This is a genomic window from Mesorhizobium sp. M4B.F.Ca.ET.214.01.1.1, from assembly GCF_004791545.1.
In the GTDB taxonomy this organism is placed as follows: domain Bacteria; phylum Pseudomonadota; class Alphaproteobacteria; order Rhizobiales; family Rhizobiaceae; genus Mesorhizobium; species Mesorhizobium abyssinicae.
The window spans coordinates 1-113,510 of sequence record NZ_SRUX01000011.1 but is presented as its reverse complement, the minus strand read 5'-3'; the positions used below and the strand labels follow the sequence as shown (position 1 = coordinate 113,510).

99 protein-coding genes, 4 tRNA genes and 2 pseudogenes (1 of these 105 running past the window's edge) are annotated in these 113,510 nt (G+C 65.0%); 54 read left to right on the top strand and 51 right to left on the bottom strand.

Features of this window, described 5'->3' with window-relative positions; all coding sequences use genetic code 11:
• Both xth and EN857_RS21735 read left to right on the top strand, forming a co-directional pair.
• A protein-coding gene (xth, locus tag EN857_RS21740; RefSeq protein ID WP_127283791.1) for an exodeoxyribonuclease III crosses the window boundary here: on the top strand, nucleotides 1-97 show its final stretch. 698 nt of this gene lie to the left of the window's left edge; 97 of the gene's 795 nt are visible here — the last part of the coding sequence; its start codon lies off the left edge, out of view; the stop codon is at nucleotides 95-97.
• 79 nt (nucleotides 98-176) lie between these two features.
• Nucleotides 177-470, top strand: coding sequence for a hypothetical protein (locus EN857_RS21735; protein WP_127283792.1), 294 nt, complete (start codon nucleotides 177-179; stop codon nucleotides 468-470).
• Between the two features lie 31 nt (nucleotides 471-501).
• Here EN857_RS21735 and EN857_RS21730 read toward each other — a convergent pair whose 3' ends face one another.
• The 4 genes from EN857_RS21730 to EN857_RS21715 all read right to left on the bottom strand — a co-directional run bounded on the left by EN857_RS21730 (nucleotide 502) and on the right by EN857_RS21715 (nucleotide 7,761).
• Nucleotides 502-1,338 carry a tetratricopeptide repeat protein gene (locus tag EN857_RS21730; protein ID WP_127283793.1) on the bottom strand — a complete coding sequence of 279 codons (837 nt, stop codon included), beginning with the start codon at nucleotides 1,336-1,338 and terminating at the stop codon, nucleotides 502-504.
• Nucleotides 1,325-3,049, bottom strand: coding sequence for a dihydroxy-acid dehydratase (gene ilvD, locus EN857_RS21725; RefSeq protein ID WP_128346570.1), 1,725 nt, complete (start codon nucleotides 3,047-3,049; stop codon nucleotides 1,325-1,327). Before ilvD ends, EN857_RS21730 begins: the two co-directional genes overlap by 14 nt.
• Nucleotides 3,050-3,351: 302 nt before the next feature.
• The gene (locus tag EN857_RS21720) at nucleotides 3,352-4,617 is read right to left on the bottom strand and encodes an OmpP1/FadL family transporter (protein ID WP_127283795.1); all 1,266 of its coding nucleotides are present in this window, start codon (nucleotides 4,615-4,617) and stop codon (nucleotides 3,352-3,354) included.
• A 360-nt stretch (nucleotides 4,618-4,977) separates the two neighbouring features.
• The gene (locus EN857_RS21715; RefSeq protein WP_128346569.1) at nucleotides 4,978-7,761 is read right to left on the bottom strand and encodes a valine--tRNA ligase; all 2,784 of its coding nucleotides are present in this window, start codon (nucleotides 7,759-7,761) and stop codon (nucleotides 4,978-4,980) included.
• A gap of 312 nt (nucleotides 7,762-8,073) precedes the next feature.
• Between EN857_RS21715 and EN857_RS21710 the strand changes: the two genes are divergently transcribed.
• Nucleotides 8,074-8,706: a VOC family protein gene (locus EN857_RS21710; RefSeq protein WP_135858375.1), complete on the top strand. Its 633-nt coding sequence runs from the start codon at nucleotides 8,074-8,076 to the stop codon at nucleotides 8,704-8,706.
• Between the two features lie 60 nt (nucleotides 8,707-8,766).
• Here the strand turns inward: EN857_RS21710 and EN857_RS21705 are convergent, their stop codons facing one another.
• From EN857_RS21705 to EN857_RS21685, 5 genes are all read right to left on the bottom strand, one after another.
• On the bottom strand, nucleotides 8,767-9,600 hold the full coding sequence (locus EN857_RS21705; protein WP_135858373.1) for a PopZ family protein: 834 nt from the start codon (nucleotides 9,598-9,600) through the stop codon (nucleotides 8,767-8,769).
• 269 nt (nucleotides 9,601-9,869) lie between these two features.
• Entirely contained in the window at nucleotides 9,870-11,258 is a 1,389-nt protein-coding gene (locus EN857_RS21700; RefSeq protein WP_127283802.1) for a TolC family outer membrane protein, read from the bottom strand.
• A gap of 183 nt (nucleotides 11,259-11,441) precedes the next feature.
• Nucleotides 11,442-12,116, bottom strand: a complete 675-nt coding sequence (locus tag EN857_RS21695; RefSeq protein ID WP_127392898.1) for a protein-L-isoaspartate O-methyltransferase — start codon at nucleotides 12,114-12,116, stop codon at nucleotides 11,442-11,444.
• A gap of 95 nt (nucleotides 12,117-12,211) precedes the next feature.
• Nucleotides 12,212-12,285, bottom strand: a tRNA-Cys gene (locus EN857_RS21690).
• Nucleotides 12,286-12,552: 267 nt separating this feature from the next.
• Nucleotides 12,553-12,810 carry a hypothetical protein gene (locus tag EN857_RS21685; protein ID WP_127311795.1) on the bottom strand — a complete coding sequence of 86 codons (258 nt, stop codon included), beginning with the start codon at nucleotides 12,808-12,810 and terminating at the stop codon, nucleotides 12,553-12,555.
• 217 nt (nucleotides 12,811-13,027) lie between these two features.
• Between EN857_RS21685 and EN857_RS21680 the strand changes: the two genes are divergently transcribed.
• From EN857_RS21680 to EN857_RS21665, 4 genes are all read left to right on the top strand, one after another.
• Nucleotides 13,028-13,102: transfer RNA gene (locus EN857_RS21680), tRNA-Asn, on the top strand.
• A 1,084-nt stretch (nucleotides 13,103-14,186) separates the two neighbouring features.
• Entirely contained in the window at nucleotides 14,187-14,345 is a 159-nt protein-coding gene (locus tag EN857_RS34840) for a hypothetical protein (protein WP_187331286.1), read from the top strand.
• Between the two features lie 152 nt (nucleotides 14,346-14,497).
• Nucleotides 14,498-14,677, top strand: a complete 180-nt coding sequence (locus EN857_RS21670; protein WP_127285361.1) for a hypothetical protein — start codon at nucleotides 14,498-14,500, stop codon at nucleotides 14,675-14,677.
• A gap of 180 nt (nucleotides 14,678-14,857) precedes the next feature.
• Nucleotides 14,858-15,289, top strand: a complete 432-nt coding sequence (locus EN857_RS21665; protein ID WP_135858371.1) for a cupin domain-containing protein — start codon at nucleotides 14,858-14,860, stop codon at nucleotides 15,287-15,289.
• A 6-nt stretch (nucleotides 15,290-15,295) separates the two neighbouring features.
• Here EN857_RS21665 and EN857_RS21660 read toward each other — a convergent pair whose 3' ends face one another.
• A complete protein-coding gene (locus tag EN857_RS21660) occupies nucleotides 15,296-15,751 on the bottom strand; it encodes a carboxymuconolactone decarboxylase family protein (protein WP_127285359.1) in 456 nt (151 codons plus the stop codon).
• 303 nt (nucleotides 15,752-16,054) lie between these two features.
• Between EN857_RS21660 and EN857_RS21655 the strand changes: the two genes are divergently transcribed.
• The 3 genes from EN857_RS21655 (at nucleotide 16,055) to EN857_RS21645 (ending at nucleotide 17,889) form a co-directional block, all read left to right on the top strand.
• Nucleotides 16,055-16,813 carry a copper homeostasis protein CutC gene (locus EN857_RS21655; protein WP_128346102.1) on the top strand — a complete coding sequence of 253 codons (759 nt, stop codon included), beginning with the start codon at nucleotides 16,055-16,057 and terminating at the stop codon, nucleotides 16,811-16,813.
• A gap of 16 nt (nucleotides 16,814-16,829) precedes the next feature.
• Nucleotides 16,830-17,324, top strand: coding sequence for a GNAT family N-acetyltransferase (locus EN857_RS21650; RefSeq protein ID WP_127392902.1), 495 nt, complete (start codon nucleotides 16,830-16,832; stop codon nucleotides 17,322-17,324).
• Between the two features lie 76 nt (nucleotides 17,325-17,400).
• Nucleotides 17,401-17,889: an SRPBCC family protein gene (locus EN857_RS21645; protein WP_128346103.1), complete on the top strand. Its 489-nt coding sequence runs from the start codon at nucleotides 17,401-17,403 to the stop codon at nucleotides 17,887-17,889.
• A 63-nt stretch (nucleotides 17,890-17,952) separates the two neighbouring features.
• Here the strand turns inward: EN857_RS21645 and EN857_RS21640 are convergent, their stop codons facing one another.
• From EN857_RS21640 to EN857_RS21630, 3 genes are all read right to left on the bottom strand, one after another.
• A complete protein-coding gene (locus EN857_RS21640; protein WP_127393493.1) occupies nucleotides 17,953-18,747 on the bottom strand; it encodes a xanthine dehydrogenase family protein subunit M in 795 nt (264 codons plus the stop codon).
• Nucleotides 18,748-18,761: 14 nt separating this feature from the next.
• The gene (locus tag EN857_RS21635; protein ID WP_127393492.1) at nucleotides 18,762-21,113 is read right to left on the bottom strand and encodes a xanthine dehydrogenase family protein molybdopterin-binding subunit; all 2,352 of its coding nucleotides are present in this window, start codon (nucleotides 21,111-21,113) and stop codon (nucleotides 18,762-18,764) included.
• A 101-nt stretch (nucleotides 21,114-21,214) separates the two neighbouring features.
• Complete coding sequence (locus EN857_RS21630) at nucleotides 21,215-21,715, bottom strand: (2Fe-2S)-binding protein (RefSeq protein WP_127285950.1); 501 nt, start codon at nucleotides 21,713-21,715, stop codon at nucleotides 21,215-21,217.
• 216 nt (nucleotides 21,716-21,931) lie between these two features.
• Here EN857_RS21630 and EN857_RS21625 point away from each other — a divergent pair, with 216 nt between their 5' ends.
• Both EN857_RS21625 and EN857_RS21620 read left to right on the top strand, forming a co-directional pair.
• Complete coding sequence (locus tag EN857_RS21625; RefSeq protein WP_245493292.1) at nucleotides 21,932-23,167, top strand: FIST signal transduction protein; 1,236 nt, start codon at nucleotides 21,932-21,934, stop codon at nucleotides 23,165-23,167.
• A gap of 12 nt (nucleotides 23,168-23,179) precedes the next feature.
• A complete protein-coding gene (locus EN857_RS21620; protein ID WP_135858369.1) occupies nucleotides 23,180-24,523 on the top strand; it encodes a hybrid sensor histidine kinase/response regulator in 1,344 nt (447 codons plus the stop codon).
• A 3-nt stretch (nucleotides 24,524-24,526) separates the two neighbouring features.
• Here the strand turns inward: EN857_RS21620 and EN857_RS21615 are convergent, their stop codons facing one another.
• Complete coding sequence (locus tag EN857_RS21615; RefSeq protein ID WP_127393290.1) at nucleotides 24,527-25,210, bottom strand: response regulator transcription factor; 684 nt, start codon at nucleotides 25,208-25,210, stop codon at nucleotides 24,527-24,529.
• A 12-nt stretch (nucleotides 25,211-25,222) separates the two neighbouring features.
• Nucleotides 25,223-25,468, bottom strand: coding sequence for a hypothetical protein (locus tag EN857_RS21610; RefSeq protein WP_127393291.1), 246 nt, complete (start codon nucleotides 25,466-25,468; stop codon nucleotides 25,223-25,225).
• Nucleotides 25,469-25,537: 69 nt separating this feature from the next.
• Between EN857_RS21610 and EN857_RS21605 the strand changes: the two genes are divergently transcribed.
• From EN857_RS21605 to EN857_RS21595, 3 genes are read left to right on the top strand one after another with little or no spacing between them, the layout of a single operon-like run.
• Entirely contained in the window at nucleotides 25,538-26,236 is a 699-nt protein-coding gene (locus EN857_RS21605; RefSeq protein ID WP_127393292.1) for a fumarylacetoacetate hydrolase family protein, read from the top strand.
• Between the two features lie 4 nt (nucleotides 26,237-26,240).
• Nucleotides 26,241-26,891 carry a maleylacetoacetate isomerase gene (gene maiA, locus EN857_RS21600; protein WP_127393293.1) on the top strand — a complete coding sequence of 217 codons (651 nt, stop codon included), beginning with the start codon at nucleotides 26,241-26,243 and terminating at the stop codon, nucleotides 26,889-26,891.
• A gap of 35 nt (nucleotides 26,892-26,926) precedes the next feature.
• Complete coding sequence (locus tag EN857_RS21595; RefSeq protein WP_127393294.1) at nucleotides 26,927-27,967, top strand: zinc-dependent alcohol dehydrogenase family protein; 1,041 nt, start codon at nucleotides 26,927-26,929, stop codon at nucleotides 27,965-27,967.
• A 15-nt stretch (nucleotides 27,968-27,982) separates the two neighbouring features.
• On the opposite strand, the gene EN857_RS21590 is transcribed toward EN857_RS21595, so the two are convergent.
• Complete coding sequence (locus EN857_RS21590) at nucleotides 27,983-28,876, bottom strand: DMT family transporter (RefSeq protein ID WP_127285941.1); 894 nt, start codon at nucleotides 28,874-28,876, stop codon at nucleotides 27,983-27,985.
• A gap of 106 nt (nucleotides 28,877-28,982) precedes the next feature.
• Here EN857_RS21590 and EN857_RS21585 point away from each other — a divergent pair, with 106 nt between their 5' ends.
• Nucleotides 28,983-30,401 carry a PLP-dependent aminotransferase family protein gene (locus EN857_RS21585; protein ID WP_135858367.1) on the top strand — a complete coding sequence of 473 codons (1,419 nt, stop codon included), beginning with the start codon at nucleotides 28,983-28,985 and terminating at the stop codon, nucleotides 30,399-30,401.
• A gap of 6 nt (nucleotides 30,402-30,407) precedes the next feature.
• Here EN857_RS21585 and EN857_RS21580 read toward each other — a convergent pair whose 3' ends face one another.
• A complete protein-coding gene (locus EN857_RS21580) occupies nucleotides 30,408-31,301 on the bottom strand; it encodes a LysR family transcriptional regulator (protein WP_127394344.1) in 894 nt (297 codons plus the stop codon).
• A 114-nt stretch (nucleotides 31,302-31,415) separates the two neighbouring features.
• Here EN857_RS21580 and EN857_RS21575 point away from each other — a divergent pair, with 114 nt between their 5' ends.
• Nucleotides 31,416-32,870, top strand: coding sequence for an MFS transporter (locus EN857_RS21575; RefSeq protein ID WP_128346105.1), 1,455 nt, complete (start codon nucleotides 31,416-31,418; stop codon nucleotides 32,868-32,870).
• A gap of 138 nt (nucleotides 32,871-33,008) precedes the next feature.
• Here the strand turns inward: EN857_RS21575 and EN857_RS21570 are convergent, their stop codons facing one another.
• Both EN857_RS21570 and EN857_RS21560 read right to left on the bottom strand, forming a co-directional pair.
• Nucleotides 33,009-33,506, bottom strand: a complete 498-nt coding sequence (locus EN857_RS21570) for a MaoC family dehydratase (protein WP_127285957.1) — start codon at nucleotides 33,504-33,506, stop codon at nucleotides 33,009-33,011.
• A 34-nt stretch (nucleotides 33,507-33,540) separates the two neighbouring features.
• Nucleotides 33,541-34,707 carry a DUF445 family protein gene (locus tag EN857_RS21560; protein WP_245511280.1) on the bottom strand — a complete coding sequence of 389 codons (1,167 nt, stop codon included), beginning with the start codon at nucleotides 34,705-34,707 and terminating at the stop codon, nucleotides 33,541-33,543.
• A 201-nt stretch (nucleotides 34,708-34,908) separates the two neighbouring features.
• On the opposite strand from EN857_RS21560, the gene rirA reads away from it, so the two are divergent.
• Nucleotides 34,909-35,370: an iron-responsive transcriptional regulator RirA gene (gene rirA, locus EN857_RS21555; RefSeq protein WP_135858365.1), complete on the top strand. Its 462-nt coding sequence runs from the start codon at nucleotides 34,909-34,911 to the stop codon at nucleotides 35,368-35,370.
• 13 nt (nucleotides 35,371-35,383) lie between these two features.
• On the opposite strand, the gene EN857_RS21550 is transcribed toward rirA, so the two are convergent.
• The 5 genes from EN857_RS21550 to hemP are packed head-to-tail and all read right to left on the bottom strand — an operon-like array spanning nucleotide 35,384 to nucleotide 39,496.
• Nucleotides 35,384-36,172, bottom strand: coding sequence for a heme ABC transporter ATP-binding protein (locus tag EN857_RS21550; protein WP_127311405.1), 789 nt, complete (start codon nucleotides 36,170-36,172; stop codon nucleotides 35,384-35,386).
• Between the two features lie 7 nt (nucleotides 36,173-36,179).
• On the bottom strand, nucleotides 36,180-37,280 hold the full coding sequence (locus EN857_RS21545) for an iron ABC transporter permease (protein WP_135858363.1): 1,101 nt from the start codon (nucleotides 37,278-37,280) through the stop codon (nucleotides 36,180-36,182).
• 2 nt (nucleotides 37,281-37,282) lie between these two features.
• Nucleotides 37,283-38,179: a hemin ABC transporter substrate-binding protein gene (locus EN857_RS21540; protein ID WP_127285963.1), complete on the bottom strand. Its 897-nt coding sequence runs from the start codon at nucleotides 38,177-38,179 to the stop codon at nucleotides 37,283-37,285.
• A gap of 12 nt (nucleotides 38,180-38,191) precedes the next feature.
• Complete coding sequence (locus tag EN857_RS21535) at nucleotides 38,192-39,253, bottom strand: hemin-degrading factor (protein WP_127285964.1); 1,062 nt, start codon at nucleotides 39,251-39,253, stop codon at nucleotides 38,192-38,194.
• 36 nt (nucleotides 39,254-39,289) lie between these two features.
• On the bottom strand, nucleotides 39,290-39,496 hold the full coding sequence (gene hemP / locus EN857_RS21530; RefSeq protein WP_127285965.1) for a hemin uptake protein HemP: 207 nt from the start codon (nucleotides 39,494-39,496) through the stop codon (nucleotides 39,290-39,292).
• A 281-nt stretch (nucleotides 39,497-39,777) separates the two neighbouring features.
• On the opposite strand from hemP, the gene EN857_RS21525 reads away from it, so the two are divergent.
• The 4 genes from EN857_RS21525 (at nucleotide 39,778) to EN857_RS21510 (ending at nucleotide 43,825) form a co-directional block, all read left to right on the top strand.
• The gene (locus EN857_RS21525) at nucleotides 39,778-41,916 is read left to right on the top strand and encodes a TonB-dependent hemoglobin/transferrin/lactoferrin family receptor (protein WP_245493485.1); all 2,139 of its coding nucleotides are present in this window, start codon (nucleotides 39,778-39,780) and stop codon (nucleotides 41,914-41,916) included.
• A 5-nt stretch (nucleotides 41,917-41,921) separates the two neighbouring features.
• Nucleotides 41,922-42,362, top strand: coding sequence for a hypothetical protein (locus tag EN857_RS21520; RefSeq protein ID WP_127285681.1), 441 nt, complete (start codon nucleotides 41,922-41,924; stop codon nucleotides 42,360-42,362).
• A gap of 102 nt (nucleotides 42,363-42,464) precedes the next feature.
• Nucleotides 42,465-43,466: an energy transducer TonB gene (locus EN857_RS21515; RefSeq protein ID WP_245509017.1), complete on the top strand. Its 1,002-nt coding sequence runs from the start codon at nucleotides 42,465-42,467 to the stop codon at nucleotides 43,464-43,466.
• Nucleotides 43,467-43,510: 44 nt separating this feature from the next.
• A complete protein-coding gene (locus EN857_RS21510; protein ID WP_127285680.1) occupies nucleotides 43,511-43,825 on the top strand; it encodes an antibiotic biosynthesis monooxygenase in 315 nt (104 codons plus the stop codon).
• Between the two features lie 175 nt (nucleotides 43,826-44,000).
• On the opposite strand, the gene putA is transcribed toward EN857_RS21510, so the two are convergent.
• Complete coding sequence (gene putA / locus EN857_RS21505) at nucleotides 44,001-47,612, bottom strand: bifunctional proline dehydrogenase/L-glutamate gamma-semialdehyde dehydrogenase PutA (RefSeq protein WP_127391900.1); 3,612 nt, start codon at nucleotides 47,610-47,612, stop codon at nucleotides 44,001-44,003.
• 163 nt (nucleotides 47,613-47,775) lie between these two features.
• Here putA and EN857_RS21500 point away from each other — a divergent pair, with 163 nt between their 5' ends.
• Nucleotides 47,776-48,228, top strand: a complete 453-nt coding sequence (locus tag EN857_RS21500; RefSeq protein WP_127285682.1) for an Lrp/AsnC ligand binding domain-containing protein — start codon at nucleotides 47,776-47,778, stop codon at nucleotides 48,226-48,228.
• Nucleotide 48,229: 1 nt separating this feature from the next.
• Here EN857_RS21500 and EN857_RS21495 read toward each other — a convergent pair whose 3' ends face one another.
• A complete protein-coding gene (locus EN857_RS21495; RefSeq protein ID WP_127391901.1) occupies nucleotides 48,230-49,438 on the bottom strand; it encodes a cytochrome c peroxidase in 1,209 nt (402 codons plus the stop codon).
• Between the two features lie 7 nt (nucleotides 49,439-49,445).
• A complete protein-coding gene (locus EN857_RS21490; RefSeq protein ID WP_127391902.1) occupies nucleotides 49,446-49,889 on the bottom strand; it encodes a FixH family protein in 444 nt (147 codons plus the stop codon).
• A 208-nt stretch (nucleotides 49,890-50,097) separates the two neighbouring features.
• Here EN857_RS21490 and EN857_RS21485 point away from each other — a divergent pair, with 208 nt between their 5' ends.
• Nucleotides 50,098-51,018, top strand: a complete 921-nt coding sequence (locus tag EN857_RS21485; RefSeq protein ID WP_127391903.1) for a sugar kinase — start codon at nucleotides 50,098-50,100, stop codon at nucleotides 51,016-51,018.
• Between the two features lie 162 nt (nucleotides 51,019-51,180).
• On the opposite strand, the gene EN857_RS21480 is transcribed toward EN857_RS21485, so the two are convergent.
• From EN857_RS21480 to EN857_RS21470, 3 genes are all read right to left on the bottom strand, one after another.
• Nucleotides 51,181-52,209: an aldose epimerase family protein gene (locus EN857_RS21480; RefSeq protein ID WP_127391904.1), complete on the bottom strand. Its 1,029-nt coding sequence runs from the start codon at nucleotides 52,207-52,209 to the stop codon at nucleotides 51,181-51,183.
• Between the two features lie 98 nt (nucleotides 52,210-52,307).
• A complete protein-coding gene (locus EN857_RS21475) occupies nucleotides 52,308-53,765 on the bottom strand; it encodes an NAD-dependent succinate-semialdehyde dehydrogenase (protein ID WP_126088724.1) in 1,458 nt (485 codons plus the stop codon).
• 175 nt (nucleotides 53,766-53,940) lie between these two features.
• A complete protein-coding gene (locus EN857_RS21470) occupies nucleotides 53,941-54,891 on the bottom strand; it encodes an AEC family transporter (RefSeq protein ID WP_135858358.1) in 951 nt (316 codons plus the stop codon).
• Between the two features lie 144 nt (nucleotides 54,892-55,035).
• Between EN857_RS21470 and EN857_RS21465 the strand changes: the two genes are divergently transcribed.
• The 10 genes from EN857_RS21465 (at nucleotide 55,036) to EN857_RS21420 (ending at nucleotide 65,635) form a co-directional block, all read left to right on the top strand.
• Nucleotides 55,036-58,047: a caspase family protein gene (locus EN857_RS21465; RefSeq protein WP_135858355.1), complete on the top strand. Its 3,012-nt coding sequence runs from the start codon at nucleotides 55,036-55,038 to the stop codon at nucleotides 58,045-58,047.
• An 84-nt stretch (nucleotides 58,048-58,131) separates the two neighbouring features.
• A complete protein-coding gene (locus tag EN857_RS21460; protein WP_127311155.1) occupies nucleotides 58,132-58,680 on the top strand; it encodes a histidine phosphatase family protein in 549 nt (182 codons plus the stop codon).
• Nucleotides 58,681-58,909: 229 nt separating this feature from the next.
• Nucleotides 58,910-58,983: transfer RNA gene (locus EN857_RS21455), tRNA-OTHER, on the top strand.
• Between the two features lie 2 nt (nucleotides 58,984-58,985).
• A tRNA-Arg gene (locus EN857_RS21450) sits at nucleotides 58,986-59,061 on the top strand.
• A 353-nt stretch (nucleotides 59,062-59,414) separates the two neighbouring features.
• The gene (locus EN857_RS21445; RefSeq protein ID WP_189340610.1) at nucleotides 59,415-60,557 is read left to right on the top strand and encodes a slipin family protein; all 1,143 of its coding nucleotides are present in this window, start codon (nucleotides 59,415-59,417) and stop codon (nucleotides 60,555-60,557) included.
• Between the two features lie 177 nt (nucleotides 60,558-60,734).
• The gene (locus EN857_RS21440; RefSeq protein ID WP_126054139.1) at nucleotides 60,735-61,016 is read left to right on the top strand and encodes an acyl carrier protein; all 282 of its coding nucleotides are present in this window, start codon (nucleotides 60,735-60,737) and stop codon (nucleotides 61,014-61,016) included.
• Nucleotides 61,017-61,070: 54 nt separating this feature from the next.
• Nucleotides 61,071-62,261 carry a beta-ketoacyl-ACP synthase gene (locus tag EN857_RS21435; RefSeq protein ID WP_135858353.1) on the top strand — a complete coding sequence of 397 codons (1,191 nt, stop codon included), beginning with the start codon at nucleotides 61,071-61,073 and terminating at the stop codon, nucleotides 62,259-62,261.
• Between the two features lie 20 nt (nucleotides 62,262-62,281).
• On the top strand, nucleotides 62,282-63,553 hold the full coding sequence (locus EN857_RS21430) for a beta-ketoacyl-ACP synthase (RefSeq protein ID WP_127393278.1): 1,272 nt from the start codon (nucleotides 62,282-62,284) through the stop codon (nucleotides 63,551-63,553).
• Between the two features lie 38 nt (nucleotides 63,554-63,591).
• Nucleotides 63,592-64,617, top strand: coding sequence for a zinc-binding dehydrogenase (locus tag EN857_RS21425; protein WP_127285699.1), 1,026 nt, complete (start codon nucleotides 63,592-63,594; stop codon nucleotides 64,615-64,617).
• A 4-nt stretch (nucleotides 64,618-64,621) separates the two neighbouring features.
• Complete coding sequence (locus EN857_RS21420) at nucleotides 64,622-65,635, top strand: lipid A biosynthesis lauroyl acyltransferase (RefSeq protein ID WP_127311765.1); 1,014 nt, start codon at nucleotides 64,622-64,624, stop codon at nucleotides 65,633-65,635.
• Between the two features lie 227 nt (nucleotides 65,636-65,862).
• Here the strand turns inward: EN857_RS21420 and EN857_RS21415 are convergent, their stop codons facing one another.
• From EN857_RS21415 to EN857_RS21405, 3 genes are all read right to left on the bottom strand, one after another.
• Nucleotides 65,863-66,723, bottom strand: coding sequence for a hypothetical protein (locus tag EN857_RS21415; protein WP_135898833.1), 861 nt, complete (start codon nucleotides 66,721-66,723; stop codon nucleotides 65,863-65,865).
• Between the two features lie 342 nt (nucleotides 66,724-67,065).
• Nucleotides 67,066-67,911: a hypothetical protein gene (locus EN857_RS21410; protein ID WP_128346155.1), complete on the bottom strand. Its 846-nt coding sequence runs from the start codon at nucleotides 67,909-67,911 to the stop codon at nucleotides 67,066-67,068.
• Between the two features lie 158 nt (nucleotides 67,912-68,069).
• Entirely contained in the window at nucleotides 68,070-68,501 is a 432-nt protein-coding gene (locus EN857_RS21405) for a L,D-transpeptidase (protein WP_127285696.1), read from the bottom strand.
• A gap of 222 nt (nucleotides 68,502-68,723) precedes the next feature.
• Here EN857_RS21405 and EN857_RS21400 point away from each other — a divergent pair, with 222 nt between their 5' ends.
• From EN857_RS21400 to EN857_RS21380, 5 genes are all read left to right on the top strand, one after another.
• The gene (locus EN857_RS21400) at nucleotides 68,724-70,004 is read left to right on the top strand and encodes an acetylornithine deacetylase/succinyl-diaminopimelate desuccinylase family protein (protein WP_135858347.1); all 1,281 of its coding nucleotides are present in this window, start codon (nucleotides 68,724-68,726) and stop codon (nucleotides 70,002-70,004) included.
• Between the two features lie 151 nt (nucleotides 70,005-70,155).
• Nucleotides 70,156-71,637 carry an ABC transporter substrate-binding protein gene (locus EN857_RS21395; RefSeq protein ID WP_128346156.1) on the top strand — a complete coding sequence of 494 codons (1,482 nt, stop codon included), beginning with the start codon at nucleotides 70,156-70,158 and terminating at the stop codon, nucleotides 71,635-71,637.
• Nucleotides 71,638-71,710: 73 nt separating this feature from the next.
• On the top strand, nucleotides 71,711-72,658 hold the full coding sequence (locus tag EN857_RS21390) for an ABC transporter permease (RefSeq protein WP_127391680.1): 948 nt from the start codon (nucleotides 71,711-71,713) through the stop codon (nucleotides 72,656-72,658).
• The gene (locus EN857_RS21385; RefSeq protein ID WP_127391679.1) at nucleotides 72,655-73,524 is read left to right on the top strand and encodes an ABC transporter permease; all 870 of its coding nucleotides are present in this window, start codon (nucleotides 72,655-72,657) and stop codon (nucleotides 73,522-73,524) included. Before EN857_RS21390 ends, EN857_RS21385 begins: the two co-directional genes overlap by 4 nt.
• Nucleotides 73,521-75,143 (top strand): dipeptide ABC transporter ATP-binding protein, encoded by a 1,623-nt coding sequence (locus tag EN857_RS21380; protein WP_127391678.1) that lies wholly within the window; start codon nucleotides 73,521-73,523, stop codon nucleotides 75,141-75,143. Before EN857_RS21385 ends, EN857_RS21380 begins: the two co-directional genes overlap by 4 nt.
• A 32-nt stretch (nucleotides 75,144-75,175) precedes the next feature.
• On the opposite strand, the gene EN857_RS21375 is transcribed toward EN857_RS21380, so the two are convergent.
• Nucleotides 75,176-75,607 (bottom strand): TerB family tellurite resistance protein, encoded by a 432-nt coding sequence (locus EN857_RS21375; protein ID WP_127287368.1) that lies wholly within the window; start codon nucleotides 75,605-75,607, stop codon nucleotides 75,176-75,178.
• 114 nt (nucleotides 75,608-75,721) lie between these two features.
• Between EN857_RS21375 and EN857_RS21370 the strand changes: the two genes are divergently transcribed.
• The 4 genes from EN857_RS21370 to EN857_RS21355 all read left to right on the top strand — a co-directional run bounded on the left by EN857_RS21370 (nucleotide 75,722) and on the right by EN857_RS21355 (nucleotide 78,171).
• The gene (locus tag EN857_RS21370) at nucleotides 75,722-76,507 is read left to right on the top strand and encodes a TSUP family transporter (RefSeq protein ID WP_127391677.1); all 786 of its coding nucleotides are present in this window, start codon (nucleotides 75,722-75,724) and stop codon (nucleotides 76,505-76,507) included.
• 51 nt (nucleotides 76,508-76,558) lie between these two features.
• The gene (locus EN857_RS21365; protein WP_126054125.1) at nucleotides 76,559-76,729 is read left to right on the top strand and encodes a hypothetical protein; all 171 of its coding nucleotides are present in this window, start codon (nucleotides 76,559-76,561) and stop codon (nucleotides 76,727-76,729) included.
• 103 nt (nucleotides 76,730-76,832) lie between these two features.
• Nucleotides 76,833-77,657 carry an AraC family transcriptional regulator gene (locus tag EN857_RS21360; protein WP_127391676.1) on the top strand — a complete coding sequence of 275 codons (825 nt, stop codon included), beginning with the start codon at nucleotides 76,833-76,835 and terminating at the stop codon, nucleotides 77,655-77,657.
• Between the two features lie 91 nt (nucleotides 77,658-77,748).
• Nucleotides 77,749-78,171, top strand: coding sequence for a VOC family protein (locus tag EN857_RS21355; RefSeq protein WP_127391675.1), 423 nt, complete (start codon nucleotides 77,749-77,751; stop codon nucleotides 78,169-78,171).
• On the opposite strand, the gene EN857_RS21350 is transcribed toward EN857_RS21355, so the two are convergent.
• Nucleotides 78,168-79,661 (bottom strand): cobyric acid synthase, encoded by a 1,494-nt coding sequence (locus tag EN857_RS21350; protein WP_128346158.1) that lies wholly within the window; start codon nucleotides 79,659-79,661, stop codon nucleotides 78,168-78,170. The genes EN857_RS21355 and EN857_RS21350 overlap by 4 nt on opposite strands.
• On the bottom strand, nucleotides 79,661-80,275 hold the full coding sequence (locus tag EN857_RS21345) for a dimethylsulfonioproprionate lyase family protein (RefSeq protein WP_127391673.1): 615 nt from the start codon (nucleotides 80,273-80,275) through the stop codon (nucleotides 79,661-79,663). Before EN857_RS21345 ends, EN857_RS21350 begins: the two co-directional genes overlap by 1 nt.
• Nucleotides 80,276-80,413: 138 nt before the next feature.
• Here EN857_RS21345 and EN857_RS21340 point away from each other — a divergent pair, with 138 nt between their 5' ends.
• The 3 genes from EN857_RS21340 to mmsB are packed head-to-tail and all read left to right on the top strand — an operon-like array spanning nucleotide 80,414 to nucleotide 82,936.
• Nucleotides 80,414-81,580, top strand: coding sequence for an isobutyryl-CoA dehydrogenase (locus tag EN857_RS21340; RefSeq protein WP_127310007.1), 1,167 nt, complete (start codon nucleotides 80,414-80,416; stop codon nucleotides 81,578-81,580).
• Between the two features lie 42 nt (nucleotides 81,581-81,622).
• A complete protein-coding gene (locus tag EN857_RS21335; protein ID WP_128346159.1) occupies nucleotides 81,623-81,991 on the top strand; it encodes a four helix bundle protein in 369 nt (122 codons plus the stop codon).
• A 60-nt stretch (nucleotides 81,992-82,051) separates the two neighbouring features.
• Nucleotides 82,052-82,936 (top strand): 3-hydroxyisobutyrate dehydrogenase, encoded by an 885-nt coding sequence (gene mmsB, locus EN857_RS21330; protein WP_127391671.1) that lies wholly within the window; start codon nucleotides 82,052-82,054, stop codon nucleotides 82,934-82,936.
• 333 nt (nucleotides 82,937-83,269) lie between these two features.
• Here mmsB and EN857_RS21325 read toward each other — a convergent pair whose 3' ends face one another.
• The 7 genes and pseudogenes from EN857_RS21325 to EN857_RS21295 all read right to left on the bottom strand — a co-directional run bounded on the left by EN857_RS21325 (nucleotide 83,270) and on the right by EN857_RS21295 (nucleotide 94,118).
• Nucleotides 83,270-85,708, bottom strand: coding sequence for an FAD-dependent oxidoreductase (locus EN857_RS21325; RefSeq protein ID WP_127391670.1), 2,439 nt, complete (start codon nucleotides 85,706-85,708; stop codon nucleotides 83,270-83,272).
• A 191-nt stretch (nucleotides 85,709-85,899) separates the two neighbouring features.
• On the bottom strand, nucleotides 85,900-87,279 hold the full coding sequence (locus tag EN857_RS21320; protein ID WP_127391669.1) for an aspartate aminotransferase family protein: 1,380 nt from the start codon (nucleotides 87,277-87,279) through the stop codon (nucleotides 85,900-85,902).
• A 51-nt stretch (nucleotides 87,280-87,330) separates the two neighbouring features.
• Nucleotides 87,331-87,453 (bottom strand): capsid protein, encoded by a 123-nt coding sequence (locus EN857_RS21315; RefSeq protein WP_127391668.1) that lies wholly within the window; start codon nucleotides 87,451-87,453, stop codon nucleotides 87,331-87,333.
• A gap of 32 nt (nucleotides 87,454-87,485) precedes the next feature.
• Nucleotides 87,486-89,555 carry a prolyl oligopeptidase family serine peptidase gene (locus tag EN857_RS21310; RefSeq protein ID WP_128346160.1) on the bottom strand — a complete coding sequence of 690 codons (2,070 nt, stop codon included), beginning with the start codon at nucleotides 89,553-89,555 and terminating at the stop codon, nucleotides 87,486-87,488.
• Between the two features lie 106 nt (nucleotides 89,556-89,661).
• Nucleotides 89,662-90,822, bottom strand: coding sequence for an MFS transporter (locus EN857_RS21305; protein ID WP_127393373.1), 1,161 nt, complete (start codon nucleotides 90,820-90,822; stop codon nucleotides 89,662-89,664).
• An 89-nt stretch (nucleotides 90,823-90,911) separates the two neighbouring features.
• Nucleotides 90,912-92,080 (bottom strand): annotated as a pseudogene (locus EN857_RS21300) (MFS transporter).
• 130 nt (nucleotides 92,081-92,210) lie between these two features.
• Nucleotides 92,211-94,118, bottom strand: a complete 1,908-nt coding sequence (locus EN857_RS21295) for a phospholipase D-like domain-containing protein (protein WP_127393372.1) — start codon at nucleotides 94,116-94,118, stop codon at nucleotides 92,211-92,213.
• A gap of 204 nt (nucleotides 94,119-94,322) precedes the next feature.
• Here EN857_RS21295 and EN857_RS21290 point away from each other — a divergent pair, with 204 nt between their 5' ends.
• The 5 genes from EN857_RS21290 (at nucleotide 94,323) to EN857_RS21265 (ending at nucleotide 102,291) form a co-directional block, all read left to right on the top strand.
• Nucleotides 94,323-95,900 carry a trimethylamine methyltransferase family protein gene (locus tag EN857_RS21290; RefSeq protein WP_128346961.1) on the top strand — a complete coding sequence of 526 codons (1,578 nt, stop codon included), beginning with the start codon at nucleotides 94,323-94,325 and terminating at the stop codon, nucleotides 95,898-95,900.
• 361 nt (nucleotides 95,901-96,261) lie between these two features.
• Nucleotides 96,262-96,747 (top strand): DUF559 domain-containing protein, encoded by a 486-nt coding sequence (locus EN857_RS21280; protein ID WP_127392220.1) that lies wholly within the window; start codon nucleotides 96,262-96,264, stop codon nucleotides 96,745-96,747.
• Entirely contained in the window at nucleotides 96,744-99,314 is a 2,571-nt protein-coding gene (locus EN857_RS21275) for an FAD-dependent oxidoreductase (protein ID WP_127311051.1), read from the top strand. Before EN857_RS21280 ends, EN857_RS21275 begins: the two co-directional genes overlap by 4 nt.
• 14 nt (nucleotides 99,315-99,328) lie before the next feature.
• Complete coding sequence (locus tag EN857_RS21270) at nucleotides 99,329-100,918, top strand: glycosyltransferase family 39 protein (protein ID WP_127392221.1); 1,590 nt, start codon at nucleotides 99,329-99,331, stop codon at nucleotides 100,916-100,918.
• 20 nt (nucleotides 100,919-100,938) lie between these two features.
• Entirely contained in the window at nucleotides 100,939-102,291 is a 1,353-nt protein-coding gene (locus tag EN857_RS21265; protein WP_127392222.1) for a Xaa-Pro peptidase family protein, read from the top strand.
• A gap of 1 nt (nucleotide 102,292) precedes the next feature.
• Here the strand turns inward: EN857_RS21265 and EN857_RS21260 are convergent, their stop codons facing one another.
• Together EN857_RS21260 and EN857_RS21255 are read right to left on the bottom strand one after the other, a co-directional pair.
• Nucleotides 102,293-103,093, bottom strand: a complete 801-nt coding sequence (locus EN857_RS21260) for a PhnD/SsuA/transferrin family substrate-binding protein (RefSeq protein WP_127392223.1) — start codon at nucleotides 103,091-103,093, stop codon at nucleotides 102,293-102,295.
• A 90-nt stretch (nucleotides 103,094-103,183) separates the two neighbouring features.
• On the bottom strand, nucleotides 103,184-104,194 hold the full coding sequence (locus EN857_RS21255) for a fatty acid desaturase (RefSeq protein WP_189379712.1): 1,011 nt from the start codon (nucleotides 104,192-104,194) through the stop codon (nucleotides 103,184-103,186).
• 227 nt (nucleotides 104,195-104,421) lie between these two features.
• On the opposite strand from EN857_RS21255, the gene EN857_RS21250 reads away from it, so the two are divergent.
• Both EN857_RS21250 and bmt read left to right on the top strand, forming a co-directional pair.
• Entirely contained in the window at nucleotides 104,422-105,264 is an 843-nt protein-coding gene (locus EN857_RS21250; RefSeq protein ID WP_127392224.1) for a helix-turn-helix transcriptional regulator, read from the top strand.
• 89 nt (nucleotides 105,265-105,353) lie between these two features.
• Nucleotides 105,354-106,370, top strand: coding sequence for a betaine--homocysteine S-methyltransferase (bmt, locus tag EN857_RS21245; RefSeq protein ID WP_127392225.1), 1,017 nt, complete (start codon nucleotides 105,354-105,356; stop codon nucleotides 106,368-106,370).
• Nucleotides 106,371-106,394: 24 nt separating this feature from the next.
• On the opposite strand, the gene EN857_RS21240 is transcribed toward bmt, so the two are convergent.
• The 6 genes from EN857_RS21240 to EN857_RS21215 form a co-directional block, all read right to left on the bottom strand.
• The gene (locus EN857_RS21240; RefSeq protein WP_245493432.1) at nucleotides 106,395-106,580 is read right to left on the bottom strand and encodes a hypothetical protein; all 186 of its coding nucleotides are present in this window, start codon (nucleotides 106,578-106,580) and stop codon (nucleotides 106,395-106,397) included.
• A 453-nt stretch (nucleotides 106,581-107,033) separates the two neighbouring features.
• The gene (locus EN857_RS21235) at nucleotides 107,034-109,187 is read right to left on the bottom strand and encodes a VWA domain-containing protein (protein WP_127392227.1); all 2,154 of its coding nucleotides are present in this window, start codon (nucleotides 109,185-109,187) and stop codon (nucleotides 107,034-107,036) included.
• 2 nt (nucleotides 109,188-109,189) lie between these two features.
• A complete protein-coding gene (locus EN857_RS21230) occupies nucleotides 109,190-109,747 on the bottom strand; it encodes an RNA polymerase sigma factor (RefSeq protein ID WP_128346821.1) in 558 nt (185 codons plus the stop codon).
• A gap of 182 nt (nucleotides 109,748-109,929) precedes the next feature.
• Entirely contained in the window at nucleotides 109,930-110,661 is a 732-nt protein-coding gene (locus EN857_RS21225) for a dienelactone hydrolase family protein (protein ID WP_127394225.1), read from the bottom strand.
• Between the two features lie 104 nt (nucleotides 110,662-110,765).
• Complete coding sequence (locus tag EN857_RS21220; RefSeq protein WP_127394224.1) at nucleotides 110,766-111,455, bottom strand: 4Fe-4S dicluster domain-containing protein; 690 nt, start codon at nucleotides 111,453-111,455, stop codon at nucleotides 110,766-110,768.
• 89 nt (nucleotides 111,456-111,544) lie between these two features.
• Nucleotides 111,545-113,119 carry a trimethylamine methyltransferase family protein gene (locus tag EN857_RS21215; RefSeq protein ID WP_128346820.1) on the bottom strand — a complete coding sequence of 525 codons (1,575 nt, stop codon included), beginning with the start codon at nucleotides 113,117-113,119 and terminating at the stop codon, nucleotides 111,545-111,547.
• Between the two features lie 274 nt (nucleotides 113,120-113,393).
• Here EN857_RS21215 and EN857_RS35830 point away from each other — a divergent pair.
• Nucleotides 113,394-113,510 (top strand): annotated as a pseudogene (locus EN857_RS35830) (cobalamin-binding protein); the annotation flags it as partial.

Below are 113,510 nucleotides of genomic sequence, written 5' to 3'. Positions count from 1 at the left end.
TTTTTCCTCGGCCTCGGTCGAAAAGCATGTCCGCGCCTGGGAGAAGCCATCCGACCATGTGCCGGTGGCGATCGAGCTGGCGCTGCAGCCCGCCTGAGGGCTACTCACGCAAATCTCCGCAAAACCCTGATATCGCCACAAATTGCGCGTTTGATGCGACTTGCTGCGGGGGTTCGATGGCGATCCGGTTTGTTCTTTGCTCGGCTGGCCTTGTGTTGGCGTTGATCGCGCCGGCACCGGTGCTTGCCGCCCAGGCATGCCTTGCCAACGGCAAATCGTTCAAGATTGGTGAGACCGCCTGCCTGACGATTGCCGGCGAAAGCCACCTCGCCCGCTGCGACATGGTGCTCAACAACACCTCGTGGACCAAGATCCATGACGACTGCCCGGGCACGACCCCGCCGGTCATGACCACGCCGATCTCGACGCCCGCGCCAAGCATGGTGCCGACGGAACCGACCGAGAACTGATTTACCTGGAGTGACTTGGCAGCGGCGCGGCTTACTGGTCGCCGCCGCCCTTCGTCAGGATGTCGTCGGCGAGCGAGATGGCCGTGCGGCGGTCGGCTTCGCCGGCGGCGGCGAAGGCCTCTTCCTGCATGCTGCGGATCCACGGCTGGTCGGCCGGTGCGGCACGTTCGAGTGCGGCCGTCATCATCGCCAGGCCGCGCACCACCTTGCCGCTCTGGAACAGGAGGTTGCCGAGCGTCGCCTGCGCGCCGGCATGGCCCTTCTCGGCCGCCAGTTGGAGCCAGCGCCCGGCCTGCTTGACGCTTGCCTTGACGCCGCCCTCGCCTTTCAGGAACATCTGCCCGATTTCGAACTGGGCGTTCGGATTGCGGTAGTTGGCGGCGGCGCGCATGTAGTATTCCTGCGCGGCCACCTCGTTCTCGGTGACCGGGCTGCCGGGTATGCCCTTGCGCAGATAGTCGCCGAGCGCCACCAGCGCGTCGGAGACATAGCTCTCCTCGGGCGATCCGGGCTCGACATCCTGGTCGACGATCTCCGAGAAGAACTTGAAGGCCGCGTAGTCGTCGCGCGCCACGCCGTCGCCTTCGGCATACATGCGCGCAAGCTTCCAGGTGGCGCCGATCTGGCCGTTCTCGGCGGCATATTTGTAGGCCTCGACCGCCTGGTCCTTGTGGCCGTTCTTGTAGGCGGAAAAGCCGAACTGGAACACCGCCCACGGGCTGGACTGCGGCTTCACGCCGGTCTTGTCGTCGAACACCTTGTCGTCGAAGGCCACGGCCTGGCCCACGGCGCCGAAGGTCGCGCCAAAAGTGGCGAACACGACCAGTGCCGAAAAGACAGACGACCTCAACACCTCAGATATCCGCATAGCAATGTGTTTCTTCCGCACCGCCCGGATGGGTCACCGCGCCGTCGCGGGCCGATCCGACCGTCTGCGCATATTTCCAGATCGCGCCCGACTGATAGTCGGTCTTGCGCGCCTTCCACGTCTTCTTCCTCGCCGCCAGTTCGGCGTCGGACAGCGCCACCTCGATCGTGCCGTTGACCGCATCGATCGAGATCACGTCACCGTCCCTGATGAGCCCGATCGGGCCGCCTACAGCCGCCTCCGGCCCGACATGGCCGATGCAGAAGCCGCGCGTCGCGCCCGAGAACCGTCCGTCGGTGATCAGCGCCACCTTGCCGCCCATGCCCTGGCCGTAGAGAGCCGCCGTCGTCGACAGCATTTCCCGCATGCCCGGACCGCCGCGCGGACCCTCGTAGCGGATGACGAGAACCTCGCCTTCCTTGTAATTGCGCTGCGTGACCGCTTCGAAGCACTCCTCTTCCGAATCGAAGCAACGCGCCGGACCCGAGAATTTCAGTTCCGACATGCCCGCGACCTTCACGATCGCGCCTTCGGGGGCAAGGTTGCCCTTCAAACCCACCACACCGCCTGTCTTGGTGATTGGCCGGTTGGCGGGACGGACCACATCCTGGCTGTCATTCCAGGCAACATGCTGCATGTTTTCGGCCAAAGTACGGCCGGTCACCGTCATGCAATCGCCGTGCAGATAGCCATGGTCGAGCAGCGTCTTCATCAGCAGCGGAATGCCGCCGGCCTCGAACATGTCCTTGGCGACATATTTGCCGCCGGGCTTGAGATCGGCGATGTAAGGCGTCTTCTCGAAGATCGCGGCGACGTCGAAGAGGTCGAACTTGATCCCGGCCTCATGCGCGATCGCCGGCAGGTGCAGCGCGGCATTGGTCGAGCCGCCGGTGGCGGACACCACGGTCGCGGCGTTCTCCAGCGACTTCAGCGTGACGATGTCGCGCGGCCGGATGTTCTTCGCGATCAGCTCCATGACCTTTTCGCCGGAGGCGTAGTTGAAGCGGTCGCGCATCTCGTATGGTGCCGGCGCGCCGCAGGAATAGGGCAGCGCCAGGCCGATCGCCTCGGCGACGGTGGCCATCGTATTGGCGGTGAACTGGGCACCGCAGGAGCCGGCCGACGGACAGGCGGCCTGCTCGATCTCGAGCAGTTCGGCGTCGCTGATCGTGCCGACCGAATGCTGGCCGACCGCCTCGAACACATCCTGCACGGTGATCTGCCGGCCGCGATAGCTGCCGGGAAGGATCGAGCCGCCATAGATGAAGATCGACGGGACGTTGAGGCGCACCATGGCCATCATCATGCCGGGCAGCGACTTGTCGCAACCGGCAAGACCGACCAGTGCGTCGTAGCAATGGCCACGCATGGTCAGCTCGACCGAATCGGCGATCACCTCGCGCGACACCAGCGACGATTTCATGCCCTGGTGGCCCATGGCGATGCCGTCGGTGACGGTGATGGTGCAGAACTCGCGCGGCGTGCCGTTGGCGGCGGCGACGCCTTTCTTGACCACCTGCGCCTGACGCATCAGCGAGATGTTGCAAGGTGCCGCCTCGTTCCAGCAGCTGGCGACGCCGACCAGCGGCTGCGCGATCTCGGCCGCAGACAATCCCATGGCGTAGAGGTACGAGCGATGCGGCGCGCGCGCCGGACCCACGGTCACGTAGCGGCTGGGCAGCTTGGCCTTGGAGATAGCTCTGGCGTCCATACTCGTCCTTGCCGCGGGCGGTGCGGCCTGCCCCATCGCCGAGCCTTTTGGCGCGTGTCCCGAGACCATTTCGAGGTGCGCCGGGTTTATGGCGGGAAATGGGCAATCCCCCTGGCCGGAACTGTAGCGCTGGGGTTGTTCATAAAGTGTTGCTAAAACGTCACAATTGTGAGGGGCGCGGGATGTGCGGCTTATCTGCAACGCGGCGAGATTGGTGCGGCTACGGCGACACCCGCACGCCTGACGGCACCAACAAAAAAGGCCGGGCAATGCCCGGCCTTTTTGTGTTCAGTCTGAATGGCTTACCACTTCACCTTAAACGAGGTGGAGAGGGCGGAAACAAGGTCGTTGCCGAAGTCGGCGGTATAGTCGGTGCCGTAGGTGACGCCGTCGCTGCCGACGACCGGATGTATCGACCCGCTGGTGAGCACACCCAACGCGCCACCGAAACGGAGCTCGATGTTCTGGGTCGGCGTGTACGCCACGCCGCCGCTGATGGTCCAGGTGTCGGTCTGGGCGCTGAGGCCGGTGGTGGTACCACGATCCCAGGTAAGAACTGCCGCACCGCTCCACTGATCGTTGAACTTGTGGCCGATACCGCCGGAGACCGTCCATCCGTCCCTGTAGAGCAGATCCAATGACGTCGCGCGAACCACGCTGGTGGTGGTGCAGGCAAACGCGCCCTTCGTCGCAGTCGGGCAGAACGGGATGCTCTGCAATTGGCTCCAGTTCATCCACTTGACGGAGCCGAAGGCGAGCCATCCTGGCGCGATACCAGACTGCAGCTTCAGTTCCACCGAGTCCGGCACTTCAGAGGAGCCATAGACATTGGTTACGGTACCCAGCAGCGGATTTGTCGGATCGATGATGCTGGAAACCTGGGTCAGGTCGAGCGTTCCGGCGAGATTATCGAGCTTCACCGCCGAATTGTAGACCAGGCTGGCGCGCAGAGCGATTTCCGGAATCTCATAGGCAACACCGGCACGCCATCCCCAGCCATCTCCCTCGAGATCGAGGCGTCCTACGCCCGTGCCCAAGAATGCCGGGAGAGGAGCAACCAACTGCTCCTTGAAGCCCGAAACATCCTCGTGAAATACGCCGCCAAGAACCCGAAACTGACCTTTTCCAAGGTCCATCTTGTACGAGCAGGTTGCGCCCAGCGCTTCGCTCTTTACCTTGGTTATGATATTGCCGTTCGCACCGGCCCAATTGGCGCCGGGATTGCTGAACGCTCCGATCGGTTGGCCGTAGTCGCCGAGGCAATCGACAGGGCCCATGCCGATCTTAATGCCGGCGCTTGGCACCCAATAGCTTTCGGTATCGCGGGCGGAGTTGGGCGCGCCCAACAAATTAAGCGGACCATTTGTCGGGTCGATGTCCACCACATTCTTCAGGTCTCGTTGCGGCATCACATAGGTGGCGGAAGCCTCGCCGGTGACCTGCGCTGGATCGAACAGCAGGTCGATGTCGTAACCGCCGCGTTCCAGGCCGCCGGCATGCGCGGAACCGATCGCGGCCAGCGAAAAGCACCCCGCCCCCAGCAGTGCTTTCAAACGCAAATTGATCATGGATGTCCTCCCCGAAATACTAGTGGATCAAGCTAGAACCAATTCGGGTTAACGGCGCAACAATGAATTCGGAAGGCGTACATGTACACCTTGGCCGGCCGCCTTTGGGGCCTATCGGCGCATGCCGCCGCCTAGCTGAAAAATGGCTTTGCCGGGGCAACTCGGCGGAAAAAATCTGTGAAACCTGTCACAAAAAGCTCAAAAACAAGGTCTTTCGGGGCCATTTGGCCCCATTGTTACATTATGGCAACAATGGGGCTAAAACTTTCCGTTTACGTCAAAATTAACCCAACGGCATGGCCGTTTTCGAGGCAATTGACCTACCGGAAACCTGCCTCCAAGTAGAGGCGAATCTTGACTTCAGCCGGCGTCGCGGACCCGCGTCAACGCCACCGAAAGCTTCTCCTGCGCCTCGCGGTATTCGGCCAGTTTTTCGCGTTCGGCCTCGACCACTTCTTCCGGCGCATTGGCGACGAATTTCTCGTTCGACAGCTTCTTGTGCAGGCGGGCGATCTCCTCGGTCACCTTGGCCAGTTCCTTCTGCAGCCGCGCCGCTTCCGCCGCGAGGTCGATCAGGCTGCCGAGCGGCAGGCACACCGTCGCCTCGTTGAGCACCATCTGCGCCGAGCCCTTCGGCGGCGCGTCGACCAGCGCGATGTCGCCGACGCGCGCCAGCCGCTTGATGGCCTGGGCGTGGCGCTCCAGCCGCTCTTGCGTCAGCGTGTTGGCGCCGATCCCCATCAACGGCGCGATCGCCGCCGGCGGCACGTTCATTTCCGAGCGCACCGAGCGGATGCCGGAGACGAGATCGACCAGCCAGTTGATGTCGGCGGCCGCGTCCGCGTCCTCGAAGTCCGGCGACGGCCAGGCGGCGTGGCAAAGCAGCGAAGCGCGCTCCTGGCCCTCGCCGGCGGTCTGCGCCCACAGCTCCTCGGTCATGAACGGCATCATCGGATGCAACAGCTTGTAGATCTCGTCGAGCACGAAGGCGACGCAGGCGCGGCTCTCAGCCTTGGCCGCCTCGTCCGTGCCCATGAATACAGGCTTCAGGAGTTCCAGATACCAGTCGCAGAACAGATTCCAGACGAACCGGTAGGCGGCACCCGCCGCCTCGTTGAAGCGGTATGAGGAAATACCGTCGGTGATGTCGCGCGCCGCCCGCGTCAGCTCGGTGAGGATCCAGCGGTTGACCGCGAGCTTGGCGTCGTTCAGCCAGAAATCGTCATTGCGCGCGACCTCGTTCATCTCGGCAAAGCGCGTCGCGTTCCAGAGCTTGGTGCCGAAATTGCGGTAGCCGGCGATGCGCGCCGGATCGAGCTTCACGTCGCGCCCCTGCGCGGCCATCACGGCAAGCGTGAAGCGCAGCGCATCGGCGCCGTATTCGTCGATGAGCTCGAGCGGATCGATGACGTTGCCTTTCGACTTCGACATCTTCTGCCCGTTCTTGTCGCGCACCAGCGCATGGACATAGACCGTGTGGAACGGCTCCTCGTCCATGAAATGCAGGCCCATCATCATCATGCGGGCGACCCAGAAGAAGATGATGTCGAAGCCGGTGACCAGCACATCGGTCTGGTAGTAGGTCTTGAGCTCCGGCGTCTGGTCCGGCCAGCCCAGCGTCGAGAACGGCCACAGCGCGGACGAGAACCAGGTGTCGAGCACGTCCTCGTCGCGGCTCAGGATCTCGCCCGGCTTGAAATTCTCGAGCTTGTCCTCGACCCATGCCTTCCACGGCCCCTCCAGCGCCAGGTAGTATTCGATCGCCGCGGCCAGCGCCTCTTCCTCGGTCTTCTCGACAAAGACGCGTCCATCCGGCCCGTACCACGCCGGGATCTGGTGGCCCCACCAGAGCTGGCGCGAGATGCACCAGGGCTGGATGTTTTCCATCCAGTCGAAGTAGGTCTTTTCCCAGTTCTTCGGCACGAAGTTGGTGCGGCCCTCGCGCACCGAGGCGATCGCCGGCTTCGCCAGTTCGATCGTGTTGACATACCACTGGTCGGTCAGGAACGGCTCGATCGGCACGCCGCCGCGGTCGCCATGCGGCACCGTATGGCGATGCGCCTCGATCTTGTCGAGGAAGCCGCCGGCCTCCATCAGCTCGACGATCCTCTTGCGCGCGGCGAAGCGGTCGAGGCCATTGAGCTCGTCCCAGACGGCCCGGCGTTCCGGCGTCACTTCGAGGCCGGCGAGGAAATCCTCATTGTCCTTGAGGGTGATCGCCGCCTCGACGGTGAGGATGCTGATCGCCGGCAGCTTGTGGCGCTTGCCGACCTCGAAGTCGTTGAAGTCGTGCGCCGGCGTGATCTTGACCGCGCCTGAGCCCTTTTCCGGATCGGAATATTCGTCCGCCACGACGGGGATCCTGCGGCCGACGATCGGCAGGATGACGTTCTTGCCGACCAGATGACGGAAGCGTTCGTCGTCCGGGTGCACCGCCACCGCCGTATCGCCAAGCATCGTCTCGGGACGCGTCGTCGCGACCGTGATGAACGTCTTGGGGTCTTCCGGGTCGAAGACAGCCCCCTCGACCGGATAGCGGAAGTGCCAGAGATTGCCGTTGACCTCGTGTTGCTCGACCTCCAGGTCGGAGATCGCGGTGAGCAGCTTCGGGTCCCAGTTCACAAGGCGCTTGTCCTTGTAGATCAGCCCTTCCTTGTAGAGCGTCACGAACACTTCCAGCACCGCCCTGGACAGGCCTTCGTCCATGGTGAAGCGCTCTCGGCTCCAGTCGGCCGAGGCGCCGAGCCGCTTCAGCTGATTGAAGATCGCGCCGCCGGATTGGGCCTTCCATTCCCAGACCTTCTCGATGAAATCCTCGCGCGAAAGATCGCGGCGGTGGATCTGCTTTTCCATCAGCTGGCGCTCGACCACCATCTGCGTGGCGATGCCGGCATGGTCCATGCCCGGTTGCCACAGCACGTTCTTGCCGCGCATGCGCTCGAAGCGCACCAGTATGTCCTGCAGCGTGTTGTTGAGCGCATGGCCCATATGCAGCGAGCCGGTGACGTTCGGCGGCGGGATGACGATAGTGAAGGCCTCCGCCCCCTCCTCCGCGCCTGCGCCGGCGCGAAAGGCGTCCGCCTCTTCCCAAATCTTGGCGATCCTGGGCTCGACGGTCTTGGCGTCATAGGTCTTTTCAAGCATGGGAAAGTGGTCCGCGCTGTCGGGATCTTGCTGGTCCGGTGTAAATCGGAAGGCTTTGGCCAAGTCAACCGCAAGGGCCGCCTCGGGTCATGAGAAGCAGATAGGCGTAGCGCGGATCGGATCAAGCAGGAGCTGTTCTTCGATCCACTCGTCGACGATGGCCGGCCCCCAATTCGCCGGAGAAAGCCTTGTCACTCTCGTCTTGACCACTGATCCCAGCCATCTTACCTTGCCAGCGCTGCTGTAGGGCGCATCGGCTTCCAGCCGGAGGGGCATTGCCCGCCTACGCCACCTCAACCCCGCAATGCGCCCATGCCGACCCTCGAACACCACAAGAAACAGGCCAAGCTCTATCTCAAATGGCACCGCGAGCGGTATTATCCCGTCACCGCTGTGATTGGATGGCTCTTGCCGCGTTTTCACCATCTCAGCGACAGCCAAATCCTCGATCACGGCTTCAAGCTTGCCGATGCCCAGGAACTCGTCGCCAGGAAGTCAGGTTTCGAGAGCTGGCAGGCGCTGAAGGAAGGCCTTCAAACCGTGACCGATCATGCAGCAGCAGACGCCGCAAAACCGCATCTCGCCTTTGCCGAGCCACAACTCTTTGTCTGCGACATCGCAGCGGCCTGTAATTTCTACCGGCAAAAGCTCGGTTTCGGGACGCGCTTCACCTATGGCGAGCCGCCCTTCTACGCCCAAATCATCCGCGATGGCGCACGGCTCAACCTGCGCCATGTCGACAAGCCTCCACTCACCGCCAATTCGACCGTTGACCTGCTGGCGGCGACGATCATTGTCGACAACATCAAGGCTCTGTTTTTGGAGTATCAGGCAGCCACGGCCCCGTTCCACCAGACATTGCGGACCGAACCCTGGGGCGCCCGCACGTTCATCGTCAAGGATCCCGACGGCAACCTCATCTGCTTCGCGACGAGCGCGGGCTGACCATCGACAAAAACGCCGCCTCATGGGCGGCGTTTCGAGAGTGATCGTTGGAGGAGATTACTACGCGCCGCGCGCGACGCGCTCTATTTCCTCGCGGACCAGGCGCTCGACCAGCGTCGGCAGATTGTTGTCCAGCCAGTCCTGCAGCATTGGCCGCAGCATGTCCTCGGCCATCTCGTCGAAGCTTTTCTTGCTGCGGCTGGCAAAGGCATCGGAGAGCTCGCCAAAGGCGGCGGCGACCTGGCGGCCGACATGCTCTGAAAGGATCGCCGGGCGGGCGGGCGGCGCCTCGGCCGCGGGCTGCGGCGCCGTCGCAACATGCGCGGCGGCCGGCTCGTAACCGGCTTCGTCCGCCAGCTCGTCCTCTCCTATCTCGAGCTCAGGTTCAACCGCCGGCGCGCGCGGCTCGACCCGCTCCGGCCTGCTCACAGCCTTCGCCGTCTCGCCGACGGCGGCGATCTCGCGCCGCCAGTCGGCAACGATCGTATCGCTGGTTTCGACAACTTTCTCCGGTGCGGCTGGGCCCGGCTCGGCGGCGATCCTGGCGCTCACCTCGGCGAGCGTCACCGGCGCCTTCAGCTCGACCGCCGGAGCGGCATCCGCGCGCGTATGCGTTTCCATGCGGGCGACGACCGGTTCGGCCGCCAGTTGCGCCTGCACCTCGGCCAGCGAGACCGGTTTGCGGGCTTCGGTCCCGGCATTGAGTTCGGCACGGAAGGCATCTACATCCGGAGCCGGCACGACCGCCGCCGGCGCGGGCTGGAGATCCTGGCGCAATTCGTTCGCGTCACCCGGCTGCTTGCGCCCGGTGTCGCTGTCTTCGATGATCCTCCTGATGGAAGCCAGTATCTCTTCCATGGAAGGTTCGCGCTGCGCGCTGCTTGCCGTCGCCATTGTCACATCCGCCGCTCTTGTGACCCATTCCAGATTTTCGCCCCGGCAAAAGCCGGATTCGAATCATGGCAACAGGGTAGCCGACGGATCGCCGTCCGAGAATCCCCATTCTGGGGAGATGTTGGATTTCAACAGATTAGCTTATGCCTCAGGCTCTCGGATGGCCGCGGCAGAGGAGGAAGGAGCATCGGGCCCGACAATGCCAAACGCCGCGCATCCGTTGGACACGCGGCGTCTTGCCGAGCCGAACCTTGATTGCAGTGGACGCTTTAGCGGCCGTCGGGCGTGCGCAGCCCGTACCACTTGTCCTTGACGGCGTTGTAGTGCTCTTCCGGCTTGTACTTCGTCACGTTGAGCGCGAGGCGATCGACCGACAGCCGGCCGGTCGCCGACAGGATGGCGTAGCTCGCCACCACCACGTCGCGCTCCGAACTGGCAAGGTTGATCTTGGCGCTGATGACGGCGTTCTGCGCGTTCAGCACGTCGAGCGTGGTGCGCTGGCCGACATTGCGCTCCTCGATGACGCCGTTGAGCGCCAGTTGGGCCGCGGCGATGACCTGCCTGTTGGCGGCGACGCTTTGCTGCGCGGCTGTGTACTGCGTCCACGCCGAGGTCACGGCCTGGCGCACCTGATCGCGGCTGACATCGACCTCGATGCGGGCCTGGCTCAGCGATTCCTTCTTCTGTCGCACCAGTGCCGAGGTGCGGCCGCCCGAATAGATCGGGATGGTCAGCGTCGCGCCGATGCTGGCCGAATTGGTGGTGCCGTCCGACGTGCTCAGGGCACCGGGCACGGTGTTGCGATAGGCGCTGGAAACGCCTGCATTGGCGGAAAGCTGCGGCAGCAGCGCGCCTTCCTGCGACTTCACCGCGAACGCCGCCGCGTCGACCAGGTGCGCGGTGGCAAGGATAGCCGGATGCTCGGCCGAGGCGATGACGATCGCCGCGTCGAGGCTGGACGGCAAAAGCCTGGCCAGCGGCGCCGCTGCCTTGAGCTTGCCGGGCTCGTCGCCGACGATCTGGTGATAGGTCGCCGCACTGGCCAGCGCCTGGGCGCGGGCGGCGCTGAGCTGCGCCACGGCGGTCGAGCGCGAGGCATCGGCCTGGGCTACGTCGGTGCGCGTGCCTTCGCCGACCTCGAAGCGCGAGCGCGCGGCGCGCGCCTGCTCGGTCAGGAACTGAAGGTTCTGTTCGGTGAGCACCGCCACCTGGCGGTCGCGGATGACATCCATATAGGCGCTTGCCGCGTTGAACAGGATGTTTTCCTCGGTGTTGCGCAGGCTTTCGACCGAGGCCCGGACCTGGGCTTCCGCGGCCGCGACGTTGTTCCTGGTCTGGAACCCGTCGAACAGCGTCTGGTCGATCTGCACGCCGAAATTGCCGGTGGTCAGGCGCACACTCTGGTTGGTGCCGTTCAGATGGCTGCTCGAATAGTCGATGCTGCCGGAACCGGTAACGGTCGGGCGCCAGCCGGACTTGGCGATGGCCACGCCCTCGTCGGTGACGCGCACACCGGCGCGGGCGGAATTCAGCTGCGAATTGTTCTGGTAGGCCTTGGCAAGCGCGCCGGTGATGGTTTCCGCCGAGGCGGCCAGCGGCGAAAGCGCTGTCGCGGAAACCAGGATGGCGGCTAGAACAGTCTTGCGTACGGACGGCACGTAATATCCCTCATTCGTTTGCATGGGAACCGCGCCACGACAGTCGCTCATCCATGAGCAGCCGGCGCCGCGCTTCTATCGTTCCCCCGCTGACTGCCCCCGAGAATACATGGTTATGCGATCAGCAACGATTGTTCAAATGCAAGCGATCACGACAGCGCGTTCACTGCAAGGCAAAAACGCTCAGAATTCAAATGCGTGGGTACGTTCAAAGCCAGGTAGTGGCTTAATTGCCGCATTAAACGCGCGTCTGCCCGTTACAACCCCCCCTGCTTTGAAAAAGAGCCTGGCCACGCCCGAATTGCCCTGCCCTTCAACGGCGACGAGACGGCCTTCCTCCGCAAGCTGGTCGAGCAGCGCGGCCGGCACTTCCTCGACGCTGCCGCCGACGAAGATCACATCGTAGGGCGCCTTGACGGCATGCCCCTGCGCCAACGGCCCGGTGACCACGGTCACGTTGTCGCAGGCCAGCGCCGAGAGCGCCGATCCGGCGATTTCCGCCAGCGCCGAATCGCTTTCCAGCGCAATCACGGAGCGGGCCAGCCGCGACAGAAGAGCGGCCGAATAGCCGGTGCCGCAGCCGACATCGAGCACCGAATCGCCGGCGCCGATCTCGGCCAGTTGCAAGAGCTTGGCCAGCGGCGAAGGCTCCATCAGATAGCGCGCGCCGCTGCCGTTGGCGCCGCTGGAGATGCGAATGTCCTCATCGATATAGGCAAGATCGCGCTGGCCGGCGCCGACAAAGCTCTCGCGCGGCACCGAAAGCATGGCATCGATCAACGGCGCGCTGGTCACGTCGGTGGTGCGGACCTGGCCATCGACCATCTTGACGCGGCGTTCGGAGAAATCAGCGCTCATCGTTCCAACCAATCCGCCCAACAAGGCCCGCCTGCCGCGCCACGACCGCGGTCCAATCCGACCGGAACGCCTGCTCCCTAAGGAGCCCAGGCAACTGGAGGCCTCGCCCGGAATCGAACCGGGGTGCAAGGATTTGCAGTCCTCTGCGTAACCACTCCGCCACGAGGCCTCGTTGCTCCCGGCGTTCCGAGCGGACTCAATATGTTGGCGGCGAAAGGCCGTCAAGCGCCCGCGCGCCATTCCCGGCGCTTTCCTCAGGCGAGCACCGGACACCGTTTCCGATCGGTTTTCATGAGCGCGCAGCCTTCGCCTGTGACGGAGCCACCCGGCTTGCGCTGCGGCGGCGTGAAGCGCCGCAACGCTTTTTCATGCCCTGTTCGATTCCGGGCGAGGCCTCCAGGAGATCTGCGAGAGGCCGGCAAAGCGCCCGGCCAAATCAATCCGGACGGCGCCGGCGTTCCCACCATACGACGAAGCGGCGCCGGTGGCGGCGCACCATGGCGAATTCGTAGGAAAGCACGAGCAATCCGATTGGAATCATCCAGAAGCCCAGGATGGGCAAGAAGCCGAGAATGCCGCCGAGAATCAGCACGACGCCGATGGCGATCCTGAGCCCGCGCGAGCGCGGCATGGTGAACTCACGGCCGAAGACCGTGATTTTCCGTGCCGGTGCGTCGTCGCCTGCTGCAGTCATCTCGATCTCGGTTCCCATCGATTAAAGACATCGGCCGCCCAAGGCCGCAACGCCTTTCGCCGCCCTACGTTCCTTGCGGAACCGCTCATATGAGGAGCCCAGCCGTCGATTGCCAGAAAGCGCCATGCACAAAATGGCGGAAAAAAATGTGAAATGCTTCTTTGCAAAGCCGAAACGGGTTTGCTATAGGCTGCGCCACTCACACAAGAGCCTCTGTTCCCCGGTAGCTCAGTGGTAGAGCAACCGGCTGTTAACCGGTTGGTCGCTGGTTCGAATCCGGCCCGGGGAGCCAACATTTCCAAAGACTTAGGCGAAAGTTGCGCAGCCAGTCCGGCCAGGCAGCCACGCATGCGTCCATATCCAAAGGCCGCAACCGCTCCGCCGTTCATCGCCTGGTCCGGTCAACCATTCTTATTTCCGTTTGGATTTGGTGACGGTGCCTCACGCACATCTCGCGGCGGTGGGTCGACATGTTCAGGCTCGGGCGATGATGATTCCTTGTCGCGGGGATGCACCGGTGGCTTCTTGTGGTCGGCTTTCGGCGGGGGCCGCTCTTTGGTTTGATCTGGCATCAGGTTTCTCTCCCTCACCCGAAACCAGACAGACGCGCTCTTTGTTCCGATGGCTCCGACCAAAAAAGGCCCGGCGACCATGTGCCGCCGGGGCATGAGGGGCCTACGGACTGGCGACGCCGCCGCCTGGCGGCACGATGGTGGGGACGGGCTCCACGACTTCGAATTCCTAGTGCCGATCGACAAGAGCAGCCGGCCGGAACATGTCGCGTCGCCAGAAGGCCCGGCCGGAAAAGCAGAAACCTCGCCGCTCCATTCGCGGAGCGGCGAGGCCCCCAAACGCCCCTATTGCCGGTCCCAACAACCCGGCATTGCTGGCAGTGCAATTGTGGTGCCAGCAGCAAATGACCCATTCCGAGACGCCGGCGTGCGTCGGCCCAGGCGGCAAATCGTGCGCCGGCCAGGCGTGGCACGGTTCTTGCTGCCACAACTTCAGTCATGCCGGCCGAAAAGACCTGTTCCATATCGACACCGGCATCTGAGGTTGGGACAATGATGTCGCACAAACTTCTGTTCGGCCCTCCTGCGGTGCTCTCGGTCACCGCCCTGGGGCTGGCCCTCATTCGGTTGGCATCGGCTTTTCGCGAGTTCGTTCATCCACGCTACCGGCCGGAGCTCCACTATATGCGCGGACCCGGGCCGGCCACCGCGCGCCGGGCGAGTGCGCGCTAAGCGGGGTTCGGCCTGCGGCGGAGATGCGCCTCCCGGCGCCTTCTGTGGCTTGTTGCCATAGAACAAAAGGGGGATTCACATAACCGAGGATATGATTTAGGCTTACCCTGAAAAGATCGCAGGGTGGCAACCGTGGAAGCGACTTTCGATGACCTGACAAGGGCTGTGGCACAGCCCCATAGTGATGTGCGCGCCAACGTCCGCGCCATCGCCCTCAATCTCGCCGGCAAGCTCCTGATGGGCATTGCCATCGGGTTGGGCATTGCCATTGGCTTGGCCATCATTGGCTAGCGCGGCCAGCTGATCATCACCAAGTCGCGGCGCCACCGAGAGGCGTACACGCCAAGCGCTGGCAACTATATATTAGCAATCGCTTGTATTTCGCCTGAAGCAGGCTCATCATACAGCCGCTTTGTCGGGAACTTCTTGAGGGAGATTTTCCGATGCGACCGGTGCTCATTGTCATCGCCTTGGCGGTCTGCTTTGTCCTGTGGGACAGGCTTCAGAATGAAGGCCGTTATACAACACGGATAGAAGACAGTTTCCGCCAGGCCGCCGCCGACCTGCCGAGCGGCTCGTACGGCCACGAGGTCAGGTTCAGCCGTGACCTCATGAAACGCTGAAGGGCTCAGTCGGAATGGGCCAGAGCGGCGGCTGACGCGGAATTCTCTTTTTTCTCGCACTCCTCGCTGCGATCGCGACAGCCCGTGCGGCGGTCACGCCGATGGGGCGCGCGGACCGTCAAGGAATCTTGCGCCCGCACGCCCGCCGCGCCATGGTCCGGCAAACCCTGAGGAGGAACCATGCGAATCGTCCTGGCATCGGCGCTGCTGCTAACCGTCGCGCTGTCCGCAACCGCCGCCAACGCTCTGGACAGCGGCGCAAACCCTGTCGTCGTGACGCCGCTCGCCGATCGCACGCAAACGGCGTCCGGCCAGCCCATCACGCTGCCGCAGAAGAATGTCGAGGTCATCGTCTCGAGCTTCGAGATCGCCGTGGGCGCGACCTTGCCGGTCCACAAGCACCCGTTTCCCCGCTACGCCTATGTCGAGGCCGGAACGCTCAAGGTGACGAATGTCGAAACCGGCAACAGCAATACCTACAAGACCGGCGATTTCATCGTCGAGATGATCGGCCAGTGGCACCAGGCCACCAATCTCGGCGACGGCCCGGTGAAACTGCTGGTCATCGACCAGGTCGACCAGGGCGCCAAGAACACGGTGCTGCGCCAGTAATCGCCCTCATCCCCATGCGCCGACAGGTTGCTCGGTGGCGGCGTTGAGGCGGTTGAAAGCGTTGATCAGGGCGATCTGCACCACCAGTGCGGCCAGTTGCTTTTCGTCATAATGCCGGGCGGCTTCGTCCCAGATCGGGTCCGGCACCGGGTCGGCCCGATCGCTCAGCCGCGTCGTGGCTTCGGCCAGCGCAAGCGCGGCGCGTTCCGGCTCCGTGAAATAAGGCGTTTGCCGCCAGGCCGACACGGCAAAGATGCGCTCGTCCTTCTCGCCGGCCTTCTTCAACTCGCGCGCATGCATGTCGACGCAGACGCTGCAGCCGTTGATCTGGCTGGCGCGCAGGTGGACGAGCTTGCGCGTCACATAAGGCACGTCGGCCGCCTCGGTCGACTTGTCCAGCGCCAGCAGCGCCTGCAGCGCGCCGGGGATGAGCATTACGGGGTTCTTCAGTCGTGCTTGCACAATGGCCTCCTTCGGTCGTGTTCTCGCAAACCCCGGGCGCTCAGCATCCGGAGGTCCTGGTTTCTCCAGGGCTTTTTTGGTTCGCCGACACCGTCGCAGGCTGGACGGCCTTTGGGCCACATTGCCTGCCTCGATCAATAACCCGTCGGCTATGAATTAACTCATAACTCGCTAGTTATTGAATTGTCAAGCACGCCTTGGCGAATGCCGGTCGCCCGTCGCCTGCTGGACCGATCATTGCCGCTTTCACGGCAGCGGACCCGATGCTAGGGCTGTCGCCGAAAATCATGGACGGACCGCACCTTGAGCAAGAATCCTCAGCCACCCCTGATCGAGCTCTGTGTCGAAGGCATCGACGGGCTGCTTGCCGCGCAGGACGCCGGCGCCGACCGGGTCGAGCTCTGCGCCAGCCTGGTCGAAGGCGGCATCACGCCGAGCCTCGGCACGGTGCGCGCGGCGCTTGAGCTCGCCACCGTTCCGTTCCACGTCATCGTCAGGCCGCGCGGCGGCGATTTCCTCTACAGCGAGGCCGAGTACCGCTCGATGCTTGCCGATGTCAGCGCGCTGGCCGGTCTCGGCGTCGCCGGCGTCGTCGTCGGCTGCCTGAATGCCGACGGCACCATCGACGAGGCCCGCATGGGCGAATTGGTGCGCGCGGCTGGCCCGCTCAACGTCACCTGCCATCGCGCCTTCGACATGACGCGCGACCCGGCCGAGGCGCTCGAGGCGCTGGTCCGCTGCAGGGTCGGCCGCGTGCTGACCAGCGGCCAGCGCGACACTGCTCTGGGGGGCGCCGAGCTTCTGGCCGCGCTCGTCCAACAGGCCGGCGAGCGCATCATCATCCTCGGCTGCGGCGGGCTCGATCCCGACAATATCGCAGAGGTGCTCGCCAGGACCGGGCTGAAGGAAATGCATTTCGCCGCGCTTGCCGATGTGCCGAGCGCCATGCACTACCGCAACCCGCGCGTCGGCATGGGCGGCAGCGACCTCGACCGCGAGTACCGCACCACGGTGACCGACGGGGCATTGGTGGCGGCGACCATCGCGGCCGTCAGGGCCTGATCCCGGGGAAGATGCGATGACCGAAGGACGCTCGCCGATCGACCGCGTTTCGCCCGGGGACGAGCCCGCGATCCTCGCGCTCAACAACGAGCATGCGGCGGAACTGTCCTGGCTGGAAGCCGAGCGGCTCTCCTTCCTGCTCGGCGAGGCCTTCTATGCGCGCCGCATTGGCGCGCTCGAGGCCTTCATCATGACCTTCGACCAGGACGCCGACTACGACAGTCCGAACTTCCTCTGGTTCCGCGAGCGCTACCAGCGCTTCGTCTATGTCGACCGGGTCGTCGTCGCCGCAGCCGCGCGCGGCCGTGGCCATGCCCGCCGGCTCTACGAGGATCTGTTCGAGCACGTCGCGCGCTCCGGCCAGGCGATCATCACCTGCGAGGTGAATGCCGATCCGCCCAATCCGGCTTCGGACGCCTTCCATGCGGCGCTGGGGTTCGCCGAGGTCGGCGACGCGGTCATCCATGGCGGCAAGAAGGCCGTGCGCTACTACCTCAGGCAACTTGCCTGAGCGCCGGCGCGCGGCACTGGCGCAACAAACAAGCCGTCGCTAAAGTGGCCGTCTGCGCCACCGGGGGCGAACCGCCATGCCGAGCAACGTCTTCCGCTTCGACGAGAGCTGGGACATTCCAGAGGCGACGCCGCAAGAGGTCTGGGATGTGCTCTCCGACGCCGAATTGCTCCCGCTCTGGTGGGGCGACGTCTACAAGCAGGTCGTGCCGCTCGACAAGAAGGGCAAGGGCGTGGTCGGCTCGCGGGCAAAGGCCCGGGCGCGCGGCGCCCTGCCCTACGAACTGAACTTCATCATCGAGGCGGCCGAACTCGAACCCGGCCGGCTCGTGGTGGTCAAGACCTTCGGCGATTTCGACGGCCTGTGGCGGGCGGAACTGTCGCCATCGGCAAATGGCACCCGGGTCAACCTGATCTGGCAGGTCACGGTGCTGAGGCCGATCCTGAAGTTTCTGGCGCCGCTGCTCAGGCAGGCCTTTGCCTGGAACCACCGCTGGACGACGCCGCGCGGCGAAGCCGGCCTGCGCCGTTACCTGTCCGAACGGAAAAATCGCCAGGCGGCCTGATCAGGCGGCCGCGAAAAAAAGGGGCCATAACGGCCCCTTCTCTCTTCATGCGAACTGCAAGCGTCAGCCGGCGGCGGCGACTGCACGCTTGGCCATGACCGCGATCAGATTGGCCCGGTAATCCGCCGAGGCGTGGATGTCGCTCATCAGGTTCTTCGCCGGCACCTTCACGCCATCGAGGGCCGACGCCGCGAAATTTTTCGCCAACGCCGCCTCGATCTCCTTAGAGCGAAAGACGCCATCGTCGCCGGCGCCGGTCACGGCGGCGCGGACCCCGTCCTTGCCCTTGGTGACGAACACGCCGACGATCGCATAGCGCGACGCCGGATTGCGGAACTTTTCGTAGGCCGCCTTGGCCGGCGCGGTGAAGCTGACGGCCGTGATGATCTCGCCATCCTTCAGCGCCGTCTCGAACAGGCCCTTGAAGAACTTGTCGGCTGATATCTCGCGCTTGTTGGTGACGATCGTTGCCCCCAGCGCCAGCAGTGCCGCCGGATAGTCGGCGGCTGGATCGTTGTTGGCGATCGACCCGCCGATCGTGCCCTTGTGGCGCACCGCCGGGTCGCCGATCAGCGATGCCATATGGGCGAGCGCCGGACAGGCCTTCCTCAGCTTCTGGTCATTCGCGACGTCGTGGTGCGTGGTGGCGGCGCCGATGGTCACCGTCTTGCCCGACACCTTGACGCCTTGCAGTTCCTTCAGCCGGGACACGTCGACGAGGTCCGAGGGCGCGGCCAGCCGCGTCTTCATGGCGGGGATCAGCGTCATGCCGCCCGACAGGAGCTTCGCTTCGCCGCTTTTCAAAAGCTTGGCGGCCTCGGCAACCGAGGCGGCACGGTGGTAGTTGACCGAATACATGCTTGCTCCCTCCCTCAGTGCTTGGTCTTCGCGCGGATCGCGGTCCACACCGTGGACGGCGATGCCGGCATGGCGATGTCGGCAATGCCGATGGCATCGGTGATGGCGTTGATCACCGCCGGCGGCGAACCGATGGCGCCGGCCTCGCCGCAGCCCTTGATGCCGAGCGGATTGCTCGGGCATGGCGTGTTCGAGGTCGAGACCTTGAACGACGGCAGGTCGCCCGCGCGAGGCATCGTATAATCCATGTAGCTCGCCGTCAGCAATTGGCCGCTGGCGTCGTAATAGGCGCCTTCCAGCAGCGCCTGGCCGACGCCCTGGGCGATGCCGCCATGCACCTGCCCCTCGACGATCATCGGGTTGATGATGTTGCCGAAATCGTCGGCGGCCACGAACTGGATGATCTCGGTCGAGCCGGTCTCCGGATCGATCTCGACCTCGCAGATGTAGCAGCCGGCCGGGAAGGTGAAGTTGGCCGGATCGTAGAACGCCGTCTCCTTCAGGCCCGGCTCCATGCCGGCCGGCAGATTGTGGGCGGTGTAGGCCGCCAGAGCCATCTGGAACCACGGCACGTTCTTGTCGGTGCCGGCAACCTTCAGCGCGCCGTTCTCGATGACGATGTCGCTCTCGTCGGCCTCGAGCAGATGCGCGGCGATCTTCTTGGCCTTGGCCTCGACCTTGTCGAGCGCTTTGGAGATCGCCGACATACCGACCGCGCCCGAGCGCGAGCCGTAGGTGCCCATGCCCATCTGCACCTTGTCGGTGTCGCCATGCACGATCGACACGCTGTCGATCGGCACGCCGAAGCGCTGGTTGACCAGTTGCGCGAAGGTCGTCTCGTGGCCCTGGCCATGGCTGTGCGAACCGGTCAGCACCTCGATCGTGCCGACGGCGTTGACGCGTACCTCGGCCGATTCCCAAAGGCCGACGCCGGCGCCAAGCGAGCCGACCGCCGCCGACGGCGCGATGCCGCAGGCCTCGATGTAGCAGCTCATGCCGATGCCGCGCAGCTTGCCTTGCTTTGAGGCGGCGGCCTTGCGCTTGGCAAAGCCGGCATAGTCCGATGCCTTCATCGCCGCGTCGAGCGAGGCGCCATAGTCGCCGGCGTCATAGTTCATGATGACCGGCGTCTGGTGCGGGAACGACTTGATGAAGTTCGTCCGCCGAAGCTCCGCCGGCGATACGCCGAGCTCGCGCGCGGCGGTCTCCATCGTGCGCTCCAGCAGATAGGTCGCTTCCGGCCGCCCTGCCCCGCGATAGGCATCGACGGGCGCGGTGTTGGTGTAGACGGTACGAACGTTGGCGTGGATCGCCGGCATGTCGTATTGGCCCGACAGCAGCGTGGCGTAGAGATAGGTCGGCACGCAGGACGAGAACAGCGACATGTAGGCGCCGAGATTGGCGATCGTGTCGACCTTCAGCCCGGTGATCCGGTTGTTCCTGTCGAAGGCCATCTCCACCGTCGAGACATGGTCGCGGCCATGCGCGTCCGAGAGGAAGCTCTCGGTGCGGTCGGCGACCCATTTCACCGGCACGCCGGTCTTCTTCGAGGCCCACAGGCAGACGATCTCTTCCGGATAGATGTAGATCTTCGAGCCGAAACCGCCGCCGACATCAGGCGCGATGACGCGCAGCTTGTTCTCCGGCGCGATGTTGTAGAAGGCGCTCATCACCAGCCGCGCGACATGCGGGTTCTGCGATGTCGTCCAGCAGGTGTAATGATCCTCTGCCTTGTCGTAGTGGCCAAGCGCTGCCCTGGGCTCCATCGCGTTGGGCACCAGCCGGTTGTTGACGATCTTCATCCGGGTGACGTGCGCCGCGCCCTTGATCGCCGCGTCGACCGCCTTGGCGTCGCCGATCTCCCAGTCGAAGATCAGGTTGTTCTCGGCTTCGGCATGGATCTGCGGCGCGCCCTTCTCCAGCGCCTTGGTCGCGTCGACCACCGCCTTCAGTTCCTTGTAGGTGATCTCGACAGCCTCGGCTGCGTCGCGCGCCTGGCCCTTGGTTTCGGCAACCACGATTACGACCGCGTCGCCGACATAGCGGACCTTGTCGACGGCCAGCGGCGACCATGCGCCCATCTTCATCGGCGAGCCGTCCTTGGAATGGATCATCCAGCCGCAGATCAGGTTGCCGATGCCGTCGGCCTTGAGTTCCTTGCCGGTCAGCACACCGATGACGCCAGGCATGGCCTGCGCCTTCTTGACGTCGATCTTCCTGATCTGCGCATGCGCGTGCGGGCTGCGCACGAACGCTGCATGCTTCATGCCGGGAACCACCATGTCGTCGACATAGCGGCCGGCGCCGGTGATGAACCGCTTGTCCTCCTTGCGCGCCACGCGGGCGCCAACACCTTCAATGCCCATATGAAATTCCTCCGGAATTTAGGGGAATAGGTCAGTAGGGAAGTAAGGGAGTAGGGAATTAAGAGCCAATTGGCTTACTCCCCTATTCCCTTACTCCCCTATCAAGCAGCCCGTTTCGTCTTGCCCTTCGACCCCTTCGCCATCGCCTTCGAGGCGGCGAGGATCGCCTTCACGATGTTGTGGTAGCCGGTGCAGCGGCAGATATTGCCTTCGAGCTCGGCCCGCACCGTCGCCTCGTCGAGGCCTTCAGGATGACGCGCGATCATGTCTGTCGCCGTCATGATCATGCCCGGCGTGCAGAAGCCGCATTGCAGCCCGTGATGCTCCTTGAACGCGGCCTGCACCGGATGCAGGTCGGCGCCGTTGGCGAGGCCTTCGATGGTCACCACGCTGGACCCTGAGGCCTGCGCCGCCAGCATCGTGCAGGACTTCACCGCCTTGCCGTCGACGTGCACGACGCAAGCGCCGCATTGCGAGGTGTCGCAGCCGACATGCGTCCCGGTCAGGCCGAGATTCTCCCGCAAGAAGTGAACCAGAAGCGTACGGTCCTCGGCGGCGCCACTGACGCGCCTGCCGTTCACCGTCAACGATATGTCCGACATGAAACCTCCCTGGGTATTTTACCTTGGTCGTCCTGGCGCCGTTTTCCTCCCGGCGCCTGGCTGTTCGCCCGTTCACGTGCCGCACAAAAAGCGGGAAAAAATAGCTTGGGCCCTCCACGGGGCGAGAATGCAGTTCGCCCGAAAAGTCGCATATTGTACTTTCGGTCACGCCGGATGGGGGCGGACCATTGCCAAAGCGCCGCCGTGAAGACAACAATGCCTTTCGACGCCGCTCGCCCGACGCGCACAAGACAACGTCGGAGGAAATGCAGGAGAAGGCAGCTGGCCAGTTCGCGGACGCGCTATGCATGCGGCCTCTCGGCGCTCACCACGGATGCGCCCGACGCCAATGCCTTCGCCCGGGCAATCGCGGCGGAAGCGGCGGCGATCGACGCTGGTTTCGCGCTGCTGTTCTTCTCCCAAAGTCTGGTCGATGCGGCGGCGCTGTCGCAAGCGCTGACCGAGCACGCGCCGGCGCTTGCCTATGCCGGCTGCTCGACCGCCGGCGAAATCACGCCGCAGGGGCTCGAGGACGGCCACATCCTTGCCCTGCTCCTGCCGTCCGCCTCGTTCGCCACGGCCAGCATCATGGTCGACAATCTCTCCTCGTCGGGCATGGACAGGATCACCGGCGAGGTCGCGGCGCTCAGGCGCTCGCTGCGCGGCCGCGTCGGACATGGACGGGCCAAGGATACCTTCGCGCTGTGCTTCATCGACGGGCTGTCCTATGCCGAGGAGGCCGTGACGTCGGCCATCCATTGGGGGCTGGATGACATTCCGCTGATCGGCGGCTCGGCCGGCGACGACCTCAAATTCGAGACCACCACGCTGATCTCGAATGGCAAGGTCGCCTCCGACAGCGCCATCATCATGCTGATCGCCACCGAAATCCCCTTCCACGTCTTCAAGACCGACAATTTCATTCCCACCGACGAGAAGCTGGTGGTGACCGCTTCCGATCCCGATCACCGCATCGTGCGCGAATTCAACGCCGTCAACGCCGCCGAGGAATATGCCGCCTCGGTCGGGATCCTGCCGCATACGCTGACGCCGCTGAGCTTTGCCTCGCATCCGGTGGTGGTGAAGGTGGGCGGCGAATATTACTGCCGCTCGATCCAGAGGATGCATGCCGACGGCTCTCTCTCCTTCTTCTGCGCCATCGACGACGGCGTCGTGCTCTCGATCGCCCAGCCGAAGAACATGGTCGAGGCGACACGCGCCGCGCTCAGCGATGTCAGGGAGCGGCTGGGCGGCATCGATATGATCCTCGGTTTCGATTGCGTGCTGCGGCGGCTCGACGCGCGCAACCGCCAGGTGTTCCGGGATATTTCGGAGCTCTACCGGGTCAACAACGTCATCGGCTTCGGCACCTATGGCGAACAGTATCGCTCGATGCATCTCAACCAGACCTTCACCGGCATCGCCTTCGGCGATCGCCTGGCGGCCGAATAGCGCGGGCCGCCCATGCCGCTCCGGGACATCAACGACCTCGAAAAGCTGAAGAAGATCAACGCCGCCCTCGTCAGCCGCGTCGAGCGCTCGATGGACCAGCAGGGCAATGCCTTCTCGCTGTTCCAGACCGCGATCTCGCTGGAGAACCGGGTGCGCACGCGCACCGACGAACTGCATTCGACCCTGCGCCGGCTCGAGCAGACCAACATCGACCTGATCGCCGCCAAGGAAATCGCCGAACTGGCGAACCTTTCCAAGACCAGGTTCCTGGCGGCCGCCAGCCACGACGTGCTGCAGCCGCTGAACGCCGCCCACCTCTCCGTCTCGGCGCTGGCCGAGGTGCAGACCAGCGAGGAAGGCAAGAAGCTGGTGCGCCAGGTCGAGCGTTCGCTGGAGACGATGGAGGACCTGCTGCGCACGCTGCTCGACATCTCCAAGCTCGACGCCGGCGTTGTGCAGCCCGAGATCGGCGATGTCAGCTTGGAGGCGCTGTTCTCCTCGCTGCGTTCGGACTTCCTGCCGGTGGCCGAGCTGAAAGGGCTGACGCTAAAGTTCCGGCCGGTGAACGCGCTGGTGCGCTCCGACCGCACGCTGCTGCGCCGCATCCTGCAGAACATCCTGTCCAACGCGCTGCGCTACACCCGCTCCGGCGGCGTGTTGGTCGGCACCAGGCATCGCGGCGATATTATCCGCATCGATGTCGCCGACACTGGCTGCGGCATTGCCGACGACCAGCGCGAGGCGGTGTTCGAGGAATTCCACCGCGGCAGCACGGCGCTCACCGACACCGGGCTGTCCGGCGGCGGGCTGGGACTGGGCCTCGCCATCGTGCGCCGCATGGCCGCCGCCCTTGGCCATCCGGTGACGTTCTCGTCGAAGCTCGGCCGCGGCACCATCTTCCACATCGACGTTCCGGTCGGCATCGGCGCCGCGGCCGATACGACCGCCAGCACCGCCGATCTGGAGCGGCCGCGCGGCTACGGCCTGTTCGGCACCAAGGTGCTGCTGGTCGAAAACGATGCCGACGTACTGCAGGCGATGACCTTCCTGCTCGAGCGCTGGCAATGCCAGGTGCGCGCCGCGACCTCGACCGACGATGCGCTGGATATGCTTGGCGACACCGACTGGGTGCCAGACATCGTCATTGCCGACCAGCATCTCGACGGCGGCGACCTCGGCACCGCGACCATCGCCGAAGTCCGCGACTATCTCGGCCGCCCGGTGCCGGCGCTGATCGTTACCGCCGACGGGTCGGACGTCGTCGCCAAGGCCGCCCGCGCCGACGGCATCGAACTGATGCGCAAACCGCTGAAGCCGGCGCAACTGCGGGCGCTGCTGGCGCATCTGCTGGCTTGAATTTCAAAACCCCGCCTGATCCCGAAACAGCTCCGCATTATCCAGCTTCGACACCTCGATCACCGCTTGTGTGCGGCTGTAGACGTTGAGCTTGCGAAGGATTTCGGAGACATGCGCCTTCACCGTAGTCTCGCCGACCTGCAGCTCATAGGCGATCTGCTTGTTGAGCATGCCCTGGCGCAGCATCTGCAGCACCCTCAGTTGCTGCGGCGTCAGCCGCGCCAGGCGCTGCACCATATCGGCGCGGTCGATGCTGTCGGCATCGGGCGGCTGGATCTCGTAGGTCTCCGGCACATAGATCGCGCCGTCCATCACCGAGCGGATGGCGCCGGCGAGGTCGCTCTTGCGCGCCGATTTCGGGATGAAGCCGGCCGCGCCGTAGGACAGCGCCTCGGAAATGATGCGCGGCTCCTCATAGCCGGAGACGATCACCACAGGCAGGCGCGGATGGCGGGTCCTGAGCTGCAGCAGCCCGTCGAAGCCATGCACGTCGGGCATGCTGAGGTCGAGCAGCGCGAGGTCGAACGGCTTCGGGCCGGCCAGCAGGTCGAGCGCCTCGGCGATCGAGCGCGCCTCGACCGTATCGACGTCCGGATAGGCCATCTGCACGGCGCTGTGCAGCGCCTCGCGGAACAGCGGATGGTCGTCGATGATCAGAAACCGGGCGCGATCGTTGACTGCGGTCATGATGAGGTCGCTTCACTTGCGCCCAGAATAGGATAATCCCGCAACCATGGCCAGATTATTGGCAAACAATACATCGCCATTCTTGCCGTCGATTGCAGTGCCCAGGTGACGCCATAACCGGAAACGAAAGTAAACGACATGCCGCCGAATGGCCCACAGCGCTGTTTCTTTTGGCCGCGACGGTTTTTTGAACGTCGGCCCGGCCTTGTTCCGCTGAAATTCAGCCGGCAAGCGCCGGTATGACCAGCGCCTTGCCATCGCGCATCCCTTGCCGGGTCGCGCAAATCGGCCGAATGTGCCGACCAGAGATACGATTGAGAGAAACGCATGACGGAATTCGTCCTTCCTTTGCCCGCGACCCCGTCCGTTGCCGTCGCGGGCTCGCACGAACGCTTCGCGGTGCGCCGCATCTTCTGCGTCGGGCGCAACTATGCGGCGCATGCAAGGGAACTCGGCAATGACGAGCGCGATCCGCCCTTCTTCTTCACCAAGCCGGCCGACGCGGTGGTCGACAGCGGCGCCACCATCCCCTACCCGCCACTGACCGCGAACCTGCATCACGAGATCGAGCTGGTCGCGGCGATCGGCAAGGCGGGCTTCCGCATTCCCCGCGACGAGGCGCTTGCTCATGTCTGGGGCTATGCCGTCGGCATCGACCTCACCCGGCGCGACCTGCAGGACCAGGCCAAGAAGGCGGCGCGGCCCTGGGACTGGTCGAAGGCCTTCGACCGTTCCGCCCCGTGCGGCGCGCTGGTCCCGGCGCAGAAGTCCGGCCACCCCGCGAAGGGCCGCATCTGGCTCGCCGTCGACGGCAAGGTCCGGCAGGATGCCGACCTTGCCGAGCTGATCTGGCCGCTCGCAGACATCGTCTCGATCTGCAGCGAGGCGGTCGAAGTGGAACCGGGCGACCTGATCTTCACCGGCACGCCAGCCGGCGTCGGCGCGGTCGGGCCGGGCGAAACGATGACCGGCGGCGTCGACGGCATCGGCGCCATCGAAATCACCATCGGCCAGCCGGCAGCGTGATGCGATGAGCGACCTGATCCTCCACAATTACTACCGCTCCTCCACCTCCTACCGGGTGCGCATCGCGCTGGAGATGAAGGGCCTCAGCTACGACTACGTGCCGCATCATCTGCGCCATGGCGAGCACCTCGAAGCCGCCTACCGCGCGGTCAATCCGCAAGGGCTGGTGCCGGCGCTGGTTCTCGGCGACGGCCGGCTTTTGACGCAGTCGCTGGCGATCATCGAATATCTCGACGAGACCGTGCCCGAGCCGCCGCTTCTGCCGAAGGACGCGCTCGGCCGGGCGCGCGTCAGGATGCTGGCGCAGATGATCGCCTGCGACATCCATCCGGTGAACAATCTGCGCGTGCTCACCTCGCTCCGCACGCTGTTCGGCGCCAGCGACCAGGATGTCGTCAACTGGTTCCGGCACTGGGTGAACGAAGGGTTCCAGCCGCTTGAGACGATTCTCGCTTCATCGCCCGAGACCGGCACCTTCTGTCACGGAGACACGCCCGGCCTTGCCGACATCTGTCTCGCCGCCCAGGTCACCAACAACGCCCGTTTCGGCGTCGACATGGCGCCCTATCCGGTGATCTCGCGCATCCACGCCGCCTGCATGGCGCTGCCGGCTTTCCGCAAGGCGGCGCCGGAGAATCAGGTAGACGCGGAGTAGCCGCACAATTCCGGGTAGAGCATGAGGAGTTGCCGATGAAAGCCGTCGTCTTCGAGAAGTTCGGCGAGGCGCCGACGATCCAGACCGTCCCCGACCCGAAGCCGGCGCCGGAAGGCGTCGTCATCAAGGTCGAGGCGACCGGGCTTTGCCGCAGCGACTGGCATGGCTGGATGGGCCATGATGACGGCATCACGCTGCCGCATGTGCCCGGCCACGAACTCGCCGGCATCGTCGTCGCCGCAGGCAAGCGGGTGACCCGCTGGAAGGCCGGCGACCGCGTCACCGTGCCGTTCGCCATTGGCTGCGGCCGCTGCTTCGAATGCACCTCGGGCAACCACCAGGTTTGCGAGCACCAGACGCAGCCCGGCTTCACCGGCTGGGGCTCGTTCGCCGAATATGTCGCCATCGACCATGCCGACACTAACCTGGTGCGCCTGCCGGACGAGATGGACTTCGCCACCGCCGCCAGCCTCGGCTGCCGCTTCGTCACCTCCTTCCGCGCCATCGTCGACCAGGGCCGGGTGAAGCCGGGCGAATGGGTGGCCGTGCATGGCTGCGGCGGCGTCGGCCTGTCGGCGATTATGATCGCCAGCTCGATGGGCGCTAACGTCATCGCCATCGACCTCACCGACGAGAAGCTGGACTTCGCAAGGAAGATCGGCGCCGTGGCGACGATCAACGCCTCGAACACCCCCAACGTGGTCAAGGCGGTCAAGCAGATCACCAATGGCGGCGCGCATATGTCGATGGACGCGCTCGGCCACCCGACCACCTCGTTCAATTCGATCGCCAATCTGCGCCGCCGCGGCCGCCACGTTCAGGTCGGCCTGATGCTGGCCGAGCATGCCAAGCCGCAGGTGCCGATGGACAAGGTGATCGCCTTCGAGCTCGAGATATTCGGCAGCCACGGCATGCAGGCCTACCGCTATCCGGCGATGATGGAAATGATCCGCACCGGCAAGCTGAAGCCGGAACTTCTGGTCGGCAAGAAGATCAGCCTCGAGGATGCGCCTGCGGCCTTGATGGCGATGGGCGGCTTCGAGGGCATCGGCATCGGCGTAGTGACGAAGTTCTAGGAGCGGATGCCGGCGTCACGCCGAAGCCGCGGGTCTCGGCAACTCCTGCTTGGCGAATCTCTTGGCGCCGACGACGCAAAGCACCACGGCGACGGTGACGGCGATCATCAGCGGGCTGACCTGCTCGTGCAGCAGGCTCGCCGCCAGCGCCAGGCCGAAGAAGGGCTGCAAAAGCTGCAGCTGGCCGACGGCGGCGATGCCGCCTTGGGCCAGGCCGCGATACCAGAACACGAAGCCGATCAGCATGCTGAACAGCGAGACATAGGCGAGGCCGGCCCAGGCGCCGGAGCCGATGCCGACGAAGGACGGGGGCAGCGTTGCAAAGGTCAGCACCAGCATGATCGGCAGCGAGATCGCCAGCGCCCAGCAGATCACCTGCCAACCGCCGAGCCGGCGCGACAGCGCGGCCCCTTCCGCATAACCCAGTCCACAGACGATAATGGCGGCCAGCATCAGGCCGTCGCCAATTGGTGACGCCGTCCCGCCTTGCATCAGGGCAAAGCCCGCGACGAGCGCACTGCCGAGGCAGGAGAACAGCCAGAAGGCCGGGCGTGGACGCTCGCCGCCACGCAGCACGCCGAAGATCGCCGTCGCCAGCGGCAGCAGACCGACGAAGATGATGGAATGGGCCGAGGTGACGTGCTTGAGCGCCAGCGCCGTCAGCAAGGGGAAGCCGACGACCACGCCCAGCGCAACGATCGCCAGCGACAGCAGATCCCCGCGCTCCGGCCGTTTCTGCCGGAACAGGATGAGCATCGCCAGGCCGAGCAGTCCGGCAATCGCCGCGCGGGCCGAAGTCAGGAAGGTCGGATCGAAATCCGCCACCGCCACGCGCGTCGCCGGCAGCGAGCCGCTGAAGATCAACACCCCGACGAATCCGTTCACCCAGCCGCTCGCGGTCTTGTCCATTCCAGGCTCCATTTCTTTCGCCCTGTATCGCGCAGACCCCTATGGTGCAGCCAGAGACAATGCGGTACAATTCGGCAAAACTGTAATGGTCAATTGAGCAATACAGATGACCGAACTCGCTCTGGAAGCCGACGCAGCGCGCACTTTTGCCGCCACCACGCTTGTCGAAACTGTCATGGCGACCATCCGCCAGCGGATCGCTGCCCGCAGCCTGACGCCGGGGGCGCGGCTGCCCTCGATCCGCGCCCTCGCCAAATCCATGCGGGTTTCGAAATCCACCGTCGTCGAGGCCTATGATCGGCTCGCCGCGGAAGGCACCATCCGCTCGCGCCCTGGCTCGGGCTTCTACGCCGCCGGCCAGCTGGCGCCTTTGTCGCTGGCCGAGATCGGCCCCCGTCTCGACCGCGAGGTCGATCCGCTCTGGGTCTCGCGCCAGTCGCTGGAAGCCGGCGACGAGGTGCTGAAACCCGGCTGCGGCTGGCTGCCGGCCGCATGGATGCCGCAAGCCGCCCTGCGCCGGGCGCTGCGCACGGCGGCGCGCGCCGATGATGTCGCGCTTGCCGATTACGGCACGCCGCTCGGCCTGCCGCCGCTGCGACAGTTGCTGGCGCGGCGCATGGCAGGGCATGGGATCGAAGCCGCGCCCGAACAGATCATGCTGACGGAATCGGGCACCCAGGCCATCGATCTCCTGTGCCGCTTCCTGATCGAGCCCGGCGATACCGTTCTGGTCGACGACCCCTGCTATTTCAATTTTCACGCGCTTCTGCGCGCCCACCGCGCCAAGGTGGTCAGCGTGCCCTACACGCCATCTGGGCCGGACATCGACCTGTTCGCCGCGGCGCTGGCCGAGCACCGGCCGCGCCTCTACATCACCAACTCCGGCATCCACAATCCGACCGGCGCGATCCTGTCGCCGGTCACCGCCCACCGGCTGCTCAAGCTCTCCGACCAGGCGGACCTCACCATCGTCGAGGACGACATCTTCGCCGATTTCGAGCACAGCCCGGCCCCTCGCCTGGCGGCGTTCGATGGCCTCAACCGCGTCGTCCAGATCGGCAGCTTCTCCAAGACGCTGTCGGCCTCGGTGCGCTGCGGCTTCATCGCGGCGCCCCGCGACTGGATCGAGCAGCTCATCGACCTCAAGATCGCCACGACCTTCGGCGGCGGCAGGCTGGCGGCCGAACTGGTGCTGACCCTGCTGAAGGACGGCAGCTACCGCAAGCATGTCGAGGCGTTGCGCATCCGGCTTGCGCGCGCCATGGCCGAAACGAGTGCCCGCCTGAAGCCGATCGGCATCACGCCGTGGATCGAGCAGCCGGCCGGCCTGTTCCTGTGGTGCAGCCTGCCGGAGGGCCTGGATGCGGCGGAGGTCGCTCGCCGCGCACTGGCCGACAGTGTGGTGCTGGCACCCGGCAATGCGTTCAGCCTGTCCGGAACAGCCAGCCGCTTCCTGCGCTTCAATGTCGCCCAGTCGGCTGACGAACGCATCTTCACGGCGCTCGAAGCGGCGATGTCAGCGTAATTCCGCTCAGCCGGAAGCGGCGCAGACCGCGCGCACGCAATCGCGCAGCCAGCGTTGCGCCGGATCGGCGTCGAGGCGCGGATGCCAGAGCATGGAGATCGTCACCTCCGCTGTCGCGACCGGCAGGGGAAAGCTGAACATGCCGGCGCGCGCGCCTTCCGTATGCCGCTCGGGCACGCTGGCGATCAGGTCGGACGCGCGGGCCATGGCGAGGGTCGCCGAGAAGCTGGACACCATGCACACCACAGTCCGGCGCAGTCCGAGCTGTTCCAGGGCCTGGTCAATCGGCCCTCTCTCGCGGCCGCGCCGGGAAACGCTGATGTGGCGCCCGGCCGCGAAGCGCGCCGGCGTGACGGGGCCCAGGCTTAGCGGATGGCCGGACCGCGCCGCACCGACGAAACGGTCGCGAAAGAGCGTCTGAATGCGGACCTCGGGTCCGGTCTCGCCGGCTACGCCGATCTCCAGATCGATGGTCGCGTCGCGCAGCGACGCTACGTCCTTGTCGGACTTCGGCGCGAAGCGCAGCCGCACATTGGCAGCCTCCGCTCCGGCGCGGGCGACAAGCCGCGGCCCGAACTCCTCGACGAAGCTTTCGTTGGTGCGCAGCGTAAACGTCCGGTCGAGGCCTTGCAGGTCGAGCAGCCCGGCCGGGCGCAGCAACGCTTCCCCGTCTTCGACCACGCGGCCCACCTGCAGCCGCAATTCCTGCGCGCGCGGCGTCGGCACAAGGCCCCGGCCGGCGCGGACCAGCAGCGGATCGCCCGTCGCCTCGCGCAGGCGCGCCAGCGTGCGGCTCATCGCCGACGGGCTGAGGCGCAGCCTTTGCGCGGCGCGCGCCACGCTGCCTTCGTTGAGCAGGACATCCAGGGCGGCCAGCAGGTTGAGATCGGGTGACGGCATCGCCGGATCATAGCACGGATATATGGCGTCGCATGCATGAATAAGATGCAAATGCTGCGTCTTTCGCCATGTCAGCGAGGGGCGTACGACCAGGCCGAAGCAAAGGAGCAAGCCATGGCGAACGTCGCGGAAAAAGTTGGAACCGAAAGCAATTGGATTGACGGCGCTGCGACGCCCACGCGGTCCGTTCGCTGGGCGCTGGCCAGCCTGTCGCTTGCCACGCTGTTGTCCTCTCTCGGCACCAGCATCGCCAGCGTCGGCCTGCCATCGCTGATGCAGGCGTTCGGCGCCTCGTTCCAGTCCGTGCAATGGGTGGTGCTGGCCTATCTGCTTGCCATCACCACCATGATCGTCAGCGCCGGGCGGCTGGCCGACATTGTCGGCCGCCGTCCGCTCCTGCTCGCCGGCATCGCCCTGTTCACGATCGCCTCGGCGCTCTGCGCGCTGGCGCCGACGCTTGGGCTGTTGATCGCGGCGCGGGCCGCGCAAGGCCTTGGCGCGGCCGTGATGATGGCGCTGACGCTGGCCTTCGTCGCCGGCACCGTCCCTAAGGCCAGGACCGGCAGCGCCATGGGCCTGCTCGGCGCCATGTCGTCGATCGGCACCATGCTTGGCCCCTCGCTCGGCGGACTGCTGATCGCCGGCGCCGGCTGGCGGGCGATGTTCCTGGTCAATGTGCCGCTCGGCATGCTGGCTTTCGCGCTTGCCTGGCGCGCGCTGCCCAAGGACGGCAGGTCCGGGCCGGGACGAAGCGCTTTCGATACGCTCGGGACGGTTCTGCTCGGCCTGACGCTGGCCGCCTACGCGCTGGCCATGACACTGGGCAAGGGCAGCGTTGGTCTGCTCAATCTCGCCCTGCTTGTCGTTGCCGCCCTTGGCGTCGCCTTGTTCATCGTGACGGAATTGAAGGTCGAAACGCCGCTCGTCCGCCTGGCTGCATTCGGCGACCGCATGCTGACCGCAAGCCTCGCCATGAGCGTCGTCGTCTCGACCGTGGTGATGGGCCAGTTGGTGGTCGCGCCGTTCTACCTCTCCAGAGCGCTGGGCCTCGACCCCGCCACCGTCGGGCTGGTAATGTCCACGGCACCGTTGGTCGCGACGCTGGCTGCGGTGCCGGCGGGGCGGCTGGTCGACCGCTTCGGTGCCCAGCCGACGATGATAGCCGGCCTGGCCTCGCTCGTTCTCGGCACGTTTGCCCTCTCGTCGATCCGGATCGCGTTCGGCATTCCCGGCTACGTCGTCCCGGTCCTGGCGCTGAGCGGCGGCTACGCCCTGTTCCAGACCGCGAATAACGCCGCGGTGATGGGGGCCGCGACCGCCGACCAGCGCGGCGTCGTCTCCGGCCTCGTCAACCTGTCGCGCAATCTCGGCCTGATCACCGGCGCATCGCTGATGGGCGCCATATTCGCCGCGGCATCTGCTGGAGCAGATTCAGCGACCCCATCGGCAACCCTGCTCGGAATGCAGGTCACGTTCCGGTTCGCGATGGCGCTTGCGCTGTTTGCGCTCGGCCTTGGCGTGTTCTGCCGGCGGGCGGCTACGAGAAGCAAGGAGCGGGCCGAGGCCTAGAGCTGTTTCGAAATTCGCTCTGGCGAACCATATGGTGGTGGCTTCGAGAACCGGAGCGCAGCGGACGTTTGGGCCTGTGACCACCGGAAGCGCACAAAACGCCATCAGATGGCCGCCAGAGTAGAATTCCAAACAGCTCTAGGCCCCTGCCCGCTTGCGGCGCTCGTACAGCATAACCAGTGTCTCGGCGGTCAAGGCCGGCTTCTGCTCGCCTTCGATTTCGACCGTATTGGCGGCCTTCATCAGATACTGGCCGGGGCCCCTGTCCTCCATGGACAGCAGCGTCGTGCGCAACCTGATGCGCGAGCCGACCCGGACCGGCGCCAGGAAACGCACCTTGTCGAAGCCGTAATTGAAGGCGGCCTGGGTGTTTTCGGGCACGATGCCCATGTCGAGCGCCAACGCGCCGATGATCGACAGCGTCAGATAGCCATGCGCGATCGTGGTGCGGAACGGACTCTGCCGTTTTGCCCTTTCAGGGTCGACATGGATCCATTGATGGTCGCCAGTGCATTCGGCGAACTGGTCGATGCGATGCTGGTCGACCGTCGTCCACTCCGACACGCCGACTTCCTGCCCGGCCATCGTCCTCAACTGCTCGAAGGTCGGCGGCGTCCTCGGCCGTGTTTCCGTCATTCCTGCTTTCCCGATCGCTTTGCCTGTCTCCCGATCACGAAGCGGAGCCCACTGTCAATTCGCCGCCTGGCAATTCGGTTCCGACAGGCAGCGTTTTGCTGCCATGGGTGGCAGTTCGTCCACAATGCCGCCGGAAGGCAGCATTGCCCCTCAACGCCCGCGACCTAGCCGCTCCCGGAAGCGCGAGGGTACCTGGCAGGCAGCACCAGCGACGCCGGTGGGAAGCGTCACTTCTTGTCGTAGCCGGCGCGGATCTCCGCCATCGCGTCCTTGATCCGCTCGCGCAGGATCTCGATGGATTCGGTGCCGGATTTCCTGGCCATTTCAGCCACCTCGCCGATTGCTTCGACGTCCTCAGCCGTTCGATGAAAGTCCTCGCGAAACGGTCGAACTCTGCCCGCATCGGGTGGTCGGGATCGGCCCGCACCTCCTCGAGCAGCGTGCCTGCCGAGGCCACGATCTTCTTCAGGAGATAGGCGTCGGCGCGAAACAGGTTGAACAGCGACGGCAATTCCTCGCGGATCTTCTCGCGCATGGCGGAGAGCGCCTCCTCGTCGTTGAGGAACCGGCCGATCACCCTGGTGAACTCGTCGAACAGTTTCTGGTGGCGGCGGTCGTCGGTGAGCGCCGACAGGAGCTCGGCGGCAAGCGGCGCCAGCGGCACCTTCTCGACCTCATCCATCATGCGGCTGGTGACGAAGCCGCGCAGGCCGGATTGTTCGACGGCGGCAAGCGTCTGCGGCACAAGGCGGGCGACAAAGCGCGACAGGCCGGCGGCGCGCTCCGCATCGGCCAGCCAGTCGGCGACCAAGGCGGAGAAATCGACCTCGGCCAGCTTTTCGCGCACCGGCTCCGGCGCCAGGAAATTGACCTCGATAAAGCGGCCGAGATTGTCGGCGATGCGGTTCTGGTTTTCCGGGATGATGGCCGTGTGCGGGATCGGCAGGCCGAGCGGGCGCCTGAACAGCGCCACCACCGCATACCAGTCGGCCAGCCCGCCGATGGTCGCCGCCTCGGCGAAGGCGGCGACGAAGCCGAGCCACGGATAGGTGCCCTCGAACGACTTGGCGAGCGCAAAGACCAGAACGCAGAGCGCCAGCGCCGCGGTCGCCACGAACTTGGTTCGCCTCAGCGCCGCAAGCTTGGCAGCGGCGTCGGTGTCGAATCGGACATGGTTCATGGCCGGGGCCGCTTGTGACATTGTGAGCCGCTCCTGATCGATGTTGCGACTTATCTAGGGACGCTGAAGGCCAAATGCCCGCGGCACGCTACCCACGCTCACGATTTGCGCCACCATGCACATAAAGTTGACGCGTTTATTCATCTATCGTGCGCTGCCAGTCTGGAATTGTTCCAAGGTATAGGCCATATTGAGCCCAAGCTACTGGTTCAAGAGGACGAAATGCGGCTGACGCGCCAGACCAACTATGCCGTGCGCATCCTGATGTATTGCGCCGCCAATACCGAACGGCTGAGTCGCATCCCCGAGATCGCCGCCGCCTATTCGGTGTCGGAGCTGTTCCTGTTCAAAATCCTGCAGCCGCTGGTGGAGAACGGCCTGGTCGAGACGGTGCGTGGCAGGAATGGCGGCGTCAGGCTCGGCCGTCCGGCCGAACAGATCAGCCTGTTCGACGTCGTGCGGGTGACCGAAGAGAGCTTCGCCATGGCCGAATGCTTCGAGAACGACGCGGTCGAATGCCCGCTGGTTGACAGCTGCGCGCTGAACTCAGCGCTGCGCGAGGCGCTCAACGCCTTCTTTGCCGTGCTGTCGCGCTACACGATCGCCGACCTTGTTGCGGCGCGCCCGAATGTGCGCCATCTGCTCGGCATCGACATGCTGGAGCAGCGGGCCCCGGCCGCCTGATTGCAGCCGGCGGCTAGGCCGCCGATTGCGGCAAAACGAACGGCATATTGGCTGCCGGCAGCACGCCAACTTTCAACCGGCAATCGAACACCTTCTCGATCAGTTCGTCGGTCAGCACGTGCTGCGGCGCGCCCGCGGCGGCGAGCCGGCCGCGATGCATGACGTGGATGCGGTCTGCATACATGGCGGTCAGGTTGAGATCGTGCAGGATGGCGACGACGCCGCCGCCGCGCCTGGCGAAGTCGCGGGCAATGTCCATGATGATCAGTTGGTGCTTGACGTCGAGGCTGGACACCGGCTCGTCGAGGAACAGGTAGCGTGGCTTGCCGTCGAGCACCGGCGCCCAGACCTGGCAGAGCACGCGGGCAAGCTGCACGCGCTGCTGCTCGCCGCCTGAAAGCTCCTGGTAGAATCGTCCGGCAAAGCCGTCGAGATCGACGCGCGCCAGCGCCCGCTCAGGCAGCCGCGCGTTCTCGCCGGGCAGCACGCCGGAGCGTCCGCCGACAAGGCCGAGCCTGACGATCTCGCGCACCGTGAACGGAAAGGACAATGTCGTCGCTTGCGGCAGCACGGCGCGATAGGTCGCCGCCTCAACCGGCTTCATCGCCTTGAGGTCGCAGCCGTTCAGCGCAATGCCGCCCGTATAGGCAAGCTCGCCCGACAGCGCCTTGAGGAATGTCGTCTTGCCCGAACCGTTGGGTCCGACAATGGCCGCGATCTCGCCCGGCCGCGCGGCGAAATCGACGTGGGTGACGATGCGCTTGCCGCAGATCGCCACCGAAACATCGCGCGCTTCGATCATGCCAGCCTCACAGGTCGATCACGCCGCGCTTGCGCAGCAGGATCCACAGGAAGAACGGCGCGCCGGCGACCGCCGTAACGATGCCGATCGGCAGTTCGGCGGGCGCGACGATGGTGCGGGCGACCGCATCGGCCAGCAGCAAGAGCGAGCCGCCGAGCAAGGCCGACGCCGGCAGCAGATAGCGGTTGTCCGGGCCGATCAGCAGGCGCAGCAGATGCGGTACGACGATGCCGACGAAGCCGATGCCGCCGCTGACGGCGACGGAGGCACCAACCGCCGCCGAGACACCGACGATCGCCGTGTATTTCAGCCGCTGCACCGGAATGCCCAAATGGCCCGCCGTCGCTTCGCCCAGCGCCAGCGCGTTGAGGCCGCGCGCCAGGAACGGCATCGCCGAGAGGGCCAGAACGATGACCGGCCCGACGGAGCCGATCTTCTGCCAGGTCGCGCCGGCGAGCGAGCCGAGCTGCCAGAAGGTCAGGTCGCGCAACTGCCGATCGTCGGCCATGAAGATCAGGATCCCGGTCAGCGCCATGGCAAGCGCAGCGAGCGCAAGGCCGGCGAGCAGCATGCTGGCGACCGAGGTGCGGCCATGCCTGGTCGCAACGCGATAGAGCAGCAGCGTCACCGCCAGCCCGCCAGTGAAGGCCGCCAGCGGCAGCGCCAGCGTGCCGAGGGCCGAGGTGAGCGGCGCCAGCCACGTCGAGCCAAGCACGATGACGGCGACGGCGCCAAGGCTGGAACCGGCCGAGACGCCGATCAGGCCGGGGTCGGCGAGCGGATTGCGGAACAATCCCTGCATCACCGCCCCCGACACGGCGAGTGCGGCGCCGATCAGCACGCCGAGCAGGGCGCGCGGCAAGCGGATGTCGTAGACGATCAGCCGGTCGCGGGCGCTCAATACCGCGTCGCCGGGCACCGCACCGGTGAGCCAGTCACGAACGACGCCGACGGCCGAGGCGTCGGAGGCGCCCGATGTCAGCGACAGCAGCACCGAGACGGCAAGCGCCAGGCACAGAGAGAGTATGACGAGACGAGCGCGCGCCGAACGGTCGCCCTCGGCCACCGTCATCCTGCCCGCCGCGCCGGCGATCGATTGACCCGCCATGATCAGTCCGTGACCTGGCCGCCATAGAGCGAAACGGCAAGGTCGTGGATGGCTTCTGCCGTGCGCGGTCCGAAGCCGAGCAGATAGCCGCCATCCATGCGGATGACCTTGCGGGCGAGGCCGGCCGGCGTCGAGGCAATCGACGGATTCGAGAACAGCTCGTCGTCGGACACCGCCGGTCCGGCATTGTCCATCATCAGGATGACGTCCGGCTTGGCGGTGACGATCGCCTCGTCCGACAGCTGTTTGTAGCCGGAGAAGCGCTCGACCGCGTTGACGCCGCCGGCCAGCCTGACGATGCCGTCGGCGGCGGTGTCGCTGCCGGCGGCAAGGATCTTGCCGCCCTGTGTCGACAGCACGAACAGGATGCGTTTGCGCTCCTTGATCGAGGCCGTCTGCTTCTCGGCGGCCTTCAGTCCGGCGTCGACCTTGGCCGCCAGCCTGTCCGCCTTGGCATCGACGCCGAGCGCCTTGCCGACGAGGCGGATTTTTTCGAGGATTCCGTCATGGGTGTAGTGCTCGGGCAGCTCGATGAAGGGAACGCTCGACTTCCTCAGAACGTCGACCGCTTCCTTCGGGCCGCTGCCGTGCAGGGCCAATATCCCCGACGGATTGACCGACAGCACGCCTTCCGGCGACAGCTGGCGCATATAGCCGACGTCCGGCAGCTTGAGTGCGGCTTCCGGATAGCGGCTGGTCGAGTCGCGCGCGACGAGGTGGTCCTCTTCGCCGAGCGCGTAGACGATCTCGGTGATCGAGCCGCCGATGGCGACGATCTTCGACGTGTCGGCGAAGACGGTCGCGGCTTCCTCGGCTCGAACCGGCAGGACGGCAAGAAGAAGCGAAAGTCCGATTGCCGGAGCAAGGTTCGGTCGCGACAGACTGGGGAAGGAAACCATGGTTCATCCTCCTCAGGCAGCGGTCGGGCTTGGGATGCGCGGCAGGTTCTCGGCGAGGAACCGCCAGTCGTCGCGCTCGCCCTCGCCTTCGTGGCGCTTGCCGAAGAACTGGATGATCATCTTGCCGTCGGCGCCATAGGCTTCGAGCGAGGTGACATGGCCGTCCTTGGTCGGCTTGCGCACGGCCCAGACCTCATGGATGTGGTCGTTCCTGAAGTGCAGGTGGAACGTCTCGTCCAGCACGTTGATCCACGGCCCCATCGGCTTGACCGCCTTGATCGGACCGGAATGGATCTGGATGCAGCCGCGGTTTCCGACGAAGCACATGATCGGCATCGCGCCTTCGGCGGCGTGATGGAACATGGCGGCTACGGCATCCTTGTCGAGCAGCCAGGCATAATCCTGGCCGACCATGCGCACCGCCTGGCGGCGGCTGAGCTTCAGCGTCTTCAGCATGCCGAAGAACTGATGCACGTCGGTGAGCCTGCTCCACCGGTCGCGCAGGTCGTCGATGCTGGCCGCCTGCCCCTCGACTTCCGGCTCCTCCTCGCTCGCGCTTGCCGACACGGAAACGATCGGCTCCTGGTTCGACGATTCCAGTTCCGCCACCAGCTTCTGGTAGGCGTAGAGGTTCGAGGCGGGCCTCAGATGCACCTTGTGCACCGCCTCGCCCGAAGCATCGAAGAACTGCAGGCTGCGGCGGATGTCGCCGCCGTCGCGCTTCTCGACGGCAAAGCCATGCGCCCAGACTTTCGGGAAGATGCGCAGGTCGATGTTCTCGCCGAGCACCATGGCGTTGTGATTGCCGGTGACGACCTTGTCGTAGACGCCGATCTTCTCGTGAACGGCGCTCTCGTTGCGGGTCAGCGCCATCACCTCGCCGACAGCTTCGAGGCCGGTCAGCAAATCGTTGACGCGCGGCTCGACCCGCACGACGCCCTGCCCGCTATGGGCCGCGACGAGCTCAGCTTCCGAGATGCCGAGCTCGGCGGCAAGGTCGCGCTCGCGCGCTTTCGGATTGTCTTCCCGCGCCCGCCGGATTTCATGCGGTGTGGGTTTCACGCGCTGGTCCATGTCTTCCCCTGCCTTCAGCCTGTCGTCGGTTGCTGCTCACTTGTTGAGGATCAGCTTGCCCTGGCGGGTGATCTTCAACCGATAGAGCGCGCCATGGTGCTCGATGCCGATCTCGTGCTCGCCTTGGAAAAGCGTGTTGCTGGAGAGCGTCCTCACCGCCAGCGGAACGCTGTCGAAACGGGTGGCAACGTCTTCGGAACGACGGACGCGATAGCGGAAATCGTTTGCGTTGTGCGTGTTCATCTGGGTCGGTCCTTTCCCTGTGCCGGCCACCTGGCCGGACGTCTGCATAAAATGCCGATTCATTTCTTGACTCGAATAATCATGTTTTATAACCAGTGCAATACCGGAGTAAATGAGTCAACATTTAACGCGCCGGATGTGATGAAAAATGCCAGCGAGCCCTCGGGCCAGCCAGCAGCGAACCTGTAATCTGGAGTTGGGGCATGGGGTTGGCGAATTGGCAAAGGCTGGGTCTGGCGGATGAGAACGCGGGCTCGGCGCAACGGTCTATGGCAAGGGGAATGGCCGCGCTTCTGGCCGGCGCGGCGGCGATCGCGATCCTGACTCCGCCGGCAAGCGCGCAGCAGACAGCCCAGGCTGCAAGCGACCAGCAGGCCGATCCTGCAAAGAAGACGGAAGAGACGAAGCCGGCCGAGGCGACGCTGCTCGACAAGATCCTGGTGCTCAGCCGCACCGGCGAGACGGCGATCCAGTCGCTCGCCTCGGCCAGCCATGTCGACCGCGAGCAGCTCGACCGCCGCATGGCGACGACGCCGAACGAGATGCTGCTCGGCGTGCCGGGGGTGACCGTGCAGGCCGACGCGCGCCGCGTCAGCTCCAGCATCAACATCCGCGGCCTGCAGGATTTCGGCCGCGTCGCGGTCATCATCGACGGCGCCAGGCAGGATTTCCAGCGCTCCGATCATGGCACGCAGTCGACCTTCTACGTCGACCCTGAACTCATCAAATCCGTCGACGTGATCCGCGGTCCGGTCGCCAACACCTATGGCTCCGGCGCCATCGGCGGCGTCGTCTTCTTCGACACCAAGGATGCCGAGGATTTCCTCAAGCCGGAGGAAAGCTGGGCTAGCGCGCTCACCGGCCGTTATGAAAGCAACGGCAAGGGCTGGACCACCAGCGCCACCGGCGCCTACCGCTTCAACGAGAACTGGGATGTGCTCGGCAACATCGTCTACCGCGACTATGACGACTACAAGAATGGCGGCGGCGACACTGTCGGCGGCACCGGCTTCGACGTGCTGAGCGGCCTGCTCAAGACCACGATCCGCCCGACCGAGAACAGCGAGTTGAAACTCGGCTGGGTCGGCTCCAGCGACGGCTGGACGGAGACCAGCAGCGGCGTGCCGGCCAACGATGTCGACCTGAAGTCGAACACTTTTACAGCCCGCTACAACATCACCGACGACTCCAGGAGCTGGCTCGATCTCCACATCAACGCCTCCTACAACAAGACCAACCTCGATCTGACCAGCCTTGTCGCGCAAAACCGGTTCGATCCGGAAACCGGTCTTCCCGTCGTGTTGCCTGCGGGGTCGACCTCGACCTTCGATGTCGGCACAACCGGCATCGATATCTGGAACACGTCGCGCTTCGAGACCGCCGGCGTCGCGCACGAGCTGACCTATGGCGGCGACTGGGTCGGCGACAATGTCGAGACGGGCGGTACCGCCGGCGGCGACAGCTTCTACACGCCGTCCGGCAAGCGCAACGTCTCCGGCGCCTACATCCAGGACAAACTGACCTGGGAGTGGCTCGAGGTGATCACCGGCCTGCGTTACGACAGCTACAGGCTGAAGGATTCGGATAACGAGACATCCGGCGACAGGCTGTCGCCGCGCATCACCGTCGGCGTCTCGCCCTTCGAAAGCGCCAGCCTGTCTGGCCTGCAGTTCTATGGCACCTACGCCGAAGGCTACCGCTCGCCCTCGCTGACGGAGACGCTGATCAGCGGCAACCATCCGGCCGGCGTCAGCTTCCCGTTCCTGCCCAACCCCAACCTGCGGCCCGAAACCGGCAAGACGGTCGAATTCGGCGTCAACTTCAAGCAGAACGACATCTTCGAAGCCGGCGACGCGCTGCGGCTCAAGGCCGCCTATTTCAACAACAATGTCGACGACTACATTGACGGCGTCGTGCTGTCGGCATTCGACCCGACCAGCGGCTGCCCGTTCGGCCCGGGCATCCCGATCTGCTTCCAGTACCAGAACTTCGCCAAGGCCAAAATCAACGGCTTCGAGCTGGAAAGCGTCTACGACGCCGGTTGGGGTTATGCCGGGCTCTCGGCCTCTGTCATCGACGGCCACACGATTTCCTACAAGGGCGTGCGTGCCGACCTTGCCACCATCCCCTCCTCCCAGGTCACCGCGCAGCTCGGCCTTCGCTTCCTCGAAGACAAGCTGACCGTCGGCGGCGAGGTGCAGTACAACGGCAAGCCCAAGGGCAACTCCGTGGCCAAGGACTATACGCTGGTCAACGCCTTCGCCAGCTACCAGGCGACCGACAATCTCAAGGTCGACTTCCGCGCCGACAACCTGTTCGACGTCAAATACACCAACCCGCTGAACGGCGGCACGACGGCTGTCCTCTACGAACCCGGCATCACGCTGAAGCTGGGGGCGACCATGCGCTTTGGGGGCTGACGACCATGACAAGCTTGACGGCATCGCTTCGTCTGCTGGCCTCGACGCTGGCGATGTCGCTTGCGGCGGCGCCGGCGTGGGCCCAGTCCGCACCGGCCCCTCAACTCAGCCTCGAGCTTAATGCCGCGCAGCCCTCCGATAAGGGCTGCCGGCTGACTTTCGTGGTCAACAACGCGCTCGGCGCCGACCTGTCGAAGGCCGCCTTCGAGATCGCTCTGTTCAACGAGGCCGGCGTCGTCGACCGCTTGACCGTGCTTGACTTCAAGGACCTGCCAGCGGGCAAGACCAAGGTGACGCGCTTCGATCTTGCCGGCACCGACTGCGCCAAGGTCAGCCGCGTGCTGATCAACAGCGCGGCCGAATGCGCCGGCGCTGGCGTCAAGCCGGCCGGCTGCATGCGCGGCCTGAAGACCTCGACCAAGACCGGCATCGCTTTCGGAGTCTGATGCAACGGTGGGAATAGAGCCGTCACTCGCGCGAGACGCCCTTGCCTGGCCTCGGCCGGCATCGGCTTCGCGCCGCTCGCGGCAAGCGATCTTGATTTGACAATGCCGGACTGGTCGCGGCAGCTTCCGTACCGCGCCATGCAGGACATCAGTGAAATTTCCGACCTCAGCAGCGAGTTGACGGCAACACCAGGCGAGCCGCGTGCGGGCGCGCGGCCGCCGGAAAGGAACCTCAATTGGATCGCGACGATCGGCGCGTCCGGCACCCTTCATGCGGCGCTGGCGGCGGCCTTGATGATTGCGCCGGCGACAACCCTTAGTTTTCAGGACGCCATGCAGGCGGAGGGCGCCGATCAATCAGGCGCCAACGTCGTCGGCAGCGCCTCGGATGGACAAATGCCGGGCGCGGTCAACGTCGCGCTGGTGCCAACCCCGAAACCACCGACGACGCCGGCAGTGAAGCCGGCGCCAACTCCGGCTCCCCAGGCACAACGAGAGTCGGCAGCGCCAGCACCTGCGAAGGAAACCGTCGAAAAGCCAGACCCGGCACCTGACATTTTGATCGCCGGAACGCCGCGAGACAACCTTCACAGCCCGGCGCAGGCGGATGAGCAGCCGGTGACTTCCGCGATCCAGGACGAAAGCTCCGAGCCTGAACCGGCTTTTTCCGGGCAGCCGCCCGTCCCGACCCCGAGGCCGAGCCCTGCCGACGGTTCGGGCGCTGTAAGCAAGATGGCCGACGCGCGCGGCACGGCGGACGGGCAAGAGATCAAGGCGTCGATCGCCAGCAAGGGCAAGGCCAAGGCAGCGAACGGCGAAGCGGCGAGATCGCGCTACAGTGGCGAGATCGCCAGCAAGCTGGCGAAAGCCAATCGTCTTGTTTCAAAGTCGGCGCAGGCCAAGGCTCTCAACAATGCCACGGTGAGCTTTGTGGTGTTGGCGAATGGCCGCGTCACGGACCTTGAGCTCGCCAAAAGTTCAGGTTCACCCGAACTCGATCAGTTCGCGTTGAACCTGGTGCGCCAGCAGTCACCCTTCCCTCCCATTCCGCCGGAGATCGGAATTTCGAGCTGGCGGTTCAGAGCCCCAATCGGTCCGTACTGATCGGCTTCGAAACCACCCACCATACATCGCCAAAGGAATAGCCAATGTACATCGCCATGAACCGCTTCAAGGTCCAGAACGGCTCGGAAGACGCCTTCGAGGATGTCTGGAAGAACCGCGATTCCAGCCTCTCCGACATGAAAGGCTTCAGGGAATTCCACCTGCTGCGCGGTCCGGTCAACGAGAACGAGGGCTACACGCTGTTCGCCTCGCACACGGTTTGGGCCAGCCACGAGGATTTCGTCGCCTGGACGAAGTCGGAAAACTTCCGCGCCGCCCATCGCAACGCCGGCACCTCGAAGGTTCACTATCTCGGTCATCCCCAGTTCGAAGGGTTCTCGGTTGTCGAGGGGGCGTAGCCGCTGGCGCGCGGTCAATCTCGGTTGACGGTAAGGGTGTGTCGAGATTCAGGTCAGGCCGAGTTGAAAATGGTGGCTTCCGACAACCGGAGCGGAGCGTACTTGAAGCACGTGAGCACCGGAGGCGCAGGAAGCCGCCATTTGCAGGCCGGCCTCACCTGAATATCAACACACCCTAGGCAGCAGCCAGCAGGCTGGCGTTTCCGCCCGCCGCCGTGGTGTCGACGCAGACGGCGCGCTCATGCGCGTAGGCCGCCGGGTTGAGCACCTCGCTGACCAACGGCACGATCGGGCCGGCGCGCTCGGCGATGACCTTGCGCACGACGCGTGCCGCCTCCGGCGTGCCGGAGAAGGCGACGACGTCGACCCGCAGCGCGCGCGCCTCGACCGGGTCGGGCCTTCCGTCTATGGCCGCGATCGGCAGGCCCTTGCCGGTCAGCGCCGACAGCGCCGCCGGCGCGCCCGGCGCCACCGCGAGCACGGCGTTGCCGGCGGCGAGCGCCTGGATCGCCTGCGCCAGCAGCGTGTCGGTATCCGGTCCAAGGCAAAGCACGCGACCGCGCGGCGCCAACGACAGCGTGTTGGCCTCCCCCGTCGGGCCTGGCAGATCGACCTGACCAAAATCGATACTTGCCGCCGCGCCGATGGCCGCCGCGCCCTTGCCGCGCAGATGCTTCCGCAGGATTGCCACGCGGTCGGGCCGCGTCGACCAGCCGCCGAGCGTCGGATCGGGCAGATTGTCGGCAAGTTCGGTTGCCGTCACCTTGTGGCCCTCGGCGACATGCGTGCCCGCCTCCGGCCCCTTGCGGAAGCGCCGCAGGTAATGCGGCCCGCCGGCCTTCGGTCCCGTGCCCGAAAGCCCCTCGCCGCCGAACGGCTGCGAGCCGACCACGGCGCCGATCTGGTTGCGGTTGACATAGATGTTGCCGGCATGGATGCCGTCGACGAAATGCTGGACGCGGCCTTCGATGCGTGTGTGCAGGCCGAAGGTCAGGCCATAGCCCTTGCGGTTGATGGCGGCGATGACGGCGTCGATCTCGTCGGCGTCGAAGCTGGCGACATGCAGCACCGGGCCGAACACCTCGCGCTCCATTTCCTCGATGCCTTTGACGCGGAAGACATGCGGCGCGACGAAGCGGCCGCCCTTCGGCGCCTCGAGCTTGGCAATCAGCCGGCCCTGCAGGCCCATCCTGGTGCAATAGTCGCGGATCGACGCTTGCGCCTCGTCATCGATGACCGGGCCGACATCGGTCGAGATCAGCCAGGGATCGCCGAGGTGGAGCGCCTCCATCGCGCCCTTCAGCATCTCCAGCATCTTCTTCTCGACGTCCTTCTGCACGTAGAGCACGCGCAGCGCCGAGCAGCGCTGGCCGGCGCTCTGGAAGGCGGAGGCGAGGATGTCGCGCACCGCCTGCTCGGGCAGCGCGGTGGAATCGACGATCATGGCGTTAAGCCCGCCGGTCTCGGCGATCAGCATGGCGTCGGGCGCGGCGGTCTCGGCGAGTTGCTTCTCGATCAGCTTGGCGACCTCGGTCGAGCCGGTGAAGCAGACGCCGGCGATACGCGGGTCGGCCGTCAGCGGCGCGCCGACCGAGGGACCGTCGCCGGGCAGAAGCTGGATGATGTCTTCCGGCACGCCCGCCTCGCGCAGCATCTCGACGGCGCGGAAGGCAATCAGCGGCGTCTGTTCTGCCGGCTTGGCTATGACCGAATTGCCGGTGACGAGGGCTGCCGCGATCTGGCCGGTGAAGATGGCGAGCGGGAAATTCCACGGCGAGATGCAGACGATCGCGCCGCGCGCCTCGGTGCCCGTTTCCGCATTGGCGGCCTCGGCGGCGTAGTAGCGCAGGAAATCGACCGCCTCGCGCACCTCGGCGACGCCGTCGGCCAGCGACTTGCCGGCCTCGCGGGTGGCGAGCGCAAAGAACTCGGCCGCGTTGGCCTCATAGAGGTCGGCGGCGCGGTTCAGGATCGCCGCGCGCTCGGCGACCGGGCGCTTGGCCCAGGCCGGCTGCGCTTCGACGGCGATGCGCACGGCAGTGGCGACCTGCTTGGCGGCCGCCTCGTGGATGGTGCCGACAACCTCGTCGGGCTTCGCCGGATTGACCACCGGGCGTTCCTTGCCGTAGCCGGCGGCGCGCGTGATCGGCTTGGCGTGCCAGCGGTTCGATCCGGCGAACTCGGCCTTGGCCTTGTCGATCGCCGCCAGCGTCACCGGATCTGTGATGTCGACGCCCCTGGAATTGCGGCGGCCGGCGCCGAAGATCCCGGCGGGACGGGCGATCGCCGGATTGGCGGCGGGCCCCTGCGTCTCGACCGTTTCCAGCGGGTCGCGGGCGATGTCTTCCGGCTCGACCTCCTCGTCGGTGAGCTGGTGCACGAAGGACGAGTTGGCGCCGTTTTCCAGCAGACGGCGCACCAGATAGGCGAGCAAGTCGGAATGGGCGCCGACCGGCGCATAGATGCGGCAGCGCGCGCCTTCGGCCTGGCGCACGGTCTCGTGCAGCGCCTCGCCCATGCCGTGCAGGCGCTGGAACTCGAAGGAATCGCGATCCTTGGCCATCGACAGGATGGCGGCAACCGTATGGGCGTTGTGGGTGGCGAACTGCGGATAGATGCGGTCGGTCATCGACAGCAGCTTCTTCGCGCAGGCCATGTAGGAGACGTCAGTGTTGACCTTGCGGGTGAAGACCGGATAGCCGGCGAGCCCCAGCGTCTGCGCCCGCTTGATCTCGGTGTCCCAATAGGCGCCCTTGACCAGCCGCACCATGATGGTGCGGTCGTACTTTTTGGCCAGCTGGTAGAGCCAGTCGATGACGAAGGCCGCGCGTGGCCCATACGCTTGCACCACCACGCCGAAACCGTTCCAGCCGGCAAGCTCCGGCTCGGCCAGCACGCGCTCGATGACGTCGAGCGACAGATCGAGGCGATCCGCCTCCTCGGCGTCGATGTTGAGCCCCATGCGCGAATGCCGCGCCGCCAGCGCCAGCGACAGCAGCCGCTCGGCCATCACCGGCAGCATTGTCTCCTTCTGCGCCACTTCGTAGCGCGGATGCAGCGCCGAAAGCTTGACCGAAATGCCGTGGTTGTTGCGGATGTCCGGCCCGTTGGAACCGGAATCGAGTGAGGAGATCGCGTCGGCATAGGCCTTGTGGTAGCGCAGCGCGTCGGCCTCGGTGCGGGCCGCCTCGCCCAGCATGTCGAAGGAATAAAGATAGCCCTTCTGCGTCATCGGCCGGCCACGCTTGACGGCCTCAGCGATGGTGCGGCCGAGCACGAACTGCTCGCCCATTTCGCGCATGGCGGCTGCCACCGCCTTACGGATCACGGGTTCGCCCAGCCGGCGCACCATGGCCCGCAGCGTGCCCTCGATGCCGCCCTCACCTTCGTCCAGCACGCGCCCGGTCAGCATCAGCGCCCAGGTCGAGGCGTTGACGAAGATCGAGCTCGAGCCGCCCGAATGCGCCGACCAGTCGTGCGGCGCGATCTTGTCGGCGATGAGATCGTCCATCGTCTCGGTGTCGGGCACGCGCAGCAGCGCCTCGGCAAGGCACATCAGCGCGACACCTTCCTTGGTCGACAGGCCGTAGGCGGAGAGGAAAACCTCCATCAGCCTCGGATCGGTCGAGCCGCGCACCGCGCGCACCAGATCGGCCGCGCGGGCCGAGATCGCCTTGCGGTCATCCGCCGAAAGCCCCGCTCCATCGGCGAGCCGCTTCACCGCGGCGTCTTCGTCGGGCAAATAATTGGCACGGATCTGCTGGCGGATGGCATCGAGCGCGGGCATGGCTGTCCTATCGAGCGAGCTTGAGGGAGCGGGCCGGCGGTCACCGGACCGAATGGCGCAAGCTAGCACAATTGCCGTTTTCAGTCGGTCCAAAGAAATCGACATTCCGGTTCGATTGGACTATGATTTGCCCAGTATTCTTGCCAATTCGATTGCCAATTCGATGACAGAAGACCAATTGGACCGCATTGACCGCAACATCCTGTCGGCGCTGGCGCGCGACGGGCGGCTTTCCATGTCTGAGCTGGCCGGCAAGGTCGGCCTGTCGAAGACGCCGGTACAGGCGCGCGTCAAGCGCCTGGAGAAGGACGGTTACATTAGGGGTTACCAGGCGATCATCGATCGCGAGCGCATGGGAGAAGGCCACGTCGCGTTCGTCCAGGTGAAATTGTCGGACACCCGCTCGGCCGCGCTCGACGCCTTCAATCGATCCGTGCAGGCAGTCCCCGAGATCGAGCAATGCCATATGATGGCGTCGAGCTTCGACTACCTGTTGAAGGTCCGCACCACCGACATCGCCGCCTATCGCCGCGTGCTGGGGGAACGCATTTCGGCGCTCCCCCATGTTGCCCAGACTTCCACCTTCGTGGCGATGGAGACGGTCAAGGATCGCTAGCTCATTCCGACAGCGTCTTCAGGAACGCCACCAGCGCCGCGCGCTCGCGGTCGGAAAGCTCGACCGGGTGGACCTCGGAAACACCTTCGACGCTCGCCGGCGCCTTCGAATAATGCTCGACCACCTCTTCGAGCGACGAGAACTGCCCGGCATGCATGTAGGGCGCGCGGGCAGCGGCCCCTCGGAGCGACGGCGTCTTGTAGGCGCGCACCAGGTCCGGCCCGCCCTTCACCATGAAGCGCAGCTCACGGCACGCGTTGTCGTCGCCGTCGCGGAACTTGCCTAAGCAGTTGAACGGGTCGGCCTCGACCTGCACTACGGCATCGATGCGGCCGCGATCCGGCGGCAGGTCCTTGACCGGCGGCACGCCGGTGTTGTGGAAAGAGTTGTCGGTGAAACGCGGACCATTGTGGCAGGTCACGCAATTGGCCTTGCCGATGAACAGCTTCAGCCCAAGCATCTCCTCGGGCGACAAGGCGTCGTCCCCCTGTGGCTCGGCGCCAGATGCCAGATCGATGGCGAAACGGTCGAAGCGCGTTTGCGGCGGCTCGATCGACCGCTCGAAAGCGCCGATCGCCTTGCCGATATTGGCAAAGACGCGGTTGACGTCCTCGGCCTGGCTGACGGGCATGGCGGCCCAGGCCGCCTTCTCGGCATCCGTGCCGAGCGGGCTGGCATTGGCGGGCACAGTGGAAAGATCGGGCAGCGGCCCGAAGATGCGCTCGTAGCGCTCGCCGAAGCGTTTCTTGATGTAATGCGCGAAGGCGGCGCGGTTTCCGCCATGCTCGAGCGGGTTTTCGAGCGGCGTCAACGCCTGCGCCCACAGGCTGTCGCGCCGCCCGTCCCAGAAGAACCAGGGATCGCGCGCCACGCCGGCCAGCGGCATGGTGCGCCGGTTGGTGCGGCCGATGCCGACCGCTTGCGGCAGGTCGTCCTGGAACTGGCGGTCGATCTTGTGGCAGGTCGAACAGGACACGTTGCCGTCGCGGCTCATGCCCTGGTCGAAGAACAGCGTCGAGCCCAGGGCCGCGGCCGCCGGCACCTCGGCGAAGCGATTGGTGGTGTCGGGCTTCAGCGGCGGCATCGTGTTCAGCGCCAGCGAGGCGATGACCTTCTTCTCGGTATCGGAAAACTGCGGCTTGCCGCAGCCGGCAAGCAACGCCATGGCGACCAGTGCGACGAGAGGCAGGACCAGCAGGAGACGCCTCATCGACCGCTCACAGCACGATGTTGAAGACGACCGTATCGGACCCGGCGGCCGCGGAAATGGCAAAGCGCAACTGCCACCAGCCGCTCATCGTGAATTTCAGCCCATCGATGCGATAGCGCCCTTCGCCCAGATAGTCGGTCGCCTGCGGGCTGGTCGGCAGGCCGTGATTGTGCTGCGGCATGCCGCCGGAAACGGCAATCGCCGCTCCCTCCACCGGATCGCCCTTGACTGTCTTCAGCGTCAGCAGCCAGGACTGCAATTCGCCTTGCCGAACCCCGCCCCGCTCCGGCTGGAAACTGGCGACGAACAGCCCGTTTGCCGTCGTCTTCGAGCGCGACCTGTCGGGGCCCGGCGTCGTTTGCGGAGCGGTCAGGTACACGATCGCAAGAACGCCAGCCAGCAAGGCGGCCAGACCAAGACCCGCGAGAAGATAGCGCCATAGGGATGCCAAACCGGTTCCTTCTCCAAAGACAACGTTCCAGCGGGCGCATCGCATCCCGCCGCGACTGTGGGAAACCGCTTCTGACGCAAAAAACCGCAGCCGCCAAGCATGGCGTTACCCATCGCAAAAAGCTACAGCAGCACCTCGTTGGTTTGTGCATGTCGTCATCCCCAAAACGCTGGACACTTTTGCGCGACATGCACCGGGAGACAGATAGATGGCTGCAAATGGCGTCGCCTCGATCGGCGAGTGCATGCTCGAACTGTCAGGCCAGGCGGGACCGAACTGGCGCATGGGCTTTGCCGGCGACACGTTCAACATGCTGTGGGCGCTGCATGCGCTGAGCGGCGAGCGGCCGGCGACTTATGTCTCGGCCTTCGGCGACGACCCGTTCTCGCAAGGGCAGATCGCCTTCCTCGCCGAAAACGGCATCGGCATCGGCCAAAGCCCTGTCATTCCAGGCGCCCGGCCAGGCCTTTACGCCATCACGCTGACCGGCGCCGAACGCGCCTTCACCTACTGGCGCGCCGACGCCGCCGCCAGGCAACTGGCTTCGGATCCGGACGCACTGGCCAAAAACCTTGAAAACCAGGCACTTGTCTATTTTTCCGGAATCACTTTGGGAATTCTGGAGGACGCCGGACGCCAGATATTGCTGAAGGCGGTGGCCAAGGCGCGCGCGGCTGGTTCGCTCGTCGCCTTCGATCCCAACTACCGGCCGCGGCTGTGGCGCAGCCGCGAGGAGGCGCAGGCGGCAACCACCGAAGCGTTGGCTGTAACCGATATCGCGCTGCCAACCTTTCCCGACGAGCAGATGCTGTTTGGCGACGCGACGCCGCAGGCGACTGCCGACCGGCTTGGCCGTCAAGTCGGCGAAATCGTCGTCAAGAATGGCGAGGACGCGGCGCTGATCGCCGTCGACGGCGCCCGCCAGCCGATACCGGCCGTGCATGTCGCCACCCCGGTCGATACCACCGGCGCCGGCGATTCCTTCAACGGCGGCTACCTCGCAGCTCGGCTGGCCGGCCATGGCCCGGCTGAGGCAGCCGAGCGTGCGCACCGCGTCGCCGCCGCGGTCGTGCAAGTGCGCGGCGCGCTGGCGCCGTTCGAAACGCTGAGAGCGGCGTTCGGCAACTAGCTAAGGTGTATTGAGATTCAGGTAGGGCCAAGTCGAAGGCGATCGCGAAGCGACCAAACGGTGGTTTTCGAGAACCGGAGCGGAGCGTACTTCAGCACGTGAGCACCGGAAGCGCAGAAACCAGCGTTCGCAGGCCGGCTTCACCTGAATATCAACGCACCTTCAAGGCAGTCGGAACCGGTACTCGGTGACCTGATGGTAGATCTGCCCCGGCCACAGCGTGGCCTGCGGGAAATACGGCCGGTTCGGCGCGTCCGGCCAGACCTGCGCCTCCAGGCAGAGACCCGAAAAGGCCTTGTACTGGCGTCCGTCCAGGCCTGCCGAGGACGGCTGCAGGTACTGGCCGGTATAGAGCTGCAGGCCGGGCTCGGTGGTCCAGACCTCCATCTCGACGCCCGATGAAGCGCCTTGCGCCCAGGCAGCCTGCCGCAACGGCCCGCGAGCCGAGGCCAGGCAGAAATTGAGATCGTAGGGAAGCTGCTCGCCCTCGCTCTCCATGCGCAACGGACGCGCCTGGCGGAAGTCGAAAGGTGTGCCGTCGACCGGCTTGACCACGCCTGTCGGGATCATCTCGCCGTCGACCGGCGTGTAGGCGCCGGCGTTCAGCATCAGCCGATGGTCAAGGATATCGCCGGCGCCGCCGTCGTCGAGGTTGAAATAGGAGTGCTGCGCGAGATTGCACAGCGTCGGCTCCTCGGAGGTCGTGGCGGTCAGTTCGACGCTGAGCGTGCCGGGAATCTTGAGCCGGTAGGTGCAGGTCACGTCGAGCGCGCCGGGAAAGCCCATCGTGCCGTCCGGGTCATGCAAGGTCAGCGTGACGAAATCCCGGCCATGGAGCGAGACCGTCCACGGTCGGTGGAAATAGCCTTCCGAGCCGCCATGCAGAGTGTGCTTGTCGAGGAAGTTTCGTTCCGTCTGGTAGCGCTTGCCGGCGATGGTGAAACGGCCGTCGCCAATGCGGTTGGCAAAGCGGCCGACGACGGCGCCGAAGAAGGCGCGGTCCGTCTCATACGGCTCGAAACGGTCGTAGCCCAGCACCAGCGGCGCGTCGTGGCCGGCGAGCCGCAGGTCCTGGATGATCGCGCCAAGCCCGATGATGTTGGCGGAGAGGCCGCCGCCACGAATGGTGAAACGGCGCACGGGTTCGCCCGCCTGCGTCGTGCCGAAGACCTCGCCGTCCTTCATCGTCATGCCCGAAAGTCAGTTCGTTGATCTATTGACCCGGCCGGTCCCGGCCGGGTTTGCAATACAAGAAAGGCAGGCTTTGCGCCTGCTCTTCCGCTTGGTTGTCAGAGGCCGAGGCCGCCGATACACACATATTTGGTGTCGAGATAGTCCTCGATGCCCTGATGTCCGCCTTCCTTGCCGAGGCCGGATTCCTTGACGCCGCCGAAGGGCGCTTCCGGCGTGGTGATCAGGCCCTCATTGACGCCGACCATGCCGTATTTCAGCCCTTCCATGACCCGGAAGGCGCGGCCGAGATCGCCGGTGTAGAAATAGCAGGCGAGGCCGAATTCGGTGTCGTTGGCGAGCGCGATCGCCTCTTCCTCGGTGTCGAACTTGAACACCGGAGCGACCGGGCCGAAGATCTCTTCCTTCATGAAGCGCATCTTCGGCGTCGCATCGGCGATCACCGTCGGCTGGAAGAACGAGCCGCCGAGCGCGTGCCGCTTGCCGCCGGCAACGACCTTGCCGCCCTTCGACGTCGCGTCGGCGATCAGTTCCTCGACCTTCTCGACCGCCTTGTCGTCGATCAGCGGTCCCTGCTGCACGCCCTCTTCCAGACCGGACCCGACCTTCAGATTGTTGCTGGCGACGACCAGCTTGTCGACGAACTTGTCGTAGACGCCGGCCTGCACGAGGAAGCGGTTGGTGCACACGCATGTCTGGCCCGAATTGCGATATTTGGCGGTGATGGCGCCGGCCACGGCGCGATCGATGTCGGCGTCGTCGAAGACGATGAACGGCGCATTGCCGCCGAGCTCCATCGACACTTTCTTGACCGTCACCGACGACTTCTGGATCAGAAGTTTACCGATCTCGGTCGAGCCGGTGAAGGTGATCTTCTTGACCAGCGGATTGGCGCAGATCTCGTCGCCGATCTCGGCCGCCGAACCGGTCAGGATGTTGATGACGCCCTTGGGGAAGCCGACTTCCTCAGCGAGCGCGCCCCAGGCGAGGCCGGAATACGGCGTCTGCGAGGCCGGCTTGACCACGGCGGTGCAGCCGGCGGCCAGCGCCGGGCCGAGCTTGCGGGCGAGCATCGAGGACGGGAAATTCCAAGGCGTGATGGCGGCGATGACGCCGACGGGCTCCTTGGTCACCAGGATCCGGCGGTCGCCCCAGGGCGACGGCACGATGTCGCCATACGTGCGGCGGCCTTCCTCGGCGAACCAAAGGATGTAGGCGGCGGCCGAGCCGATCTCGCCCTTCGATTCAAACAGCGACTTGCCCTGCTCGATGGTCAACAGCTCGGCGAGCACGTCCTGATTGTCCATCATGGCGTCGTGCAGCTTGCGCAAGAGCTTCGAGCGCTCGAGCGCGGTGGTCTTGCGCCAGCTCTTGAATGCTTCCTCTGCGGCCTCGATGGCGCGGCGCGTCTCGGCCTTGCCGGCCTTCGGCACGGTGCCGATCTTCAAGCCCGTGGCGGGATTGTTGACGTCGACCGTCTGGCCGCTGTCGGCCTGCACCCATTCGCCATTGATGAGATTGGCCTGGCGCATGAAATGGCTGGTTTTCTGAAGCATGGTCTAGCCTCCGTTCGGCGCGCTGATCGGCCGTTTTTCTGGATATTCGTTGGGCGTGCCCCGTGGCCGCACGCTGGCGCACTGCTCTTACCTAGGGAAAGGCCGGCAAGCAATCGCAAGATGGCATATAGGGGTTGGACCAGCAAAGGCGAGAGTTGGCCGCGCGGCCGCTCCCCTATCCGAAGACGTGGAGAACCACCGTCAGCCAGAAGGACGTGGTCACCACCGCGCTCGCCGTCGCGATGGTTATCTGGTTCGACGCCAGCGCCTGGCCGGTGTTGAACTGGACGGCGATCAGGTAGGAATTGATGCCCGAGGGCAACGCCGCCACCACCACCGCCACCTTGGCCGTCAGCGGCGGCAAGCCGAGCAGCCAGACCAGGCCAAGCACCAGCCCCGGCATCAGGAAGAGTTTCAGCGCAGACAGCGCCAGAGCCGGCCGGATGTTGCCGGAGATGCCGAAGCGGCGCAGGCTGAGCCCCATGGCGAACAGCGCCACCGGCCCGGCGGTATCCGCCAGGGCATCGACCACACGCGAGACGAGCTCCGGCAGCGGCGCGCCGCTCAGGCGGAAGGCAAGTCCGGCGAGTATGCCGATGACCAGCGGATTGAGGAACAGCCGCCTGAGGAAGCTGGTGACGACGCGCAGCGGATGCGCGGGCTCGCCGGCGCCGCGGCCGAACATCTCGAACAGGACGATCGAGGCCATCATCGTGACCGGCAGGTGGACGGAGACCAGCAGCGACAGGACCTCGAAGCCGCTCGGTCCGAATATGCCGAGGATGAAGGGCGCGCCGAGCAGGACGATGTTGGAATAGCCAGACGACACGCCGCCGACGATGCCCGTGCGCGAATCCCTGCCGAAGACCCGCGTGGTGACGAGATGCCCCACCGCCCAGGTGATGGCCACTGCCGTAAAATAGGCGCCCCATAGCGACCACGGCGCCACGCCGTGGAAATCGGACTTCACCATCGTCTGGAACAGAAGCAGCGGCATCGCCACGTTGATGGCGAATTCCGAGATGCCCTCGCCGCTCGCCGGCCTCAGATAGCCGGTGAACCCGGCAAGGTAGCCGAGCGCGACGAGGCTGAAGACGAAAAGGACGGTTTCGGTGAGCGGGGACATTTTTCCCGTGATAGGCGAGCCCCGTTTGCAACGCAATCGCGCCGGCCGAGGAAGGCCTACCCCGCTTCCTGCCCCCGCCCGAATTGATCAAGGTCGGCTGGCAGCGTTATAGAGGCTTGGGATCGTCAGGGGGATACGCGGCGAATGGGTTTGCTCAAAACCCCGAACCATCACCTTTCGGCAAGGGCGTGGCTGACGGTTTTCGTCACCGGCTTGCTCTGTCTCGTCGCGACGCTGGCCAACGGCGCGGAGAACCTCAAGGGCGTCGCTCTCATCGTCGGCCAATCGGCCTACGAGCACATCGCCACCCTGCCAAACCCGGCCAACGACGCCCGCGACATGGCCAAGATGCTGACCGATCTCGGCTTCGATGCCCGCAGCGTCACCGATCGCGATGCCGCGAAACTGAAGCGCGACCTCGAGCGCTTCGTCGAGGACGCCGAGGGTGCCGATGTCGCCTTCATCTATTATTCCGGCCACGGCATCGAGGCCGGCGGCGAGAACTACCTGGTCCCGGTCGATGCCGATATGTCCTCGCTGAAGGATGCCGACAACGCCCTGGTGCCGATCTCCGCCGTCATGGAGGAGCTGAAGAAGACGGTGCCGGTGACGATCATGCTGCTCGATGCCTGCCGCACCAATCCGTTTCCGCCTGACGCTGAGTTGCGCCGCGCGCCGACCGCCTCGGCCTCGCCGATCGGAGCCGGCGGGCTGGAACCGGTGCGCGGCGCCAAGGCGCTCGGCAGCGCGCCGGCGACGGAAAACCTAGGAACCGTGGTCGGCTTCGCCGCCGAGCCCGGACGCCCGGCGCTCGATGGCGCCGCCGGCGAGAACAGTCCCTATGCGGCGGCGCTTCTGCGCCACCTCGCCGCGATGAAGGGCACCGAATTCGGCTCGGTCATGCGCATGGTGACCGAGGAGGTCTATCTCGACACCAAGGCCAGGCAACGGCCATGGGTCAACGAAAGCCTGCGCCGGCTGCTCTATTTCGGCGTCGCGCCGCCGGAGCCGGCCGGCGATGACGGGCTGATCACCGGCGAGCGGCGGCAGCTGCTTTTGACCATCGCCGACCTGCCCGATCCGAAGCGCTCGCAAGTGGAACTGGCTTCGCAGCAGGACGGCGTGCCGCTCGACGCGCTCTATGGCGTGCTCAGGGCACTGGGCACGGAGAAGATACCCGAGGACCCAACGGACCTGGAAAAGCTCCTCGATGCCCAGGCCGAGCGGCTGAAGAAGATGCTGTCAGAGCGCGACGCGCTCAGCACCGACGACCCCGAGATCAAGCGCCTCGTAGCCTCGGCCGACAAGGCGATCGGCCAGGGCGCGATAGTCACCGCGCACAAGTTCCTCGACGAAGCGGTGAGCCGGGTCGAGCAGACCCGCGGCGCCGTCGACCAGGCGGAGGAACTGGTCCGGCAGAAGCGCCTTGCCGATGCCGCCATCTATGCCAGGCGAGCCGATGCCTCGGCGCTGGTCTTCGACTACAGCGCCGCCGCCAGTGACTACGGCAAGGCGTTCTCGCTGGTCGAGAAGTGGGACGACAAGCTGCGCTGGAATTACAAGAACCAGGAGGCCGAGGCGCTGAACGCGCATGGCGATGCCACCGGCGACAGGAAGGCGCTCGAGCAGGCGATCGATGCCTATCAGGTCATCCTCGGCTTTATTCCCAATGGCCAACAGAACCGCGACTGGGCGATCACCCGCAACAACATGGCGGTGGTGCTGCAGACCATTGGCGAGCGCGAAACCGACACGGCCAGGCTCGATGAAGCGGCACGGATCTTCCGGGACTCGCTGGTCGTCTTCGAGCGCGAGAAGGACGACCTCAACTGGGCCGCAGCCCAGAACAATCTCGCCAATGTCCTGTTGAAGATCGGCGAACGGGAGAGCGACCCCAAGCGCGTGAACGAGGCGGTTGCCGCCATGCGCGCGACGCTGGAAAAGCGGCCGCGCGACAAGGTTCCGCTCGACTGGGCCGCCTCGCAGAACAATCTCGGCCTGGCGCTTTACGCGCTCTCGGAACGCGAGCCCGGCGGCGAGCGCCTTGTTGACGCCGAGGCCGCCTATCGGCTGGCGCTGCAGGAGTACACGCGCGAGAAGGCGCCGGTGCAGTGGGCAATGGTTGAGAACAATCTCGGCAACACGCTGGTGTCGCTGGGCACGCAGCTCAACGATCAGGCGAAGATCACCGAGGCGGCCGCGGCCTTCCGCGCCGCGCTCGAGATCCGCACGCGCGAGACCTTCCCGGTTTCCTGGGCGACCAGCCGGCTCAATCTCGGCAACGCGCTGAGCAGCGCCGCCCGCTTCGATCTCGGCACCGGCGAGCTCGAAGAAGCGGCGACGGCCTATGGCGATGCGCTGAGCGTCTTCACCCGCAAGCGTTTCCCGATGGACTGGGCTTCCACCCAGAACAATCTCGGCTCGGTCTACCAGACGCTCGGCCAGCGCGCCCGCGATCCGGCGAGACTGGAGCAGTCGGTTGCCGCCTTCCGGGCGGCGCGGCGCATCTACACCAGGCGCGCCTTTCCGCTCGACTGGGCGATGACCGCCTACAATCTCGGCAACACGCTGCAATTGCTCGGCGGCCTGTCCGACAAGCCGGAACACTACAAGGATGCGGTGACGGCCTATCGGGACGCGTTGCGAGAATACAAGCGCGAGACGACGCCGCGGCAATGGGCGCTGGCCCAGGCCGGCCTCGGCTCGGCGCTGCATTGGCTGAGCATGGCCGAAGGCGATACCACGTCCCTGGCCGAGTCGGTCGCCGCGCGCCGGGCCGCGCTCGAGGTGCTGACCTTGGAAGCGGCACCCGTCGATTGGGCGAACGCCCAGAACGGCATCGGCATGAGCCTGCTTAATCTCGGCACGCTCGAACGCAGCGGCAAATATCTGGACGAGGCCGAAGCGGCCTTCCAGGCGACGCTCAAAGTGTTCACCCGCGACAGCCAGCCGCTGCAGTGGGCCTTCGCGCAGAACAACCTCGGCGATGTCTATTGGAACCGCGCCAGCCAGGGCGGAGGCGACGCCGATTATTTGAAAGCGATCGAGTTCTTCGAAAATGCCAAGGAGGGTTTTGTCGAAGCCGGCTACACCATCCCGATCCCGCTCACCGACAAGAAGATCGAGCTGGTGAAGCAGCAACTGGCGAAGAAATAGCCCGAGCTTGTCTTTCAGCCGGCTTTGCGGTCCCTATATGGCGCTCACCGCCGTCGCTGCCGGTGGATGCAAGAAGGATGGCTGATGGTTCGATTTCTCCTGGCGCTGATGCTGCTCCTCGCTTCTGCCACGGCGCATGCGACGGATGCCGGCTGGGCGCTGCTGCGCGACGGCGGCCATATCGTGCTTTTGCGCCATGCCATGGTCACCGGCGCTGCCGATCCGGCCAATTTCGACATCGCCAAATGCCCGACCCAGCTCAATTTGTCGGCGCGCGGCCAGCAGCAGGCGAGCCGGATCGGCGCCCTGTTCGCCGCCCGCGCAGCACCCATCGAGCGCGTGCTCTCCAGCCGCTACTGCCGCTGCCTCGACACCGCCCGCATCGCCTTCGAGGCCGAGCCCGAGCCTTTCGCGCCGCTCGACCTCCTGAAGACCGATCCCGCCGAGAAGGCCGCACAGCTTGAGGCGACGCTCAAGGAGATTCGCGGCTATTCCGGTTCCGACAATCTGGTGCTGGTCACCCATCTGGAGAACATCATGGCGCTGACCGGCGTCGCGCCGCGCGAAGGCGAAGCGGTGGTGGTCGAGCCACAGGGCGACGGCCTAAGGGTGCTTGGCCGCGTCACTTTCTGACGGGCGCGAGCCTGATACAGGCGATGGTTGCAACTGTTGCCGAAATGCCACTGCCGAAAGAAGCCGCAAAGCCGCCGCGACAATGCCGCTTGCGACAACCCGTCGCAGGGTCTATAGGCGCGCTCCCGGTCACGAAAACCGAAGCGAGCACAGCGGTTGGAGCTTTCGTCTCCGCCCGCGCAGGCGGCACTGCCGCCCTGTGTACGGCGCCGTTTCGGAGGTTGGGATCGCGGATGTAGCTCAGGGGGAGAGCGCCGGATTTGGATCCGGAGGTCGCAGGTTCGAATCCTGCTGTCTGCACCACGGATAGCTCAGTTGGGTAGAGCATCAGATCACGAATCTGACGGTCGAAGGTTCGAATCCTTCTCCATTGGCCTTCCAAGCCAAGCCACCCTGTCACGGTGTTATTCGGAAAATCGGTCCGGGGACCGGAATGCGAAAGAGCTGACGGACGGCCGAAGCCTTCGGGCCAAGGCCGTACCGGCAGATCCAACGCCATCGGCTCGCGGCCAGGCCCGCGGTGACGATCAAGGCGCAGTGTCGCCGGCTAGGGAGGCCAAGGCCTCCGGCGCCCGCTTCGCTGCCTCGCGATCCGCTCCCGAAAGCCCGCTGCTTGGCGATGCCACCGGTCTCCGGATCATTCGTGCCGGGAAAAGGGAAACGAGAAACGAAAAGGATGATCGACGCATGAGTTGACGCCTCGCATGGGGCCATGCCCGACAGGAGTGAAGACAATGACCATTCTCGATAAGGTTCTGGGGCGCGAGCGCGTCCTTGTTAAGGAAAACGAACGGGCCGTCACCCTCTACAAGGGGGAGATCAAGGCTGTCCTGATGCCGGGCGAGCATTGGCTTGCCAACCGGCGCGGACGCCTTGAAGTGTCCCGGCACGACCTGAAGAACCCGGAATTCGTTTCGGCCTACGAGAAGGCGTTGTTCGACAAGCTGCCGGAGGTGGCGGCGCGTCATTTCACCGTCGTTCGCACCGGGCGTACGGATGTCGCCGTCATCGAGCGTGACGGCAACCTCCATGCCGTCCTGGCGCCGGATCGCAAGCTCGTGCTGTGGACCGATGCCGGCCCGTGGAAGGTGACGCTGGTCGACACCTCGGCCGATCTTGCGATCGATCCGGCTCTCATGCGCCGGCTCGGCCAGGCCCGCAAGACGGAACTGATGTCCGTTCACCCGGTGGTCGACGGTCAGGCCGGACTGCTGTTCGTCGACGGGGCGCTGGCGCGGACGCTTGCCGCGGGCGTGCACGCCTTCTGGAACGTCGGGCGCATGGTGCAGATCAAGGTCGTCGACCTCAAGCGCCAGTCGCTCGACGTCGCCGGGCAGGAAGTGCTGACCAAGGATCGCGTGACGATCCGCGTCAACATCGCCGCCGAATACCGGGTCCTCGATCCGGTCAAGGCGGTGAGCGCGGTGAAGGACTTCTCTGAAGCCCTCTACCGCGCCCTGCAGTACGCCTTCCGCAAGACGCTTGGCGCGCTCACGCTCGACCAGATCCTTGAAAAGAAGGTGACGGTCGACGAGGAGGCGGCGGCCAAGGTCCGCGCCGACATGGCCGAGATCGGGGTCGAGGTCAGCGACATCGCGCTCAAGGATGTGATCCTGCCGGGCGAGATGCGCGAGATCCTCAACCAGGTGGTTTCGGCCGAGAAGCAGGCCGAGGCCAACGTCATCCGCCGGCGCGAGGAGACGAACGCGACGCGTTCGCTCCTCAACACGGCCAAGGTGATGGCCGAGAACCCGGTGATGCTGCGGCTGAAGGAGCTCGAGGCTCTGGAAGCCATCGCCGGCAAGGTCGAGCGGCTGACCGTCCATAACGGGACGGGCGGACTGCTGAACGACCTGGTTAAGCTCCGTGAAAACTGAGCTGACGTGACGTCAAATGGGAAGGGCCGCCGGCAATCCGGCGGCCCTTCTTGCGTTTCGAAAGCCAGCATCCCATCTGCACCGGGCTTATCAGCCCTTTTCCTGCCCGGAAAAACCGATTAGACAGCGCCCAAACAAGATGCGGACAGATTCCGCCCGCAACCGAAGGAAGAGCCCTTGTCCACCACGTTCGACAAAGTCGCCAAGATCATTGCCGACACCAGCGAGATCGATATCGAGACGATCACGCCCGAAAGCCACACCATCGACGATCTCGGCATCGACAGCCTCGATTTCCTCGACATCGTCTTTGCCATCGACAAGGAATTCGGCATCAAGGTGCCGCTGGAGAAGTGGACGCAGGAGGTCAACGACGGCAAGGCCTCGACCGACGACTATTTCGTCATGAAGAACCTGTGCGCCAAGATCGACGCGCTGGTCGCGGCCAAGAACGCCTGAGGCGGTTCGGGCGCGAACTTGACGCGCCCGGCCACGTGACCCACAAAGCCGCCCATGAGCAGCCCCCACGACGTCGTCATCACCGGTATCGGCCTTGTCTCCTCGCTGGGAGAGGGCCCGGATGCGCACTGGCAGAAGCTCGCCCAGCCCGGCCTTGAGCCGGTGCTCGATGCCGGGCGCTTTGCGCCCTATACCATCCACCCGCTGCCGGAGATCGACTGGAACCTGCAGATCGCCAAGCGCGGCGACCAGCGGCAGATGGAGACGTGGCAGCGGCTCGGCACCTATGCGGCGGGTCTGGCGCTGGACGATGCCGGCATCAAGGGCAATGACGAGCTCTGCGCGACCATGGACATGGTGGTGGCAGCCGGCGGCGGCGAGCGCGACGAGGCGGTCGATGCCGCCATCCTCGCCGCATCCGAAAGCCGCAACGACCGCGACGTGCTGCTCAACGAGAAGCTGACCACTGAACTGCGCCCGACGCTGTTCCTCGCCCAGCTCTCCAATTTGCTCGCTGGCAACATCTCGATCGTCCACAAGGTCACCGGGTCGTCCCGCACCTTCATGGGCGAGGAAGGCGCTGGCGTCGCCGCCGTCGAGACGGCGGCCGCGCGCATCCGCTCGGGACAGTCGACGCATGTGCTGGTCGGCGGCGCCTTCCAGACCGAACATTCCGACATGCTGCTCGGCTACGAGTTGGCCGGCTACCTCCATCGTGGCGCCTGGAAGCCTGTCTGGCAAAGGCAGGGCGGCGAAGGCGGCGGCGTGGTGACCGGATCTGGCGGCGCTTTCCTGGTGCTGGAGCAGCGCGAGCACGCGACGAGCCGCGGGCGCAAGATCTACGCCGAGCTCGGCCCCATCGTTTCCGGCCGCGCCAAGCGGCGGAACGGCGGGCTCGATGCCGAGATCGCGACCTTGCTCGATCAGACGGCGCTGCCGAATGGCGAATTGCTGGCGATCTCCGGCGCCTCCGGCGCCCACACCGCCACAGCGGCCGAAAGAGCCGCGTTCGCCGCCCACCCGGCGATCGCGGCGCGTGCCTTTTCGACGCTGACCGGCCATATGAAGGAGGCGCAGTTCCCCTTCGCCGTGGCGCTGGCGGCGCTCACCGTCGAGCGCAAGGCCGCCTATCCCGCTTTCGATGCCGCGACCGAGAAGCCGTTCGCCGGCATTCCCACGACCGTGCTTGCAACGGCGATCGGCTATCACCAATTCGAGGGCATGGGGCTGATCAAGGCGGCCTGAGTGACCACCAGGGACAAAACATGGCCAATCTGAACGACCACATGGGCAGGCCGATCGTCGCCGTCACCGGCATCGGCGTGGTGACGTCGCTGGGCGTCGGCAAGGCCGACAATTGGGCGGCGCTCACCTCCGGCAAGTCCGGCATCCACCCGATCACCCGCTTTCCGGTCGATCATCTGAACACCCGCATCTCCGGCATGGTCGACTTCCTGCCGTCAAGCTCCAAGGGCGCCAGCCCCCTCACCTACGAGCTGGCCGAGACCGCGGCGCAGGAGGCGGTGGCGGAAGCCGGGCTCGACAGCGGCGATTTCGCCGGACCGCTCTTCCTTGCCTCGCCGCCGGTCGAACTCGACTGGGCCGACCGTTTTTCGCTCTACAATTCCGACAAGCAGGATGCCGGCGCCGAGAGGCTGCTGCGCGTGGCGCGCGCGCTGAAGGAGCTCGACATCTTCGAGACCACCCAGTTCGGTTCGATCGCCGACCGGCTGGCCGACCGTTTCGGAACGCGCGGCCTGCCGATCACGCTGTCGACCGCCTGCGCTTCCGGCGCCACCGCCATCCAGCTCGGCGTCGAGGCGATCCGCCGCGGCGAATGCGACAAGGCGCTGTCGATCGGCGCCGACGGCTCGGCGACCGCCGAGGCGCTGATCCGCTTCTCGCTGCTTTCGGCGCTCTCCACTCACAACGACATCCCGGAAAAGGCGTCGAAGCCTTTTTCCAAGGATCGCGACGGCTTTGTGCTGGCCGAGGGATCCGGCGCGCTGGTGCTGGAATCGCTGGAGGCGGCCCTTGCCCGTGGCGCCCCTATCCTCGGCATCATGCGCGGCTGCGGCGAAAAGGCCGACGATTTCCACCGTACCCGCTCCAAGCCCGATGGTTCGCCGGCGATCGCTGCGGTGCGCGCCGCCCTTGCCGATGCCGGCCTGAGCGAGGACGAGATCGACTACGTCAACGCGCATGGCACCTCGACGCCTGAAAACGACAAGATGGAGCATCTGTCGTTGTCGACCGTATTCGGCGAGCGGATCGGCTCGATGCCGATCTCGTCCAACAAGTCGATGATCGGCCACACGCTGTCGGCAGCCGGCGCGGTCGAGGCCGCTTTCTCGCTGATGACCATGCGCGAAAGCGTCATTCCGCCGACCATCAATTACGACAATCCCGACCCGGCGATCGTGCTCGACGTGGTGCCCAACAAGCAGCGGAACGCCGAGGTCGGCACCGTATTGTCGAACTCCTTCGGCTTCGGCGGCCAGAACACCTGCCTTGTCATGGCGAGGGAACCGGTCTAAGCGGACGTTTTCCCGCTTTTGACGAACTGACAGGCCCAATGCGCGCATTGCAACTTATCGAGGACCGCCGTCTTGAAACGGTGGACCTGCCGCCTCCCCCGCCGCCTTCGCTCGGCGAAGTGACGCTTCGCATCAAGGCGGTGGCGCTGAACCATATCGACGTCTGGGGCTGGCGCGGCATGGCCTTCGCCAAGCGCAAGCTGCCGCTTGTCGTCGGCGCCGAGGCCTCGGGCGAGGTCGACGCCGTCGGACCCGGCGTCTCCAGCCTTCTGCCGGGACAGCTGGTCTCGATCTATGGCGCGCGCACCTGTGGCCTTTGCCGGGCCTGCCGCGAAGGCCGCGACAATCTCTGCGAGCACGTCTCCGGCGTTCATGGCTTCCACCTCGACGGCTTCGCGCAAGAGAAGATCAACCTGCCGGCCCGCCTGCTGGTCCCCGCCCCGCCCGGCGTCAGCGAGATCGGCGCGGCGGTCGCGCCCGTTACCTTCGGCACGGTCGAGCACATGCTGTTCGACAATGCAAAGCTCGAGCCCGGCGAGACCATCCTCGTCCATGCCGGCGGTTCCGGCATCGGCACCGCCGCGATCCAGCTGGCGAAAAAGATGGGCTGCACCGTCATCACCACCGTCGGCTCCAACGACAAGATCGACAAGGCCAAGGCGCTCGGCGCCGATCATGTCATCAACTACCGCGAGGACCGTTTCGAAGGCGTCGTGCGCAAGCTGACGAAGAAGAAGGGCGTCGACGTCGTGTTCGAGCATGTCGGCGCCGACACCTTCGCCGGCTCGATGCTGTGCCTCAAGCGCGGTGGCCGCCTTGTCACCTGCGGCTCGACCTCCGGCGTGTCGACGCAGGTCAATCTTATGCAGCTCTTCCAGCAGCAGCTGAAGCTGCTCGGCTCCTTCGGCTGCCGCATGGAGAACATGGCCGATGCCATGCAGAAGATGGCGGCCGGCCTCGTCGCTCCCGTCATCGACACCGAAGTCGGCTTCGACGACATCGACGCGGCGCTGAAGCGCATGGAAGGCCGCGACGTGTTCGGCAAGATCATCCTGCGCGTCTAGGGCAATGGTCGGCAAGGTGCTCAAGAAAGCCCGCCGGGACTTCATGTTCCGCTACGGCCGGCGGCTGCGCCAGATGGAGCACTGGCTGGTGGCGCGCCTGGCCATGGCGATGATCTCGCTGCTGCGGCTCCTGCCGCCGGACAAGGCGCTCAACTTCGCCGACCGCGTCGCCCGCCGCATTGGCCCGCTGGTCGGACGTCACCGCGTTGCGGTCAACAATCTGCGCCTTGCCTATCCCGAAAAGAGCGACGCCGAGATCGAGGCCATCGCGCTCGACATGTGGGGCAACATGGCCCGGCTGGCGGCCGAGTACATCTTCCTCGACGCCCTCTTCGATTATGATCCGAAAGCGACAAAGCCCGGCCGCGTCGACGTCCGTGGCGTCGAGCATTTCGTCGAGATCGCCGGCGAGAAGAAGCCGCATATCCTGTTCACCGGCCATCTCGGCAATTTCGAATTGCTGCCGGTGGCCGCCGCCACCTTCGGCATGAACATCACCGCGCTGTTTCGCCCGCCCAACAATCCCTATCTCGCCGACTACATCCACTCGACGCGCCGCTCGACCATGGGGGGCTTGCTGCCCTCCTCGACCGGCGCGTCCTTCGCGCTTGCCGCCATCCTGGAGAACGGCGGCAATATCGGCGTGCTTGTCGACCAGAAATTCTCCAGCGGACTGGAGACGACCTTTTTCGGCCGTCCGTGCCAGAGCAATCCGGTGCTGGGCATGCTCGCCCGCCACTACGACTGCGACGTCTATCCCGCCCGCTGCGTCCGGCTGCCGGGCAACCGGTTCCGCCTGGACATCGAGGACAAGCTGACCTTGCCGCGCACCGAAAGCGGTAGCGTCGACGTCCACGCCACCACCCAGCTTCTCGCCGACGTCGTCGAGCGCTGGGTGCGCGAGGATCCCGGCCAGTGGATGTGGTTCCACAAGCGTTGGGAGATGAGCGGCCGCCGGCGCAAGCGGCGTGGGCAGGCCGAGGAGCGGCCGGCTGACCCGGTGCCCGGCCCGAATTGACCATTGACGCCGCACCAAGCAAAAGCCGCGAAGAGACCCTTCGCGGCTTCGTTGTTTGTTCATCGGTTGCGCTTGTGGGAAATTCTGACTGAAGGACCGGGCGCCGAAGCCTTTTCCATTCCGCTCGGTGAATGTGCCATCGCGTGCGCAGATTGGACGCGGCAAAGAAAAACCGCGAAGATTGCTCTTCGCGGTCTTCGCCATAAATCTCTTGTTTCCCGCCGATACTACAGTAACGAAGGCAGGATGAGGTTCGGCCGGCCGGTATCCATCGTGGCGCCGTTGCGATCCTCATCAAGCAATGTGTCCGAACCGAAGCTCGCCCGCACGCCAATCACATATTTGTGGATGTTCTCGGTTACGTCGAACGCAGATATGGACGCGCGTTCGAACTGATAGCGGCCGAACACCGAAAACGCCGTTCCGGAAAACCGGTACGTAGCCTGCAGCGCGCCGGTGAAGGTGTTGGTGTCGAAGGGGCCCACAGATGTCGTCGAATAGCCCAGTTCACCATCGAAGCGGAGATTGTCCTGGGCGAAATAGCGCACCACCCCGCGACCGCCCCAGGTGTCGATATGCTCGGACGAGCCACTGGCCCGCAACTGGCCATAGTAAACCTGGCCGTACACGGTCACATTACCCATGTAGACTTGGCCTTCCGGTCCAACCGAGAAACTGTAGAGATCGTCGTCGAACCCGTCGCCGCCATAGCCGGTGACGGAGGCGAACGCGCCAAGCGCAAAGGCGCTGGGATCGCGCCAGTAGCCGTGAACCGCGCCGCCATAGCCGTAAATGTTGGTGCCCTCGGCCCACAGCGAATCGACGAACGCGTCTGTCTGGACGTTCCAGCGGGAATCGATCGGGAAATTGACCCGGCCCGTGCCGCCTGCGGTCGTGCCATCCGCGTGCTCGCCAGCGGCCGTCACATACAGCCCGCCGAGATAGGCCTCGACGTAGCCCGAAACATGCGGCTGGGCGAGTTCCTGATCCATAACGATCGGAGCGACGGCATCGGCGGCAAAAGCCGACGTGGCCGTTGCGGCAAGTGCCGCACCAAAGAGAAGTCGATACATCGTGAAGCCCCTCAAATGTCTGACTTATCCGGCATTTACCATCGCTGCCCGTTCACACAAGCGTGAACAGCCTCAAACCCGGGCGTAGAAGCCGGGTTCTGAAGCCCTGCGACATTACTGCAACGCTTTGGCCTTGATCTGCCCAAATACTGTGCAGCGTTCATGGGCACTTGCAGTATTCATAAGCACTGGCAGGAGCCGGATTGTCTTTTCTCCAACACTCCATCTGATCCGTGACGGCGATGCGCGTTGGCAGATGAGCGGCCGTCGGCGCAAGCGGAGGCTCCGATTGCCCTGCTCCGATGCGCAACAAAAAAGCCGCGAGGAGTACTCCTCGCGGCTCTGGATTAAGCTCCCTCAGAGCGGAGCAGGGACGGTGAAGTTCGGCCGGAATGTATCCATGGTGGCGCCGTTGCGATCTTCGGAGAGCAACGTGTCCGAACCGAAGCTTGCCCGCAGGCCGATCAGATATTTGTGGATGTTCACGCTGCCCGAAGCTTCCGAGAAGCTCAGGTGATCCAGCTGATAGCGGCCAAACACTGACCAAGGGGTCCCCGAGAACCGATAGTTCGCCTGCAATGCCGCCGAGACGGTATCGAAATGCCCGCCAAAACCGGACAGCCGCGAGAAGCCGAGTTCGCCGTCGAAGCGCAGATCGTCCTGCGCGAAATACCGCACGACGCCGCGGCCGCCCCAATTGTCGAAGTGTTCGGGTTCGCCGCTGGCCCGCAGCTGTCCGTAATAGACCTGCCCGTAGACCGTCACGTTGCCGAAATAAGCCTGTGCCTCGGGACCGACGGTGAAAGTGTAGAGGCCTGCGTTACCGAGGCCCTCGTCGCCGCCATATCCGTTGATCGTGGCAAAGGCGCCCAGGGCATACGAGCTCGGATCGCGCCAGTAACCATGGATGGCGCCGCCGTAGCTGTAGATGTTCGTACCTTCGACCCACAGCGAATCGATCACTGCGTCGGTCTGGATGTTCCAGCGGGCGTCGATCGGAAAATTGACCCGGGCGGCGCCGCCGGCGGTCGTGCCGTCTGCATCGTCCCCTGGGGTCGCGAAGTACAGACCGCCGAGATATACCTCGCCGTAGCCTGAAACATGCGGCTGGGCGAGTTCCTGGTCCAGGACGACGGGCGCGTCGGCAGCGAAGGCGGAAGTAGCGGTTACGGCAATCGCCGCGCTCAAAACAAGTCGATACATTGTAGTCCCCAAGCATCAAAAAGTAACGTTGCGATACCTACCACCGCCGAAGATTCACGCAATCGACGCCGGCACCGGAAACCATGCGTCGACGCGAGTTCCGGTTGCAGTGCGGCATTGCTGCAACGCTTTTGGCGCCGAAAGCCAATCGCGCGAGGTCAGTCGGTGACCACGATGCGCGTGTTGCCGTAGCCCGCTTCGCGCACCATCGAATAGAAGGTCGCGGCGTTGGCGGTGTGCAGGCGCACGCAGCCATGCGAGGCCGGACGCCCGAGATATTTCACCGCACCGGTGCCGTGGATGGCGTAGCCGCCACGGAAGAACACTGAGTATGGCATCGGCGACATCTCGTATTTGCGCGAATACCACATCCGGGCCGTCCACTGCGGGCGGTAGCTGCCGCGCGGCGTGAAGTAACCTTTGCGGGCGGTGGACACGCTCCAGCGGTACAGCACCTGGCCGTATTTGCTGACGGTCATCGTTTGTGAGGATACGTCGATATTGGCCACCAGTGCGGCAGCCTTGCCTGCGACCGAGGTGCCGAACAGCGCGGTCGCCAGTATCGTTGCCATGAGAACAGTCTTTTTCATGCGATCAAACCCCTTTGATTGCCCCTTGCATGCCTGCCATCACGCGATTTTTCAGCATTTTAACGGCAGGTGAATGAAGTAACACACACTCGTTGATGAATTCGCCAATCCAAAGCAGCGAATTTGAACGATTTTCCCGCCATAGTTGCCGCCGCGACACGTAGTTTCAAAGACTTCGCCGTCGCGCTTGCCAGTCGCCCGCTTCACTGCTCAACTTCAGGAATGACCGAACGACTCCTTAAGGCCGTCGACGCGCGGATCGACGACCTCGTTGCGCTGACCGCGGACCTGATCCGCTTCCCGACCGTCAATCCGCCAGGCGAGGCCTATCGCCCCTGCGCCGAATATGTCGGCGAGCGCCTGAGGAAGCGCGGCTTCGAAACCGAGTTCATCCGCGCCGAAGGCACCCCCGGCGACACCGACCGCTACCCGCGCGTCAACGTCGTTGCCCGCTTCGACGGCAGATCGGCCGGCGCCTGCGTGCATTTCAACTCGCATATCGACGTCGTCGAGGCCGGCGAAGGCTGGACCGTCGATCCGTTCGCCGGGCTGGTGAAGGACGGCAGGGTCTACGGCCGTGGCGCCTGCGACATGAAGGGCGGGCTGGCGGCCTCGATCATCGCCGCCGAGGCATTCATGGAGGTGTTCCCGGACTTCCCGGGCGCCATCGAGATCTCGGGTACGGTCGACGAGGAGTCCGGCGGCTTCGGCGGGGTCGCCCATCTTGCCAGGCTCGGCTATTTCTCGAAGCCGAAAGTCGACCACGTCATCATTCCGGAACCGCTGAACAAGGATCGCATCTGCCTTGGCCATCGCGGCGTCTGGTGGGCGGAGATCGAGACCAAGGGCGAGATCGCGCATGGCTCGATGCCGTTCCTCGGCGACAATGCGGTGCGCCACATGGGCGCCGTGCTGCAGGCCTTCGAGGATGAACTGTTCCCGGCCCTCGACCGCAAGGTGACGCGCATGCCGGTGGTGCCTGAAGGCGCCAAGCGCTCGACCATGAACATCAATTCCATCCATGGCGGCCAGACCGAGGATTTTCGTCCCGGCCTGCCCTCCCCCAACGTGCCCGATTCCTGCCGGCTGACCATCGACAGGCGCTTCCTGCTCGAGGAGGACCTCGCCACGGTGAAGAGCCAGGTGACGGATATCCTGGAGCGGCTGAAGCGCGAGCGGAAGAAGTTCGACTACGAGATCCGCGATCTGATGGAAGTGCTGCCGCTGATGACCGAGCGCGACGCTCCGGTGGTGAAAGCTGTGGCGCAAGGCATCATGGCGATATTCGACCGCGAGCCCGACTATGTGATTTCGCCCGGTACCTACGACCAGAAGCACGTCGCCCGTATCGGCCACATCTATGACTGCATCGCCTATGGGCCGGGCATTCTCGACCTGGCCCACCGGCCCGACGAATGGGTCGGCATCGCCGACATGGTGGAATCGGCCAAGGTGATGGCGATCGGCCTCAACGTGCTGTTGCGGGGCACCGTCGCGGACTGATCCATACGAAAACAGGCAAGTGGAGGTCGGCCAGTCCGCCTGTTTCGGGAAAAACATTCCGCCTGGCGCTGTCCGACAGCACGAAACGCAATTTACTCGACCTCGAAATCACGCTTCTATCCACCCGGTTTGAGAAGATGGGAGTTGCCCGATGAAATTGTGGAAGACCGTTCTCGCCGCCGCCGCCGCTCTGGCGCTCGCCACCGCCACCTCGGCTTTTGCCGCGCGTACCGATCTCGTCATCGGCATTCCGCTCGAACCCCCGCATCTCGACCCGACCGCGGGTGCTGCCGCGGCGATCGACGAAGTGCTCTACGCCAACGTGTTCGAAGGCCTGACCCGCATCGGCCCGAACGGCGAGGTGCTGCCCGACCTCGCCGAAAGCTGGAGCATTTCCGACGACGGCAAGGTCTACACGTTCAAGCTTCATACCGGCGTAAAATTCCATGACGGCGCCGACTTCAGCGCCGACGACGTCAAGTTCTCGCTTGACCGCGCCCGCGCCGACAATTCGGTCAACGCGCAGAAGGGCCTGTTCGCGGCGATCGACAAGGTCGATGTCGTCGATCCGGCCACCGTCAAGGTGACGCTGAAGAACCCGCAGGGCTCCTTCCTCTACAATATGGGCTGGGGCGACGCGGTGATCGTGTCGCCGAAATCGGCCGACACCAACAAGGAGAAGCCGATCGGCACCGGCCCGTTCAAATTCCAGGACTGGGTCAAGGGCTCGTCGATCACGCTGGTGAAATCTGACGCATACTGGGGCGCGCCGGTCTCTCTCGACAAGGCCGAGTTCCGCATCGTCCCCGATGCCGCCGCCGCCGTTCCGGCCCTGCTTTCCGGCGACATCCAGGCCTTCCCTTTCTTCGATCCCGACAGCGTCGCCCAGGTCAAGGACGATCCGCGCTTCCATGTCGTGATCGGCTCGACCGAGGGCGAGACCATCCTGTCGATCAACAACAAGAAGCCGCCCTTCGACAAGGTCGAGGTCAGGCAGGCGATCTCCTACGCGCTCGATCGCAAGGCGATCATCGATGGCGCCTCGGCGGGGCTCGGCCAGCCGATCGGCTCGCACATGTCGCCCGCCAACAAGGACTATGTCGACCTCACCGGCCGTTATCCGCATGATGTCGCCAAGGCCAAGGAACTGCTCAAGCAAGCCGGGCTCGAGAACGGCTTCAAGGCGACGCTGAAGCTGCCGCCGCCTTCCTATGCGCGGCTCGGCGGCGAGATCATCGCCTCGGAGTTGCGCGACGTCGGCATCGATCTCGAGATCGTGCCGGTGGAATGGGCGCAGTGGCTGGACCAGGTGTTCACCAAGAAGGACTACGACCTCACCATCGTCTCCCACACCGAGCCCAACGACATCGATATCTATTCGCGCAAGGACTATTACTTCAACTACGACAACCCGGCCTTCGACAAGGTCATCGCCGATCTGAACCTCACCTCCGACGAGGCCAAGCGCAAGGAATTGCTCGGTGAGGCGCAGAAGATCCTCGCCGACCACGCCGTGGTCGGCTTCCTCTACGAACTGCCGAAGGTCGGCGTTTGGGACGCCAAGCTGCAAGGCCTGTGGGAGAACGCGCCGATTCAGGCCAATGATCTGACCAAGGTGAAGTGGTCGGATTGACCTCGAGAGAAATGCAACGCCCCGGTGGCGAAAGCCGCTTCCGGGGCCTTTGCTTTTCCGGCAGGTTGTGCCGATGAGTGCCTACCTCCTGAAGCGTCTGATCATCGCCGCCGCCACGCTTGTGCTGGCCTCCATGGTGGTGTTCGCGGTGCTCGAGATCATCCCGGGCGACCCCGCGCGCCTAATGCTGGGCATGAACGCGAGCGCCGAGCAGGTCGAGGTGCTGCGCAATCAGATGGGGCTCAACGCGCCGCTGGCCTTGCGTTACCTGCATTGGGCGGGCGGGCTGCTGAGCCTCGATTTCGGCCGCTCCTACACCTATTCGGTGCCGGTCATCGATCTCGTGCGCGAACGCGTCGTCGTCTCGCTGCCGCTGGCGCTGATCGCCCTGGCGCTGTCCACGGCCATCGCCATTCCGGTTGGCCTGTTTTCCGCCAGCCGGCGCGGTCGCGCCGGCGACGCGATCGCCATGGGCGTCGCCCAGTTCGGCGTCGCCGTGCCGAACTTCTGGTTCGCGCTGATGCTGATCTATCTTTTTGCCGTCTGGCTCAGGCTGGTACCGGCCGGCGGCTTCCCCGGCTGGGGCGCCGGCGCCTGGCCGGCGCTGAAATCGCTGCTTTTGCCGGCGGTCGCCCTTGCCTTGCCGCAAGCCGCGATCCTGGCACGCGTCGCCCGCTCGGCGCTGATCGAGGTTCTGAACGAGGACTATATCCGCACCGCCCGCGCCAAGGGCATGCCCTACCGCGCCGTGCTTTGGCGGCACGCGCTGCGCAACGCCATGATCCCGGTGCTCACCATCCTCGGGCTGCAGTTCGCTTTCCTGCTCGCCGGCACCATCATCATCGAGAACGTCTTCTACCTGCCCGGCCTCGGAAGGCTGCTGTTCCAGGCGATCACCCAACGCGACCTCATCGTCGTCGAAAGCGTCGTCATGCTGCTGGTCGCCGCCGTCATCGCCGTCAACCTCCTCGTCGACCTCTCCTACGCGGTCGTCGATCCGCGCCTGAGAAGCCGGCAATGACACTGCATGTCGACATCCCCGAGGAGACCCTGGCCGGCATTCTGGCCAAGGCGTTCCGCAACCGATCCTTCCTTGTCGGTTTCGTCATCACCGCGCTGGTGGGGGCGGTGGCGGTCCTCTCCTACGCCTGGACGCCATACGACGTCACCAGGCTGGTGATCTCGGACAAGACCCTGGCGCCCTCATGGGCGCACTGGTTCGGCACCGACCATTTCGGTCGCGACATCCTGTCGATGATCATGGTCGGCGCCCGCAACTCGATCGCCGTGGCGCTGGTCGCGGTCGGCATCGGCATGGGCGTCGGCGTTCCGCTCGGCGCCTTCGCGGCAGCGCGCGGCGGCCTCGCCGACGAAGCGCTGATGCGACTGAACGACCTCGTCTTCGCCTTCCCCGCCCTGCTTTCGGCGATCATGATCACCGCCATCTTCGGGCCGGGCGCCATCAACGCCATCATCGCCATCGGCATCTTCAACATTCCGGTGTTCGCGCGCGTCGCCCGTGCCGGCGCGCTGGCCATCTGGCCGCGTGAGTTCATTCTCGCCGCCCGCGCCGCCGGCAAGGGCCCGACGCTGATCACCATCGAGCACATCCTGCCCAACATCGCGACGCTGCTTCTGGTGCAAGGCACCATCCAGTTCGCGCTGGGCATCCTTGCCGAAGCAGGCCTCTCCTATGTCGGCCTCGGCGCGCAGCCGCCGATGCCGAGCTGGGGCCGCATGCTGTTCGACGCGCAGACGCGCATGGTGGTGGCGCCGTGGATGGCGATCTTCCCGGGCATGGCGATCGCCGTCACCGTGCTCGGCCTCAACCTGCTCGGCGACGGCATCGCCGACATCCTCGACCCGAAATCGCGGCGGCAGCGATGAGCCTGCTCGAGATCGAGAACCTGTCGCTCTCGATCGGCGACACGCCGATCCTGAAAGGCGTCGAGCTTGCGGTGGCGCCCGGAGAGGTGATGGGGCTGGTCGGCGAATCCGGCTCCGGCAAGTCGATGACGGCACTCGCCGTGATGCGGCTCATGCCCTTCGCGGCACGCGCCAGCGGACGCGTCGCTTTCGACGGCATCGACATCCTCGCGGCGAGCGAGGACCAGATGTGTGCGTTGCGCGGCGACGACATCGGCATGGTGTTCCAGGAGCCGATGACGGCGCTGAACCCGGTCAAGACCATCGGCGAGCAGGTGGCGGAGGGCATTCGCTGGCACACCAAGGCGAGCCGCGCCGAGGCCGAGGAGCAGGCGCGCAAAATACTCGACCGCGTCGGCCTGCCCTCGGCGAAATTCCCGCTGTCGCGCTATCCGCACGAACTGTCGGGCGGCCAACGCCAGCGCGTCGTCATTGCGATCGCCTGCGCGCTGAAACCCAAGCTCCTGATCGCCGACGAGCCGACCACGGCGCTCGACGTGGTGCTGCAGGCGCAGATCCTCGATTTGCTGCGCGATCTCGTGGCGGAAAACCGCATGGGTTTGCTTCTGATCTCGCACGACCTCGCGGTGGTGACCGCGATGGCCGACAAGATCACCATCATGCGCCATGGCGAGGTGATGGAAGCCGGCGACACCGCACGCACGCTGTCTGGGCAGCTCCATCCCTATACGCGTCAGTTGGCGCAGGCCTCCATGCATGTGCCGGCCCGCCCTCGCCCCCACACCGCCGGCTCGGCCAGGCCCTTGCTGCAGGTCGATGGCGTGACGCGCGACTATCCGGGACGACGCAGCTCGCTGTTCCGGCGTGCCGCTCCCATCCGCGCCGTCGACGACGTCTCGCTGTCGATAGAGCCCGGCCAGTCGGTGGCGCTGGTCGGTCGCTCCGGCTGCGGCAAGTCCACGCTTGCCCGCATGATCCTGGCGCTGGACAAATCGACCTCGGGGACGATCCGCTTCAGCGGAGAGACCATCACCGGCAGGAGCGAGGCGGAGCTGAAGCCGGCGCGGCGCGACATGCAGGTCGTGTTCCAGGACCCCTACGGTTCCTTCGATCCGCGCCAGAAGGTCGAGAAGCTGGTCGCCGAGCCGTTGCACGTGCTGGACAAGAAGCCGGCCAATGCCGAGCGGCGCGAGCTGGTGGCGCATGCGCTGCACGAGGTGGGCCTCGGGCCGCGCGACATGGACAAATATCCGCATGAATTCTCGGGCGGCCAGCGCCAGCGCCTGTCGATCGCGCGCGCCATCATCACCCGTCCCAAGCTGGTCGTCGCCGACGAGCCGGTCTCGGCGCTCGACGTCTCGATCCGCGCCCAGATCCTCGACCTGTTCGCCGAGCTCAACCAGAAGCTCGGCATCGCCTACCTGTTCATCACCCACGACCTGACCGTCGCCCGCGCCATCACGGACGAGGTGCTGGTCATGCATGAGGGCAGGATCGTCGAGCGCGGCAAGACCGGCGCGGTACTCGATCATCCGCAATCCGAGGCGGCCAGGGCGCTGGTGAGAGCCGCGCCCGATTTGCACCGGGCGATCGCACGGAGACTACAGGAACAAGGGTAAACAGCGAGCCTGCCGGCCGCTATCGAAACCGGCTATTCCTGCGGCTTCACAACATCGACCGGGCTGATGTCGAGCAGGTCGAGCGTGCGGCGCAGCAGCCTGACCTCGTTTTCGGCCAGCTTCGAATCGGCCTTGGCGATCTCGGCCATGTGCTGGGCGAGCAGCTTGCGCCGCTCGACGTCGAGGTCGCGGAACAGCGCTATCGCCTGCGAGCCGTTGGTCTCGTAGCCGAAGTCGTTGAGATATTCGATGACGCTGTCGATGCTCGTCTCGGGAATGCCGAACGCCTCCTTGCAGATGCGCCGGAAGGCGACCATCTCGCTCTCCGAGACGGACCCGTCGGCCAGGATCATGCGGAACAGCATCAACAGTTCCGCCGACAGGACCGGATCGTCCGCGACCTTGCGCACGCCGGGATCGCCGTCGAAGATCGAGCGTATCTGATCGAGCAGTGCCATCGCCATCGGCCTCCCCTTTGCGATTCCGTCGCAGATAGTTAGCGCGGAATCGGCCTTGCGCAAACGGGGTTGGCATGGTCGAAGCGCGCATATCGTCCCGCCGCAAGACCCATAGCCCCGATGATCGATCTTAGCATACAGACTGTTGCCGTGTTGGCCTTCGCCGCGTTTGCCGCCGGCTTCGTTGATTCCATCGCCGGCGGCGGCGGCCTGATCACCATTCCGGCGCTGCTGCTGGCGGGCTTCTCGCCGACTGCCGCGCTCGGCACCAACAAGCTGCAAGGCATGTTCGGCTCCGGGTCGGCCACCATCCACTATGCGGCGAACGGCCATGTCGAGCTGCGCCGGCAGTTGCCGTCCGCCTTGCTGGCGTTAATCGGCAGCGCCGTCGGCGCCTTGCTGGCTACAATCGTGCCTGGTGATTTCCTGCGCGCCTTGCTGCCACTGCTTTTGATCGCCATCGCGCTCTATTTCGCGCTCAAGCCCAACATGAACGATGTCGACCGCGCCGAGCGCCTGTCGCCCTTCCTGTTCGGACTGATCGTTCCACCTCTTGTCGGCTTCTATGACGGCCTTTTCGGACCCGGTGCAGGCTCCTTCTACATGTTGGCCTTCGTCAGCCTTGCCGGCTACGGCGTACTCAAGGCGACCGCGCACACCAAGATGCTCAACTTCGCTTCCAACATTGGCGGTTTCGCCATCTTCGCCGCCGTCGGCGTCGTTTACTGGAAGATCGGCCTGATGATGGGCGTCGCCCAGTTCCTCGGCGCGCGCCTCGGCGCCAGCCTCGCCATCCGCATCGGCGCCCGGCTGATCAAGCCGCTGCTGGTTGTCGTCTGCGTGGCGCTGGCGGTGAAGCTTCTCGCCGACCCGGCGAACCCGCTGCGCCAGCTGATTGGTGTGTGACGGCCCCGCTGATACAATGCCGGCGTACGAATCATGTTGGAGGAGCCACACATGAATCTCAGTGCACCTACTCAGCTTATTTTCATTATCTCCCTTGTCATCGCCATCATCGGCGTTCTCGCCGCTCTTGGCGTTCTTGCGTTCATTCCTCTTGCCGCAGTGTGGATTGTTCTCATCGGCTACATCGTGCTTGCCGCCGGCTGCATGATGCGCGGCGCTTAAGTCAGGCACATTCAGATCTCAGGTAACCGGAGCGCCCGGCCACAAGCCGGGCGCTTTTGATTTCGGAATGTGGTCTGCTAGATTTGGCGGGCGAGGATTGCCGATGTCGATCGAGACAGAGCGCCGTCATGAACAGGACCATTCTTTAGCCGCAAGGTTCGAGATGGTGCGGCGAGCGGCTGACGCTTCGCTTGCCGGCTCAGTCACCGACCTTTGCGGCTATCGCGAGATGCTGCCCGTCTGCTCCCGCAATGTCGAATATGCTTCGCTGACCGTGCCGCTGGTGATCAGCTTCGCCGAGCCCTTCGCCATCGGGCTTGGGCGCGATCCCGGCGACAACGATCGCTTCGCCAGCTTTGCCGCCGGCCTCTTTGCCGGGCCGGTGGTGATCCAATCCTTCGGCGGCGCCTGCTGCGTCCAGATCAACTTCACCCCGCTCGGCGCCCGCCGCTTCTTCGGCCTGCCGATGAGCGAGCTGACCGACCGCATGGTCGGGCTCGACGATGTGCTTGGCCTCGAAGGCATCGCGCTGCGCGAAAGGCTCGGCGAGGCACGGGATTGGAGCTCGCGTTTCGCGATTGCCGAGAGCTTCGTCGCAGCAAGGCTGGCGGAGGCGAAGCGGATGTCAGCCGAGATCGCCTGGGCCTACCGGCAAGTCATTGGCTCTGGCGGACGCACGCGGGTCTCCGTGCTTGCCGATGAGCTCGGCTGGAGCCGCAAGCATCTCGCGGCGAAATTTTCCGACGCGATCGGCATCGGGCCGAAAACGCTGTCGCGCATCGTGCGCTTCAACCGGGCGCTCTCGCTGTCCAAGCATCAGCTCGACGACTGGGCGGGGATCGCCGCCGATTGCGGCTATGCTGACCAGGCGCATCTGGTGCGCGAATTCCGCGATCTCGCCGGCGAGACGCCAACCGCGCTCGCATAGTATCTTTCTCCACCGAGGTAACATTTCTTCAAGACGCCGCGGCGGCCTTCGCCGAGACTGGATACCATCAACCGACACCAGGGAGATTGCCATGTCGACCGCGAACGAAGCACCTCGTCTCTACCCCGCTCTGCGCTACAGGAATGCCGCCGGAATGATCGACTGGCTGTGCGACGCCTTCGGCTTCACCGTGCGCGCCCGCTATGGCGAGGGCGACGTCGTGCATCACGCCGAGCTCGTCTTCGGCGCCTCGATGATCATGCTCGGCACCGCGCGTGACGACGACTACGGCAAGATGGTCGGCGAGCCGGGCGCCGGCGGCGGCAAGTCGATCTATGTCGCGGTGGAAGACGCCGATGCCGCCTACGCCAGGGCAAGAAAGGCCGGCGCCACGATCCTGCAGGAACTGACCGATCGCGACTATGGCAGCCGCGAGTTCATCTGCCGCGACCCCGAAGGCAATGTCTGGTCGTTTGGCACCTATTGGCCGAAGGCAGGAGACGCCGCCAGCTAACGGGCCAGGCCAAAAATCGCGTCGCAGTCGAGGTGGGTTTCCAGTTCGGCCGCGACCTCGTCCAGCGCCCGCTCGACATCGGCGCGATAGTCGATGCCGCCGCCTTTGACGCCGAGGCTTTCCAGGAATCTTGCCCGGAAGGCGTCTGCGGAAAACAGCCCGTGCAGATAGGTGCCGACCACCTTGCCGTCGGCGGAGATCGCGCCGTCATCGATGCCGTTGATGATGGCGGACGGCCGCGCCAAATCCGGACCAACGGTGCGGCCGAGATGGATCTCGTAGCCTTCGAGCGGCAGATCGAACTGCACCGAGCGGGCGCTGACATTGCGGACCGTCTTCTCCGGCTCCATCAGCGTTTCGATGTCGAGCAGGCCGAGCCCCTCCGCCTCGGTCACGCTGCCCTCGATGCCGGCGGGATCGCTGACCTTGCGGCCGAGCATCTGGAAGCCGCCGCAGATGCCGACGACATGGCCGCCCCGCTTGCGATGGGCGAGGAGGTCGCGGTCCCAGCCATTCTCCCGGAACTTCAAGAGATCGCCGATCGTCGACTTCGAGCCGGGAATGACCACCAATCCCGCATCCGCGGGCAGCGGCTTTCCGGGCGGCACGAACACCACCTCGACCTGCGGTTCGGCCTTCAATGGATCGAGATCGTCGAAATTGGCGATGCGCGAAAGCATCGGCACCGCGACCTTCAGCGCCCGCTTCTCGCCGGATGCCAGCCGTTCCAGCACCACCGAATCCTCAGAAGGAAGCCTCGCCGCCGCCTTCAGCCACGGCACCACGCCGAAGCAAGGCCAGCCGGTGAACTTTCCGATCGCCTTGATGCCGTCGTCGAACAGCGAGACGTCGCCGCGGAACTTGTTGATGAGGTAGCCGACGATCATGCGCCGGTCCTCCTCCGGCAGGATGAGATGAGTGCCGGCGACGGAAGCGATGACGCCGCCGCGATCGATGTCGCCGACCAGCACCACCGGCACATTGGCCCGCGTCGCAAAGCCCATATTGGCGATGTCGCGGCTCCTGAGATTGGTCTCGGCCGGCGAGCCAGCGCCTTCGACGATGACGAGATCGGCGCCCTCGCCGACCTTCGCCCAGGACTCCAGCACGGCATCCATCAGCCGGCCTTTCATCGCCTGGTAGTCGCGCGCCCTGGCCTCGCCGAACACCTTGCCCTGCACCACCACCTGCGAGCCGACATCGCTTTGCGGCTTGAGCAGCACCGGGTTCATGTGAACGGTCGGCGCCACGCCGCAGGCGATCGCCTGCAGCCATTGCGCGCGGCCGATCTCGCCGCCGCCGGCCTTGTCGTCGCCGGGAATGTCGTCGCCGGGAATGTCGGCGACGGCGGCATTGTTCGACATGTTCTGCGGCTTGAACGGCCGCACCTTCAGCCCGCGCATCTTCGCCGCGCGGCAGAGCCCCGCCACCAGCACGCTCTTGCCGACATCGGAGCCGGTGCCTTGCAGCATGATCGCTTTTGCAGCCATCAGCCCCTGCCCTGCGCCACGGTGCCCGGGATTGTCGACTTCTGCGCCAGCGGCCCGCCACGCCAGATGTAGAGCGCCAGCAGCGGCTCCTTGCCCGTGTGCATGGCATGGCTGACATTCGAAGGGTGATGGATCACCTCGCCCGCCTCGCGAACATGGAAACCACTTTCGCTCTTGTGCCACTCCGTACCGCCGGTCAGCGGAATGTAGATCTCTTCGGCAATGTGATGGTGGTCGGGATAGACGATCCCGGGCCCGAGGATCAGCAGGCCGGCCGCGACCTCGTCATTGACGAAATGGCCGCGCGTGCCGAAAACCTCCAGCCAGCCGTAATTGTCCAGGAACGCCTGGCCGAAATCCGAGACGCTGTAGGTCTGGCCCCAGCGCAGATCGCCGCGATGTTCCGCCACGAATCGCGTGAGGGGCCGGATGTCCGATGGCGAAAGTTCGGCGATGCGGTCGAGATGGCGCAGGCAGGCGAGCGGATGCGGCTCCAGCGGTCGCACCGGCATGTCCCAATCGATGCGGGCGACGGCGTCGCTGACCAGAGCGCTGTCCAAGGTCCTGAGGTAGGCGTGGAACCGGTCGAGCAGTTCATAGAAGACTGTCGTCACGCCATGCTCCGTTGGTCGATCTATGCACAGCCGCTCCGCGGCCGGGCGGGTTGCGCGGCGGCATCATTGGTCTAGATTGAATGGCGCGCAAAGCCAAAAACGACAGGCCAGAAGGCCTAAAACGACAGGGAGCACGCCATGGACGCCGCGGTCGATGCGAGCACCAGCCAATTCGAACTCACCGAGGAGCAGCGCGCCATCCAGGAGATGGCCGAGGCCTTCGCCGCCGACCGCGTCGCGCCGAACGCGCTCGACTGGGACCGTGCGAAACATTTCCCGGCCGATGTGATTCGCGAAACCGGGCCGCTCGGCCTCGGCGGCATCTATGTCCGCGACGACGTCGGCGGCTCGGCGCTGGGCCGGCTCGATGCCGTGCTGATCTTCGAGGCGCTTGCCCGCGCCGATCCGGCATTTTCCTCCTTCATCTCGATCCACAACATGGCGGCGTCGATGATCGACCGCTTCGGCAGCGAGGAGCAGCGCCAGCGCTTCCTGCCCAGGCTGACCTCGATGGAATGGCTGGCGAGCTACTGCCTGACCGAGCCCGGTTCCGGCTCCGACGCCGCCGCGCTGAAGACGCGCGCGGTGAAAGACGGCGGCGACTATGTGCTCAACGGCGCCAAGCAGTTCATCTCCGGCGCCGGCGACAGCGACCTCTATGTCGTCATGGCGCGCACCGGTGCCGACGGGCCGAAAGGCATCTCGACCTTCGTCGTGCCCAGGGATGCGCCCGGCCTCTCCTTCGGCGCCAACGAGCACAAGATGGGCTGGCACATGCAGTCCACCCGCCAGGTCATCTTCGAGGATTGCAAGGTGCCAGCCGAGAACCTGCTGGCCACGGAAGGCGCCGGCTTCGGTATCGCCATGGCCGGCCTCGACGGCGGCCGGCTGAACATCGCCGCCTGCTCGCTCGGCGGCGCGCAATCGGCCCTCGACAAGGCTTTGTCCTATACAGGCGAGCGCAAGGCCTTCGGCTCGAAGATCAACCAGTTCCAGGCGCTGCAGTTCAGGCTGGCAGACATGGAGACCGAGCTGCAGGCGGCGCGAATCTTCCTCTACGCCGCCGCTTCGAAGCTCGATCGCAAGGCGCCGGACGCCGGCAAATGGTCGGCGATGGCCAAGCGCTTCGTCACCGATGTCGGCTTCGATGTCGCCAACGAGGCGCTGCAGCTGCATGGCGGCTATGGCTATCTGCACGATTACGGTGTCGAGAAACTGGTGCGCGACCTGCGCGTCCACCAGATCCTCGAAGGCACCAACGAGATCATGCGCGTCATCATCGCACGCGCGCTGATCGGCCGGTAGGCAGTAGGCAGTAGGCAGTAGGCAGTAGGCAGTAGGCGAAGGATGACCGGCAAGATCAATTCGTACAAGGATCTTATCGTGTGGCAGCAGGCCATGGGTCTGGCCGTCGCTACCTACTCCTTGACCAAGGCATGGCCAAAGGAGGAATTGTACGGGCTGACCAGCCAAATCCGCCGCTCAGCCACATCTATCCCTTCAAACATCGCGGAAGGTTACGGCCGCGATAACACGGGTTCCTATCAGCAGTTTCTCAGGATAGCCCAAGGCTCTCTAAAGGAGCTCGAGACACACCTCCAGATCGCTGAACGCATCGGCTTGGCCACTCGTGATGAGGTTCGTCATATGCTCTCAGCCACAGAAGCCATCGGAAAGATGCTTCGCCAGCTTATTATCAAGCTGGCACCTGAATAGATCCCCTACTGCCTACTGCCTACTGCCTACTGCCTACTGCCTAACCCTGGGAGCACCGCTATGACAACCATCGCCTTCATCGGATTGGGCAATATGGGCAATCCGATGGCCGCCAACCTGGTCAAGGCCGGGCATTCTGTGCACGGCTTCGACCTGGTGCCGGAGAACCTCACAGTCGCCAAGGAGCATGGCGTGGTCGTCATGGCCAACGCCGTCGCGGCGGTGAAGGACGCCGATGTCGTCATAACCATGCTGCCGGCCGGCAAGCATGTGCTGTCGGTCTATGAGGACATCGCGCCCAAGGCCAAGAAAGGCGCGCTGTTCATCGATTCCTCCACCATCGACGTCGAATCGGCCCGCAAGGCCCATGCCGTCGCCAGCAAACACGGCCTGCTGTCGATCGACGCTCCGGTCTCGGGCGGCACCGGCGGCGCCACCGCCGGCACGTTGACATTCATGGCCGGCGGCTCGAAGGACGCCTTCGCCAAGGCCGAGCCGGTCCTGAAGCCGATGGCTGGCCGCATCGTCCATTGCGGCGACGACGGCGCCGGGCAGGCGGCCAAGATCTGCAACAACATGATTCTCGGCATCTCGATGATCGGGGTCGCCGAAGCCTTCGTGCTGGCGGAAAAGCTAGGCCTGTCGCATCAGGCGCTGTTCGACGTCGCCTCGACCTCGTCGGGCCAGTGCTGGTCGCTGACCACCTACTGTCCGGTGCCCGGTCCGGTGCCGGCTTCGCCGGCCAACCGCGACTACAAGCCCGGCTTTGCCGCCGCCCTCATGCTGAAGGACCTGAAGTTGTCGCAGGAGGCGGCGCAAAGTGCTGGCGCGGTGACGCCGCTCGGCGCCGAGGCGACGCAGCTCTACGCGCTGTTCAACACGCAGGGCAATGCCGGGGTCGATTTCTCCGGCATTATTAATTTCCTCCGCGGCCAACTCGCATAAACCGCTGCTTTCAAAGGCTTATTAGAAGATTATTTGGCCGAAAACCGGCAAATTTAGATTTGCTTAAGGTCTCGATAACCGGCCGGTAACGATGTGCCTATAAAACGGACTGCGAGGCGGACATATCGCATCCGCCCGGCGCTCCGGATCAGGTCTCGCGTACCGGAGCCCGTAAGTTTCGCAAGTCGCTTGTAGCGAAACGCCATGCGTATCTGGCAAAGCCGCGTTCCCGGTGGGACGCGGTTTTTGCGTTTTGCTGCACTATATTTCGTTGCCGCATTCGGCGAGGTATGCGGTCTTCGCAGCTTGTTCCGAGAATTGTGCCCGGGCGTTTCACATGCGCCCACGCGTGCCTTCCGGATCGTAGGGCGAGTCGGCGGTCACCTTTGCCCGACGCCGCTCGCCGAGGACTGAAACTTCCAGTTCGGTACCGGGCGACAGCAGTTCCAGGGGCAGCAGCGCGAGTGCGATGTCGTGACCAAAAGTATAGGAGTAGCCTGCCGACGTGACGTGGCCGACAAGCTCGCCGTCGCGGTAAACGCCCTCGAAGGCGAACGCGCTCGCGCCGTCCGTATCGATCGACAGCGTTGCGATCCGGCGCGCCGTCCCCTGCTCCTGTTTAGCGACCAGTGCGGCCCGGCCGACGAAGTCGCCCTTGTCGAGGCTGACGAAGCGGTCGAGGCCGCTTTCCCAGGCTGACAATTCGACATTCATGTCGCGATACATGGCCCGGTAGGACTTGTCGAAACGCAGGGACTCCAGTGCCTGAAGTCCAACCAATCTCATCCCCTGCGCCTCGCCCGACGCCAAAAGCGCGTCCAGCAAATGCCGCTGATAACAGAGCGGATGATAGAGCTCCCATCCCAGTTCGCCCGAGTAGTTGACGCGCAGCAGACGCACATCGCTGGCCAGGCCGACGGTTCCGGACCGCACGCTGAACCATGGGAAGGCCTCGTTTGAGAGATCCACTTCCGTCAGTGGCTGCAATACCTCCCGCGCCTTCGGTCCAACGATTGTGAAGCTGCCGCGATCATCGGTGACATTGCGAAGCTGAACGTTGCCGCCCTCTGGCAGCAGCCGGCTCAAGTCGTCAAAATTCCAGCGCTCGGCGCGCGGCGTCGATATGAGATTGAACAGATCGCTCTTTAGCCGCGCCACGACATACTCGGCCTGCACGCCACCGGCCGGCGTCAGGTGATGGGCAAGGGCGACACGACCGGGACGAGGCAGCTTGTTGGCAAGGATTCCGTCGAGCCAGTCCTCGGCGCCCGGCCCGCTGACCTCGAACTTGGTCATCGGCGTCATCTCGACCAGCCCCACGGCCTGGCGGACGGCCTGGACTTCCTCGGCGACGTGGTTGCCTTTGGAGGTCCAACGCCAGCTATAGATGTTGCGCGCTTCGACACCCGCGGGCGCAAACCAGCTCGGCATCTCCCAGCCGTTCAGCACGTCCCAAACCGCGCCGAGCTGGCTTAGGCGGTCGTAGGACGGCGCCGTTTTCTGCGGTCGCGCCGCCGGCATGTCCTGGCCTGGATAGTGCTGCACGGCGTGGGTGCCCCAGGCTTCCCTGACTTTTTCCCGGGTCCAGTTCTTGTTGGCATACTCGCCGAACCGGCGGGGATCGAGTTCGGCCGTGTCGATGCTGTTGCCGCCCTCCACGATCCGCTCGGAAAGATAATAGCCGATCGCTCCGCCCCAAAGGATGCCGCCCGGCACGCCCTCCGCGAGCCAGACGTTCTCAAGACCCCAGGCCTGCCCCATCAGCGGCAGTTCATCGGCGGTCATCTGGAAAGGCCCGCGCACATTGCGCTTTATGCCGGCGCGCCCGAGCGCCGGGACCAATTCGCTCGCGCGCTCCCAATTCCAGGAGACGGCATCGAAATCCTCGTCGAGCAGATCGGCGCCGAACCATTCCGGGACGCCGTTTTCGGCGAACAGCTTGAGCTGTTCGGTCCGCTCATAGGGACCGAACAGCAGCCCGTCCCCCTCTTCGCGCAGATAGCCCTCGTAACCCTCGTCCCTGAGGATCGGCATCTCCGGCAGGCCCAGCCGTTTGCGTTCGACAACTTCCGGAACCGCCTCGGTGATCCAGTACTGATGCACGATCGGGATCGCGGGAATGTCCAGCCCCAGCATGGCGCCGGTCTGGCGCGCATAGTTGCCGGTTGCGAGGATGACATGCTCGCAGAGGATGTCGCCGCGCGGGGTCTTGACCTTCCACTCGCCGCCCGGCATCCGCTCGAACCCGACAACTTCGGTGTCGAGATGGACCTTCGCGCCGAGGTCGCGTGCGCCCTTGGCCATCGCCTGGGTAACGTCCGCCGGTGCAATGTGACCATCGTCGGGATGGTAGAGGGCGCCCCGCATGTCCTTATTGTCGAGCAGCGGCCAGATCTCGCGCGCCTCCGCCGGCGACACGATCCGGGCCCGCACGCCCTGGACCTCCGCGACGTCCATATAGCTCTTGTACTCGTCGAGCCGGTCGCGCGTGTTGGCGATGCGCAGCTGGCCGCATTTGTGCCAGCCGACCTTCTGGCCCGTTTCGGCTTCCAGGCCCTCATAGATTTCAATCGACCTGGCGATCATGCGGCCGACGTTGCGGCTGCGCGCATAGGACGGAATGAGCCCTGCGGCATGCCATGTCGAGCCGGCGGTAAGCTGCGTCCTCTCCAGCAATGCCACATCGGTCCAGCCGCGCTTTGCCAGGCCATAGAGAATGCCGGCACCGACGCAGCCGCCACCGACCACGACCGCACGAAAGGAACTCACCATATGCGCCTGCCCCTGTATGAAACTGCCATTGGTTCACATGACCGCTGGCGCATACTGTCAGACGGCATCCGGCTTTTCAGCACATTTCCTGGTCTGGGACACGGCAGCAACCGCCCGGCCGTTGGTCCACGATCATGATTGACGCCAATGGAAACGGCCGGGCGCCGTCGCGGACGCCGCCCGGCCTTCGTTCAGCGCTTGCGCAAATCCGCTTCGGCGAGATCGAGCGCCCTGGCGATGCGATCGCAAGCCATGTCGACCGTCTCGCGCGTCCAGATCAGCGGCGGCGACAGGATCATCGTGTCGCCGGTGGCGCGCAGCATCATGCCTTGCGCGATCGCGTGGTCGCGCACGACGACGGCGGCACTTCCCGACGGCAGGTAGCGCTCCTTGGTCGCCTTGTCCTTGACGATCTCGATCGCCCCCATCAGCCCGATCGAGCGCACTTCGCCGACCAGATTGTGCCCGGCGATACGCTCCTGCAGCGCCTGGGCGAAGTATGGACCGGTGTCGTTCCTGACCCGCTCGACCAGGCCTTCGCGCTCGATGATCTCGAGGTTCTTCAGCGCCACGGCGCAGGCCACGGGGTGACCGGAATAGGTGTAGCCGTGGTAGAACTCGCCGCCCTTCTCGACCAGCGTCCTGCTGATGCGGTCGCCGACCAGCAGCGCCGACAGCGGCTGGTAGCCCGATGTCAGCGCCTTGGCCGTGGTGATGGTGTCGGGCTCGATGCCGAAGGTCTGCGCCGCGAACCATTCGCCGGTGCGGCCGTAGCCGGTGATCACCTCGTCCAGCATCAAGAGCACATCGTATTTGCGGCAGATGCGCTGCACTTCCGGCCAGTAGCTCAGCGGCGGGATCTTCACCCCGCCGGCGCCCATCACCGGCTCGCCGATGAAGGCGGCGACCTTGTCGGCGCCGGCCTCGAGGATGGCGTCCTCGACGGCCTTGGCCGCGCGCAGGCCGAAATCATGGTCGCTTTCGCCGGGCAGCGCGAGCTCATAGGCATAGGGCATCATCACATGGACGATGTTGGGCACGGCGCCGCCGAGCTGCTTGTGCATCGGCTCCATGCCGCCGAGCGAGGTGCCTGCAACGGTCGAGCCGTGATAGCCCATCTTGCGCGAGATGATGCGGTTCTTCTCCGGCTTACCCTCCAGCGCCCAGTAGTGGCGCACGAGCCTGAGCGCCGTGTCATTGGCCTCCGAGCCGGAAGAGCCGTAGAACACCTGGCCGACTTGCTTCGGCGCCAGTTCCGCCAGCTTCTTCGACAACAGCACCGGTGTCGGCGTCGAGCATTTGAAGAAGGAGTTGTAGTATGGCAGCTCCTTCATCTGCGCATAGGCGGCCTCGGCCAGCTCGTTGCGGCCGTAGCCGACATTGACGCACCAGAGGCCAGCCATGCCGTCGAGGATCTCGGTGCCGTCGGCATCGTAGATGAACGGTCCGTCGGCGCGGGTGATGATGCGCGAGCCCGCCTCGCGCAGCTCCTTGTGGTCGGTGAAGGGATGCAGGTGATGCGCGGCGTCGATCTGCTGAAGCTGCTTCAGCGAATAATTCTGATAGGTCATGGATTTGCTCTTTCCTCTTGAATCAATCCGGCAACGGCCGGGGCGGATTCCTCAGAGGCGGGCGGGCGGCGAATAGCCGATGCGGGCGCAAAGCCTGAGCAGCTCGGCACGAAGCGTGCGCGGTGACGGCGTCACCGCGACCCCGAAGGCGCCTGATGTCTTCGTGCAAGCCATGGCGGCACCTTAAGCCGCCTGATGCCCTGAATTCAAGCCGTACCCGCCAGCGCCCGCTGCAGGAATACATAGCGCATCGCCGTTTGCGCCGCTTGAGGACGACGATCGCCACGCCCGCCATGGCCACCTTCGGTTTCCTCGAAGAAGAGTGTCCGGCCGTGGCCAGCCTCCTGCAGGCGCGCCGCCATCTTGCGGGCATGGCCGGGATGGACGCGGTCGTCGGCCGTCGAGGTCATCAGCAGCACCGGCGGATAGGCGGCACCCGCTTTGACATGTTGATAGGGCGAGTAGGCGGCCAGCCACGCCGCCTCTTCCGGCTTCGCGGGATCGCCATACTCGGCGATCCACGAGGCCCCCGGCGGCAATTCGGTGTAGCGCAGCATGTCGAGCAGCGGCACGTCGATGATGACGGCGCCGAACAGTTCCGGATGCTGGATCAGCGACGTGCCGGTCAGCAGGCCGCCATTCGAGCCACCCTGGATGCCGAGCTGCGCCGCCGTGGTGATGCCGCGCCGGACAAGGTCCGCGGCAACGGCCGCGAAATCGTCAAAAGCCTTCTGGCGATTGCCCTTGAGCGCCGCCTGGTGCCAGGCCGGGCCGAATTCGCCACCGCCGCGGATGTTGGCCTGCACATAGACATTGCCCTTCTCCAGCCAAAGCCTGCCGCGCACGCCGGCATAGCCCGGCAGAAGCGGCACTTCGAAGCCGCCATAGCCGTAGAGCAGCGTCGGCACCGGTCCGCCCTGGTCGCGCCGCCTGACCACGAAATAGGGGATCATCGTGCCGTCGCTCGAGCGTGCCTCGAACTGTTCGGAGATGAAGGGCGAAGCGTCGAAGCGGGCCGGCTGCGCCTTCACCGACCGAAGCGTCTCGCCATCGTCGTCAGACCAGATGATCGAGCTCGGCGTCAGGAAATCGGTGAAGGAGAAGGAGACGCTGGCGCCGAAATGCTCGGCATGGCTGGTGCCGACATTGCCGTTTTCCGGCAGGCCGACCGGCTTCAGCGACCAACCCTCGCCTGTCCGATCGCAAGCGACGACCTTGCCGCGCACATTGTCCATCAGGTTGATGAACAGCCGCCGCTCGGTGCGGGCGAGCCCGGCGATCGAGACGCGATGCGCCGGCGCGAGCACGGTTTCGACCCGCCCCAGCGTGTTGGTGTCGATCCAGCGTTCGAAATCCACCGAATAAAGCCCGTCTGGCAGGCAGTGCGTGCCGTCGGGCGCCGTCCACGGGCTGCGCACGCCAAAGACGAGCTGTCCCTGGAAGATCGCCGTGTCGGTTACGTCGTCTGGAAGCGGAATGCGCCGGTTCTCGCCGGAAGCGAGCCGCAGGAAGCTGTGCGAGGAGAAGAAATCGATGGTTCGGGCCAGGAACAGGTGCCGCCTGTCGCCGTCGATCTCGACCCCGCCGCCGGCCGCGAGGTCCTGCTTTTCGGTCTCGAAGATAAGCGTGGCGTCTTCCAGCCTCGTTCCGCGCTTCCACAGCTTGACCACGCGCGGATAGCCGGACTGCGTTTTGTCGTCCTCCTCGAAGGCGGCCGAGACGATGACGGTGTCTTCGTCCAGCCAGGAAAAACCCGACTTCGAGGCGGCGGCGCGAAAGCCGCCTTCGACGAAGGACTTCGCCGCGATGTCGAACTCGCGCATCTCGCTGGCATCGCCGCCATCCGGCGACATGCTCACCAGGCAGCGGTTGAAATCCGGATAAAGGCGGCTCGCGCCGCTGAACACCCATTTGATGCCTTCTTTCGCGGAGAGCACGTCGAAATCGACGATCGTCTCCCATTCCGGCTTGTCGGTCTTGTAGGAAGCGACCGCCGTGCGGCGCCACAGGCCGAGCACGTTGTTCTTGTCCTGCCAGAAATTGTAGACGTGGCCGTTGATCGCGGTCCCGATCGGGATGTTGTCCTCGGCCGTCATCAGGTCGAGTGCGGTTTCGAACGAAGCCTGGTAGCCGGGATCGCCCTGCAGCTCGGCAACCGTCAGCTCGTTCTGGGCGTGCACCCAGTCGAGCGCCCCCTTGCCATTTCGATCTTCCAGCCAAAGGAAGGAATCTTCAGCGGCCGGTTCAGTCTGGCCTTTTGTGATGGTTTGGGTCACGCACGGTCTCCGAAAGCTAGTCAGGCGGCCTCGCCTACATCGCGTCACGGACGCTCACATTCAAGATGGCAATGACAGCTTGTCGCGACGAAACGCGGCTTTTCCTTCACATCACGCGCCGGCGCAGAACGGTCGCCACCGCCAGTGCGGCACAGATCGCGCCGAGAGTGGCCGGCAGGCCGGACGCGCCGGTGATATCCATGACGCCGCCGGTGAGTGGCGGCACCAGGATGCCGCCGACGCCCCACATCAGCGAGAAGGCGGCGTTGCCGGCGACCAGCGCCGAGCCGGTGAAGCGCTCGCCGAGCTCGATGATCGACATCGTATAGATGCCGTAGGAGACAGCGCCCCAGATGAACACGCAGGGCCAGATCAAAGGCGTCTCGATCAGCAGCGGCAGCAGCACGCAGCCGAGCACGGTCAGCGACACGCACAGGAAGCGCACCAGGCGCGCCGTCAGTCTTTCGGCCAGCAGGCCGAGCGGCACCTGCATGGCGATGTTGCCGGCGATCATCGTCGACAGCAGGGCCGACATGCTGGCCTCGGCAATGCTGTAGTGAGTGCCGTAGACCGGCAGCAGCGCCAGCACCGCCTGCTCGAAGCCGGCGGCCACGACCACGGCGGCGAGCAGCAGCCATGCCTTCGGCATGAAGCCCATCACCGAAACCTGCTGTCCGGCCTCGTCGACCTTGGGCAGACGCCCAAGCACCAGCGCCAGGCAGCCGCCGCAGAAGACAAACGCGGAGATGCCGACCAGGAAGGGCGGCCAGCCCTCGGTGCCGACCGCAAGCAGGCAAAGCGGACCGGCGGCGAAACCGGCCGAGATGACGGTCGAATAGACGCCCATGACGCGGCCGCGGCGCGACGGCGGCGCCAGCGCGATCACCCAGATTTCGCTGAGAACATAGAGCGGGTTGGTGACGACGCCGATCAGGAAGCGCAGCGGGAACCACAGATAGACGTTCTGCGTCCAGCCGACCAAAGCCAGCACCAGCGCGGAAAGCGCGGCGCAGGTGAGTGCCGTCCGCCCCGGCCCGAAACGGCGCGCCAGCGCCGGGATCATCGGCGAGGACAGGATGAAGCCGATCGGCGTCATCGCCGCCGAAAGCCCGATCATCGCCGGCGAGATGCCCTGGCGCTGCAGGATGAAGCTGAGCAGCGGGTAGCTCAGGCCTTGCGCGATGGCGAAGACCGAGACCGTCGCGATCACCCCGGTGATCGCCGCCCACTGTATCGTTTCGTCGCTGTTCGTTTCGGCGGCGCTCATGGCCCTTCCTCCGCCGGCAGCCTTAGCGGTTCGGCTGGACAGCCGTAACCCCCTCACCCGCGAAAACCGCTTGCTCCAGCCAAACCCTGTCAGGAACTTCGGCGGCTGGCCGACCTGTAGAGCGCGAAGGCCACCAGCAGCGCATCGAGCCCGACGATCACCGCCGGCAGGCCGAGTGGGCCGACCGCCTGCATCAGCGCACCGGCGCCTGGCGGGCCGACAATGCCGCCCGCGCCCCACATCAGTGCGAAGGCGGCGTTGCCGGCCACCAGCAGACTTCCCTTGAAGCGGCTGCCTAGCTCGACCAGCGCCATCTTGTAGACGCCGTAACCGACCGCGCCCATCACCACCAGCACCGGCCAGACCAGCGGCGTCGTGATCAGCAGCGGCAGCGACAGCGCGCAGGCGCCGGTCGCCAGCGCGCAAAAGACGATCATCGCACGGCCGCCGAAGCGCTCGGCCATCAGCCCGAGCGGGATTTGCAGCAGGATGTTGCCGGCCGACAGCGCCGTCACCAGCGCCGCGAGCTTCGCCTCCGGCAGGCCGTAGCCGGTGCCGAAGACAGGTATCAGCGAATAGGTGCTCTGCTGCACGGCCGCCGAAACCAGCACCGCAAGCAGCAGCGCCGGCGCCAGCCTGGCGAACCCGGCGATGCCGCCGGAAGCCTGGCCGTCATCCTCGAAGCCGGCGAGTTGCGAAGAGACGGCGCGCAGGATCAGCGCGCACAGGCAAAAGCCCGCTATGGCGGCGATGAACGGGGGCCAGCCGGACGCGCCGAGGGTGATCAGGATCAACGGCCCGGCGGCGTAGCCGGCGCCCATCAGCGCGTTGAACACGCCCATCACCCTGCCGCGGCGCGACGGCGCCGCCAGCGACAGCGCCCAGACCTCGCCAAGCACATAGAGCGGATTGATGACCACGCCGACGAGGAAGCGCAGCGCGTACCAGGCGATCCAGTTCTGCAGATAGCCGATGCCCAGGAAGCATAGCGCGCCGATCAGCGAGCAGCCGACGGCGAGATTGCGCGCGCCGACCAGGCGCACGGCGGCCGGCACGAACGACGCCGACAGCAGCAGGCCGACCGGCATCATCGCCGCCGAGAGGCCGATCAGCGCCGGCGACAGCCCTGCCGCTGCATCAGCAAGGTGAACAGCGGATAGCTCAGCCCCTGCGCTGCGCCGAACATGGCCAGCGCCGTGGTGACGCCGGCCAGTGCCGCCCATTGCGTTCCCGCCTCGCCATCGCTCGCCGCCGCCATCGCGCCATCCGTCTGCATCGCCCAGCCTTGGGCGGCATGCGATCCGGCTAGCGGCTCGACACTGGAAAAGGAAGGGCCGGTGGCGAAATCTGCTTGCGCCAACGGCCATCGCGCCTCAGGGCCACGCAGACTACGGGAAGTAGCGGGCGATCGCCCCCTTCTTGCCGTCGGCATAGGGTTTCAGCCACTTGTCGTCGATGGAAATCCCGTCGTCAGCCGACGGCCCCTTCCCGATCGTCCGGCGCCATGCGCGGAACTTGTAGTGGTCGAAGACGTCGAGCATGTGCACCGCATAGGCCGCGGCAAAGGTCTTGTCGCCTTCGACGATGACCAGGTTCTCGTCATTCTCGTAGGACGCCTTGTAGCCGAGGTTGTGGCTGCCGGTGATGACGGTGGCATTGTCCTCCATCGGATCGATGATGACGATCTTGTCGTGCACGATGGAGTGCCCGACGGTCAGCACCTCCGCCTGGAAATCGCGGGCGATCGTGGCGCCGGTCAGGTTCGCCGCCCTGACGATCGAGACGTTCGGCGCCTCCCAGGCCTTCTCCGGATAGACGAAGGGCGACTTGCCGTCCTTGTTCGACTTGTGGGTCACCGGATCCCTGGTTGGGGCGACATAGTTGGGCATCGCGGTCTCGTCGCTGATCGCGCCCTGCACGATCAGCTTCGGATCCGCATTCGCCGCCGCGACCGCCTGGTCGACGATCGAGTTCTCGCCGAGCCGCGACGGATTGAACACGAGAAACAGCACCGCGCGCTTCGCCGCCTTGATGCGGGCGAAGACGTCCTCGAGGTCGACCGGGCGCACCGAGATGTCCTTCTTGCTGCGCTCGGGATCGTTCGGCGAAAACCACACCGTCATGCCGTCCAGCGCTGCGCTGGCGCCGTTCAGCGGGTTCGAAATGTGGTTTTCCTTGCGAAACGGCACGCCCTGCTTTTGCGCCACATGTCCGGCGGCGCTTTCGCTCGCCGGCGGCGGGAAGACGTCGGCCTTCATGCGCTCCCAATAGGCGTTGAACACGTCTGCCATCGCCGGGTCGTCGCGGACGAAGGCGTTGTTGGACTGCCCGCAAATGCCGGTCGAGGTCCAGTTGGTGCTGCCGGTCATCACTGCTTGCGGCTTGCCATGGGCATCGCGGTAGACCGCGAACTTGTTGTGGCCGATATGGTTGTTGTTGAACAGGCGGTCCGTCACCACGACGCCGGCATCGCGCAGCCGCTTCCGGAACGGCGCGTTGCCGAAGTCCCATTCCTTCGTCTGCTCGTCCTTGCCCGAATTGGAAAGGATGACTTCGACGACATCCTTGGCGGCGATGATCGCGTCGCTCAATTCGTCGTCGCCAAGCTCGTAGAGCGCAAGCCTGACGGAGCCACCTTGGTCCTTGGCCCGCTCCATCAGGCTGATCAAAACCTGGGGCACATCGCCTTGCAGATAGGCGCGTATCTTGCTCGCCGGGTTCTGCAGCTCGGCCCTGATCTTGTCGCGCTGTCCGACCTTGATGCCGGCTTCCGCCAGCGCGTGCGACATCCATTGCGTCGACAAGACACCATTGGTGAAAGCGACCCGCGCCTTGCCGAACATCTGCCCCAGGAAGATCGGCGGACTGACGGCGCCCTGGCCGAGATAGCCGAGAGGCCGGGCCGCGCCGGTATAGGCGGGTTGGCCGTCGACCACCTGCTCCGGACGCACCGGCACCGGCTCGAGGCCCGGCTTCATGTCGCCGACCGGGCGCACCCGATAGGCGATCATTTCGCCTTCCGGCCGGATCGTGAGGCTGTCGCGGCGCCGGCGCACCGTGAGGTCGCGCCAGAAGGTCTTCTGCACCGGCCACACGCCGGTGTCCTGCGGAATCCAGCGTGGATTGCGTTGCCCCTTGAACGGCACCCATGCCGCCAGGCAACGCTCCTCGCCGGTGTCGGGATAGAGGCGGACGATCTCGAAGCCGAGGCAGCCCGGGATCATCCCGTCAATATCCCAAGCCAGGAACGCGACCTCGTTGTTGGTCGCCGCACGCACTTTGATGACATCAGGCATCGCCACCCCCCTCGAGATGCTCGGCGCGTAAGTATAGCAGAAGTAAAAGACGAAACTGTAACAGGCTTCACGTTGCGAAGCGCTGGGCTCTCGGTTGGCGCTCCGTCATGTCGCTTCCCTCGCCCTAGTGGTCGCCGCCTCCTCACCGGCGGCATTGGCGGCGGTCCATTATGCCGCCGACCTTCGCATCCCATGAGGCTTTTCATGACCGCTGCCCTTCACCCCGCCGAACCGGCACTGGCAACCGATCGCGCCCGCCGCGGCGGCCGCGCGGGCAAGCGCGCCGGTGGCTCGGCGGCGTTCGAGCAGCCGCCGTTCCGGCAGCTGAAGAATCCGCTCGCGCCGACCAGGCTGGTCTCGGATGACGAATTGGAATCGATCCACCTCGCCTCGCTGCGGGTGTTGAAGGAGATCGGCGTCGACGTGCTGCACGACGAAGCCCGCCGCATCATGAAGGCGCATGGCGCCGACGTGCGCGACGGCAGCGAGCGGGTGCGCTTCGACAGCGACCTGATCCTCGAACTGATCTCGCACTGCCCGCCGGAATTCACGCTGCATGCCCGCAACCCGGCGCACAATCTGCGCTTCGGCGGCAACAACGTCATCCTCTCGATGATGGCCTCGGCGCCCAACTGCTCCGATCTCGACCGTGGCCGCCGTCCGGGCAACCAGGCCGACTATCGCAACTTCCTGCGCCTGGCGCAGATGCACAATATCCTCAACTGCACGGGCGGCTATCCGGTCGAGCCGATCGACATCCATCCCTCGGTCCGGCACCTGGAATGCATCCGCGACCTCGCCATGCTGACCGACAAGGTGTTCCACATCTATTCGCTCGGCAAGGAGCGCAATGTCGACGGCATCGAGATCACCCGCATCGCGCGCGGCATCAGCCATGAGCAGCTGCTCGAGCAGCCGTCGGTCTTCACCATCATCAACACCAACTCGCCGCTCAAGCTCGACGTGCCGATGATGGAAGGCATCATCCAGATGTCGAGCAAGGGCCAGGTCGTCATCGTCACGCCGTTCACGCTCTCGGGCGCCATGGCCCCGGTGACCATCGCCGGCGCGCTGGTGCAGCAGAACGCCGAGGCGCTGTCCGGCATCGCCTTTGCGCAGATGGTGAAGAAGGGCGCGCCTGTCGGCTATGGCGGCTTCACCTCCAATGTCGACATGAAGTCCGGCGCGCCGGCCTTCGGCACGCCCGAATACATGAAAGCGCAGCTCGTCGGCGGCCAGCTCGCGCGGCGCTACAACATCCCCTACCGCACCTCCAACACCTGCGCCGCCAACACCGTCGACGCGCAGGCCGCCTACGAAAGCGTCTTTTCGCTGTGGGGCGCCATCCAGGGCGGCGGCAATCTGATGATGCACGGGGCCGGCTGGCTCGAAGGCGGCCTGCGCTGCTCCTACGAGAAGACCATCCTCGACATCGACCTGTTGCAAATGGTGGCCGAGTTCCTGACCCCGCTCGACCTGTCGGAGGACGCGCTCGGCTTCGACGCCATCCAGTCGGTCGGTCCCGGCGGCCATTTCTTCGGCACCCAGCACACCCAGGACCGCTACAAGACCGCCTTCTATTCGCCTGTCCTTTCCGACTGGCGCAATTTCGAAAGCTGGACGGAGGCCGGTTCGCCGACGGCGCTCGAAAAGGCCAACCGGGTCTGGAAGGAGCGGCTGGCGTCCTACGAAGAACCCTATATGGACCCGGCGATCCGCGAAGAACTGAACGACTTCGTCGAGAAACGCCGCGCCGAAGGCGGCGCCCCGACCGATTTTTGATCTTCCGTCGGTGATGAACAGTCGACCCCCACTCCGTCGAGCTTCGCTCGACACCTCTCCCCCGATCGACGGGGGAGAGGAAAGGCGCGAGGCGATTCCAGCCGGCACCCTTCCTCTCCCTCCGGAGGGGGGAGAGGGGGCGCTGCGAAGCAGCGACGGAGTGGGGGAAGCCACTCCTCAAACGCGCAGTCGCCGCAAAGCGGGCGCGACCCAGAAAGCAGGAAATCAAGCTGATTTGGTGCACGGTCGACCCCCACTCCGTCGAGCTGCGCTCGACACCTCTCCCCCGATCGACGGGGGAGAGGAAAGGCGCGAGGCGATTCCAGCCGGCTCCCTTCCTCTCCCTCCGGAGGGGGGAGAGGTGGCGCCGCGAAGCGGCGACGGAGTGGGGGAAGGCGCTTCTCAAACGCGAAGCCGCCGCAAACAAGGCACCACCAAGCGAGCAAGAAACCTGCGTCAAGCAGGCAATCAGGCCGAAGCATTGCTTTGGCTCGAACTGAAGGGTCGCAAGCTTGGCGGCTACCGCTTCACGCGCCAGTTTTCCATCGGCCCCTTTTTTGCGGACTTCGCATGCCGCGAAAATTGGCTCGTCGTGGAAATCGACGGCCACCAGCATGCAGACAGTTCATATGGCCGCCGCCGCGACGAGTTCATGCGCGCCCAAGGTTATTCGATCCTGCGCGTTTGGAACCATGACGTCCTGAAACATCGCACTTCCGTCTGTGAAACCATCCTTGCCACGCTTGATGGCAGGCTAACCGAAAACATCGCGGTATCCGGTCTCCGCTTTGTCTTCACGCCTCGCTCACTCGATTCAATCTCTTCAAACACGGACCTATCTGTATGAAATCTCATGTCAAAGCGGTTGTCATTGGCGGCGGCGTCGTCGGCTGCTCGGTGCTCTACCATCTGGCCAAGGCCGGCTGGACCGACATTATGCTGATCGAGCGTTCGGAATTGACCTCGGGCTCCTCCTGGCATGCCGCGGGCGGCTTCCACACGCTGAACGGCGACCCCAACGTCGCCAAGCTGCAGGCCTATACGGTGCAGCTCTATAAGGAGATCGAGGAGATTTCCGGCCAGTCGTGCTCGCTGCATCTCACCGGCGGCGTGATGATGGCCGACACGCCGGAGCGCATGGACTTTCTGCGCCTTGCCCACGCCAAGGGCCGCTATCTCGGCATGGACACCGAGCTGATCACGCCGTCGGAAGCCAAGGCGATGTTCCCGCTGATGGACGAGAAGAATTTCGTCGGCGCCATGTGGGATCCGGTCGAAGGCCATCTCGACCCCTCCGGCACCACCATCGCCTATTCCAAGGCGGCGAAAAAGCTCGGCGCTGAGATCGTGCTGCGCAACCGCGTCGTCGACCTGACGCAGCAGCCGGACGGCACCTGGAACGTCGTTACCGAGCAGGGCACGGTTCACGCCGAGCATGTCGTCAACTGCGGTGGCCTGTGGGCGCGCGAGATCGGGCGCATGGTCGGTGTCGAGCTGCCGGTGCTGGCGATGGAGCATATGTACCTGCTCACCGAGCCGATGCCGGAGGTCGAGGAATTCAACAAGTCGACCGGCCGCGAGATGATCGGAGTGCTCGATTTCAAGGGCGAGATCTATACCCGTCAGGAGCGCAACGGCATCCTGCTCGGCACCTATGAAAAGGCCTGCAAGCCGTGGTCGCCGGTGAACACGCCCTGGGATTTCGGCCATGAGCTCCTGCAGCCCGACATCGACCGTATCGCGCCGTCGCTGGAGATCGGCTTCAAACATTTCCCCGGCATCGAGAAGGCCGGCATCAAGCAGATCATCAACGGCCCCTTCACCTTCGCGCTCGACGGCAATCCGCTGGTCGGCCCGGTGCAGGGCCTGACCAATTTCTGGTGCGCCTGCGCCGTCATGGCCGGCTTCAGCCAGGGCGGCGGCGTCGGCCTCGCACTGTCCAACTGGATGGTGCATGGCGATCCCGGCTTCGACGTCTGGGGCATGGATGTCGCCCGCTTCGGCGAATGGGCCGGCCTGCGCTACACCAACGCCAAGGTGCGCGAGAACTATTCGCGCCGCTTCTCGATCCGCTTCCCCAACGAGGAACTGCCGGCCGCTCGCCCGGCGCAGACGACGCCGCTCTACGACACCATGCTCGCCAACAACGCGGTCATGGGCGACTCGTGGGGTCTGGAGACCCCGCTATGGTTCGCACCGAAGGGCACCGAACCGAAGGACATCGTCTCCTTCCACCGCTCCAACGATTTCGGCCCGATCGGCGAGGAGGTGCGCGCCACGCGCGAGAAGGTCGGCGTCACCGAGATCGCCAACTTCGCCAAATACGAAGTCTCCGGACCAGCAGCCGAGGAATTCCTCAACCGGCTGATGACCAACCGCATGCCGAAGGTTGGCCGCATCGTGCTGACCCCGATGGTCAACGAGTTCGGCAAGCTGATCGGCGACTTCACCATCGCCAAGTCGGGCGAGGACCGGTTCATGATCTGGGGCTCGTCCGCCGCGCAGAAATACCACATGCGCTGGTTCGAAAAACACCTGCCGAAGGACGGTTCGGTGCGCATCCACCGTTTCGACCAGACGCTGGTCGGCCTGTCGATCGCCGGGCCGAAATCCCGCGACCTGCTGCAGAAGCTGGTCGATGTCGATGTCTCGACCAAGGCCTTCCGCTTCATGGATTTCCGCGAGATGGCGGTCGGCGGCGCGCCCTGCATGGTCAACCGCATCACCTATACCGGCGATCTTGGCTACGAGATCTGGATGGCGCCCGCCTATCAGCGCCTCGTCTATAAGGCGATCAAGGAAGCCGGCGAGGAATTCGGCCTGGTCGACTTCGGCATGCGCGCGCTTCTGTCGATGCGCCTGGAAAAGAATTTCCCGACCTGGTTCCGCGAATTGCGCCCGATCTACGGTCCGTTCGAGGGCTCGATGGATCGCTTCATCAAGCTGGAGAAGAACGACTTCATCGGCCGCGAGGCGTCCGCCAAGGAGCACGCCGAAGGCCCGAAGCTGCGCCGCGTCTCCTTCATCGTCGATGCAGCCGACGCCGATGTGATGGGCGACGAGCCGATCTGGGCCAAGGTCAGCAAGGACTACGGCACCGTGGAAAAGCCGCATGGCTATGGCGCGCCGCGCTTCGACACCACGGGCAAGGAAGTGCGCGGTTCGCAGGCTGCCGAAGGCGCCTCCGCAGTGCGCGGCATCGCCGATGGCGACTGGCGCGTGGTCGGCTGGGTCACTTCGGGCGGCTATGCGCACTACGTCCAAAAGTCGATGGCGCAGGGCTATGTGCCGGCGGCGTTGGCCGAGGACGAAAGCGCCGGCCTGTTTGAGATCGAGATCCTCGGCCACCGCCGTCCGGCCCGCATCAATGTCGAGCCGCCCTTCGACCCGAGCGGCGAGAAGATGCGCACGTAAAAGGGCGACAGCGCGTGCCGGATCGTGTAGTTGGCGTTTCGACCAAGCACGGTTCGACCGGCCGCTATCGGAAGACGACGTCCTTGCAGCATCTAGAGAAATGGACCGACTGGCTTTGCGACGACAAGGCCGGTCCATTCAACGCCGCGCTCGCCTTTGCCGTCACATACTGCCTTGTCCAGGTCGTGGTGATGACGCTGTCGTCGCACTGGGCAGGCACTGGCGTCGGCGTCGATGAATCCGAGCAATTGATGGTGATGCGGGTCCTGGCGGCTGGCTACGGCAGCTCGCAGCCACCGCTCTATACGTGGCTTGCCCACCTGACGGCCTCGCTGGTCGGAACCAGCATCCTCGCCCTCAAGATCGTGAAATACGGTCTGCTGGCCGCAGGGCTCGCAGCATACTTCACCGCGGTGCGCCGGCTCGGCTTCTCGAATCGCGCGGCCGCGGCCGCCATGTTCGGCCTGCTTCTGTTTCCACAGATCATCTGGGAAATGCAGCATGCCCTCACCCACTCGGTCGCCATATTCTGCTTTTCGTCGGTGCTGTTCCTGGCGCTGGTCGAGCTGCTGAAACGGCGATCCCTCGCCGCCTATGTGCTGTTCGGCCTGGCAACGGCTGCGGCGATGCTGTCGAAATACAACAATGTCATCTTTCTCGCCGCGCTGCTCCTGGCGGCGCTGTCGCTGCGCGAAACCCGCGCGGCGATCTTCGACCGCCGCTTCCCGATCAGCGTGGTGGTGGCCATCCTTGCCTGTCTCCCGACATTCCACTGGAGCCTCGCGCATCTCGAAGACTTGCTGTTGCACAGCGACGGCTTCGGCGTTGCCGAGGGTGGCAGCGCGGCGGCGACTGCATCGCTCGGCGTGTTCGGGTTGGGCAAGGCGATACTCAACTTCGCCGGGCTTCCGGTCGCCGTCTTCGCCGTTGCGTTTTTGGTGGCAATCAGCAGACCCGCGCCATCGTCAGAGCCTTGGCCCTGGCCCGAAAAGCTGCTCTGGCGCGCGATTGCTTTTGCTCTGCTGATTACGCTGGCGGTGGTGCTGGCGGGCGGCGTGACGCAATTTCGCGATCGTTGGATGCTTCCGGTTTTCGTTCTGCTGCCCGCTGCCCTTGCCATGCGTCTGGATGCCATGGGCGACAGGGGCAGGAAGACGCAAGCCACGATTGTCTTCGCCGGCGCCGTCCTCGCCATCCTGGTGCTGCCGGTAAGCTGGTACATGCAGGTGTACGGCGGAGACAGCCGCGGGCGCATCGTGCGGATGGACTATCATTCGCTGTACGGCCAGCTCATGTCCGAAGGGCCGGTGCGCACGGTGATATCCAGCTGGTTCTGGGCCGGCAATTTGCGTCTTGTCGATTCCGATCTCGTCGTGCTCGACGACGAGATACCCGATTTTGCCGCGTCGATCCGCGAACCAGCCGTGCTTGTCCTGGCGGCTGACGACGGCGAGCCGAATTCGATCATTTTCGACAGGATCGCCAAGGCCGGCTACGCGATGGACACCATCCATCGGCAGGTTGAGGTACCTCAGTTGCTCGGCGGCACCCCTGCGACCCGCCAGCTCACGATAGCCAGACTTCACAGGATCACGGCGCCGTAGCGCGCTTCGGGAGGGATCGCATGGAGACACAACGCTTCGGCCGCCATCGCAAGATCATGCCGTTCGAACCGGAAGCGGCCGGCTCCGTTGAAGTGCTGCGTGAAGCCTCCCGCCAGAAGGCGGCCTCGCTCAACCAGCATGTGCTGGGCTACGGCGCGCAGGCCGAGGCCGAATGGCAGGCGGCCGGCATCGCCGCTCCGGACCTTGCCGCCATGCGCAAATACCGGCTCGACCGCATCCGCTCCGAATTGAAGCGCCGCGGCTATGCCGGCGCCCTGCTCTACGACCCCGTCAACATCCGCTACGCCACCGACTCGACCAATATGCAGCTCTGGGTCGCGCACAATCCGACCCGCCATTGCTTCGTTGCCGCCGAAGGGCCGGTGGTGCTGTTCGACTATTTTTCCTGCGAGCACCTGTCCGATCATTCCGGCGTCGTCGACGAGGTGCGGCCGGCGGTGTCGTGGATGTATCTCTACAGCGGCGAGTTGACGCCGTTGAAGGTCCGCCGCTGGGCCGCAGGCATCGCCGATCTGGTGGCGCAACATGGCGGCGGCAACCGCCGCATCGCCGTCGACCACATCAATCCGGAGGGCGCCGAGGAGCTTGCCCGCCTCGGCGCCAGCATCGGCAATGGCGAGGCGGTGATGGAGAGCGCGCGGCTGATCAAATCGCCGGACGAGATCCTCGCCATGCGCCGTTCGATCGTCGCCTGCGAGGCGGCGATGGGCGAGATGGAACGGGCGCTGGAGCCAGGCATTTCCGAAAACGAGCTGTGGGCGGAGCTGCATCGCGGCAACATCGCGCGCGGGGGCGAATGGATCGAGACCAGGCTGCTGTCTTCCGGTCCGCGCACCAATCCCTGGTTCCAGGAATGCTCGTCGCGCGTCATCGAGGCCGGCGATCTCGTCGCTTTCGACACCGACCTCATCGGCCCGTATGGCTTCTGCGCCGACCTCTCGCGCACCTGGCTCTGCGGCGACGGCAAACCCTCGAACGAGCAGCGCGATCTTTTCCGCATCGCCGCCGACCAGATCGCCCACAACACCGAACTGATGCGCCCGGGCATCTCCTTTCGCGAGCTTGTCGAGCGCGCCGCGGTGCCGCCCGGCGACTGTTTCCCGACACGCTACGGCGTGCTCTACCACGGCGTCGGCCTGGCGGACGAATATCCGACGCTGCCGTATGCCAGCGACTGGACCGACGATACGCCGGACGGCGTGCTCGAAGCCGGCATGGTGCTGTGCGTCGAAAGCTATATCGGCCGGCTGGGCGGACGCGAGGGCGTCAAGATCGAGGAGCAGATCCTCATCACCGAGACCGGCAACCAGCAGCTCTCGAGCTATCCGCTCGACGAGCGGTTGCTTGGCTGAGTCACTCGAGGCCCTCGATCGCTTCGCGCAACGCCGCTACCGTCTCTGGCGGCGTGGCTCGGGCGGTGATGAACGGCAGGCCCTTGCGCCGTCTCGTCCAGCCGACGACCTTCACGTGCCTTGCCGCCGGCTCGAAGCGCTTGGCCAGCGCCCAGCTCTCGCAGTCGATCGCCGCGACATCGGCCCTGCCCTCGGCAATGGCGACGATCGATGAACGGTGGCCGCCGCTCTGTATCTGCGAAGCAAAAATGTCGAGGCTTTCGCCCATCGCCTCCAGGTCCCGCGTCAGCCCGAGCAGGCCGGACATGGAGTCCGGATTGTTGAAGGCGAAGCGCTTGCCGCGGATGAGATCGAGCGGGATCGAGGCGCTGCCATCGGCCGGCGATGCGACGGACTGCCCGCCGTCGGTCGGCATGACGATCGCGCTGGAATAGAGCTCGCCCTGCCCGCCCTCGACGGCATCGTAGCTCGGCTGGCCGATCACCTGGACATGGCTTGCGAGCCCGAGCTCCATCGGCCCCCAGCAGGTCTGCCCGAACAGCAGCGCCGGATGCAGCCAGAGCCCGTGGAAATCGAGCTCGCCCGCCGGCAGCGTCGCCGGATCGGGCGCGATGACCTTGCCGGCTGCGTTGCGGATGCCGCCGGGCACCGGCGGCAGGTCGCCATTGACGCGGACGAGCGTCTCCGGCGCGTCGATGCCCTTGCCCCTGATGGCTTCGCGCAGCCGCGCCCATTGCGCGTCGACCTCGCCCCTCGCCTCGGGCCAGTCATACATCGGCAAGGCCGCAACGAATTCGCTCATGCCTGGATTTGACCGCCGTTCTGGAAAACTGACAAGATCGCGGACGCGAGCCGCCCGCAGCATGGATGCCGCGTGGCGGCTATACTGGGATCATTCCTTTGGCGGCTCGGCCGGAACCGGGGCGCTGCCAAGGCCATTGATGCTGCGCGCCCGGACACGCGGCTTGAATGCCCGGCCCGGCTCCGGCGCGCGCCGCAGCACCGGATGGACGATCGGCTCCTTGGCCTTGAAGGCATGCGCCTTGAGCAGGGCGAAATAGTTCGGATAGGCATAGCCGTTGTTCATCCGCAGCCATTCCTCGCGGCGGTCGCGGAACAGCTTCGGCAGCCGGTACCAGGCAACCGTCGGGCTCTTGTGATGAACGAAATGCAGATTGTTGTTGAGGAACAGGAAGGACAGCGGCGAGCGCTCGATGATCACCGTGCGCCCTTCCGGATGTTCCGACCACTGATGCTCGGCATAGGTGCGGACCGAAATCATCGACTGGCCGAGCCAAACGGGTACCAGAATGTAGAGCCACAGCGGAATGCCGAAGCCGTACGTCACGATCGGCACCACCATGGCAAGTCCGGCGGCGTGCAGCAGCCATGCCTTGCGGATCGCCTTGTCGCCGGCTGCGATCTGCTTGGCGTCGTCGATGAAGAAGCCGATCGACGACAGCCACGGACCGAGGATGAGGCGGCCGACCATCGTGTTGTTGATCTTCAGCAAGAGTTTCATTGCCGGCGGCAATTCCTCATGCATCCAGAGCGCCTGGTAGTAGCTCTCCGGATCGTCGAGCGGATCGGTCAGCCGCTCGTCGGCATGATGGCGAAGGTGGATCGTCTTGAAGCGGCGGAATGGCCATACCATGCCGATCGGCAGGAAAACGAAAGCTTCATTGATCCGCGCGTTGCGTGTCGGATGGCCATGCAGCACTTCGTGCATCAGCGACGATTGCAGTGCCGCTATCAATGCCAGGGCCGCGAGAGCCAGAAGTGGGTAAGATGGCCAAAGCAGGAAGCCGGTGGCAAGCCAGGCGCCGTAGCAAAAAAATGCGAGGAACACGGTCGGCCATTCGATAGCCGCTGCACTGCTACGTCTCTTAGTCATGCTTGCCATGCGATCGACCACTGCCCTCCAGTCGCCGGAACCACCTTGATTCCTGACAACATTGTGTCAGGAGCCTGTCGTTGCCGCAACGCGACAAAGCGCACAAACTGTTGCGAGTGCGCATTTTCAGCCGCATATGTTATACATTGTAAACAAACAGAGGATTCATTTCCGCCTGAGCCACGTTCAATCCGGCTACGGCGCAAATTTTTCCTCTCCGAAGCAGGAGCAGCCTGATGGACAAGCGCGATCTGTCGACCCTCTTCCGGGACCGTTTGAAATTGCTCTTGACACGCTCGGACCTGAACCAGTCGGCTTTCGCGACAGCGGTCGGCATCGACCGTTCGGCGCTCTCGCAACTGCTCTCCGGGACGTCGACCCGACTGCCCCGCGCCGAGACGCTGCTCAACATTGCTGCCGAGTTCAAAGTGTCGCTCGACTGGCTGCTGGGCCTCAGCCATGACGAAGGCGTCACCGGCGAAATCCGCGAGAGCCTGGAGATCGAGGAGGCGCCCGACGGCTTCGACCGCACGCTGCTCGCCAAATGGCACTCCGAAGCGGCGGGAACGAAAATCCGCTACGTGCCGGCCGGCATTCCGGACCTGCTGCGCACCGAGGCGCTCGTCGACTACGAGGCGAACATCACCAACAAGAGCCGCGAGGCTCAGGCGGGCGAGACGCAATACCGCATCGACTACACCAGGCGCCCTGAGACCGACATGGAGGTCTGCATGCCGCGCCACACGCTGGAGATCTTCGCGCGCGGGCTGGGCGTCTGGGACCGCTTTCCCGAGGCCAACCGCCGCCAGCATCTTCTGCACATGGCAACGCTGCTCGACGACCTGTATCCGACCTTTCGCCTGTATCTCTATGACGGGCGCATGCGCTATTCGATCCCCTACACCATCTTCGGACCCTACCGCGCCGCGATCTATGTCGGCGACATGTATCTGGTGCTCAACGCCCCCCAGCCGATCCGCACGCTGACCAGCCATTTCGACAATCTGATCCGCGCTGCCGACATCAACGCGCATGAGGCGGCGAGCTTCGCGCAAAGGCTGGCCGAGCTGCGATTTTGATGGCTGGACGCCGGCTTTGACATTGACGACATATAAAGAGTTCTTTATATCCTTATCTCAACAAAGAACTCCGTAAGGCGTATGTCATCATGACCAATCCGATCGAGGCACTGCTTGCCGAAAAGGGTGTGCTGCTCGCCGATGGCGCTACCGGCACCAATCTGTTCGCCATGGGCCTGGAGGCCGGCGAGGCACCGGAGCTGCTGAACGAGACCGCGCCCGACACCATCACCAGCCTGCACCAGAATTTCGTCGACGCCGGCGCCGACATCATCCTGACCAATTCCTTCGGCGGCACCCGCCACCGGCTGAAGCTGCATCATGCGCAGGATCGCGTGCATGCGCTGAACAAGCGCGCCGCCGAGATCGCGCGCGCGGTGGCCGACAAGTCCGGCCGCAAGGTGATCGTCGCCGGCTCGGTCGGCCCGACCGGCGAATTGCTGGTGCCGCTCGGCGCCATGACCTATGACGAGGCGGTCGACGCCTTCGCCGAGCAGATCGAAGGCCTCAAGGCGGGCGGCGCCGAAGTCGCGTGGATCGAGACCATGTCGGCGCCGGACGAGATCCGCGCCGCCGCCGAAGCCGCGATCCGCGTCGGACTGCCCTACACCTATACCGGCTCTTTCGACACCGCCGGCCGCACCATGATGGGCCTGCTGCCCAAGGACATCCACGGCGTCGTCGACGGGCTGTCGCAAGATCCGCTCGGCGTCGGCGCCAATTGCGGGGTCGGCGCGTCCGACATCCTTGCCTCGCTGCTCGACATGACCGAGGCCAGGCCGGAGGCGACGGTGATCGTCAAGGGCAATTGCGGCATTCCGGAATTCCGCGGCACCGAGATCCACTATTCCGGCACGCCGGAACTGATGGCCGACTATGTCCGGCTCGCCGTCGATGCCGGCGCCAAGATCGTCGGCGGCTGCTGCGGCACCTCGTTCCAGCATCTTGCCGCCATGCGCAAGGCTCTCGACGCGCACACCAAATCGAGCCGGCCGACCATCGAGACGATCGTCGAGCGCATCGGCCCGATGCGCAACAAGGTGGCTACCGCAAACACCGCCGAGACCAGCGAGGCCCGCCGCGAACGCCGTCGCGGCCGCGCCTGACCGTTTGATCGGTCGCCGTTTCGATTATTCGCTGTTTTCGGCGTAGCGCGACAGCGCCGTGTTGAAATCGGTGGCGCTGCCTGCGTCGCTGCCCATGCTCATCAAGGCGCCCGATGCGCGGGGATCGCTGATCTGCTCCAGCATGACGCGGAAGCGGTCATTGTTCAGGGCCGACTTCGCGGTGTTCCTGGCCGCCTCGACATCATTCATGATGCGCCGGGATTCCGCCGACGGCGCCTGCGAGGCGGTCGACTGAACGTCCCTTGCAGCCGGCGTTGAATTCGCAATGTCTCTGATCAGCACTTCCGGCCCCCACAAGCCCGTGTATTAGCTTTTCGTAACAAGAGGGAATTGCGATCATATTCCTGAAAAGCCTCGCAATTTAACGATCTGCCGAAAAGGGAGCCGGCTTCAGGATCTATTGAGATTCAGGTCAGGCCGAGCCGAAAATGGTGAGTTTCCGACAACCGGAGCGGAGCGTACTGAAGTACGTGAGCACCGGAAGCGCAGGAAACCTCCATTTGCAGGCCGGCCTCACATGAATCTCATCAGATCCGAAAAAAAGGCCGGCAAGGTTCCCCTCGCCGGCCTGCCTCACCCGCCCGTGGCCGGTTCCCCGTATCAGAACGATCCCCGTCTGAAAGGAACCGGCCGTTATTGCCACTACCGGTTACCGCCCAGCGCCGAGGCAAGGCGCACAAGCGACAGGAATTCCGACCTGTAGCCAAACGGATCGGCTCCTCGGGCGGCGGTGGCAATCTCCATGATCTTGTCGTAGCCGAACTTCGCGGTCGCATCCTCGTCGCGCAGCTTCTGGCCGAACGCCGCGACCGCGACCGAGAAGCGCTGGTCGGTGCCGGCCTGGTCGAAGGACTGGACTTCGTTGGCTGACGTCACTGGCGTGGTGATCAGCTTCGAGGTGTCCTCGTCCGGCAGCTTGTAGCGGATCTTGACGAAGGCATATTCGTCGGCATTGGCGACGCCGCCATTGTTGACCGTTGCCTGGCCGTAGCGCAGCGGGTCGATCTGCTCGCCGCCGCTGCCCTTCGGCGTGATCTCGTAGATCGCCGTCACCGAATGGCCCGAGCCGATATCGCCGGCATCGACGCGGTCGTTGTTGAAATCCTCGCGGTTGAGCGCGCGGGTCTCATAGCCGATCAGGCGATATTCCGAGACCTTGTTCGGATTGAACTCGACCTGGATCTTGACGTCCTTGGCGATGGTGAACAGCGTCGAGGACGCATCTTCGACCAGGACCTTCTCGGCCTCGGCGAGCGTATCGATATAGGCGGCGGTGCCGTTGCCGTTTTGCGCGATGGTCTGCATCATCTGGTCGTTCAGGTTGCCGCGCCCGAAGCCGAATACCGACAGGAAGACGCCGGTCTTGCGCTCCTGCTCGATCAACCGCTTCAGGTCGTCGTCGTCTGTCTGGCCGACATTGAAGTCGCCGTCTGTGGCGAGCATCACACGGTTGACGCCATCCTTGACGAAGGATTGCTGGGCAAGCTTGTAGGCTTCCCGGATCCCCGCCTCGCCCGCCGTCGAGCCGCCAGGCTGCAGATGGTCGATGGCCGACAGGATCTTGTCCTTCTCGGCAACCTTGGTCGGCATCAGCACCGTGCCGGCATCGCCCGCATAGGTGACGATCGAGACCGTATCGTCCGGCTTCAGCTTGCTGACCAGCAGACGGAAGGCCGACTGCAGCAGCGGCAGCTTGTCCTGCTCGTTCATCGAACCCGACACGTCGATCAGGAACACCAGGTTGGCCTTGGGCTGCTCGGTCGCCTTGACGTCGAAACCCTTGATGGCGACGTGCATCAGCTTGGTGTGCTCGTTCCACGGCGTCGGCATGACGCTGACGGTCGAGTTGAACGGCGTCGAGGCCGCATCCGGTCCCTTCCAGTCATAGGGGAAGTAGTTGATCATCTCTTCGACGCGCACGGTGTCGGCCTGCGGCAGGTAGCCTTCCTTCAGCGAGCGCCGCACGAAGGAATAGGAGGCGGTGTCGACGTCGATCGAGAAGGTCGAGACCGGGTCCTCGAGCGCGGCATGCACCGGGTTGGTCTTGAAATCCTCAACGCGGTCGCGGTTTTCCTCCTGCGGCAGCAATTGGTCGGCAGGCAGCGTGGACGGCTGCGCCATCAGCTTGGATTCGGCGGCGGTGCCCGGCACCGGGCCGCCGCGTGCGACATCGGCGGGGGCCGCGGCGCCACCATCGAGGGAAAGCTGGCCACTGACGGTCGGCGCAGGCGCCGGCTCGGTGCGCTGGAGCGCATCCTGCCGGACCAGGCCGCCGGCCTTCTCCGCTTCGGACTTCGGCGGCTGTGCCGGCGCGACCAGCACCTCGTTCAAACCGCGGCTTTCACTATCGGTGTCTTTCTTCTGCTTATCGGCCTCGGCAACCGGCTTCAGCGTCGCCGGCACTTTAGTCGCCGGCGCGTTGGTCGCCGGCACGTTGGTTGCCTGCCCGTTGGTTGCCGGCTTGTCGGCCAGCGTCTCGGTGATCTTCTCATCGCCGCCGATCTGCGGCGGCGCCTCCCTCAGCATCTGCAAGGTGGCGTATCCGGCGATCGGCAGGGCGACGAGCCCGGCAATGGCCGGCGTGGCGATCAGTTTCTTTTGCATGATCTCTCTCCAGAGCTTTTGTACCCGCTCTGTGAGACGAAGCCCGCCGGCCGATCCTTGGGCGGCAGCGAAGATTTTTTCCTGCTCGTCGAAAGCCTGCATGGCTGCTGCCAGCGCGCGCGCCTTCGCCTCGGCGTCCGGCGCCGGTGCCGTGATGTTGCGCAGCCTCTCGAGTTCGTTGTCGTCGACCATGGTCACACTTCCCCGGCTGAACGCATCAACGTCTTCAGCCGTTTCTTCGCTTCATGGATGTGCCAGGAAACGGTCGTCTCCGAGATCGCCAGCGCCTCGGCAGCATCCGCGTGGCTGAGCCCCTCGCCATAGACGAGCAGCACCGCATCGCGCTGCTTGTCCGGCAGCTTGCGCACCGCCGCCCATAGCGCTTCGGCCGGGTCCTCGGGTTCCGCCGCCTCTCCCGCGATCAGCGCGTAGGCGCCGTAGGCCTCGGCCTTGCGGGTGTCGCGGGCGCTCTTGCGCATCATGTCGCGCGCTGCGTTCAGCGTCATGGTGTAGAGCCACGTCGTGAAGGCGCCCTTGCCATGATAGTCGCGGATCGCCCGGCCGAGCCGGACGCAGACTTCCTGGGCGATGTCCTCGGCGTCCGCCTTCCTGCCGCACCAGCGATAGGCAGCGCGATAGACGAAGCCGTAGTGCCTTTCGAGCAATTTGCCGAAAGCACCCCTGTCTCCGCCCTTCGCCCGCCCGACCAATTCGGCGTCGGAGGCTTCGCCCTCGTCCAGCATCATCGCCATCATTTGCCTGTTGGACGAAGGCTAATGGCCAATCCTTGGGGTTATGGAAAGATTTTTTTGCCGCAGCGCTTTCCCTTCTCTCCGTTTACGGGGAGAAGGTGCCCGAGGGGCGGATGAGGGGCGGCGCGAACGTTCGAAGGCTCGCGCTACATGGTGCCCTCGCCGCGATCTGCGAGAGAAGGCTAGCCAAGCGTCTCGGCAAACAGCGTCGTCAAGCGCTTCCAATGGCGCTCGGCGGCGGCCGCGTCGTAGACGCTGTGGTCGGGCACGCACCAGCCATGCGCCACGCCGACATAGTTCTCGATCGCGTGGTCGACCTCGGCCACCCTCAGCGCCTCGGCCAGTCGCGCCGACTGCTCCGGCGGAAAGCTGCGGTCGACGCCGGCTACGCCGACATAGACCCTGGCCTTGATTGACGCCGCCTTGCGATGCGGGCTGTCGGCTGCATCGCTGGCCAGATTGCCGCCATGGAAGCTCGCCGCGGCGGCGATCCGGTCCGGATAGCTCGCCGCCGCGTTAAGCGCCCGCGCGCCGCCCATGCAGTAGCCGACGACGCCAACCGGCCCGGTGATCCCTGCGGCGGTCAGTGCATCGAGGAAGGCGGCGCCGTCGCGGATGGTCATGCCCTGCGTCGTGCCGCCGCTCAGCATCAAAAGCGCAGCCTTGCTCTTTTCCTCGGCAAAGGCGGTCTTGGGGTCGAACGGACCATAGGGCACATAGCGATAGAAGAGATCGGGCACCAGCACGGCGTAGCCAAGCCCGGCGAGGCGCTCGGCCATCTGGTCGAGCGCCGGGCGCGGACCGAAAATATCCATGTAGAGGATGATTCCGGCCTTGGCCGGCGCGGCTGGACGAAACAGCCGAGCTTTCGCCGAACCATCCTGGGTCTTGATCTCGAGGTCCTGCTTCGCCATTGCGCGCTCCGCTTGTTGCCAGGCGATAGATATCCGCGTCGGCCGTCAGGGCAAGTCACGGCATCTCAATCGCAGTCAAGTTTCCGTGCGGCTCGGAACCATCTCTACAGGCCGGCGAACGACGCCATGTGGAAGGCCTGAACATCTGCTGGGTAGCGAGAGTCGGAGCCATAAGGACAGGCGTTGCGGTCGAGGCAGCCGCCGCTGCGGCAAGACGCGCCATCGGCGCCGCGCACATGCGCCAGACAGGCCTGGTGCGTGAAGCCGTCCGCCGCATAGGCGTCGACCGGACAGGATTTCAGGCAAGGTTTTTCGACACATGCATCGCAAAGGTGGAGAGCTGCGTCAGGTTTGGGGATGGCAATCGCCTGCTCGAACAGCAGAGCGCCGCGATAGGCATGCCAAAGCCCGTAGCGTGGGTGCATGAGGATGCCGAGCGGCGACGGCCTTAGCCCCTCCGCCCGCATCGCCCATTGCTGGAACGGGAGATACGGCCTGTCGGAGGGCGACACGGCGCGCGCGCCGAACTCTTCCGCAACCGAGCCGATCACTGCGCGCGCCCATGTGTCGAGCGCATTGGCGAAGGCCTGCGGTTGCCGCTCCCGCCAGCGCAGGAAATGCGGCCACGGTGCAGCACCCGCCTGCCCGACCAGCAGGATGGACCTGGCGGGCATGCCGCAGCGCCCGGCGGGTGCTGTGTCTTGGCTGGTGAAACGGAAGCCGCCGCGCAGGATCAAGCCATCGACCGCGAGCACGGCCGAGATATCGTCGACCGTGCCGCGCGAAACAATCATCCCCTCTTGCCCGGCTCGGAGAATGCGCTCCGCCAGACTTCCTTGTGGATGATGTCGGCCACTTTAGCCCGGCCTGACTCGGGCTCCTTTCAAGTGAAGGCGTCGGCCATCGAGCCTTTCTTCTTGGCGATGAAGTCGGTCAGGGCTTCGTCGATCGCCGGATCGAGGTAAGGCGCCTCGTAGCTTTCCAGCCAGCGGCGGGCGAGTTCGTTGGCCCGCTGCGGCGCGGTCTTTTCGCCTTCCGCCAGCCACTGCTCATAGGAATTGTTGTCGGCAATGTTGGAGCGGTAGAAGGCGGTCTGGAAATTGGCCTGGGTGTGGTCGCAGCCGAGATAGTGGCTGCCCGGACCGACCTGGCGAATCGCGTCCATCGCCTGGCCGTTTTCCGACAGGTCGACGCCCTCGGAGAATTTCTGCTGCATGCCGAGCTGGTCGATGTCCATCATGAACTTCTCGTAGCAGGACGCCAGCCCGCCCTCGAGCCAGCCGGCGGAGTGCAGCACGAAATTCGCACCGGCAAGAATGGTCGAGTTCAGCGTGTTGGCGCTCTCGTAAGCCGCCTGCGCGTCCGGGACCTTCGCGGCGCAGAGCGAGCCGCCGGTGCGGAACGGCAGGCCGAGACGGCGGGCAAGCTGCGCGGCGCCATAGGAGACCAGCGACGGTTCCGGCGTGCCGAAGGTCGGCGCGCCCGACTGCATCGAGATCGACGAAGCGAAAGTGCCGAACAGCACCGGCGCGCCCGGCCGGATCAGCTGCGTGAACGAAGCGCCGGCCAGCACTTCGGCCAGCACCTGCGTCAGCGTGCCGGCGACAGTCACCGGGCTCATCGCGCCGGCAAGGATGAACGGCGTGACGATGCAGGCCTGGTTGTGGCGCGAATAGACCTTCAACGCGCCGAGCATCGTCTCGTCGAACACCATCGGCGAGTTGGCGTTGATCAGGCTGGTCAGCACCGTGTTGTTCTCGACGAAGTCGTCGCCGAAAACGAGTTTGGCCATCGCCACCGTGTCCTCGGCGCGCTCCGGCGCGGTCACCGAGCCCATGAACGGCTTGTCGGAATATTTGATATGGCTGTAGACCATATCGAGATGGCGCTTGTTGACGGGAACGTCGACCGGCTCGCACACCGTGCCGCCCGAATGGTGGATCGACGGCGCCATATAGGCGAGCTTCACGAAGTTCCGGAAATCCTCGATCGTCGCATAGCGGCGGTTGCCGTCGAGATCGCGCACGAAGGGCGGGCCATAGACCGGCGCGAACACCGTCGCTTTGCCGCCGACCTGCACCGAGCGTTCGGGGTTGCGCGCATGCTGGGTGTAGACGGACGGCGCTGTCTTCAGCAGCGAACGGCAGAGCCCCTTCGGGAAATGCACGCGCTCGCCCTTGACGTCGGCGCCGGCCTCTTTCCAGAGCTGCAGGGCTTCGGCATCGTCGCGGAAGATGATGCCGATCTCTTCCAGCACCGTGTCGGTGTTCTTCTCGATCAGCGCCAGGCCTTCCTCGTCCAGCACTTCATAGACGTTGATCTTGCGCTTGATGTAGGTGAGCTGGGTGCCCGGACCGCCGCCCGAGCGCGCTGCCCGTCGCGCCGCCGCGCCACTGCCAGCGCCGCGCCCGCGTCTGCCGCTCGACGGCTCCTGCTCGACTGCCGCGTTCTCGCTCATGATCGTTCTTCCCTGATTTTGTTCTGACCTGATGTGGATTGCGGCCGCGTGCGGCTGCTTCTCGCCGGATCGTAGCCATGCACCCTATTCGAAACGGCCAGCCAGCGCCAACGCCTGTCGCAAAATCGACAAGAATTCCAATAGATTTGCGGTCGCTTTCCTTTTGCGGGAAGTCGCAAATCAGCTATGGATACGCGGCCCTCGCGGGTTAGGTATTGGCGCATCGATTTTAGGCTGCCGCAGACATTCCGAGCAGCAAGGAGCCCGAGAAAAAATGTCCGACGACGAGATCATCCTTTCCGAGCTTTCCGACGACGAGCTCGTGCAGCAGATGCACGACGACCTTTATGACGGGCTGAAGGAAGAGATCGAGGAAGGCACCAACATCCTT

Bases quoted from the DNA above. Each gene is read 5' to 3' on its own strand.
- EN857_RS21735 (WP_127283792.1), top strand. From the start codon at position 177: ATGGCGATCCGGTTTGTTCTTTGCTCGGCTGGCCTTGTGTTGGCGTTG.
- EN857_RS21730 (WP_127283793.1), bottom strand. From the start codon at position 1,338: ATGCGGATATCTGAGGTGTTGAGGTCGTCTGTCTTTTCGGCACTGGTC.
- ilvD (WP_128346570.1), bottom strand. From the start codon at position 3,049: ATGGACGCCAGAGCTATCTCCAAGGCCAAGCTGCCCAGCCGCTACGTG.
- EN857_RS21720 (WP_127283795.1), bottom strand. From the start codon at position 4,617: ATGATCAATTTGCGTTTGAAAGCACTGCTGGGGGCGGGGTGCTTTTCG.
- EN857_RS21715 (WP_128346569.1), bottom strand. From the start codon at position 7,761: ATGCTTGAAAAGACCTATGACGCCAAGACCGTCGAGCCCAGGATCGCC.
- EN857_RS21710 (WP_135858375.1), top strand. From the start codon at position 8,074: ATGCCGACCCTCGAACACCACAAGAAACAGGCCAAGCTCTATCTCAAA.
- EN857_RS21705 (WP_135858373.1), bottom strand. From the start codon at position 9,600: ATGGCGACGGCAAGCAGCGCGCAGCGCGAACCTTCCATGGAAGAGATA.
- EN857_RS21695 (WP_127392898.1), bottom strand. From the start codon at position 12,116: ATGAGCGCTGATTTCTCCGAACGCCGCGTCAAGATGGTCGATGGCCAG.
- EN857_RS21685 (WP_127311795.1), bottom strand. From the start codon at position 12,810: ATGACTGCAGCAGGCGACGACGCACCGGCACGGAAAATCACGGTCTTC.
- EN857_RS21670 (WP_127285361.1), top strand. From the start codon at position 14,498: ATGCGACCGGTGCTCATTGTCATCGCCTTGGCGGTCTGCTTTGTCCTG.
- EN857_RS21665 (WP_135858371.1), top strand. From the start codon at position 14,858: ATGCGAATCGTCCTGGCATCGGCGCTGCTGCTAACCGTCGCGCTGTCC.
- EN857_RS21650 (WP_127392902.1), top strand. From the start codon at position 16,830: ATGACCGAAGGACGCTCGCCGATCGACCGCGTTTCGCCCGGGGACGAG.
- EN857_RS21645 (WP_128346103.1), top strand. From the start codon at position 17,401: ATGCCGAGCAACGTCTTCCGCTTCGACGAGAGCTGGGACATTCCAGAG.
- EN857_RS21640 (WP_127393493.1), bottom strand. From the start codon at position 18,747: ATGTATTCGGTCAACTACCACCGTGCCGCCTCGGTTGCCGAGGCCGCC.
- EN857_RS21635 (WP_127393492.1), bottom strand. From the start codon at position 21,113: ATGGGCATTGAAGGTGTTGGCGCCCGCGTGGCGCGCAAGGAGGACAAG.
- EN857_RS21630 (WP_127285950.1), bottom strand. From the start codon at position 21,715: ATGTCGGACATATCGTTGACGGTGAACGGCAGGCGCGTCAGTGGCGCC.
- EN857_RS21625 (WP_245493292.1), top strand. From the start codon at position 21,932: ATGCCTTTCGACGCCGCTCGCCCGACGCGCACAAGACAACGTCGGAGG.
- EN857_RS21620 (WP_135858369.1), top strand. From the start codon at position 23,180: ATGCCGCTCCGGGACATCAACGACCTCGAAAAGCTGAAGAAGATCAAC.
- EN857_RS21615 (WP_127393290.1), bottom strand. From the start codon at position 25,210: ATGACCGCAGTCAACGATCGCGCCCGGTTTCTGATCATCGACGACCAT.
- EN857_RS21610 (WP_127393291.1), bottom strand. From the start codon at position 25,468: ATGGCAAGGCGCTGGTCATACCGGCGCTTGCCGGCTGAATTTCAGCGG.
- EN857_RS21605 (WP_127393292.1), top strand. From the start codon at position 25,538: ATGACGGAATTCGTCCTTCCTTTGCCCGCGACCCCGTCCGTTGCCGTC.
- maiA (WP_127393293.1), top strand. From the start codon at position 26,241: ATGAGCGACCTGATCCTCCACAATTACTACCGCTCCTCCACCTCCTAC.
- EN857_RS21595 (WP_127393294.1), top strand. From the start codon at position 26,927: ATGAAAGCCGTCGTCTTCGAGAAGTTCGGCGAGGCGCCGACGATCCAG.
- EN857_RS21590 (WP_127285941.1), bottom strand. From the start codon at position 28,876: ATGGACAAGACCGCGAGCGGCTGGGTGAACGGATTCGTCGGGGTGTTG.
- EN857_RS21585 (WP_135858367.1), top strand. From the start codon at position 28,983: ATGACCGAACTCGCTCTGGAAGCCGACGCAGCGCGCACTTTTGCCGCC.
- EN857_RS21580 (WP_127394344.1), bottom strand. From the start codon at position 31,301: ATGCCGTCACCCGATCTCAACCTGCTGGCCGCCCTGGATGTCCTGCTC.
- EN857_RS21575 (WP_128346105.1), top strand. From the start codon at position 31,416: ATGGCGAACGTCGCGGAAAAAGTTGGAACCGAAAGCAATTGGATTGAC.
- EN857_RS21570 (WP_127285957.1), bottom strand. From the start codon at position 33,506: ATGACGGAAACACGGCCGAGGACGCCGCCGACCTTCGAGCAGTTGAGG.
- EN857_RS21560 (WP_245511280.1), bottom strand. From the start codon at position 34,707: ATGTCACAAGCGGCCCCGGCCATGAACCATGTCCGATTCGACACCGAC.
- rirA (WP_135858365.1), top strand. From the start codon at position 34,909: ATGCGGCTGACGCGCCAGACCAACTATGCCGTGCGCATCCTGATGTAT.
- EN857_RS21550 (WP_127311405.1), bottom strand. From the start codon at position 36,172: ATGATCGAAGCGCGCGATGTTTCGGTGGCGATCTGCGGCAAGCGCATC.
- EN857_RS21545 (WP_135858363.1), bottom strand. From the start codon at position 37,280: ATGGCGGGTCAATCGATCGCCGGCGCGGCGGGCAGGATGACGGTGGCC.
- EN857_RS21540 (WP_127285963.1), bottom strand. From the start codon at position 38,179: ATGGTTTCCTTCCCCAGTCTGTCGCGACCGAACCTTGCTCCGGCAATC.
- EN857_RS21535 (WP_127285964.1), bottom strand. From the start codon at position 39,253: ATGGACCAGCGCGTGAAACCCACACCGCATGAAATCCGGCGGGCGCGG.
- hemP (WP_127285965.1), bottom strand. From the start codon at position 39,496: ATGAACACGCACAACGCAAACGATTTCCGCTATCGCGTCCGTCGTTCC.
- EN857_RS21525 (WP_245493485.1), top strand. From the start codon at position 39,778: ATGGCCGCGCTTCTGGCCGGCGCGGCGGCGATCGCGATCCTGACTCCG.
- EN857_RS21520 (WP_127285681.1), top strand. From the start codon at position 41,922: ATGACAAGCTTGACGGCATCGCTTCGTCTGCTGGCCTCGACGCTGGCG.
- EN857_RS21515 (WP_245509017.1), top strand. From the start codon at position 42,465: ATGCCGGACTGGTCGCGGCAGCTTCCGTACCGCGCCATGCAGGACATC.
- EN857_RS21510 (WP_127285680.1), top strand. From the start codon at position 43,511: ATGTACATCGCCATGAACCGCTTCAAGGTCCAGAACGGCTCGGAAGAC.
- putA (WP_127391900.1), bottom strand. From the start codon at position 47,612: ATGCCCGCGCTCGATGCCATCCGCCAGCAGATCCGTGCCAATTATTTG.
- EN857_RS21500 (WP_127285682.1), top strand. From the start codon at position 47,776: ATGACAGAAGACCAATTGGACCGCATTGACCGCAACATCCTGTCGGCG.
- EN857_RS21495 (WP_127391901.1), bottom strand. From the start codon at position 49,438: ATGAGGCGTCTCCTGCTGGTCCTGCCTCTCGTCGCACTGGTCGCCATG.
- EN857_RS21485 (WP_127391903.1), top strand. From the start codon at position 50,098: ATGGCTGCAAATGGCGTCGCCTCGATCGGCGAGTGCATGCTCGAACTG.
- EN857_RS21480 (WP_127391904.1), bottom strand. From the start codon at position 52,209: ATGACGATGAAGGACGGCGAGGTCTTCGGCACGACGCAGGCGGGCGAA.
- EN857_RS21475 (WP_126088724.1), bottom strand. From the start codon at position 53,765: ATGCTTCAGAAAACCAGCCATTTCATGCGCCAGGCCAATCTCATCAAT.
- EN857_RS21470 (WP_135858358.1), bottom strand. From the start codon at position 54,891: ATGTCCCCGCTCACCGAAACCGTCCTTTTCGTCTTCAGCCTCGTCGCG.
- EN857_RS21465 (WP_135858355.1), top strand. From the start codon at position 55,036: ATGGGTTTGCTCAAAACCCCGAACCATCACCTTTCGGCAAGGGCGTGG.
- EN857_RS21460 (WP_127311155.1), top strand. From the start codon at position 58,132: ATGGTTCGATTTCTCCTGGCGCTGATGCTGCTCCTCGCTTCTGCCACG.
- EN857_RS21445 (WP_189340610.1), top strand. From the start codon at position 59,415: ATGACCATTCTCGATAAGGTTCTGGGGCGCGAGCGCGTCCTTGTTAAG.
- EN857_RS21435 (WP_135858353.1), top strand. From the start codon at position 61,071: ATGAGCAGCCCCCACGACGTCGTCATCACCGGTATCGGCCTTGTCTCC.
- EN857_RS21430 (WP_127393278.1), top strand. From the start codon at position 62,282: ATGGCCAATCTGAACGACCACATGGGCAGGCCGATCGTCGCCGTCACC.
- EN857_RS21425 (WP_127285699.1), top strand. From the start codon at position 63,592: ATGCGCGCATTGCAACTTATCGAGGACCGCCGTCTTGAAACGGTGGAC.
- EN857_RS21420 (WP_127311765.1), top strand. From the start codon at position 64,622: ATGGTCGGCAAGGTGCTCAAGAAAGCCCGCCGGGACTTCATGTTCCGC.
- EN857_RS21410 (WP_128346155.1), bottom strand. From the start codon at position 67,911: ATGTATCGACTTGTTTTGAGCGCGGCGATTGCCGTAACCGCTACTTCC.
- EN857_RS21405 (WP_127285696.1), bottom strand. From the start codon at position 68,501: ATGAAAAAGACTGTTCTCATGGCAACGATACTGGCGACCGCGCTGTTC.
- EN857_RS21400 (WP_135858347.1), top strand. From the start codon at position 68,724: ATGACCGAACGACTCCTTAAGGCCGTCGACGCGCGGATCGACGACCTC.
- EN857_RS21395 (WP_128346156.1), top strand. From the start codon at position 70,156: ATGAAATTGTGGAAGACCGTTCTCGCCGCCGCCGCCGCTCTGGCGCTC.
- EN857_RS21390 (WP_127391680.1), top strand. From the start codon at position 71,711: ATGAGTGCCTACCTCCTGAAGCGTCTGATCATCGCCGCCGCCACGCTT.
- EN857_RS21385 (WP_127391679.1), top strand. From the start codon at position 72,655: ATGACACTGCATGTCGACATCCCCGAGGAGACCCTGGCCGGCATTCTG.
- EN857_RS21380 (WP_127391678.1), top strand. From the start codon at position 73,521: ATGAGCCTGCTCGAGATCGAGAACCTGTCGCTCTCGATCGGCGACACG.
- EN857_RS21375 (WP_127287368.1), bottom strand. From the start codon at position 75,607: ATGGCGATGGCACTGCTCGATCAGATACGCTCGATCTTCGACGGCGAT.
- EN857_RS21370 (WP_127391677.1), top strand. From the start codon at position 75,722: ATGATCGATCTTAGCATACAGACTGTTGCCGTGTTGGCCTTCGCCGCG.
- EN857_RS21365 (WP_126054125.1), top strand. From the start codon at position 76,559: ATGAATCTCAGTGCACCTACTCAGCTTATTTTCATTATCTCCCTTGTC.
- EN857_RS21360 (WP_127391676.1), top strand. From the start codon at position 76,833: ATGTCGATCGAGACAGAGCGCCGTCATGAACAGGACCATTCTTTAGCC.
- EN857_RS21355 (WP_127391675.1), top strand. From the start codon at position 77,749: ATGTCGACCGCGAACGAAGCACCTCGTCTCTACCCCGCTCTGCGCTAC.
- EN857_RS21350 (WP_128346158.1), bottom strand. From the start codon at position 79,661: ATGGCTGCAAAAGCGATCATGCTGCAAGGCACCGGCTCCGATGTCGGC.
- EN857_RS21340 (WP_127310007.1), top strand. From the start codon at position 80,414: ATGGACGCCGCGGTCGATGCGAGCACCAGCCAATTCGAACTCACCGAG.
- EN857_RS21335 (WP_128346159.1), top strand. From the start codon at position 81,623: ATGACCGGCAAGATCAATTCGTACAAGGATCTTATCGTGTGGCAGCAG.
- mmsB (WP_127391671.1), top strand. From the start codon at position 82,052: ATGACAACCATCGCCTTCATCGGATTGGGCAATATGGGCAATCCGATG.
- EN857_RS21325 (WP_127391670.1), bottom strand. From the start codon at position 85,708: ATGGTGAGTTCCTTTCGTGCGGTCGTGGTCGGTGGCGGCTGCGTCGGT.
- EN857_RS21320 (WP_127391669.1), bottom strand. From the start codon at position 87,279: ATGACCTATCAGAATTATTCGCTGAAGCAGCTTCAGCAGATCGACGCC.
- EN857_RS21315 (WP_127391668.1), bottom strand. From the start codon at position 87,453: ATGGCTTGCACGAAGACATCAGGCGCCTTCGGGGTCGCGGTGACGCCG.
- EN857_RS21305 (WP_127393373.1), bottom strand. From the start codon at position 90,822: ATGAGCGCCGCCGAAACGAACAGCGACGAAACGATACAGTGGGCGGCG.
- EN857_RS21295 (WP_127393372.1), bottom strand. From the start codon at position 94,118: ATGCCTGATGTCATCAAAGTGCGTGCGGCGACCAACAACGAGGTCGCG.
- EN857_RS21290 (WP_128346961.1), top strand. From the start codon at position 94,323: ATGACCGCTGCCCTTCACCCCGCCGAACCGGCACTGGCAACCGATCGC.
- EN857_RS21275 (WP_127311051.1), top strand. From the start codon at position 96,744: ATGAAATCTCATGTCAAAGCGGTTGTCATTGGCGGCGGCGTCGTCGGC.
- EN857_RS21265 (WP_127392222.1), top strand. From the start codon at position 100,939: ATGGAGACACAACGCTTCGGCCGCCATCGCAAGATCATGCCGTTCGAA.
- EN857_RS21260 (WP_127392223.1), bottom strand. From the start codon at position 103,093: ATGAGCGAATTCGTTGCGGCCTTGCCGATGTATGACTGGCCCGAGGCG.
- EN857_RS21255 (WP_189379712.1), bottom strand. From the start codon at position 104,194: ATGGCAAGCATGACTAAGAGACGTAGCAGTGCAGCGGCTATCGAATGG.
- EN857_RS21250 (WP_127392224.1), top strand. From the start codon at position 104,422: ATGGACAAGCGCGATCTGTCGACCCTCTTCCGGGACCGTTTGAAATTG.
- bmt (WP_127392225.1), top strand. From the start codon at position 105,354: ATGACCAATCCGATCGAGGCACTGCTTGCCGAAAAGGGTGTGCTGCTC.
- EN857_RS21240 (WP_245493432.1), bottom strand. From the start codon at position 106,580: ATGAATGATGTCGAGGCGGCCAGGAACACCGCGAAGTCGGCCCTGAAC.
- EN857_RS21235 (WP_127392227.1), bottom strand. From the start codon at position 109,187: ATGGTCGACGACAACGAACTCGAGAGGCTGCGCAACATCACGGCACCG.
- EN857_RS21230 (WP_128346821.1), bottom strand. From the start codon at position 109,747: ATGGCGATGATGCTGGACGAGGGCGAAGCCTCCGACGCCGAATTGGTC.
- EN857_RS21225 (WP_127394225.1), bottom strand. From the start codon at position 110,661: ATGGCGAAGCAGGACCTCGAGATCAAGACCCAGGATGGTTCGGCGAAA.
- EN857_RS21220 (WP_127394224.1), bottom strand. From the start codon at position 111,455: ATGATTGTTTCGCGCGGCACGGTCGACGATATCTCGGCCGTGCTCGCG.
- EN857_RS21215 (WP_128346820.1), bottom strand. From the start codon at position 113,119: ATGAGCGAGAACGCGGCAGTCGAGCAGGAGCCGTCGAGCGGCAGACGC.